The sequence below is a fragment of the Streptomyces sp. NPDC058335 genome (assembly GCF_042723915.1).
In the GTDB taxonomy this organism is placed as follows: Bacteria; Actinomycetota; Actinomycetes; order Streptomycetales; family Streptomycetaceae; genus Streptomyces.
In genome coordinates, this window is sequence record NZ_JBHXHX010000026.1 from 1 (window position 1) to 111,561 (window position 111,561).

At 72.3% G+C, this 111,561-nt stretch carries 107 protein-coding genes, 2 pseudogenes and 1 riboswitch (1 of these 110 only partly in view); of the genes and pseudogenes, 49 read left to right on the forward strand and 60 right to left on the reverse strand.

The annotated features are described in order from the left end of the window. Positions 1-90: 90 nt before the first annotated feature. Both ACFWJX_RS35525 and ACFWJX_RS35530 read right to left on the reverse strand, forming a co-directional pair. Positions 91-852: a GntR family transcriptional regulator gene (locus tag ACFWJX_RS35525; RefSeq protein WP_383250450.1), complete on the reverse strand. Its 762-nt coding sequence runs from the start codon at positions 850-852 to the stop codon at positions 91-93. Between the two features lie 245 nt (positions 853-1,097). Continuing rightward, on the reverse strand, positions 1,098-1,979 hold the full coding sequence (locus ACFWJX_RS35530) for an RNA polymerase sigma-70 factor (RefSeq protein ID WP_383250451.1): 882 nt from the start codon (positions 1,977-1,979) through the stop codon (positions 1,098-1,100). A 165-nt stretch (positions 1,980-2,144) separates the two neighbouring features. Between ACFWJX_RS35530 and ACFWJX_RS35535 the strand changes: the two genes are divergently transcribed. Further along, complete coding sequence (locus tag ACFWJX_RS35535) at positions 2,145-2,975, forward strand: alpha/beta fold hydrolase (protein WP_383250452.1); 831 nt, start codon at positions 2,145-2,147, stop codon at positions 2,973-2,975. A 93-nt stretch (positions 2,976-3,068) separates the two neighbouring features. Here ACFWJX_RS35535 and ACFWJX_RS35540 read toward each other — a convergent pair. Continuing rightward, a pseudogene (locus ACFWJX_RS35540) lies at positions 3,069-3,914 on the reverse strand (DMT family transporter); the annotation flags it as partial. Here ACFWJX_RS35540 and ACFWJX_RS35545 point away from each other — a divergent pair. The 3 genes from ACFWJX_RS35545 (at position 3,905) to ACFWJX_RS35555 (ending at position 8,902) form a co-directional block, all read left to right on the forward strand. Further along, complete coding sequence (locus tag ACFWJX_RS35545) at positions 3,905-5,341, forward strand: PLP-dependent aminotransferase family protein (protein ID WP_383250453.1); 1,437 nt, start codon at positions 3,905-3,907, stop codon at positions 5,339-5,341. The pseudogene ACFWJX_RS35540 and the gene ACFWJX_RS35545 overlap by 10 nt on opposite strands. Positions 5,342-5,711: 370 nt before the next feature. Then, entirely contained in the window at positions 5,712-7,286 is a 1,575-nt protein-coding gene (locus tag ACFWJX_RS35550; protein ID WP_383250454.1) for an alkaline phosphatase D family protein, read from the forward strand. Positions 7,287-7,525: 239 nt separating this feature from the next. After that, entirely contained in the window at positions 7,526-8,902 is a 1,377-nt protein-coding gene (locus ACFWJX_RS35555) for a GNAT family N-acetyltransferase (RefSeq protein WP_383250610.1), read from the forward strand. Between the two features lie 91 nt (positions 8,903-8,993). Here ACFWJX_RS35555 and ACFWJX_RS35560 read toward each other — a convergent pair whose 3' ends face one another. Continuing rightward, complete coding sequence (locus tag ACFWJX_RS35560; RefSeq protein WP_383250455.1) at positions 8,994-10,211, reverse strand: trans-sulfuration enzyme family protein; 1,218 nt, start codon at positions 10,209-10,211, stop codon at positions 8,994-8,996. Between the two features lie 60 nt (positions 10,212-10,271). Here ACFWJX_RS35560 and ACFWJX_RS35565 point away from each other — a divergent pair, with 60 nt between their 5' ends. Both ACFWJX_RS35565 and ACFWJX_RS35570 read left to right on the forward strand, forming a co-directional pair. Next, complete coding sequence (locus tag ACFWJX_RS35565) at positions 10,272-10,763, forward strand: Lrp/AsnC family transcriptional regulator (RefSeq protein ID WP_073494813.1); 492 nt, start codon at positions 10,272-10,274, stop codon at positions 10,761-10,763. Positions 10,764-10,796: 33 nt separating this feature from the next. Continuing rightward, positions 10,797-12,488, forward strand: coding sequence for a DUF885 domain-containing protein (locus ACFWJX_RS35570; protein ID WP_383250456.1), 1,692 nt, complete (start codon positions 10,797-10,799; stop codon positions 12,486-12,488). A gap of 303 nt (positions 12,489-12,791) precedes the next feature. Here the strand turns inward: ACFWJX_RS35570 and ACFWJX_RS35575 are convergent, their stop codons facing one another. Then, positions 12,792-13,298, reverse strand: a complete 507-nt coding sequence (locus tag ACFWJX_RS35575; RefSeq protein ID WP_383250457.1) for a rhodanese-like domain-containing protein — start codon at positions 13,296-13,298, stop codon at positions 12,792-12,794. A 121-nt stretch (positions 13,299-13,419) separates the two neighbouring features. On the opposite strand from ACFWJX_RS35575, the gene ACFWJX_RS35580 reads away from it, so the two are divergent. Continuing rightward, positions 13,420-13,866: an Lrp/AsnC family transcriptional regulator gene (locus ACFWJX_RS35580; RefSeq protein WP_383250458.1), complete on the forward strand. Its 447-nt coding sequence runs from the start codon at positions 13,420-13,422 to the stop codon at positions 13,864-13,866. Here ACFWJX_RS35580 and ACFWJX_RS35585 read toward each other — a convergent pair. Together ACFWJX_RS35585 and ACFWJX_RS35590 are read right to left on the reverse strand one after the other, a co-directional pair. Beyond that, the gene (locus ACFWJX_RS35585; protein WP_383250459.1) at positions 13,860-16,853 is read right to left on the reverse strand and encodes an AAA family ATPase; all 2,994 of its coding nucleotides are present in this window, start codon (positions 16,851-16,853) and stop codon (positions 13,860-13,862) included. The genes ACFWJX_RS35580 and ACFWJX_RS35585 overlap by 7 nt on opposite strands. A gap of 217 nt (positions 16,854-17,070) precedes the next feature. After that, positions 17,071-18,234 carry an exonuclease SbcCD subunit D gene (locus ACFWJX_RS35590; RefSeq protein ID WP_383250460.1) on the reverse strand — a complete coding sequence of 388 codons (1,164 nt, stop codon included), beginning with the start codon at positions 18,232-18,234 and terminating at the stop codon, positions 17,071-17,073. A 224-nt stretch (positions 18,235-18,458) separates the two neighbouring features. Between ACFWJX_RS35590 and ACFWJX_RS35595 the strand changes: the two genes are divergently transcribed. The 8 genes from ACFWJX_RS35595 (at position 18,459) to ACFWJX_RS35630 (ending at position 27,981) form a co-directional block, all read left to right on the forward strand. Further along, positions 18,459-18,857: a hypothetical protein gene (locus tag ACFWJX_RS35595; protein WP_383250461.1), complete on the forward strand. Its 399-nt coding sequence runs from the start codon at positions 18,459-18,461 to the stop codon at positions 18,855-18,857. A gap of 162 nt (positions 18,858-19,019) precedes the next feature. Continuing rightward, positions 19,020-21,401 carry a hypothetical protein gene (locus ACFWJX_RS35600; protein ID WP_383250462.1) on the forward strand — a complete coding sequence of 794 codons (2,382 nt, stop codon included), beginning with the start codon at positions 19,020-19,022 and terminating at the stop codon, positions 21,399-21,401. Positions 21,402-21,515: 114 nt separating this feature from the next. Continuing rightward, entirely contained in the window at positions 21,516-22,892 is a 1,377-nt protein-coding gene (locus ACFWJX_RS35605) for a hypothetical protein (protein WP_383250463.1), read from the forward strand. A 233-nt stretch (positions 22,893-23,125) separates the two neighbouring features. Continuing rightward, positions 23,126-24,196, forward strand: coding sequence for a serine/threonine protein phosphatase (locus tag ACFWJX_RS35610; protein ID WP_383250464.1), 1,071 nt, complete (start codon positions 23,126-23,128; stop codon positions 24,194-24,196). After that, complete coding sequence (locus ACFWJX_RS35615; RefSeq protein WP_383250465.1) at positions 24,193-25,545, forward strand: lipopolysaccharide kinase InaA family protein; 1,353 nt, start codon at positions 24,193-24,195, stop codon at positions 25,543-25,545. Before ACFWJX_RS35610 ends, ACFWJX_RS35615 begins: the two co-directional genes overlap by 4 nt. A gap of 40 nt (positions 25,546-25,585) precedes the next feature. Continuing rightward, the gene (locus ACFWJX_RS35620) at positions 25,586-26,293 is read left to right on the forward strand and encodes a vWA domain-containing protein (RefSeq protein WP_383250466.1); all 708 of its coding nucleotides are present in this window, start codon (positions 25,586-25,588) and stop codon (positions 26,291-26,293) included. Further along, positions 26,290-26,757: a hypothetical protein gene (locus tag ACFWJX_RS35625; RefSeq protein WP_383250468.1), complete on the forward strand. Its 468-nt coding sequence runs from the start codon at positions 26,290-26,292 to the stop codon at positions 26,755-26,757. Before ACFWJX_RS35620 ends, ACFWJX_RS35625 begins: the two co-directional genes overlap by 4 nt. A gap of 33 nt (positions 26,758-26,790) precedes the next feature. Then, the gene (locus tag ACFWJX_RS35630; RefSeq protein ID WP_383250470.1) at positions 26,791-27,981 is read left to right on the forward strand and encodes a hypothetical protein; all 1,191 of its coding nucleotides are present in this window, start codon (positions 26,791-26,793) and stop codon (positions 27,979-27,981) included. Between the two features lie 28 nt (positions 27,982-28,009). Here the strand turns inward: ACFWJX_RS35630 and ACFWJX_RS35635 are convergent, their stop codons facing one another. The 3 genes from ACFWJX_RS35635 to ACFWJX_RS35645 are packed head-to-tail and all read right to left on the reverse strand — an operon-like array spanning position 28,010 to position 29,944. Continuing rightward, positions 28,010-28,636 carry a YigZ family protein gene (locus tag ACFWJX_RS35635; RefSeq protein WP_383250472.1) on the reverse strand — a complete coding sequence of 209 codons (627 nt, stop codon included), beginning with the start codon at positions 28,634-28,636 and terminating at the stop codon, positions 28,010-28,012. Positions 28,637-28,667: 31 nt separating this feature from the next. Continuing rightward, a complete protein-coding gene (locus ACFWJX_RS35640) occupies positions 28,668-29,216 on the reverse strand; it encodes a SixA phosphatase family protein (protein ID WP_383250474.1) in 549 nt (182 codons plus the stop codon). Further along, positions 29,213-29,944: a hypothetical protein gene (locus ACFWJX_RS35645; RefSeq protein ID WP_383250476.1), complete on the reverse strand. Its 732-nt coding sequence runs from the start codon at positions 29,942-29,944 to the stop codon at positions 29,213-29,215. Before ACFWJX_RS35645 ends, ACFWJX_RS35640 begins: the two co-directional genes overlap by 4 nt. Before the next feature lie 128 nt (positions 29,945-30,072). On the opposite strand from ACFWJX_RS35645, the gene ACFWJX_RS35650 reads away from it, so the two are divergent. Both ACFWJX_RS35650 and ACFWJX_RS35655 read left to right on the forward strand, forming a co-directional pair. Beyond that, a complete protein-coding gene (locus ACFWJX_RS35650; protein ID WP_383250478.1) occupies positions 30,073-30,480 on the forward strand; it encodes a CoA-binding protein in 408 nt (135 codons plus the stop codon). A gap of 56 nt (positions 30,481-30,536) precedes the next feature. Next, positions 30,537-31,760, forward strand: coding sequence for a 4-hydroxybenzoate 3-monooxygenase (locus tag ACFWJX_RS35655; protein WP_383250480.1), 1,224 nt, complete (start codon positions 30,537-30,539; stop codon positions 31,758-31,760). 82 nt (positions 31,761-31,842) lie between these two features. Here the strand turns inward: ACFWJX_RS35655 and ACFWJX_RS35660 are convergent, their stop codons facing one another. Together ACFWJX_RS35660 and ACFWJX_RS35665 are read right to left on the reverse strand one after the other, a co-directional pair. Next, positions 31,843-32,403 carry a YbaK/EbsC family protein gene (locus ACFWJX_RS35660; RefSeq protein ID WP_383250482.1) on the reverse strand — a complete coding sequence of 187 codons (561 nt, stop codon included), beginning with the start codon at positions 32,401-32,403 and terminating at the stop codon, positions 31,843-31,845. A gap of 43 nt (positions 32,404-32,446) precedes the next feature. Continuing rightward, positions 32,447-33,019: a helix-turn-helix domain-containing protein gene (locus ACFWJX_RS35665; RefSeq protein WP_383250483.1), complete on the reverse strand. Its 573-nt coding sequence runs from the start codon at positions 33,017-33,019 to the stop codon at positions 32,447-32,449. A 125-nt stretch (positions 33,020-33,144) separates the two neighbouring features. Between ACFWJX_RS35665 and ACFWJX_RS35670 the strand changes: the two genes are divergently transcribed. Next, positions 33,145-34,002 carry an EamA family transporter gene (locus ACFWJX_RS35670; RefSeq protein WP_383250484.1) on the forward strand — a complete coding sequence of 286 codons (858 nt, stop codon included), beginning with the start codon at positions 33,145-33,147 and terminating at the stop codon, positions 34,000-34,002. 25 nt (positions 34,003-34,027) lie between these two features. On the opposite strand, the gene ACFWJX_RS35675 is transcribed toward ACFWJX_RS35670, so the two are convergent. Beyond that, positions 34,028-34,792, reverse strand: a complete 765-nt coding sequence (locus ACFWJX_RS35675; RefSeq protein ID WP_383250486.1) for an acyltransferase — start codon at positions 34,790-34,792, stop codon at positions 34,028-34,030. A gap of 109 nt (positions 34,793-34,901) precedes the next feature. Here ACFWJX_RS35675 and ACFWJX_RS35680 point away from each other — a divergent pair, with 109 nt between their 5' ends. Next, positions 34,902-35,429 carry a gamma carbonic anhydrase family protein gene (locus ACFWJX_RS35680; protein ID WP_383250488.1) on the forward strand — a complete coding sequence of 176 codons (528 nt, stop codon included), beginning with the start codon at positions 34,902-34,904 and terminating at the stop codon, positions 35,427-35,429. A 33-nt stretch (positions 35,430-35,462) separates the two neighbouring features. On the opposite strand, the gene ACFWJX_RS35685 is transcribed toward ACFWJX_RS35680, so the two are convergent. After that, a complete protein-coding gene (locus ACFWJX_RS35685; protein WP_383250490.1) occupies positions 35,463-36,122 on the reverse strand; it encodes a DedA family protein in 660 nt (219 codons plus the stop codon). Positions 36,123-36,354: 232 nt separating this feature from the next. Here ACFWJX_RS35685 and ACFWJX_RS35690 point away from each other — a divergent pair, with 232 nt between their 5' ends. Then, positions 36,355-36,753 carry a hypothetical protein gene (locus ACFWJX_RS35690; protein ID WP_383250492.1) on the forward strand — a complete coding sequence of 133 codons (399 nt, stop codon included), beginning with the start codon at positions 36,355-36,357 and terminating at the stop codon, positions 36,751-36,753. Between the two features lie 137 nt (positions 36,754-36,890). Here the strand turns inward: ACFWJX_RS35690 and ACFWJX_RS35695 are convergent, their stop codons facing one another. Beyond that, positions 36,891-38,768: a ricin-type beta-trefoil lectin domain protein gene (locus ACFWJX_RS35695; protein ID WP_383250494.1), complete on the reverse strand. Its 1,878-nt coding sequence runs from the start codon at positions 38,766-38,768 to the stop codon at positions 36,891-36,893. Between the two features lie 405 nt (positions 38,769-39,173). Between ACFWJX_RS35695 and galU the strand changes: the two genes are divergently transcribed. After that, positions 39,174-40,124 (forward strand): UTP--glucose-1-phosphate uridylyltransferase GalU, encoded by a 951-nt coding sequence (gene galU, locus ACFWJX_RS35700; RefSeq protein WP_383250496.1) that lies wholly within the window; start codon positions 39,174-39,176, stop codon positions 40,122-40,124. 323 nt (positions 40,125-40,447) lie between these two features. On the opposite strand, the gene ACFWJX_RS35705 is transcribed toward galU, so the two are convergent. Continuing rightward, complete coding sequence (locus ACFWJX_RS35705; protein WP_383250612.1) at positions 40,448-40,885, reverse strand: DUF4442 domain-containing protein; 438 nt, start codon at positions 40,883-40,885, stop codon at positions 40,448-40,450. A gap of 165 nt (positions 40,886-41,050) precedes the next feature. Here ACFWJX_RS35705 and ACFWJX_RS35710 point away from each other — a divergent pair, with 165 nt between their 5' ends. After that, complete coding sequence (locus ACFWJX_RS35710; protein ID WP_383250498.1) at positions 41,051-42,070, forward strand: hypothetical protein; 1,020 nt, start codon at positions 41,051-41,053, stop codon at positions 42,068-42,070. Positions 42,071-42,154: 84 nt separating this feature from the next. Then, the gene (locus ACFWJX_RS35715; protein WP_383250500.1) at positions 42,155-43,498 is read left to right on the forward strand and encodes an MFS transporter; all 1,344 of its coding nucleotides are present in this window, start codon (positions 42,155-42,157) and stop codon (positions 43,496-43,498) included. A gap of 8 nt (positions 43,499-43,506) precedes the next feature. Here ACFWJX_RS35715 and ACFWJX_RS35720 read toward each other — a convergent pair whose 3' ends face one another. The 3 genes from ACFWJX_RS35720 to ACFWJX_RS35730 form a co-directional block, all read right to left on the reverse strand. Beyond that, on the reverse strand, positions 43,507-44,352 hold the full coding sequence (locus tag ACFWJX_RS35720; protein ID WP_383250501.1) for a spermidine synthase: 846 nt from the start codon (positions 44,350-44,352) through the stop codon (positions 43,507-43,509). Positions 44,353-44,760: 408 nt separating this feature from the next. Continuing rightward, positions 44,761-45,930 carry an elongation factor Tu gene (tuf, locus tag ACFWJX_RS35725; RefSeq protein WP_383250503.1) on the reverse strand — a complete coding sequence of 390 codons (1,170 nt, stop codon included), beginning with the start codon at positions 45,928-45,930 and terminating at the stop codon, positions 44,761-44,763. Positions 45,931-46,227: 297 nt separating this feature from the next. Next, the gene (locus ACFWJX_RS35730) at positions 46,228-46,950 is read right to left on the reverse strand and encodes a DNA alkylation repair protein (protein ID WP_383250505.1); all 723 of its coding nucleotides are present in this window, start codon (positions 46,948-46,950) and stop codon (positions 46,228-46,230) included. A gap of 49 nt (positions 46,951-46,999) precedes the next feature. Between ACFWJX_RS35730 and ACFWJX_RS35735 the strand changes: the two genes are divergently transcribed. After that, positions 47,000-47,815, forward strand: coding sequence for a TVP38/TMEM64 family protein (locus ACFWJX_RS35735; RefSeq protein WP_383250507.1), 816 nt, complete (start codon positions 47,000-47,002; stop codon positions 47,813-47,815). A 145-nt stretch (positions 47,816-47,960) separates the two neighbouring features. Here the strand turns inward: ACFWJX_RS35735 and ACFWJX_RS35740 are convergent, their stop codons facing one another. Next, positions 47,961-49,130 carry a thiolase family protein gene (locus ACFWJX_RS35740; protein ID WP_383250509.1) on the reverse strand — a complete coding sequence of 390 codons (1,170 nt, stop codon included), beginning with the start codon at positions 49,128-49,130 and terminating at the stop codon, positions 47,961-47,963. 127 nt (positions 49,131-49,257) lie between these two features. On the opposite strand from ACFWJX_RS35740, the gene ACFWJX_RS35745 reads away from it, so the two are divergent. Then, the gene (locus ACFWJX_RS35745) at positions 49,258-49,731 is read left to right on the forward strand and encodes a winged helix-turn-helix transcriptional regulator (RefSeq protein WP_383250510.1); all 474 of its coding nucleotides are present in this window, start codon (positions 49,258-49,260) and stop codon (positions 49,729-49,731) included. Positions 49,732-49,916: 185 nt separating this feature from the next. On the opposite strand, the gene ACFWJX_RS35750 is transcribed toward ACFWJX_RS35745, so the two are convergent. Both ACFWJX_RS35750 and ACFWJX_RS35755 read right to left on the reverse strand, forming a co-directional pair. Next, on the reverse strand, positions 49,917-50,843 hold the full coding sequence (locus tag ACFWJX_RS35750; protein WP_383250512.1) for a PmoA family protein: 927 nt from the start codon (positions 50,841-50,843) through the stop codon (positions 49,917-49,919). Continuing rightward, positions 50,840-52,045, reverse strand: a complete 1,206-nt coding sequence (locus ACFWJX_RS35755; protein ID WP_383250514.1) for a Gfo/Idh/MocA family protein — start codon at positions 52,043-52,045, stop codon at positions 50,840-50,842. The genes ACFWJX_RS35750 and ACFWJX_RS35755 overlap by 4 nt, the downstream gene beginning before the upstream one ends. A gap of 308 nt (positions 52,046-52,353) precedes the next feature. Between ACFWJX_RS35755 and ACFWJX_RS35760 the strand changes: the two genes are divergently transcribed. Beyond that, entirely contained in the window at positions 52,354-53,229 is an 876-nt protein-coding gene (locus ACFWJX_RS35760) for an undecaprenyl-diphosphate phosphatase (protein WP_383250516.1), read from the forward strand. An 82-nt stretch (positions 53,230-53,311) separates the two neighbouring features. On the opposite strand, the gene ACFWJX_RS35765 is transcribed toward ACFWJX_RS35760, so the two are convergent. Next, a complete protein-coding gene (locus ACFWJX_RS35765) occupies positions 53,312-53,890 on the reverse strand; it encodes a TetR/AcrR family transcriptional regulator (RefSeq protein WP_383250518.1) in 579 nt (192 codons plus the stop codon). Between the two features lie 139 nt (positions 53,891-54,029). Between ACFWJX_RS35765 and ACFWJX_RS35770 the strand changes: the two are divergent. After that, positions 54,030-54,329, forward strand: a pseudogene (locus tag ACFWJX_RS35770) (dihydrofolate reductase); the annotation flags it as partial. A 104-nt stretch (positions 54,330-54,433) separates the two neighbouring features. After that, on the forward strand, positions 54,434-54,613 hold the full coding sequence (locus ACFWJX_RS35775) for a hypothetical protein (protein WP_383250520.1): 180 nt from the start codon (positions 54,434-54,436) through the stop codon (positions 54,611-54,613). Between the two features lie 127 nt (positions 54,614-54,740). On the opposite strand, the gene ACFWJX_RS35780 is transcribed toward ACFWJX_RS35775, so the two are convergent. Beyond that, a complete protein-coding gene (locus ACFWJX_RS35780; RefSeq protein WP_383250522.1) occupies positions 54,741-55,847 on the reverse strand; it encodes an AI-2E family transporter in 1,107 nt (368 codons plus the stop codon). 145 nt (positions 55,848-55,992) lie between these two features. Here ACFWJX_RS35780 and ACFWJX_RS35785 point away from each other — a divergent pair, with 145 nt between their 5' ends. Beyond that, entirely contained in the window at positions 55,993-56,469 is a 477-nt protein-coding gene (locus tag ACFWJX_RS35785) for a nuclear transport factor 2 family protein (protein WP_383250524.1), read from the forward strand. Between the two features lie 90 nt (positions 56,470-56,559). After that, positions 56,560-58,125, forward strand: a complete 1,566-nt coding sequence (lnt, locus tag ACFWJX_RS35790; RefSeq protein ID WP_383250526.1) for an apolipoprotein N-acyltransferase — start codon at positions 56,560-56,562, stop codon at positions 58,123-58,125. Here the strand turns inward: lnt and ACFWJX_RS35795 are convergent. Next, entirely contained in the window at positions 58,043-58,954 is a 912-nt protein-coding gene (locus ACFWJX_RS35795) for a Gfo/Idh/MocA family protein (protein ID WP_383250614.1), read from the reverse strand. The genes lnt and ACFWJX_RS35795 overlap by 83 nt on opposite strands. Positions 58,955-59,433: 479 nt before the next feature. Between ACFWJX_RS35795 and ACFWJX_RS35800 the strand changes: the two genes are divergently transcribed. Then, the gene (locus tag ACFWJX_RS35800; protein ID WP_383250527.1) at positions 59,434-59,946 is read left to right on the forward strand and encodes a DinB family protein; all 513 of its coding nucleotides are present in this window, start codon (positions 59,434-59,436) and stop codon (positions 59,944-59,946) included. A 108-nt stretch (positions 59,947-60,054) separates the two neighbouring features. After that, entirely contained in the window at positions 60,055-60,546 is a 492-nt protein-coding gene (locus ACFWJX_RS35805) for a hypothetical protein (RefSeq protein ID WP_383250529.1), read from the forward strand. A gap of 26 nt (positions 60,547-60,572) precedes the next feature. Here ACFWJX_RS35805 and ACFWJX_RS35810 read toward each other — a convergent pair whose 3' ends face one another. From ACFWJX_RS35810 to ACFWJX_RS35840, 7 genes are all read right to left on the reverse strand, one after another. Beyond that, positions 60,573-61,052 (reverse strand): hypothetical protein, encoded by a 480-nt coding sequence (locus ACFWJX_RS35810; RefSeq protein WP_383250530.1) that lies wholly within the window; start codon positions 61,050-61,052, stop codon positions 60,573-60,575. A 116-nt stretch (positions 61,053-61,168) separates the two neighbouring features. Then, complete coding sequence (gene ung / locus ACFWJX_RS35815) at positions 61,169-61,852, reverse strand: uracil-DNA glycosylase (protein WP_383250532.1); 684 nt, start codon at positions 61,850-61,852, stop codon at positions 61,169-61,171. A 77-nt stretch (positions 61,853-61,929) separates the two neighbouring features. Beyond that, positions 61,930-63,513, reverse strand: a complete 1,584-nt coding sequence (locus tag ACFWJX_RS35820; RefSeq protein ID WP_383250533.1) for an ABC transporter substrate-binding protein — start codon at positions 63,511-63,513, stop codon at positions 61,930-61,932. A gap of 205 nt (positions 63,514-63,718) precedes the next feature. Continuing rightward, positions 63,719-64,480: an SDR family oxidoreductase gene (locus ACFWJX_RS35825; protein ID WP_383250535.1), complete on the reverse strand. Its 762-nt coding sequence runs from the start codon at positions 64,478-64,480 to the stop codon at positions 63,719-63,721. A 19-nt stretch (positions 64,481-64,499) separates the two neighbouring features. After that, positions 64,500-65,261: a 3-oxoacyl-ACP reductase FabG gene (fabG, locus tag ACFWJX_RS35830; RefSeq protein WP_383250537.1), complete on the reverse strand. Its 762-nt coding sequence runs from the start codon at positions 65,259-65,261 to the stop codon at positions 64,500-64,502. A 169-nt stretch (positions 65,262-65,430) separates the two neighbouring features. Beyond that, positions 65,431-65,847, reverse strand: coding sequence for a DUF3037 domain-containing protein (locus ACFWJX_RS35835; protein ID WP_383250539.1), 417 nt, complete (start codon positions 65,845-65,847; stop codon positions 65,431-65,433). Beyond that, positions 65,844-66,599: a HipA family kinase gene (locus ACFWJX_RS35840; RefSeq protein ID WP_383250540.1), complete on the reverse strand. Its 756-nt coding sequence runs from the start codon at positions 66,597-66,599 to the stop codon at positions 65,844-65,846. The genes ACFWJX_RS35835 and ACFWJX_RS35840 overlap by 4 nt, the downstream gene beginning before the upstream one ends. Before the next feature lie 198 nt (positions 66,600-66,797). Between ACFWJX_RS35840 and ACFWJX_RS35845 the strand changes: the two genes are divergently transcribed. Then, complete coding sequence (locus ACFWJX_RS35845) at positions 66,798-67,268, forward strand: Rieske (2Fe-2S) protein (RefSeq protein WP_383250542.1); 471 nt, start codon at positions 66,798-66,800, stop codon at positions 67,266-67,268. On the opposite strand, the gene ACFWJX_RS35850 is transcribed toward ACFWJX_RS35845, so the two are convergent. Continuing rightward, positions 67,255-67,908, reverse strand: a complete 654-nt coding sequence (locus ACFWJX_RS35850) for a cysteine hydrolase (protein WP_383250544.1) — start codon at positions 67,906-67,908, stop codon at positions 67,255-67,257. The two genes, ACFWJX_RS35845 and ACFWJX_RS35850, sit on opposite strands and share 14 nt — an antisense overlap. Positions 67,909-68,058: 150 nt before the next feature. Here ACFWJX_RS35850 and ACFWJX_RS35855 point away from each other — a divergent pair, with 150 nt between their 5' ends. Beyond that, positions 68,059-68,526: a pyridoxamine 5'-phosphate oxidase family protein gene (locus ACFWJX_RS35855; RefSeq protein ID WP_383250546.1), complete on the forward strand. Its 468-nt coding sequence runs from the start codon at positions 68,059-68,061 to the stop codon at positions 68,524-68,526. A gap of 27 nt (positions 68,527-68,553) precedes the next feature. On the opposite strand, the gene ACFWJX_RS35860 is transcribed toward ACFWJX_RS35855, so the two are convergent. Continuing rightward, positions 68,554-69,456, reverse strand: a complete 903-nt coding sequence (locus tag ACFWJX_RS35860) for a LysR family transcriptional regulator (RefSeq protein WP_383250547.1) — start codon at positions 69,454-69,456, stop codon at positions 68,554-68,556. A 75-nt stretch (positions 69,457-69,531) separates the two neighbouring features. Here ACFWJX_RS35860 and ACFWJX_RS35865 point away from each other — a divergent pair, with 75 nt between their 5' ends. Further along, positions 69,532-70,527 (forward strand): DMT family transporter, encoded by a 996-nt coding sequence (locus ACFWJX_RS35865; protein WP_383250549.1) that lies wholly within the window; start codon positions 69,532-69,534, stop codon positions 70,525-70,527. Positions 70,528-70,835: 308 nt separating this feature from the next. Here ACFWJX_RS35865 and ACFWJX_RS35870 read toward each other — a convergent pair whose 3' ends face one another. Continuing rightward, positions 70,836-72,167, reverse strand: a complete 1,332-nt coding sequence (locus tag ACFWJX_RS35870) for an aminotransferase class I/II-fold pyridoxal phosphate-dependent enzyme (protein WP_383250550.1) — start codon at positions 72,165-72,167, stop codon at positions 70,836-70,838. Positions 72,168-72,202: 35 nt separating this feature from the next. Here ACFWJX_RS35870 and ACFWJX_RS35875 point away from each other — a divergent pair, with 35 nt between their 5' ends. Both ACFWJX_RS35875 and ACFWJX_RS35880 read left to right on the forward strand, forming a co-directional pair. Beyond that, positions 72,203-72,904 carry a pyridoxamine 5'-phosphate oxidase family protein gene (locus ACFWJX_RS35875; protein WP_383250551.1) on the forward strand — a complete coding sequence of 234 codons (702 nt, stop codon included), beginning with the start codon at positions 72,203-72,205 and terminating at the stop codon, positions 72,902-72,904. Next, the gene (locus ACFWJX_RS35880; protein ID WP_383250553.1) at positions 72,904-73,539 is read left to right on the forward strand and encodes an FMN-binding negative transcriptional regulator; all 636 of its coding nucleotides are present in this window, start codon (positions 72,904-72,906) and stop codon (positions 73,537-73,539) included. The genes ACFWJX_RS35875 and ACFWJX_RS35880 overlap by 1 nt, the downstream gene beginning before the upstream one ends. A gap of 56 nt (positions 73,540-73,595) precedes the next feature. Here the strand turns inward: ACFWJX_RS35880 and ACFWJX_RS35885 are convergent, their stop codons facing one another. Both ACFWJX_RS35885 and ACFWJX_RS35890 read right to left on the reverse strand, forming a co-directional pair. Next, on the reverse strand, positions 73,596-74,600 hold the full coding sequence (locus tag ACFWJX_RS35885) for a DMT family transporter (RefSeq protein ID WP_383250555.1): 1,005 nt from the start codon (positions 74,598-74,600) through the stop codon (positions 73,596-73,598). A 78-nt stretch (positions 74,601-74,678) separates the two neighbouring features. Beyond that, positions 74,679-75,272 (reverse strand): Clp protease N-terminal domain-containing protein, encoded by a 594-nt coding sequence (locus ACFWJX_RS35890; protein WP_383250557.1) that lies wholly within the window; start codon positions 75,270-75,272, stop codon positions 74,679-74,681. Between the two features lie 197 nt (positions 75,273-75,469). Here ACFWJX_RS35890 and ACFWJX_RS35895 point away from each other — a divergent pair, with 197 nt between their 5' ends. Both ACFWJX_RS35895 and ACFWJX_RS35900 read left to right on the forward strand, forming a co-directional pair. Continuing rightward, the gene (locus ACFWJX_RS35895) at positions 75,470-75,682 is read left to right on the forward strand and encodes a hypothetical protein (RefSeq protein WP_383250559.1); all 213 of its coding nucleotides are present in this window, start codon (positions 75,470-75,472) and stop codon (positions 75,680-75,682) included. 87 nt (positions 75,683-75,769) lie between these two features. Beyond that, a complete protein-coding gene (locus ACFWJX_RS35900; protein ID WP_383250561.1) occupies positions 75,770-76,207 on the forward strand; it encodes an SRPBCC family protein in 438 nt (145 codons plus the stop codon). Between the two features lie 88 nt (positions 76,208-76,295). On the opposite strand, the gene ACFWJX_RS35905 is transcribed toward ACFWJX_RS35900, so the two are convergent. From ACFWJX_RS35905 to ACFWJX_RS35925, 5 genes are all read right to left on the reverse strand, one after another. Continuing rightward, entirely contained in the window at positions 76,296-76,937 is a 642-nt protein-coding gene (locus tag ACFWJX_RS35905) for a PadR family transcriptional regulator (RefSeq protein WP_383250563.1), read from the reverse strand. A gap of 99 nt (positions 76,938-77,036) precedes the next feature. Then, positions 77,037-77,879 carry a class II glutamine amidotransferase gene (locus tag ACFWJX_RS35910; protein WP_383250564.1) on the reverse strand — a complete coding sequence of 281 codons (843 nt, stop codon included), beginning with the start codon at positions 77,877-77,879 and terminating at the stop codon, positions 77,037-77,039. A 69-nt stretch (positions 77,880-77,948) separates the two neighbouring features. After that, complete coding sequence (locus ACFWJX_RS35915; RefSeq protein WP_383250566.1) at positions 77,949-78,371, reverse strand: hypothetical protein; 423 nt, start codon at positions 78,369-78,371, stop codon at positions 77,949-77,951. A gap of 300 nt (positions 78,372-78,671) precedes the next feature. Next, positions 78,672-79,220, reverse strand: a complete 549-nt coding sequence (locus ACFWJX_RS35920; RefSeq protein WP_383250568.1) for a DUF2269 domain-containing protein — start codon at positions 79,218-79,220, stop codon at positions 78,672-78,674. A 143-nt stretch (positions 79,221-79,363) separates the two neighbouring features. Continuing rightward, the gene (locus ACFWJX_RS35925) at positions 79,364-80,368 is read right to left on the reverse strand and encodes an NAD-dependent epimerase/dehydratase family protein (RefSeq protein ID WP_383250616.1); all 1,005 of its coding nucleotides are present in this window, start codon (positions 80,366-80,368) and stop codon (positions 79,364-79,366) included. A gap of 142 nt (positions 80,369-80,510) precedes the next feature. Between ACFWJX_RS35925 and ACFWJX_RS35930 the strand changes: the two genes are divergently transcribed. After that, the gene (locus ACFWJX_RS35930; RefSeq protein WP_383250570.1) at positions 80,511-81,320 is read left to right on the forward strand and encodes a PhzF family phenazine biosynthesis protein; all 810 of its coding nucleotides are present in this window, start codon (positions 80,511-80,513) and stop codon (positions 81,318-81,320) included. Between the two features lie 32 nt (positions 81,321-81,352). On the opposite strand, the gene ACFWJX_RS35935 is transcribed toward ACFWJX_RS35930, so the two are convergent. Both ACFWJX_RS35935 and ACFWJX_RS35940 read right to left on the reverse strand, forming a co-directional pair. After that, a complete protein-coding gene (locus ACFWJX_RS35935) occupies positions 81,353-82,132 on the reverse strand; it encodes a CPBP family intramembrane glutamic endopeptidase (protein WP_383250571.1) in 780 nt (259 codons plus the stop codon). Between the two features lie 131 nt (positions 82,133-82,263). Further along, a complete protein-coding gene (locus tag ACFWJX_RS35940; RefSeq protein WP_383250573.1) occupies positions 82,264-83,781 on the reverse strand; it encodes a glutamate-cysteine ligase family protein in 1,518 nt (505 codons plus the stop codon). A gap of 580 nt (positions 83,782-84,361) precedes the next feature. Here ACFWJX_RS35940 and ACFWJX_RS35945 point away from each other — a divergent pair. From ACFWJX_RS35945 to ACFWJX_RS35955, 3 genes are all read left to right on the forward strand, one after another. Then, positions 84,362-84,946 carry a hypothetical protein gene (locus ACFWJX_RS35945; protein WP_383250575.1) on the forward strand — a complete coding sequence of 195 codons (585 nt, stop codon included), beginning with the start codon at positions 84,362-84,364 and terminating at the stop codon, positions 84,944-84,946. 329 nt (positions 84,947-85,275) lie between these two features. Then, positions 85,276-85,482 carry a DUF5999 family protein gene (locus tag ACFWJX_RS35950; protein WP_383250577.1) on the forward strand — a complete coding sequence of 69 codons (207 nt, stop codon included), beginning with the start codon at positions 85,276-85,278 and terminating at the stop codon, positions 85,480-85,482. Positions 85,483-85,766: 284 nt separating this feature from the next. Continuing rightward, positions 85,767-86,807 carry a LacI family DNA-binding transcriptional regulator gene (locus ACFWJX_RS35955; RefSeq protein WP_383250579.1) on the forward strand — a complete coding sequence of 347 codons (1,041 nt, stop codon included), beginning with the start codon at positions 85,767-85,769 and terminating at the stop codon, positions 86,805-86,807. Positions 86,808-86,895: 88 nt separating this feature from the next. Here ACFWJX_RS35955 and ACFWJX_RS35960 read toward each other — a convergent pair whose 3' ends face one another. The 4 genes from ACFWJX_RS35960 to ACFWJX_RS35975 all read right to left on the reverse strand — a co-directional run bounded on the left by ACFWJX_RS35960 (position 86,896) and on the right by ACFWJX_RS35975 (position 91,129). Beyond that, positions 86,896-87,948 (reverse strand): endo-1,4-beta-xylanase, encoded by a 1,053-nt coding sequence (locus ACFWJX_RS35960; RefSeq protein WP_383250580.1) that lies wholly within the window; start codon positions 87,946-87,948, stop codon positions 86,896-86,898. A 56-nt stretch (positions 87,949-88,004) separates the two neighbouring features. After that, a complete protein-coding gene (locus ACFWJX_RS35965; RefSeq protein ID WP_383250617.1) occupies positions 88,005-88,769 on the reverse strand; it encodes a carbohydrate ABC transporter permease in 765 nt (254 codons plus the stop codon). 62 nt (positions 88,770-88,831) lie between these two features. Next, positions 88,832-89,830 (reverse strand): carbohydrate ABC transporter permease, encoded by a 999-nt coding sequence (locus ACFWJX_RS35970; protein WP_383250582.1) that lies wholly within the window; start codon positions 89,828-89,830, stop codon positions 88,832-88,834. 6 nt (positions 89,831-89,836) lie between these two features. Continuing rightward, complete coding sequence (locus ACFWJX_RS35975) at positions 89,837-91,129, reverse strand: extracellular solute-binding protein (protein ID WP_383250618.1); 1,293 nt, start codon at positions 91,127-91,129, stop codon at positions 89,837-89,839. 606 nt (positions 91,130-91,735) lie between these two features. Here ACFWJX_RS35975 and ACFWJX_RS35980 point away from each other — a divergent pair. From ACFWJX_RS35980 to ACFWJX_RS36000, 5 genes are all read left to right on the forward strand, one after another. Beyond that, a complete protein-coding gene (locus tag ACFWJX_RS35980) occupies positions 91,736-93,691 on the forward strand; it encodes an amino acid transporter (RefSeq protein ID WP_383250583.1) in 1,956 nt (651 codons plus the stop codon). A gap of 444 nt (positions 93,692-94,135) precedes the next feature. After that, a complete protein-coding gene (locus tag ACFWJX_RS35985; RefSeq protein WP_383250585.1) occupies positions 94,136-94,534 on the forward strand; it encodes a molybdopterin-binding protein in 399 nt (132 codons plus the stop codon). Positions 94,535-94,793: 259 nt separating this feature from the next. Beyond that, the gene (gene modA, locus ACFWJX_RS35990) at positions 94,794-95,591 is read left to right on the forward strand and encodes a molybdate ABC transporter substrate-binding protein (RefSeq protein WP_383250587.1); all 798 of its coding nucleotides are present in this window, start codon (positions 94,794-94,796) and stop codon (positions 95,589-95,591) included. Further along, on the forward strand, positions 95,588-96,421 hold the full coding sequence (gene modB / locus ACFWJX_RS35995; RefSeq protein WP_383250589.1) for a molybdate ABC transporter permease subunit: 834 nt from the start codon (positions 95,588-95,590) through the stop codon (positions 96,419-96,421). Before modA ends, modB begins: the two co-directional genes overlap by 4 nt. Continuing rightward, positions 96,418-97,491 carry an ABC transporter ATP-binding protein gene (locus ACFWJX_RS36000; RefSeq protein ID WP_383250591.1) on the forward strand — a complete coding sequence of 358 codons (1,074 nt, stop codon included), beginning with the start codon at positions 96,418-96,420 and terminating at the stop codon, positions 97,489-97,491. Before modB ends, ACFWJX_RS36000 begins: the two co-directional genes overlap by 4 nt. A 71-nt stretch (positions 97,492-97,562) precedes the next feature. On the opposite strand, the gene gcvP is transcribed toward ACFWJX_RS36000, so the two are convergent. Then, a complete protein-coding gene (gcvP, locus tag ACFWJX_RS36005) occupies positions 97,563-100,448 on the reverse strand; it encodes an aminomethyl-transferring glycine dehydrogenase (protein WP_383250593.1) in 2,886 nt (961 codons plus the stop codon). Positions 100,449-100,631: 183 nt separating this feature from the next. Beyond that, a riboswitch (glycine riboswitch) is annotated at positions 100,632-100,727 on the reverse strand. 117 nt (positions 100,728-100,844) lie between these two features. Between gcvP and ACFWJX_RS36010 the strand changes: the two genes are divergently transcribed. Then, complete coding sequence (locus ACFWJX_RS36010; RefSeq protein ID WP_383250594.1) at positions 100,845-101,216, forward strand: PRC-barrel domain-containing protein; 372 nt, start codon at positions 100,845-100,847, stop codon at positions 101,214-101,216. On the opposite strand, the gene ACFWJX_RS36015 is transcribed toward ACFWJX_RS36010, so the two are convergent. The 11 genes from ACFWJX_RS36015 to ACFWJX_RS36065 all read right to left on the reverse strand — a co-directional run. Further along, positions 101,138-101,680 carry a nucleotidyltransferase domain-containing protein gene (locus ACFWJX_RS36015; RefSeq protein ID WP_383250596.1) on the reverse strand — a complete coding sequence of 181 codons (543 nt, stop codon included), beginning with the start codon at positions 101,678-101,680 and terminating at the stop codon, positions 101,138-101,140. The genes ACFWJX_RS36010 and ACFWJX_RS36015 overlap by 79 nt on opposite strands. Positions 101,681-101,704: 24 nt before the next feature. Beyond that, complete coding sequence (locus ACFWJX_RS36020) at positions 101,705-103,105, reverse strand: DNA polymerase IV (protein ID WP_383250598.1); 1,401 nt, start codon at positions 103,103-103,105, stop codon at positions 101,705-101,707. A 71-nt stretch (positions 103,106-103,176) separates the two neighbouring features. Then, complete coding sequence (locus ACFWJX_RS36025) at positions 103,177-103,860, reverse strand: MerR family transcriptional regulator (protein WP_383250599.1); 684 nt, start codon at positions 103,858-103,860, stop codon at positions 103,177-103,179. A gap of 238 nt (positions 103,861-104,098) precedes the next feature. Beyond that, positions 104,099-104,572 (reverse strand): bifunctional nuclease family protein, encoded by a 474-nt coding sequence (locus tag ACFWJX_RS36030; RefSeq protein ID WP_073494403.1) that lies wholly within the window; start codon positions 104,570-104,572, stop codon positions 104,099-104,101. 84 nt (positions 104,573-104,656) lie between these two features. Further along, positions 104,657-105,394, reverse strand: coding sequence for a MerR family transcriptional regulator (locus ACFWJX_RS36035; protein WP_383250602.1), 738 nt, complete (start codon positions 105,392-105,394; stop codon positions 104,657-104,659). A gap of 43 nt (positions 105,395-105,437) precedes the next feature. Continuing rightward, positions 105,438-106,325 (reverse strand): FHA domain-containing protein, encoded by an 888-nt coding sequence (locus ACFWJX_RS36040; protein ID WP_383250620.1) that lies wholly within the window; start codon positions 106,323-106,325, stop codon positions 105,438-105,440. A gap of 82 nt (positions 106,326-106,407) precedes the next feature. Next, positions 106,408-107,271: a DUF881 domain-containing protein gene (locus ACFWJX_RS36045; RefSeq protein WP_383250604.1), complete on the reverse strand. Its 864-nt coding sequence runs from the start codon at positions 107,269-107,271 to the stop codon at positions 106,408-106,410. A gap of 4 nt (positions 107,272-107,275) precedes the next feature. Continuing rightward, positions 107,276-107,608 (reverse strand): small basic family protein, encoded by a 333-nt coding sequence (locus ACFWJX_RS36050; protein ID WP_003988855.1) that lies wholly within the window; start codon positions 107,606-107,608, stop codon positions 107,276-107,278. Continuing rightward, a complete protein-coding gene (locus ACFWJX_RS36055) occupies positions 107,605-108,510 on the reverse strand; it encodes a DUF881 domain-containing protein (protein WP_383250606.1) in 906 nt (301 codons plus the stop codon). The genes ACFWJX_RS36050 and ACFWJX_RS36055 overlap by 4 nt, the downstream gene beginning before the upstream one ends. Before the next feature lie 98 nt (positions 108,511-108,608). Beyond that, complete coding sequence (locus tag ACFWJX_RS36060; protein ID WP_383250608.1) at positions 108,609-111,104, reverse strand: sugar phosphate nucleotidyltransferase; 2,496 nt, start codon at positions 111,102-111,104, stop codon at positions 108,609-108,611. Positions 111,105-111,222: 118 nt separating this feature from the next. After that, positions 111,223-111,561: the 3' portion of a CDP-alcohol phosphatidyltransferase family protein gene (locus ACFWJX_RS36065; RefSeq protein ID WP_086773052.1), read on the reverse strand. 270 nt of this gene lie beyond the right edge of the window; the window shows 339 of its 609 coding nt (coding positions 271-609); the start codon falls outside the window, past its right edge — the gene reads right to left on this strand; the stop codon is at positions 111,223-111,225.

The window sequence follows — 111,561 nt, forward strand, 5'->3', positions numbered from 1 at the left end:
GCCCCGGAATGCTTCCGGGGCCCACTCGCCCGTGCGGCCGGTGACCGGGTGCAGGCCGTTCAGGGAGCCTGCCGTGCGGTCGGCGGGCGGTCAGGACGCCTGGCGTTCCGGACCGTGGTGGATCTCCACGTTGCCCGAGGCACCGAAGGTCAGGCGGCAGGTGTCCGCCCGGTAGGTGGCCTGGGAGAGGGCCGCGGTGCGGCCCTGCGTGAAGAAGCGGGTGGTCACGACGAGGACGGGCGCGCCGGGCAGCCGGTCGAGTTCCCTCGCGTCGTCGGCGCGGGCCGAGCCCAGCTCCACCGCGCGGTCCTGGCCCTCCAGCTCCGGGCGCTGGAGTTCGCGCAGTACCGCACGCGCGCGTGCCGCACCGGACGGGGCGTCGATCGCGGTCAGGTCGGGCACCGACGACCGCGGGACGTAGAGCAGTTCCGCGGCGACGGGCTGACCGTGGGAGACCCGCGAGCGGCGCACGATGTGCACGGCCTCGTCGCGGTCGGTGCCCAGCGCGTCGGCGACGGCCGGCGGCGGGGCCGCGACCGTGCAGTCGACGGGCTGCCAGGCGTCCTCGGACGCGCCGGGCCAGGCCTGCTGCTCGGCGCCGACGTCGACGCCCACCCGGGGCGGCGCCACGGTCGTGCCGACGCCGCGCCGGCGCTGGAGCCGCCCCTCCAGTTCGAGCTGCTCCAGGGCCTGCCGGAGCGTGGCGCGGGCGACGCCGAAGCGCGCGGCCAGGTCCCGCTCGTTGGGCAGGATCTCGCCCACGGTGAACTCCGAGTCCAGTGCCTCGCTGAGCACGGTCCTCAGATGCCAGTACTTCGGTTCCGGTACCGATTCCAGTTGCGTGGTCCCCACCCTGTCCTCCGCAATCGCCGTGGTACGGCGGCTTTTTCGCGCCCTTGTTTATTAAAGGTTGTTGCACTTCTCTGCGACCATAGGACGGCCCCCACCCTTGGTCAAGACCAATCCTCGAACCCCGTCGGAGCAGACAGGTGTCCGATGGCGAAGGGTTCACGGGGCGTTCGTAGCTCGCCCGTTCCGGTGACATCACGGCAAAGCCCCCGTCGTGTTGCCGACGGGGGCCGTGGTGCCGTAGAGGCCTACCGCGTCAGCGCGCGCAGCTTGTCGGGGTTGCGGACGACGTAGACGGTCCGGATGCGGCCGTCGGCCACGTCGAGCTGGAGGACGCTGTCCGGTCTGCCCCCGGACAGGACGAGGACGGCGGGGCCGCCGTTGAGTTCGAGCACGCGGACGGACAGGTCGGGAACGCTCTTGCGGGTCACGCCGACGAGGAAGCGGCCCACGTGGTCGGCGCTCTCCAGCACCCGCAGCGGCGCCTTCGACCTGCCGCCGCTGTCGCCGACGAGACGCACGTCCGGTGCGAGCAGTTCCAGGAGCCCTTCCAGGTCGCCCTCCGCCGCGGCGGCGAGGAACCGTTCGGTCAGTTCGCGGCGCTGGACGGGGTCGACGTCGTAGCGGGGCCGGCGTTCGTCGACGTGCCGGCGGGCGCGGCCGGCGAGCTGGCGGACCGCGGACTCGGACCGGTCGAGGACGGCCGCGATGTCGGCGTGCGGATAGCCGAAGGCCTCGCGCAGCACGAACACCGCGCGTTCCAGCGGGGACAGCGACTCCAGCACGACGAGTACGGCGAGGGAGACGGAGTCGGCGAGTACGGCGCGTTCGGCGGTGTCCTGGACGGTGTCGCCGAAGTCGGTGACGTACGGCTCGGGCAGCCAGGGGCCGACGTAGGCCTCGTTGCGGGCCTTGATGCGGGCCAGCCGGTCCAGGGCGAGGCGGGTGACGACGCGGACCAGGTAGGCGCGGGGTTCGCGGACGTCGCCGCGGTCGGCGGCGGCCCAGCGCAGCCAGGCGTCCTGGACCACGTCCTCCGCGTCGGCGACCCGTCCGAGCATGCGGTAGGCGACGCCCAGCAGGAGCGAGCGGTGCTCTTCGAAGACGTCGGTGATGGTGTCTGCGGTCACCCCGCCATCCCATCCTCTGGCCCGGGGCCGTGTCCAGACGGCGGGCCCACCGGGGGCTACCCGTCGGTAGTAATTGCTGACAAGCTGTCCGCGCGACCGGCCGCCGGCCCGCCCCACCGCCGTCGGCCCGTACCGCGTCCGCCTGTTCAGACGAGGAGCATCCCCATGTCCGCCACCGTCTCGTTCCCGGTCCCCACCCCCGACGGACCGCGGCCCGTCACCGTCTCCTACGCGCGCGTGGGACGCGGTGAACCGTTGCTCCTGCTGCACGGCATCGGGCATCACCGGCAGGCCTGGGACCCCGTGGTGGACATCCTGGCCACCGAGCGCGACGTGATCACGGTCGACCTGCCCGGCTTCGGCGCGTCCCCGTCCCTGCCCGACGGACTGGCCTACGACCTGGCCACGACGACCGCGGTGTTCTCCGCCTTCTGCGAGGCCCTGGAGCTGGACCGCCCCCACGTCGGGGGCAACTCGCTGGGCGGTCTGCTGGCCCTGGAACTGGGCCGGGAGAAACGCGTACGGTCCGTCACCGCCCTGTCCCCGGCCGGGTTCTGGTCGGAGGCCGAGCGGCGCTATGCCTTCGGGGTGCTGCTCACGATGCGGCAGATCTCCCGGCGGATGCCGCTGCCGCTGGTCGAGCGGCTGTCCCGGTCGGCGGCCGGCCGGACCGCCCTCACCAGCACCATCTACGCCCGTCCGGCGCGCCGTTCACCCGAGGCCGTGGTCGCCGAGACGCTGGCGCTGGCCGGGGCCACCGGGTTCGACCAGACCCTGCGGTCCGGTGCGACCGTCCGGTTCACCGACGACCTCCCCGGCATGCCGGTCACGGTCGCCTGGGGCAGCCGCGACCTGTTGCTGGTACGCCGCCAGGGCGTCCGCGCCAAGCGGATCATCCCCCGCGCCCGACTGGTGCGGCTGCCCGGCTGCGGGCACTGCCCGATGAACGACGACCCCGCGCTCGTCGCCCGCGTGCTGCTCGACGGCAGCCGCTGAGACACGCCGGGGACGGCTCAACACCCCGGCGCCCAGGGCGACTCCGGCTCCGACGAGGGCGCTGCCGACGGCCTGTGCGGGACCGTAGGAGCCCGTTCCGACGAGCGGGGCCGTGCAGGCGGCGGCGACCGGGATGAGGCCGGAGAACAGCGTGGCGCGCTCCGCGCCGATCCGCTGCATGCCCATGTACCAGCACACGAAGCCGATGACGGTGACGACGACCGCCTGCCACAGCAGCGCGGCCGTCTCACCGGCGTCCGGCCGCCGCAGCCACCCGCCGCCGTCCAGGATCAGTCCCACCGCCGTGGACTCGACGGCGGCCAGCCCGCACACGGTGGCCGACAGCAGCCGCGGGCCCAGGGGCCGCAGCACGGGCACGGCCAGCACCGCGAATCCGACCTCGCCGCCCAGCGCGCACACCGAGTAGGCGAGGCCCGCGCCGTCCGTCCGGCCCCAGCCCTGCACGGTGAGCGCGCCGACGGCGACCAGCGACGCGCCGTGGAGGACCGTCCGGCGGGGGCGGCGTCCCTCCAGGAGCGGGACGAGGACCGCGACGACGACGGGCGCGCAGCCCACCAGGACGCCGGGGACGGCCGGTTCGGCGGAGCGTTCGGCGGCCAGGACGGCCAGGTTGAAGCCGACCATGCCGACGGCGGCGAGCAGGGCGAGGCGGGCCCACTGGCGCGAGGTGAGCGCGCGCAGGCGGGCCAGGGCGCCCGCGCCGGCCAGGGGCACGAGCAGCAGGCACGCGAGGCCGTAACGCAGGGCCTGCCCACCGGCGTACGGGTAGGCGCCGAGGACGCTGTTGGCGGTGAAGGACGCTCCGACGAGGACGCAGGCCAGGGCGGCGAGGAGGGAGCCGCGCGTGGTGGTGACGTTCATGACCGTGACGCTAGGAAGTGCGGCGGCCCGGTTTAAGGTCCACTTCCATGACGTCATCGGGGACCAATCCGGGCGGGGACGCCGTTTCCGCCGCGTGGGAGGTACTGCTGCCCGCCGCCTCCGCCCCGCCCCGCGCGCGTGGCCGCACCCTCCAGGCGGCCCTGCGCGAGGCGGTCCGCTCGGGGCGGCTCGCACAGGGCACCCGGCTGCCGTCGAGCCGGGACCTCGCGGCCGACCTCGGGGTGTCGCGCGGGCTGATCACCGAGGCGTACGAGCAGCTGACGGCCGAGGGCTACCTGCGCAGCGGGCGCGGCGCCGGGACCTGGGTGGGCGGGGCCGTGCGCGCCGCGCCGCCCCGCGCGCGTGACCTCGCGCCGCGCTCCCCCGGCACGCGCGCCGACTTCGTGGCGGGCACGCCGGACCTGTCACTGTTCCCGCGGGCCGCGTGGGCCGCCGCGCAGCGCGGGGTGCTGGCCGAGCTGCCCCACCACGAGCTGGGCTATCCCGACCCGCGCGGGCTGCCCCGGCTGCGCACCGCGCTGGCCGCACTGCTCGCCCGGCGGCGGGGCGTGGTCGCCGACCCGGAACGGCTCGTGGTCGTCTCCGGCGTGGCGCAGGCGACGGCCCTGCTCGGGCTCGTGCTCCACGCGCGCGGGATCGACGCCGTCGGCGTGGAGGACCCCGGCAGCCCGCAGCACAGCGCGCTGTACGCGGCGTCGGGCGTCACCGCCGTACCTCTCCCCCTCGACGAGGAAGGGCTCGCCCTCGGGCCGCTACAGGCCTCGGGCGTACGGTCCGTGGTGACGACGCCGGCGCATCAGTTCCCCACGGGCATCGCCTACTCGGCGCGGCGGCGCACCCGGCTGCTCGACTGGGCACGGTCCGTGGACGGTTTCGTGCTCGAGGACGACTACGACGGCGACTTCCGCTACGACCGTGCTCCCGTGGGCGCGTTGCAGGGCCTGGACCCGCAACGGGTGGCGTACACCGGGTCGGTCAGCAAGTCCCTCGCACCGGGGCTGCGGCTCGGCTGGCTGCTGGTGCCCGAGGCGCTGGCCGACGAGGTCGTCGAGCGCAAGCGGACCCTGGACCTGGGTCATCCGGCCCTGGACCAGGCGCTGTTCGCCCGTTTCGTGGAGCGCGGCGACTACGACCGTCAGCTGCGCCGCTGCCAGCGCGCGTACCGCGACCGGCGCGACGCCCTCGTGGCGGCGCTCGGGGAGCACTTCCCCGGCACCCGCGTGACCGGGATCGCCGCCGGACTCCACGTCATCGCGGCGCTCCCGGGCCGTTACGGCCCCGAGGCCGGGTTCGTCGAGCGGGCCTCGGCGGCGGGCGTGGCCGTCCGCACCCTGCCGGAGTACAGCCACGCGGGCAGCACTGCCGTACCCGAGGTGCGGCTGGTCCTCGGGTACGCGCATCTGTCACCGGCGCGGATCCGGGAGGGTGTGCGTCTGCTGGCGGGGGCCGAGCGGGCGGGGTGAGGGGGTGGGGGCCGCGAGGTGGCGCGTCCGGTGTTCACCCATGGCACGGCAGGATCGCAGGGCGCCGCATCCAATTGCCCACCCATGACACGGCCAGTTGTCCATCGGCGGCACGGCAGGGACGCGCAAGGCGCCGCATCCAGTTGTCCATCGGCGGCACGGCAGGGACCCGCAAGGCGCCGCATCCAATCGTTCATCCGGGGCACGGCAGGGACCCACAAGGCGCCGCATCCAATCGTTCATCCGGGGCACGGCAGGGACCCGCGAGGTGCCGTGTCCAGTTGTTCATCCGTGGTTTGCGTGTGCGCTGTGGGGTGCCAGTAGTTGTGACGGTGCACACCGGCAGGTTCCCGTTCCAGGAGGCCCACCCATGTCACCTCGTCCACTCCCCGGGCGCCGCAGCGTCCTGCGCGGCTCCCTCGCCGCGTCCGCCGCTCTGACCCTGCCCGTCGGCCTCGGCGCGGCGCCCGCGCTCGCCCTGTCGGGGCGGCCCGGCGCGGGGTGGGGCGTGCAGACCGGGGACGTGACCGCCGACTCCGGGCTGGTGTGGGTCCGCTCCGACCGGCCGGCGCGGATGATCGTCGAGACCTCGGCGACGGAGTCGTTCCGCAACCCGCGCCGCTGGCGCGGTCCGCTGCTCGGCGCCGGTACGGACTTCACCGGCACCACCCGGCTGCACGGGCTGCCGTCCGGTCAGGAGATCCACTACCGCGTGCTGCTGGCCGACCCGGAGGACCCGCGCCGTACCGGCGAGCCGGTGACCGGCACCTTCCGGACCGTGTCCCAGCGGCGGCGTGACGGCGTCCGGTTCGTCTGGTCGGGCGACCTGGCCGGGCAGGGCTGGGGCATCAACCCGGAGCTGGGCGGTTACCGGATCTACGACGCGATGGCCGCGCTGGACCCGGACTTCTTCCTGTGCAGCGGGGACAACATCTACGCCGACGGCCCGATCGGCGAGACCGTCGCGCTGCCCGACGGGCGGACCTGGCGGAACATCACCACCGAGGAGAAGGCGAAGGTCGCCGAGACGCTGGCGGAGTTCCGCGGCAACTTCCGCTACAACCTGCTGGACGAGAACCTGCGGGCCTTCAACGCCCGCGTCCCCTCCATCATCCAGTGGGACGACCACGAGGTCACCAACAACTGGTACCCCGGCGAGATCCTCACCGACGCGCGGTACACCGAGAAGAGCGTCGACGTGCTGGCCGCCCGTGCCCGGCAGGCGTTCTCGGAGTACTTCCCGATCTCGACGCTGCGCCGCCCCGACGGCCGCGTCCACCGGGTGCAGCACCACGGCCCGCTGCTCGACGTGTTCGTCCTGGACATGCGCACCTACCGGAACGCCAACTCCCCCGACGACCAGAGCGCGGACGCCCAGGGCATTCTCGGCGAGGAGCAGTTGGAGTGGCTCAAGCGCGAGCTGTCCCGCTCCCGGGCGGTGTGGAAGGTGATCGCCTCCGACATGCCGCTCGGTCTGGTCGTCCCGGACACCGGTGACGGCAAGCCGAACATCGAGGCGGTCGCCCAGGGCGACCCGGGCGCGCCGCTCGGCCGTGAACTCCAGATCGCCGAACTGCTGCGGTTCGTCAAGCACCGCCGGATCACCGGCACGGTGTGGCTGACGGCCGACGTGCACTACACCTCGGCCCAGCACTACGACCCGTCGCGGGCCGCCTTCAAGGACTTCGCCCCGTTCTGGGAGTTCGTCTCCGGGCCGCTCAACGCGGGCGCCTTCCCGGCGAACACGCTGGACGGCACCTTCGGCCCGGACCGGGTCTTCGTCAAGGCCCCCACGACGGCCAACGTCTCCCCGGCGGACGGCTACCAGTTCTTCGGCGAGGTCGACATCGACGGCGACAGCGGGGAGCTGACCGTGCGGCTGCGCGAGCAGGACGGCACCGTGCTGTTCACCAAGGCGCTCCAGCCGGGTCGGGTCGGTCAGTGATCCTCCAGGCCTGAACTCCCTTATCCTGGACGGGGCTCCGCGCACCGGCGTCATCTCCCGGTGCGCGGCGCTTTCGGCCGGGCCGGTGCCCGAGGAACGTAGAAGAATCAACAAAAAGGACATATGCATCCTTTACCCATCAGTCACAAGCCGTTCGTGATCGCGCAACACCGTTCCACCACAGTGGCGGCATGACTCGAGACATGTCTGATGTGACGCGGGCGAAGCACGGCCGCCCGGTGCACCACTGGCGGCGGGACGTCGTGGAGCTCGCCGCCCTGTTCACGGCGGTCGCGGTGGCCGACATGGTCGCCAACCTCGTCGTGCACGGCCCGGACGGCCCACGACTGCTGGCGATCTCCGCGGCCGCCCTGGTCGCCACGGCCGGATTCCACGTCTGGTGGTCACGACGCCACGGCCACGCACCGCCCACCGGTGATACCGATGCCCGGCCGCCCTCCACCGAGGCGCAGGCCGGGCCGTCCGAACTCCCCGACGACGTCGCGGAGGGGAGCACCCTGTGGCGGATGCGGACGACGGTGAAGGACGCGCCGGGATCACTGGCCGCGCTGTGCACGGCGCTGGCGGAGCACCGCGTCGACATCCTGAGCCTCCAGACGCACCCGCTGGGCGAGGAGACCGTGGACGAGTTCCTGCTGCGGGCGCCCGGTTCGCTCGCGGCGGCCGGGATCAGCCGCGCCGTGGCGCTGGCGGGCGGCTCCCGCACCTGGATCGAGCGGGCCGACGCCCACGACCTGGTCGACGCCCCGACCCGGGTCCTGGGCCTGGCCACCCGGACCGCGCTGGACGCGGCCGAACTACCGTTGGCACTGCGCCAGTTGCTGGGCCGCTGCACGATCCGCTCGCTGCCCGCCGCGGTGCGCGGCGGGGGACGCGGGCCGGACGGCGTGCCGGTCGAAGGGGTCCTGGAGGACACCGTGATGCGCCTGCGGGCGCCAGAGGGCGGAGTGATCACCGTGGAGCGGCCGTACCTGCCGTTCACCCCGACCGAGTTCGCGCGGGCGCGGGCCCTGGTGGAGCTGGACGCCCGGCTGGGCCCGCGCGTCCCGCCGGGCCAGGACGTGCTGACGCTGCCGGAGGGCAACGCCATCACCGTGCGCCGGGCCGACCCCGGTGACCTGGAGGCGGCGAAGGCCATGCACGAGCGCTGCTCGTCGCGCACCCTGGGCATGCGCTACCACGGGCCGGTCGGTGACGCCGACCGCTATCTCAACCACCTGCTGAGCCCGCGCTTCGGCCGCACCCTCGCCGTGCAGACGCCGTCGGGGCGCATCGTCGGCCTCGGCCATCTGCTGTGGGACGGCGACGAGACGGAGGTCGCGCTGCTCGTCGAGGACCAGTGGCAGCGGCGCGGCATCGGCGCCGAACTGCTCGGCAGGCTGGTCGCGATGGCCGTCGAGGCGGGCTGCGAGAGCGTGTACGCGGTGACCCAGGCCTCCAACACCGGCATGGTCGCGGCCATGCGCGGCCTGGACCTCCCCCTCGACTACCAGATCGAGGAGGGCACCCTCGTCATCACGGCCCGCCTGGACACGGCCGCGGCCGTCACCCGGCAGGCGTACGGGCGGCACGGGGAGCGGACCGTCCGCGACTGAGCGGACACCGCCTTCCGGAGGCCATCGGCCACGAAGGGCCCGGCGACGCGCATGTCGCCGGGCCCTTCCGTCCTTCACGGGCAGCCGAACGTCACCTCACGGCGACCGGAGCCCTGTTCAGCGCCCCCTCCAGATCCGCCCACAGGTCGTCGACGTCCTCCAGGCCCACCGACATCCGCAGCAGCCGGTCGCTCACCCCGGCGCCCCTGCGCTCCTCCGCGTCCACGATGCGGTGACTGATGGACGCCGGGTGCTGGATGAGGGTGTCGACGCTGCCCAGGCTCACGGCCGGGGTGATCAGGCGTACCCCGGCGATCACCTCGTGCGGGTCGCCGTGCACCTCGAAGGCGACCATCGCGCCGCCGATCCGCGGATAGTGCACGCGGGCCACGCGCGGGTCGGCGGCCAGGCGGCGGGCCAGTTCGGCGGCGGTCGCGGAGGCCGCGCGCACCCGGACCGGAAGCGTCGCCAGGCCCCTCAGCAGCAGGTAGCCGGCCAGCGGGTGCAGCACCCCACCGGTGGCGAACCGTATCTGCCGCAGCCGTCCGGCGAACTCCTCGTCGCAGGCCACCACGCCCCCCAGGACGTCACCGTGGCCGCCGAGGTACTTCGTGGCGCTGTGCAGCACCAGCCGCGCGCCCTGCTCGGCGGGGCGTTGCAGCACCGGCGTGGCGAAGGTGTTGTCGGCGAGCAGCGGCACCGAGCCGCAGGAGTGCGCGACGGCCCGCAGGTCCACCTCGGCGAGGGTCGGATTGGCGGGCGACTCGACCATCACCAGGCCCGTGTCGGGTCGCAGCGCGTCCGCGATGCCGGCCGGGTCGGTCCAGGTGACCTCCGAGCCGAGCAGCCCGGCGGTGAGCAGGTGGTCGCTGCACCCGTACAGCGGGCGGACCGCGACCACGTGCCGCAGCCCCAGGGAGGCGCGGGCCAGCAGCACCGCGCTCAGCGCGGCCATGCCGCTGGCGAACGCGACCGCGCCCCCGGTGCCCTCCAGCCGGGCCAGCGCGGTCTCGAAGCGGGCGACGGTCGGATTGCCGAGCCGGCCGTAGACCGGCGGGCCCTCCGGTTCGGCGCCGGTCGCCGCGAACGCGTCGATGCGGGCGGCCTCCGCGCGGCTGTCGTAGGACGGGTAGGTGGTGGACAGGTCGATCGGCGGGGCGTGCAGGCCCTGCCGGGCCAGGTCGTCCCGCCCGGCGTGCACGGCCTCGGTGGCCAGTGCGCGGGGCGCTCCGGACGTGCGTACGCCGTCGTACGCGTGCGTGCCCGCGGGGTCCGGGAACGCCTGTGTGCTCGCTGAGGCTGAGTCCATGGACGGCAGGGTGAACAACGGGCGGGCTCAGCGGGGCGGAGGCCGTGCTACGTTCGGCCGATGGCCGAATCCGTCGTACTCGACCCGGTGGACCTCCAACTGCTGCGGCTGCTCCAGAACGACGCCCGGACGACGTACCGGGACCTCGCCGCGCAGGTCGGGCTCGCGCCGTCGACCTGCCTGGACCGGGTGACGCGGCTGCGCCGCTCCGGCGTGATCCTCGGCAACCGGCTGCGGCTCGATCCGGCCAAGCTGGGGCGTGGGCTGCAGGCGTTGCTGTCCGTGCAGGTGAGACCGCACCGGCGGGAACTGGTGGGACCGTTCGTGGAGCGCATCCGGGGACTGCCGGAGGCACTGACGGTCTTCCACCTCACCGGGCCCGACGACTACCTCGTCCACGTCGCCGTCGCCGACATGACCGACCTCCAGCGGCTGGTCCTCGACGAGTTCACGGCGCACCGGGAGGTGGCCCGGGTGGAGACGCGGCTCATCTTCCAGCAGTGGGACTGCGGCCCGCTGCTGCCGCCGACGGCTTCGGGCCAAACGCCGTGACGTGCGGCACCGCCTCGTACGAGGATGGTGCCCATGTCACAGACCAAGAACCCGCTGCCCCGTGCGGTCGCCGACGCCTACGTCGACGACCTCATCGCCCTCGACCCGGTGACCGGTACCTTCCTCGGTGTGCGGGAGAGTTCGAGCCGTCTGCCCGACTTCTCGCCGGCGGGCCAGGAGGCGCGCGCACAGCTCGCACGCGACACCCTCGCCAAGCTCGACGAGGCGGAACGCGCGCCCGGCGCGGACAGTGACATCGAACGCCGGTGCGCGCGCCTGCTGCGCGAGCGCCTCACCGCCCAACTCGCCGTCCACGACGCCGACGAGGGCCTGCGCGAGATCAGCAACCTGTCCTCGCCGGCCCATCATGTGCGCGAGGTGTTCACCGTGACGCCGACGGAGACCGAAGCGGACTGGGCGGCGGTCGCCGAGCGGCTGCGCGCGGTGCCGGCGGCGCTGGCGGGCTACCGGGAGTCCCTGGCGCTCGGTCTGGAACGCAAGCTGTACGGGCCTCCCCGCCCGGCCGTCACCTTCGTCGGCCAGCTCGCCGAGTGGACGGACACCGACGGCTCGGGCCGCGGCTGGTTCGAGGACTTCGTCTCCGCCGGCCCCGAGTCGCTGCGCGCCGAACTGGACGCGGCGGCCCGGACCGCGAACGCCGCCCTCGCCGAGCTGCGGGACTGGATGCGGGACGTCTACGTGCCGGCCGTGGACGGAGCCCCGGACACCGTCGGACGGGAGCGCTACGCCCGCTGGTCGCGCTACTACAACGGCACCGACCTCGACCTCGACGAGGCGTACGCCTACGGCTGGGCCGAGTACCACCGGATCCTCGCCGAGATGCGGCAGGAGGCGGAGAAGGTCCTGCCGGGCGCCGCGACGCCGTGGGTGGCGCTCGCGCATCTCGACGAGCACGGCAAGCACATCGAGGGCGTCGACGCGGTCCGCGACTGGCTCCAGGGGCTGATGGACCAGGCGATCGACGCGCTGGACGGCACCCACTTCGAACTCGCCGGACCGGTACGCGAGGTCGAGTCGTGCGTCGCGCCGCCCGGCGGCGCGGCGGCCCCCTACTACACGCCCCCGTCGGAGGACTTCTCCCGCCCCGGCCGCACCTGGCTGCCGACGATGGGCCTGACCCGCTTCCCGGTCTACGACCTCGTCTCCACCTGGTACCACGAGGGCGTGCCCGGCCACCACCTCCAGCTCGCCCAGTGGACCTATGTGGCCAAGGACCTCTCCCGCTACCAGGCCACCCTGGGCGGGGTCAGTGCCAACGTCGAGGGCTGGGCGCTGTACGCGGAACGCCTGATGGACGAGCTGGGCTTCCTCACGGACGCCGAGCAGCGGCTCGGCTATCTGGACGCGCAGATGCTGCGTGCCGTGCGCGTCATCATCGACATCGGCATGCACGCGGAGCTGGCGATCCCGGCCGACTCCCCGTACCGTCCGGGCGAGCGCTGGACGCCGGAGCTGGCCGAGGAATTCTTCAACGCGCACAGCAGCCGCCCCGGGGACTACGTGGCGAGCGAGCTGACCCGCTATCTGAGCATCCCCGGCCAGGCGATCGGCTACAAGCTCGGCGAACGCGCCTGGCTGCTCGGCCGGGAGCGGGCCCGCGAGCGCCACGGCGACGCCTTCGACCTCAAGGCGTGGCACATGGCGGCCCTTTCCCAGGGGTCACTGGGCCTGGACGACCTGGTGGACGAACTGGCACAGCTCTGACGCGCGGGCCGCGGAGTGCCGTTGCGCTCCCGGCGGCGCGCTGGTGGCCCGGGGGCGCGGTCGGGCCTGGTAGGGCTGGGCGGCTGGGTCCCGTGCGGCTCCCCGGCTGGGTCCCGTGCGGCTCCGCGGTTGACCCTCGTGCGGCTCCGCGGTTTGGCCTACGCGGCAGGTGCTGGACATGGTGGCCTCGATCGCGGGGTATCGGGGGCCGGACTGGTGGCTCGGCGGGGATCGGCGTAGGCCTTGCTCGCCCCGCCACTCCTTCCCGTCCCGAACCTGGGGCCGAGACACCGCGCTGGCTGTTCAGCAACCGCATTCCGCTGTTTCCGCCGGTGAGGTGAGCGGGTCGGCGTCGCGCCGCTCGGGGCCCTGCCAGGTGTCGAACGCGAAGCCCTCGCGCGCCCAGTACTCGAACCCGCCGAGCATCTCCTTGACCTGGTAGCCGAGTTCGGCGAGCGCGAGGGCGGCACGGGTGGCGCCGTTGCAGCCGGGGCCCCAGCAGTACGTCACCACCGGCACGTCCTTGTCGAGGAGCTGGCCGGCCTGCTCGGCGATGAGCGCGGTGGGCAGGTGGACGGCGCCGGGGATGTGGCCCTGGTCCCAGGACTCGGTGGAGCGGGAGTCCAGCACGACGAAGCCCGGGTCGCCGCCGGCCTCCAGCGCGGCGGCCACGTCGGAGACGTCGGCGTGGAAGACGAGCGAGGCCCGGAAGTAGGCGGCGGCGTCGGCCGGGGCGGCGGGGGCGACCCGCAGGACACGGTCGGCGGCGGGCGTGGTGCCGGTCGGGGCGGCGGAGCTGGCGGCGGTCATCCGAGGGCCTCTCTGTGCGGTGGCGATCACCAGAAATCTACGGCCGCGGAGGATCGCGCTGAAGGGACGTTCCCCGGCATGGATCTTGCCGGGCCGGGGATTCCCCTGGTATTCCTCGGGGATGACCGTGTATTCCCCGGACGCCACCGACTGGCGCATTCTCGAGGTTCTCCAGCGTGAGGGCCGGGCCAGTTTCGCCGACCTGGCGCGGGCCGTGTCGATGTCCGCGAGCGCGGTCACCGAGCGGGTGCGGCGGCTGGAGGAGGCGGGCGTCATCCAGGGGTACTCGGCGGTCGTGGACCCGGAGCGGCTGGGCCTGTCGATCCTGGCGTTCGTGCGACTGCGCTACCCCAACGGCAACTACAAGCCCTTCCACGACCTGGTGGCCGTCACGCCCGAGATCCTGGAGGCGCACCACGTCACGGGCGACGACTGCTTCGTCATCAAGGTCGCCGCCCGCTCCATGCGTCATCTGGAGGAGCTGACGGGCAGGATCGGCGCCCTGGGGTCGGTGACGACCAGCGTCGTCTACTCCTCCCCCCTGACCCGGCGCCCGCTGGGTCACTGACCGCGCTGCCGCACCACCGACCCGGACCGTCCCTTCACGATCTCCAGCTGGGCATGGATGCGCCGCCGCAGATCGGCGACATGGCTGACGATGCCCACGCTGCGGTCGCGTTCGCGCAGGGAGTCGAGGACGTCGAGGACCTCGTCCAGCGTCTGGTCGTCGAGGCTGCCGAACCCCTCGTCGATGAAGAGGGTGTCCAGCCGGACCCCGCCGGCCTCGTCGGTGACGACGTCCGCGAGGCCGAGCGCGAGGGCGAGGGAGGCGAAGAAGGTCTCGCCGCCGGACAGCGTGGCCGTGTCCCGTTCGCGTCCGGTCCAGGCGTCGACCACGTGCAGCCCGAGCCCGCTGCGGCCGCGGCCGGCCCGGTCGTCGGAGTGCACGAGGGTGTACCGCCCGGACGACATGGCCTGCAGGCGGACGGTCGCGGCGGCGGCCACCTGTTCCAGGCGGGCGGCCAGTACGTACGCCTCCAGACGCATCTTGCGCTCGTTGTCCGCCGAGGTGCCCGCGGTGAGGCCGGCCATGCGGGCCACTCGGTCGTACTCCTCACGCAACGGCGCGAGCCGCCGTACGGCGTCTGCCGCGCGCGCGGAGAGACGGTCCAGTTCGGCGCAGCGGCGGGCGGCCTCGTCCTGGGCGGAGGCGGCCCGGCGCAGCCGTTCGGCGGCCCGGTCGGCCTCCTGTTCGGCCGCGGCGAGGTCGACGGCGGGCCGCTGGGCGGCGGCCACGGTGTCGGGCTCGGCGAGGACGGCCCGTACGGCGGCCTCCTCGGACTGCCAGGCGTCCAGGCGGCGTTGCAGCTCGCGGTGGGCGGCCCCGTCGAGGAGGGCGTCGGCGGCGGCCTGTGGGGTCTCGAAGCCGGCCCGGAAGGCGGCCTCGTCGAGGCGTCCGTCGGCGGCCTTGAGGCGGCCTGCGCTCTCTTCGGCGGCGCGGGCGGCGTCGGCCGCGTCGGTGAGCCGGGCGGCCTGCCGCTCCAGCTGCTCGGCGCGCGCGGACACGCTCCGGGCGCTGCCCCGGGCCTCGGCCAACTCCTCCTCGAGGGCGGCTCGTTCGCGCTCCAGCCGCTCGCGGTGGCCCACCCGGGAGGCGGCTCTGACGGCGGCCTCCCGCTGGGCGGTGGTGCGGCGCTCGTGCTCCTGCTCGGCGCGGCGAAGCTCCTCGCGCGCGGGGTGCAGCGCGGAAGCATCCCGGCGGGCCAGGCCGTAGGTGCTCTCCAACTCCTCGGTCTCGGCGGCGAGTCGGTCGGTGGGGATGTCGCCGGCCTCGGCACGGGCGGCGGCTAGGTCCTCCCGGACACGTCCGAGGTCGCGCTCGGCGTCGGCGCGGTCCTGCTCCGCGCGATGTGACGCGGCGAGTGCCTGTTCCTCTGCCTCGCGGTCGACGTGGCCGGCGACCTTGCGGGCGGGGGCGGGGTGGTCGGTGCCGCCGCAGACCGCGCAGGGCTCGCCGTCGCGCAGGGTGGCGGCCAGCTCGGCGGCGATGCCGTTGAGCCGCTGCTCCTTGAGGTCGAGCCAGTGGGTGCGCGCCGCCAGTGCCCGCTCACCGGCGGCGAGGGCCCGCCGCTGGGCGTCCTCGGCGTCGTGGACGAGCTGGTCGCGCAGCCGGGCCGCGGTCAGCCGGCGCCGGGCGGGCTCGCGTTGCACGGCGAGCTGTTCGGCGCGGGTCGCGGCCTCCTGCGCGGACTCGACCCGCTCCTGGAGCGCGGCACGGGTCGCGTCCCAGTCGGCGAGCCAGCCCTCGGTCTCCGCGAGTACGTCCTCGTCGGCGCGCTCCTGCCGGTCCAGGTCCGTGCGCTCGGCGAGCAGTCCGGCCAGCCGTCGCTCACCTCGGCGGGCCGACTCCAGCCCGCCCAGCTCCTCCGCGGCCCGTCGGGCGGCGGTGGCGAGCCCGCCCGCGCCTGCGTCGGCGAACCCCTCCGGCAGCAGCGCACGCGCGCGTGCCTCGGCGGCGGCCGCGCTGCGGTGCTCGGCGTCGGCGGCCTCCCGCAGCTCCAGGGCCGGCGCCACCGCCTCCGCCTTGCGCGCCCGCTCCATCCGCGCCTGCGCCTCCCGGTGCGCCCCGGCCCGCTCCTCCAGCAGCCGGGCCCGCTCCCGCGCCTCGGCGAACCGCCCCTGCAACCGGTCGAGTTCGCGTACGTCGGCCAGCGCGCGGTCGGCGGCGGCCTGGGCGGACTCGGCGGCCAGGCGGCCGCACTCGGCGATCGTGAGCTGCTCACGGGCGGTGCCGCGGGCCACGGCGGCGGCGGCCAGCACGGCCTCGGCCAGGCCCGGTTCGCCCGGTGCCAGCTCGGGGAGTTCCATGGCGTCACCGGCGGCCTGCTGCATGCGGTGCGCGTCGGCCAGGAGTGCCGTGTCGCCCTCACGCACGCGCGCCTCGGCCGTACGCCGGCGCTCGGCGAGCCGCTTCTCGACCTCGGCGAAGCGCTGGGTGTCGAAGAGGCGGCCGAGCAGCCGGCCGCGTGCCTCGGCGTCGGCGCGCAGGAACCGCGCGAAGTCGCCCTGGGGCAGCAGCACCACCTGGCAGAACTGCTCACGGCTCATGCCGAGCAGCTGGGTGATCTCCTCGCCGATCTCCTGGTGGGAGCGGCTGAGGTCCTTCCAGGCCCCGGCGACGGTGTCGTACTCGCGCAGCCAGCTCTGGGCCTTCTCGACGGTGGTTCCGGGACGGCCGCGCTTCTTGGGGCGCTCCCAGGGAGGCTGCCGGGTGACCTCCAACCGCCTTCCCGCGACGGTGAGTTCGAGAGTGACCTCGGTACGGGCGCCGGGTGGGGCGTGGTCGCTGCGCAGGGTCAGACCCTGCGCGCTCTGCCGGGCGCCCGGGACGGAGCCGTACAGCGCGTAGCACACGGCGTCCAGGATGGAGGTCTTGCCCGCGCCCGTCGGCCCGTGCAGCAGGAAGAGCCCGGCGGCGGACAGCTCGTCGAAGTCGACGCTCTGGCTGCCGCCGAAGGGCCCGAAGGCGGTGAGATCGAGCCGGTGCAGCCTCATCGAGCGTCCCCCCGGTGGTCGTCGGTGCGAGGTCCCGGAGCCGGGAGCGGGTCGTGGGCAGGCTCCCCCGAGACGGGGAGCGGGTCGTGGGCGGACGCCCCCGCGGCCGGGAGCGCGTCGGGAGCAGACGCCCCCGGGACCGGGAGCACGTCGAGGGCGCGCGAACCCGCGGCCGGAAGGCCCGCATCCGGCACCACCCCGACGGCCGCCCCTCGCCTCACCGCGACACCTCCCGCACACCGCCATCCGCGCGCACCGCCTCGAACGCAGCCCGCAGCACACCCTGCTCGCGCGCGTCGGGGCCCGCGCCGCGCACGTGGGCCACGAAGTCCTCGGCGATCTCCTGGTCGCTGCGGCCCGCGAGGCGGCGGGCGTAGGACACGTCCGGGTCGTCCGGGGTGCGCTCGGGGGCGAAGACGAGGCTGAGGGTGTGCGGGAAGCGTTCGGTGAGCCGGGCCATCGGGTCGGCCGGGCGCACGGCGTCGGTGAGGGTCGCCTCCACCCACGCCTCCTCGTACCGGTCGAGCCCCGGCTCGGCGAGCAGGTCCTCCAGGGTGCCGCGCAGCCGGGCCAGCTCGCGGGGGACGGGGCAGTCGATCCGCTCGGCGGTGATGCCTCCGTCGGTGTCGAGGTCGACGAGCCACATGGTCTTGCGGTGGTCGGCCTCGGAGAAGGAGTACGGCAGCGGCGAGCCGGAGTAGCGCACGCGCTCGGTGAGGGTCTGGCAGCCGTGCAGGTGCCCGAGCGCCACGTAGTCGACGCCGTCGAAGACGCCGGCGGGTACCGAGGCGACCCCGCCGACGGTGATGTCCCGCTCGCTCTCGCTGGGCCGGCCGCCGGTCACGAAGGCGTGCGCGAGGACGACCGAGCGGGTTCCCCGCGGGCGCTCCGCGAGGTCGGCGCGGACCCTGTCCATGGCGGCGGCGAGCACGGCCTCGTGCCCGGCCTTCTCCACGCCGAACTCGTCCTTCACCAGGGCGGGTTCGAGATAGGGCAGCCCGTAGAAGGCGACGTCGCCGAAGTCGTCTGGCAGGATCACCGGGGTGCCGGCCGCGGTCGGGTCGGTCCGCAGATGGACGCCCGCGCGGCCGATCAGTCCGGCACCCACGCCGAGCCGCCGCGCGGAGTCGTGGTTCCCGGAGATCATCACCGTGGGCACGCCCAGGTCGGCCAGGCGGTGCAGGGCGTCGTCGAACAGCTCGACGGCGGCGAGCGGCGGCACCGCCCGGTCGTACACGTCCCCCGACACGACCACCGCGTCGACCTCGCGCTCGCGCACGGTGGTGACGAGGTGGCCGATGAATCCGGCCTGGGCACCGAGCATGTTCACGCGGTGGAACGCCCGGCCGAGATGCCAGTCGGAAGTGTGCAGGAGCCTCATGATCCCCGAGGGTAACGGGAGGGTCCGACAGCACGAGCGGTTACTCCCGTAAGTCCGGTTCCAGCCACCCTTTTTGTCCGATAAAGCGCTCTTTCTTTCATCATTTCAGGCCAGTCGAGCGAGCGGTTCGGCGACTTTCGGTCAATGTGAGAGGAACCACTCCGCACTGCGCGCCCGCCCCCTAAATTTGCTCACCGGCTTTGGTGGGAACACGGGGGAACGGCATGGATCCGGTGACGGCCGTCGCGGCGGCAGGGGTGGCGCTCGTGGTGAAAGGCGCGCTCGAGACGGCGGGGCAGGAGGCCGGCCGGTCCGGCTGGAACGGCGGAGCGCGTCTCGTGGAGCGGATCCGCGCGCGCTTCCGTGGCAACGCCGAGGCGGAGGGCGCCCTGGACCGGGTGACCACCGCCCCCGACGACGAGAGCGCACAGCAGGACCTGGAGCGGCAGCTCGCCGCCCAGATGCTGCTCGACGCGGGCTTCGAGACCGAGATCCGGCGCATGGTCGACGAGGCCGTCGCGGCACAGGGCCGGTCCGGCGCGCAGATCAGCGCCGCGCTCATCAAGAACGCCCAGGTGTTCAACGGCAAGGTCGAGGTCCAAGGGGACTGGACGACGTCGTAACGCCCCACCCGTCGAAGGGCGCGAGAGCCGCGCCGCGCGGGCCGGATCGTGGCCCGCCGGTGCTGCCGGGTGTCGCGCGCGGACCGTGCGCGACGGGAACAGCGCGCGTGGACGAGCGGCGCACGGATCCACCCCGCAGCACCGAGGACCTGAGAGCAGATCATGAGTGAGGACACCTCCACCGAGGGCCCCCGCGCCGGGGGCCGGACCGCGGAGCGCTCCGACGGACCGCCGCGGGACGCTGCGGGGCCCGGTCGGGACTCCGCCAAGGACGCCAGGGACGCCAAAGACACAGTGCCGTCCGGCGCGAAGGACACGACGGGCGAGGACAAGGACGGCAGGGCGGCCGTCGACGAGCCACGCACCCCCGTCGACGAACGGGACGGCCCGGTCAGCGAGAAGGACGCCCTGCGCTCCCTCATCGAGGGCGGCGGTCACGAGGACCCCGAGCGGTCCGAGGCGCTGCGGGCGGGTGCGATCGCCGACGAGATCGCCCGCCGGCTCAACGCCGACGCCTCCGGCACCCGGATCGGCACCCTGGCCCTGTTCAACGAGACGGTCAGCTTCGGCGGCGGCTTCCACACGGGCGGCACGCGGCGCGCCGAGCCGGGGCCGGGCGGGGCGTCCGTGGTCGCCCTGGACCCGACCGAACTCGCCGACCACACCGAGCTGTTCGTGCAACCCGACGGGTACGAGGAGGCCGTGGACGCCCTGCGCGAGCGACGGCTTCTGGTCCTGACCGGCCCGCCCGGCAGCGGGCGGGAGGCCACCGCCGTGAACCTGCTCGGCGAGGCACTGGCCATCGACGGGAGCGGTGCCGGCGGCTGCCACCGGCTGCTGATGCCGTCGGCGGTGCTGGAGCCCGGCTGGGCGCCGCCCGTGAAGCATTCCGGCTATCTCGCGGTGCTCGACGACGGCCCGGCCGCCGTGGAGAGGCTCACCTCCGCGTTCGGCGGCGGGGGTGCCCGGAGCATCGCCCAGTGGACCGCCGTCGTCGCCGCCCTGCGCGACTCCGACAGCCTGCTGGTGCTCACCGGCGGGCACGACCTTGAGGTGCTCGCCGCCGGGCCGGGCGGCGAGCACCTCGCCCACCATCCGCTCACCCCCGTCGATCCGGTGGCCGTCGTCGAGCGGCGCGTCCTCGGCCACGGCGGCAGCCCGGACGCCCACGCCGACCTGCACGCGCTCCTGGAACGTACCGGCGCCGCCGTGGCCCTGCGCGAACAGCCCGCGGTCCGCAACGCCGCCCGCCTCGCCTCCGTCATCGGCGCGGACGGCGACATGGCGGCCGAGGTGGCCCGGCTGCGCGATCCCAGCGAGCAGGTACGCGCGTGGTTCAACCGGTTCCGCGAACCCGAGGCGGTCGCGTTCGCCCTCGCCGCTGCCGTCCTGGAGGACAGCGGTTACCTCACCGTCGCGGACGCCGCCGTGAAGCTGCGCGCCGCACTGGCGCAGCCCGAACTCGCCCCGCCGGACCTCCGGTTCGGTGACCGGCTCGGCCACGAACAGCAGTGGATCGAGCTGTACCTGCCCGACGGCGCGGGCCTCGCCGCCGGTCCGCCCCGGGTGCGCTTCCGCAACGGGTTACTGGGTCAGACCATCCTCGGCTACGCGTGGAACGCCCTCGACGGACGCCGCGAGGCCGTACTGGACTGGCTGCGCCGCCTGCTGAGCCACCCCGACCTGGAGGTGCGCGCCCGCGCCGCGGTCGCCGCGGGTGTCCTGGCCCTCGCCGACCCCCAGTACGCCGTGCACCGCTTCCTCACGGGCTGGGCGGGCAGCACCTCCTGGCCCCTGCGGCAGGCCGCCGCCACCGCGCTGGGCGTCGCGGGCAGCCGCCCGGAGACGGCCGACGCCGTGTGGGGCCTGCTGCACGACTGGGCGCGTGGCGGATCCTCCGCCCAGCAGCGGCGGCTCGCGGGTACCGCGGCCAACACCGTGGGCGGCCTGCTCGGCCGGACCGCACCCTTGCGGGCCGTGGCCGTGCTGCACGACGCACTGGACCGCGGCGACGACTGGGGCACCCTGCCCGCGGTGGCCTGGGGCGGCGTCCACCTCGTCGAACAGGGACAGGCAGCGCCCCTGCTCGACGCCTACCTGGCGTGGTCCGAGCCGCAGGACCTGTCCCCGCTGGTCGTCAAGACGCTGTCCGCCTTCGTGTTCGCGGTGTCGCGCCCCTACGAACCGCCGGTCACCGGCCCCACGGCGCCCGCGTCCGGCGGCGCGCGCGTCCCGGACGTACCCGTGCTGCTGAGCGAACTGCCGCGGCACCACGAACGGCTCGCGGAGCTGTGGGCGCGGGCCTTCGCGCGCCGGCCCGTGCAGGACACCGCCCTCGAAGCCCTCCACGAGTGGATCGACGAGTACGCCGACCGCTGCCCCGGCGCGCTCGACGCCATCGCCCACCTGCTGGCCTCCGTCGCCCGTCGGCCCGGACGCCACCGCGAGCGGCTGGAGTGGTGGCTGGACAAGTGGGCCCGCGACCGGGACCACCCCTCGAAGAACGCCGCCCGCCTGCTGCGCGCCCTCGACCACGGCCGGTGAGCGCCCGGCCGGCGGCGACCCGCCGACGCCCTCCACGAACAGCGCGACGAACAGCGACAGAGAAACAAAGAAACAAAGAAATACAGAAACAGAGAAACAGAGAAAGGGGGAGACGTGGAGGAACAGACCTACGATCCGGTGCTCGGCAGCGAGGACCTGCCCAAGTGGCGCCTGACGAACCCGCTGCGGCCGCCGGCTCCCGGCCGGGCCCTGGTCCTCGTCCGGGACAGCGGACCCTCGCTGACGATCCGCAGCGGCGAGGAGATCCCGTCGTCCCGCTTCGGGACGTACCGCAGCGTCTTCACGGTCGACATGACCGAGCACCGCCTGATCCTCGACATCCCCCTGCTCAGCCGCGATCCCACCTTCTCCTTCCGCAGCCGGGTCGACCTGGTGTGCAAGGTCGCCGACCCCGCCGAGGTGGTCGGCCGCGGCATCCGCGACATGAGCGGTGCGCTGTACGGCCATCTGCGCAGGACGCTGCGTTCGGTCGCCCGCGACTACGACATCGCCGAGTTCCACGAGGCGGAGCGGGCGCTCAACACGGCGCTGGCCGGGTTCGGCGGGGACGACGCCGTCCGGCTGCGCAACGTACAGATAGAGCTGCTCGTCGACGAGGACGAGATCGTCGCGAGCGGGCGCGAGTTCCGGGACGTCGTACGGGAGACCCGGCTGGACGGCATGCGGCGCCGACGCCACCTGGACATGATCCGGGAGGAGGGCGTCGACGGCCTGATCGCCGACATCATGGAGAAGGAGGGCCCGCGCGCCGCCCTCGCCTGGATCGAGAAGGGCGAGGCGGAGAAGCGGGAGGTCCGGCGCGAGGTCATGCGCATGGTCCTGGAACGCGGCGACGCCGACCGGGAGCCCTTCGAGCAGGCGGAGCTGGAACGCGCCGTGCTGGAGGAGGTACTGCGCGACGGCGACGGGCTGTTCGAGACCGCCACCCGGCGCGGCCGGCTCCGCGGCAGCCTGGCCCGCGCCCTGGAGCCGGGCACCACCGAGGACGACGAACGCGAGCCGCTCGCGGGCGAGGTGGTGAAGGAGCGGCGGTACGACGCCGACCCCGGGCGGCCGCCCGAGCCGACGCCCCGGGAGGAGCGGCCGGCCAGGCCCCGGCCGCGGATCACCGGCGGCGCCCCGACCCGGCCGCGGTTCAGCGGGCCGCCCGATGACGAACCGCTGCCGGACACGGGAGTCTCCGGCGGCACGCGGGATCGCCACGACGACCGACGGCGCACCGGCGACGGTGGAGCGGGCGCCCGTCCCGAGGACCGGCCCGGCACCGGCCGCGCCCCTGCCGCCCACCACTCCGACGACGGGCCGACCACGGGCAGCCCCGCGCCGCACAGTGGCCGGGCCCCGGAGGGTGGCCGGGCCACCGAAGGTGGCCGGGGCGAGGACACCGGGTCCCGGGTCAGCCGGGTCCGCGGCACCGCCAAGCGGCCCCGTGGGGGCGGCAGCGGTACGCACGACGGGGAGCGACGATGACCGACCATGACCCCGCGGCACGGTACCCGGCCCCGGCCGGACCGCCTGTCGGCCCGCCCGGCAGTCCGGCGCGCCCGGCCGGACCGGCCGGTGGCCCGCCGCCGTCCCCCTGGCCACCGCCACCCCCACCGCCGCCACCAGCTCCGCTGCCCCCGGCCGGACCGGCCGCCGCCCCCGCGGACGGATCGCGCTCGCGGCCCCCGGGGGAACCCCGCGAGCCCGCGCAACGCCCCGTGCCGCAGCGGATCTGGTGCGAGAACCGGGAGGGGCTTCAGGCGCTCTCGGTGTGGACCGAGCAGGTGCCGGGCCGCGGCGAGGACGCCGAACCCTTCGTCGCACACCACCTGGCCGGCACCCGCGGACTGCTCGCGGTCTTCGACGGGTCCGGCGGCGCAGGGGCCGCGCCCGTGTGGCAGGCGCCCGACGGGACCCAGCGCACCAGCGCCTGGGTCGGCGCCCGGGTGGCCCGGCTGGCCACCGACTGCTGGTTCCGCGACGTGGCGACCCGTGACGCGGAGGTCACGCCGGAAACCCTGCGCGAGTACCTGGAGTACTTCCTGGCCGCGGCACCACAGCGCCGCAGCAAGATCGGCGGGACCATGCGCCGCCAACTGCCCACCACCCTGGCCGCCGTGCACTACTCCGTGCTGTCCACGGGCGACGAACAGCGGCTGGAACTGCACTCGTTGTGGGCCGGTGACTCCCGCGCGTACGTCCTGCGCCCCGACACCGGGCTGCACGTGCTGACCCGCGACCACACCAGGGAGAGCGACGCCCTCGAACTCCTGCGCTCCGACCCGCCGATGACCAACCTGGTCTGCGCCGACCGGGAGTTCGTGGTCGACAGCCACCGGCTGGAGTACCCGCTGCCCTGCGTCGTACTGGCCGCCTCCGACGGGTTCTTCGGCTACGTGCACACGCCGGCCGACTTCGAGTTGCTGCTGCTGCGCACCCTGCTCGAGGCGCGGTCCGTCGACGAGTGGGCCGACCGGATCCGCCGCGAGGTCCTGGGCTACACGGCGGACGACGCGTCCCTGGCCCTCGTCGCCTTCGGCTACCGCGACTTCGCGAGCCTGCGTGCCCGGTTCGCCGACCGGCTCGCGTACCTGCACGACCGCTACGTCCGCACCCGGCCCCACGGCCTGGACCGGTTCTCCCCCGCACCCGAGGCGGGCACGGCGTCCACGGCGCAGGACGGCGCCGGCCTCCCGGCCCGCGTCCGCGAGTGGCAGGACACCACCTGGCACGCCTACCGCGCCGGATACGAGACCCACCTGCCCCCCGCACCCGAGGAGCGCGCATGAAGAAGGGCGATGTCATCGGGGGCTACCGCGTCACCAGCGAGCCCACGAACGCCAACGGCGGCAAATGCGTCTGGGCGTTCGCCGAGAAGGACGGCGGCCAGTACTTCGTCAAGCGGTTCCTGGAACCCAAGCGGCCCCGCGACGACGACACGAGGGACACTCCGAGTCTGCGCATCCGCCGCCAGCTCGCCCGTGAGTTCGAGGAGCGGCACCGCACCATCATGAAACGGCTGCGCCCGGACGCGCGCGGCGGCGGCAACCTCGTGCTCGCGACCGACTTCTTCCACGAGGGCAGCACGTACTACAAGGTCACCGAGCGGATCGACACCTCCAGCCTGGAGAAGCCCCAGAGCCTGGAACCCCGGCAGAAGATGGTGCTGCTCAAGACGCTCGGCATGAGTCTCAAGCAGCTGCACGACATCGGCATCGTGCACGGCGACCTCAAACCCCTGAACGTGCTGGTGCAGAAGCGGGACGGTGCCGCCTTCCACACCGCGAAACTGATCGACTTCGACGATTCCTACGTCGCCGGGGAACCGCCGGGGCCCGAGGAGATCGCGGGCGACTCGCTGTACGGGGCTCCCGAGTGGCGCCGTTATCTACAGGGCGACGGGTCCGTCGGCGGGGAGCAACTCACCTGCGCGGTGGACGTCTTCGCGCTGGGCCTGATGACCCACCTGTACCTGACGGGCGAACTCCCCCACCACGACAGGCGGTACGGCTCCCCGGCCGACGCGGTCAACGCGGGCGAGCGACTCGAGCTGGACACCCGGCTTTCGGACACCATGCTGGCGCTGGTCCGCTCGATGACCGGGCGGGCTCCGGGGGGCCGGCCGGGCATGGCGACGTTCCTCAAGACGCTGTCCGACCCGAGCGTGTGCGCCCTGCAGCACCGGCGACCGGGCAGCACCCGGCCCTCGACGGCCACCCGGCCGAAGTCGGGCGACGCACCGGGCGGCCGGACACCGTCCTCGGACAGCACCGGGTCCTCCGACGCTCCCAGCTCCTCCGGCACCACGACGTCGTCCGACGCCCCCACGACGTCCGGCACCACGACGTCTTCGGGCACCGGGCCGCGGGCCAGCCGGATCAAGTCCACGATGAGGTCGGCGGGACGTCCCGGGGGGAGCGGCGGGGCACCCCGTGTCCCCCGGCCCGCGACGGAACCCGCCCGGCCGCCGGCGGCCGCGGACGACAGCCCCGCTCCACCGCCCACCGCACCGGACTCCCCGCTCCCCGCCGGCCCCGCGACTCCGCCACCGTCCGGCGATGCCCCCGGGCCACGCGCCTCCCGCGTCCGGATCAACCTCGGCGACCGGAAGCGCGACCGCGACCGCGGCTCGTCGTGACTCCCTCTCCCACCCGCCCGCACCACCCAGGAGACTCCGCATGAGCAACATCGAGCAGTACCAGGGCAACCTCCAGTACGCCGTGGACATCGTGCTGTGCATCGACGCGACCGGCAGCATGTTCCCCGTCCTCGACACCGTCAAGAACAGCGCCCTGCAGTTCCACGACCGGCTCAACGACGTGATGGCCAAGAAGGGCAAGGCGATCAGCCAGCTCCGCCTCAAGGTCATCGCCTTCCGGGACTTCGGCGACAACGCCTCCGACGCCATCGAGCAGACCGACTTCCTCCACCTCCCCGGTCAGGCACGGGACTTCGAAGGCTTCGTGCGTGGCATCGACGCGGGCGGCGGCGGTGACATCCCCGAGTCGGGTCTGGAGGCGCTGGCCCTGGCGATCAACTCCCCCTGGGAGACGGGTCTGGACCGCAGGCGCCATGTCATCGTGATGTTCACGGACGCCCCGGCCCACCCCCTGGGCACGGTGGGCGTCTCCGCCCCGTCCTACCCGGCGGAGATCCCGCGCAGCCTCGACGACCTGTTCGAGCAGTGGGGGTACGCGCGCAGTCAGACGGCCGTGATGGAGCAGTCGGCGAAGCGGCTGGTGCTGTTCGCGCCGGACCTCGCCCCCTGGTCCGACCCGATCGCCGAGGAGTGGGACCTCACTCTGCACTTCGCGTCCAAGGCGGGCGAAGGTCTGGAGGAGTTCGAGATGGACGAGATCATCGAGACGATCGCGAACAGCCTGTGAAGCTCGACTGGCCCGAGTTCCAGCTGCACTGCCACGACGACGGCCATCTCGTCTTCCTGTGGCGCCAGTACAGCATCGTCGAGTCCAACGTGAAGCACTGCACCCGCATCCAGCTGGTCCCACAGGGCGCGGACGGGCTGTCCCAGTGGCTGTTCCATCTGCGGTTCCCCGCAGGGCCGACGCCCGGCCTCCTCGTGATCCGGGTGGACGTCCCGGCGGACCGGTTGCAGGAGGCAAAGGAGTACACCGACCTGCTGCGACGGCGCTACGCCGTACCGGAGCAGCCGGAGCAGCCGGAGAAGGCGGAGAGCGGCACGGAGGAGATCGAGGACGCGGAGGACGCGGCCGAGGAGACCGGATTCCAGCGGGTTCCCCCGGACGCCCGGGAGTGGCTCGTCGCGCCCGCGGGAGCCGCGTCGGAGGAACTGTTCGGGGCCGTCCTGGCCCACGTGAACAGCGACTGACCGCACAGAGACGACAGGGAGAGGGCACGGGAGGTGGCGGCATCGGCCAACTGGCAATGCGCGGACTGCGACACGTTCAACGATCCGGGGGACGCGTCCTGCGACGGCTGCGGCGGGACCCGGCGCAGTACCCGGAGGAGCCCGCGGACGAGCACACCGTCCAGCACGCCGTCGACCACCCGGACGTCCGCCCCGAAGCCCCCCTCCGCGGCCCGCCCCGGGCCGGCAGCCGCGGCAGGGCCGAAGTCCGGTGCGAAGCCGCCCGCGAAACCGGCCGCCGGATCCACCGGGAAGCCCGCCGCGAAACGGCCGGGCACCTCCGGCCCGCCCGCCTCCTGGCAGTGCTCGCTGTGCGACACGAACAACGCGCGTACGGACCCGTCCTGCATCGCGTGCGGCACCGCCTGGAAGGCCGCGGCGAAGAAGCCCCCGCCGAAGCCGCCGTCCACCGCGAAGCCCCCGAAACCCTCGGCCTCCTCCCCTTCCTCCTCAGCCGGCGGCACCGGCGCGAAGAAGACCACCGCACCCCGCCGTACCCCGCCCCGCAAGCCCGCCCCGAAGCCGGCGTCGGCCGCCTCCTCGACGCCCCGGACGACTCCGAGGGCGGCTGGCACCTCCGGCACGAGCCGCCCCCGCCGCGAGGAGGCGGTCTTCTTCCCGTCGGCCCCCACCACGGGATACCGGCCCACGGCGACACCCGCCTCGCCGACGCCCGCCCCGCCCGTCGCGCCACGGCCGGCGTACGTGCCGCGCCCCGTCCCGCCGCGCCGGGCGCCCGCCAAGAAGAAGTCCGGCTGCTTCAGCGGCTGCTTCGGGCTCGTCGTCGTCCTCGGTCTGCTCTCGCTGGCGGGCAGGGCATGCGACAGCTTCGACAGCGGCGACTCCTCCAACGACGACGGGCGGACCGTCCAGTCCACGCCCTGCCCCGAACGCATCGCCGCGCAACTGCCCGGCGGAACGGACGCCGAGCTGGTGGAGGCCTTCCGCACGAAGAACAAGCAGATCACCCTGTGCCGTACGGCGTCGGGCTCGCTCTACTACTTCGGCGAGTTCAGCGACCGGCGCGAGAAGGGCATCGCCATGAAGGCGGAGGAGACCGGCGACGGTTACACGGCGCGCAACGACCCGTACCGCTACGAGGTCCACGACGGGGTCGTCACCATCTACCAGTCCGGCAGGCAGATCGGCGAGGAGAGCCTCACCCCGGAACCGTCGCCGTCCTGAGTGAGCCGGGGCACCCCGGCCGCCGCGCTCACGCGTCCCCGTACGCCTCCCCGCCCACCTCGAACCCCGCCGTCCCCGCCGTCGCGTCCGCGAGCCAGGCGCGGAAGGCCTCCACGTCGGCGTCCGGGAGGCCGATCTCGATCGTGACCGCCTCGCCGTAGCGGACGTCGCGGACGTCGCGGCCGGTGGAGTGCAGGTCGTTCTGGACCTTGCCGGCCCGCTGGTGGTCGACCGTCACCGTGGCCAGCCGGAAGCGGCGGCGGGTGATCGTGCCGAGGGTGTCGAGGGCCTCGCCGACGGCGCCCCCGTAGGCGCGGATGAGGCCGCCGGCGCCGAGCTTGACCCCGCCGTAGTAGCGGGTGACGACGGCGACGACGTACCGCATGTCGCGGCGCAGCAGCATCTGGAGCATCGGGACGCCGGCGGTGCCGCCGGGTTCGCCGTCGTCACCGGCCTTCTGGACGGAGGCGTCGGCGCCGATGACGTAGGCCCAGCAGTTGTGGGTGGCGTCGGCGTGCTCCTTGCGGACGGCCGCGAGGAACGCCTGCGCCTCCTGTTCGGTGGCCGCCGGGGCGAGTGCGCACAGGAAGCGGGAGCGGTTGACCTCGGTCTCGTGGACGCCCCGGTGGGCGACGGTGCGGTACTCGTCCTGCATCGGCCCAGCCTATGCCGTCGTGGGTGCGGCCTCAGCCGCCGTCCTTCCGCCCCCGCGGCACGGCCGTCCAGGTCAGCAGGGCCGCGCCCGGGGCCAGGTCGGCCCAGGTGGGGGCGTGCCAGGCCAGGACCGCGACGGCGGAGGTCGGGAACTTGACCCGGACCGGCTCCAGGGCGTCGTCGAGCGCGTCCCCGGCCAGGTCGAGGACGAGGTCCTGGAGGCCGGGGTTGTGTCCGACCAGCAGCAGGGTGCGGACCTCGGCGGGCGTCTCGCGGGCCACGGCCAGCAGCTCCGGTACGTCGGCGGCGTACACGCGCGGGTCGTACCGGACCGGCGGCGGGGTTCCCCACTGGGCCGAGGCCAGCTCCCAGGTCCGGCGGGCGCGTACGGCGGTGGAGCACAGGGCGAGGTCCGGGAGGCAGTCGGCATCGGCCAGCGCGCGGCCGGCGGCCGGGGCGTCGCGCAGGCCGCGCGGGGCGAGGGGCCGCTCGTGGTCGGGCACGCTCTGCGGCCAGGCCGACTTGGCGTGCCGCAGGACGACGAGCCGGCGCGGCGGCCCGGCCGCGGCGTCGGCGCTCACGCGGGGGCTCCCACATCGCGGGTGAGTTCGAGGCCGAGGAGGCGGTCGGCGTAGGCGTACGTCTCGAAGCGGGCGCCGTCCGGGAGCCGGGGCCCGGCTTCCTCCACCGAGCGCAGCACGTGCAGCACCCCGGGGAGGTCCAGGTCGTCCTCCCAGGCGGTCCGCAGTCGCCCGCGGAGGTCTTCGGGGACGGGGCGGGACGGGCTCCGTGCCCAGTCGGCGACGGCACGGCGCCAGCGGACGAGGGTGGTGGCGGCCTCGTGCAGCGCGGCGGTGTCCAGCGGGGCGGGTGCGCGGTGGTGGTGGGAGAGCAGAGCGAGGCGGAGGGCGGCGGGATCGGGGTCCGCGCCGACGAGGGCGTCCGGCCGTACGGCCGCGACCGGGACCCACACGTCCTCCCCCGCCGTCGCGGCGCCGTCCTCCGCCGCCACGTGCACGGCCTGGGCCTCGCCGAATCCGCCGGAGAGGTCCCGGGCGTCCTCGAAGGGGCGTACGCCGAGCGTCGTGGCGGCCGCCCGCAGCTCCGCCTGCTCGCGTTCGCCGGTCAGCACGGGCAGGACGGACGTACCGCCGAGTTCCAGAACCCGGGCGACGAGGTCGGCGACGAGGAGGATTCGGAGCGTTCCGGTGCCGTACCCCGAGGCATGGGCCTCGACGCGGGTCAGGCCACGGCGGACGGGGGCGGCGACGACGGGCTCGCCGGTTCGGGCGTCGATGATGCGCAGCACGCGCCCGAGCGTAGGCGGACCGAGCCCTTCGCGCAGTCCCGGGTGCGGAATCGGTGCGCGCCGTCCGATGTTGTGCGGATGGGCGCCGTTCGGCGTCGTCCGATGTCCGTCCGTCAGAGGAGGCCGCCGTGTACGGCGACGAGGCAACGATCCGCAGGGTCCTCACCGAGCTGGGTGACACCTGGGCGGTGGTGGGGCTGTCCACGAACCCGCGGCGGGCGGCGTACGGCGTCGCGGAGGTGCTCCAGCGCTTCGGCAAGCGGGTGGTGCCCGTCCATCCGAAGGCGGAGACGGTGCACGGGGAGCGGGGGTACGCCTCCCTCGCGGACATCCCCTTCGACGTGGACGTGGTGGACGTCTTCGTCAACAGCGACCTGGCGGGAGCCGTCGCGGACGAGGCGGTCGCCAAGGGCGCGAAGGCGGTGTGGTTCCAGCTGGGCGTCGTCGACGAGGCGGCCTACGACCGCACGCGGGACGCCGGCCTGGACATGGTGATGAACCACTGCCCGGCGATCGAGATCCCCCGGTTGGGCTGATCGGGTGGCCGCTCCGGGCCCCTGACACCTCCGGAGGGGGGCTCCATAATGAGCGGGTGACCACCACCTCCCCCCGCCCCAACTCCCCTTCCCCTCCTCACGTTCCGGTCGTCGTCGTGGGCGCCGGCCCGGCCGGGCTGACCGTCGGCAACATCCTGCGGGCCGCCCACCTCGACTGCGTGGTGCTGGAGGCGGAGAGCCGCGAGTTCATCGAGGGCAACCCGCGCGCGGGCGTCCTGGAGGAGTGGGCCGTACGCGGCCTCCGGCAACGCGGCCTGGCCGACGACCTGTGGGAGCGGGCCCAGCTGCACACCGCGTGCGAGTTCCGCTTCGGCGGCGAGGGCTACCGCTTTCCCTACGGCGATCTGACCGGCCGTCACCACTTCGTGTATCCGCAGCCGTTGCTGGTGACGGACCTCGTGCGGGAGTACGTCGACGTGCGCGACGGCGACGCCCGCTTCTCGGTGCGCGACGTCGAGCTGCACGATCTCGAGACGGACCGCCCCTCGGTGTCGTACACCTGCTCACGGACGGGTCAACGGCGGCTGTTGCTCTGCGACTTCGTCGTCGGGGCGGACGGGGCGCGCGGGGTGAGCCGGGCCGCGGTGCCGCCGGACAAGGCACGGATCGCCCGGCACGACTACGGCATCGGCTGGCTGGCGCTGCTCGCGGAGGCGCCCCCGTCCGCCGACTGCGTGCTGTTCGGCATCCATCCCGACGGGTTCGCCGGGCACATGCCCCGCAGCCCCGAGGTGACGCGGTACTACCTCCAGTGTCCGCCCGGCGACGACCCGCAGAACTGGTCGCACGACCGCGTCTGGACGGAGTTGCGCGAGCGTCTCGGGGCCGCGGGTGCCCCGCCGCTCGCGGAGGGACCGCTGATCGAGAGACGCGTGCTCGACATGCACGACTACGTGGTCGAGCCGATGACGTACGGGCGGCTGTTCCTGGCCGGGGACGCGGCGCACCTGGTCGCGCCGATCGCCGCGAAGGGCATGAACCTCGCGCTGCACGACGCGTTCCTGCTCGGCGACGCGCTGGTCGGCTATCTGACCGGGGGCGACGGCGACGGCCTGGACGGCTACTCCGAGGCATGCCTGCGGCGGGTGTGGGACTACCAGGAGTTCTCGCACTGGTTGTCCGAGGTCTACCACGGCACCTCGACGGGCGACCCGTTCCGGGCGGGCACCGTCCTCGCCCGGCTGCGCCGCCTGTTCACCTCACCGGCCGCCGCGGGCGCCTTCGCGGAGCAGTATCTGGGAGCGGCGGAGCACTACTGACGGGCGGGGCACTACTGACGGGCGGGGCACTGCCGACGGGCGGGGCACTGCCGACGGGCGGGGCGGGCGGAGTCGGCGCGGCTCAGACGGCGACGCCCAGCCCGTCCAGCACGACCGCGCCGGGCAGTTCGGCGAAGGCCTTGCCGGGCACCAGCAGTTTGCCGCGCCGGCGCCCGCTGCCGACCAGGACGTACGGCAGGTCGACGACGGCCGAGTCCACCAACACCGGCCAGGCGGCGGGAAGTCCGACGGGGGTGATGCCGCCGTACTCCATGCCGGTCTCCCCCACCGCCGTGTCCATCGCGGCGAACGAGGCCTTGCGGGCGCCGAGTTGGCGGCGCACCACGCCGTTGACGTCGACGCGGGTGGTGGAGAGCACGACACACGCGGCGAGGGTGGTCTCGCCGCCGCGCTTGCCCGCGACGACCACGCAGTTCGCCGACTGCTCCAGCAGCTCCCGCCCGTAGTGCTCGACGAAGACCGACGTGTCGGCCCACCGGGGGTCGGTGTCGACGTAGACGATCTGGTCGGCGGGGACGCTGCCGCTCCAATGGCGTACGGCGTCGGCGACCGGGGCGGTCAGTTCGTCGAGGCAGTCAGGTGCGGGGCCGGCGGTGTCGAAGTGTCCGATGGGTGCGTCCATGGCCGCACGCTAACAGCCGCGCGGCGCCGGTCGGCGGGGTGTCTCAGTGCACGGGCGGCACCGACACGGTGAGCACCATCTCGGTCGGGATCGCGCCCTGGTTGCCGTAGGTGTGGGCCGCGTCGGCCTCGAAGGTGACGCTCGCGCCGGCCGGGACGCGGTACTCGGTGCCCTCGACGGTGAGGGTCAGTTCACCGGCGGTGACGTGGGCGATCTCGACCGTGCCGACCGGGTGCGGGTCGGAGCCGCTGCTCTCGCCGGGCATCAGTCGCCAGTCCCACATCTCCAGCGGGCCGGGCGCCTCCGCGCCGGCGAGAAGCCTGCTGTAGCTGCCGGCGTCGGTGTGCCACAGCCGGACCACCTGGTCGGCGGGGACGACGCGGACCTTGGGGCCCTGTTCGTAGTCGAGGAGGGTGGTGATGCTGATGCCGAGGGCGTCGCCGATCTTGACGACGGTGCCGATGCTGGGATTGGTGCGGGCCTGTTCGATCTGGATCAGCATGCCGCGGCTGACTCCGGCGCGGGCCGCCAGGGTGTCGAGGGTGAAGCCGCGCTCGGTGCGCCAGCGCTTGACGTTGCGCGCCAGGGACTGGGTCAGCAGGTCGAGGTCCGACACGTTCCGTCCAATTCCGCCTGCTCCGGACGACGCCCGGAGTCCAATATCTTGGATGACAGGGTCCATTTCCATGCACTACCGTTTAGTGCACCCGATCGTGCACCGAACTGTACTGCGAGGACCCGGTGACAGCACTCTTCGCCCTGGCCACGAGCCTCCTGTGGGGCCTGGCCGACTTCGGCGGCGGGCTGCTCACGCGCCGCGCCCCCGCGCTCACCGTGGTCGTGGTCTCCCAGTCCATCGCGGCCGTGGTGCTGGGCGCCGTCGTCGTGGCCACCGGCGGCTGGAGCGAGGCCGGGCCACGGCTGTGGTTCGCGGTCGCGGCCGGACTGGTGGGCCCGGTCGCCCTGCTGTCCTTCTACAAGGCGCTGGCGCTCGGCCCGATGGGCGTCGTCTCCCCGCTCGCCACGCTCAGCGTGGCCGTCCCGGTCTCCGTGGGACTCTTCCTCGGCGAACGCCCGGGGTGGACACAGGCCGCGGGCATCGCGGTCGCGGTCGTCGGGGTCGTCCTCGCGGGCGGCCCACAGCTGCGGGGCGCGGCCGTACAGCGCCGGGCCGTCCTCCTCACCCTGGTCGCGGCCCTCGGCTTCGGCACGGTGTTCGTCCTGATCACGGAGGCGTCGACCACGGTCACCGGTCTCTTCCTGGCCCTGTTCGTGCAGCGCGTCACCAATGTGCTCACGGGCGGCGCCGCCCTGTACGCCACCGTGCGCCGGGGCGCCCCCGCACTCCCCGAAGGCGGACTGCCGTGGAACGCGCTCCCCGCGTACGCCTTCGTCGGCCTCGCCGATGTCGCCGCGAACGGCACCTACGCGATCGCCGCCCAGCACGGCCCGGTCACCGTGGCCGCCGTACTGGCCTCGCTCTACCCGGTGGTGACCTCCCTGGCCGCCCGCGGCTTCCTGCGGGAACGCCTGCGCGCGATCCAGGCGGCGGGGGCGGGGCTGGCGCTGGTGGGGACCTTGCTGCTGGCGACGGGATAGGGCGGGTCAGGTCACGCCGCTCAGGTCACCGCTCAGGTTCCAGTTCCGCCAGCCTCGCCGCCGACTCCTCGTCCAGGCCCGACAGGGCGACCAGTTGGTCGGAGGTGACCCCGTCGGGGATCGGTACCGGGGCCGGGGTCCGCAGCGGCGGCTGCCAGCCGTCCCCGGGAGTCCACCGCCGTACGACCCGGGCGGGCGCCCCCGCCACCACGGCGTGGTCGGGCACCGTGCCGCGCACCACCGCGCCGGCCGCGACGACGACGTTCCGCCCGACCCGCGCCCCCGGCAGGATCACCGCACCGGTGCCGATCCAGCAGCCGGAGCCGATCTCCACCGGCTCCATCCGCGGCCACTGCCTGCCGATGGGCTGGTGCGGATCGTCGTAGGAATGGTTGGTGGAGGTGACGTAGACGTACGGCCCGAAGTAGCAGTCGCTGCCGATGGTGACCGTCGTGTCGGCGATGACATGGCTGCCGCGGCCCAGGACGACGCCGTCCCCCATCCGCAGGATCGGGTCCGGGCCGAGGTCGAGGTCCGGCATCAGACCGGCCGTCAGCGTGACCTGCTCGCCCACGATGCAGTGCGAGCCGAGGTGGATCCAGGGCTCGCCGAACACCGTGCCGAGCGGGAACGCGAGCCGGGTGCCGGAGCCGATCGAGCCGAAGCTGAGGCCGCCGGGGTGCTCGGCGGTGACGGAACCGGTGCGCTGCACCCAGGCCCAGCCCGCGTGGACGGCCCGCTGGGCGAGGCGGCGCCGCCAGGATGAGAACGTGTTCTTGCGCTTCGGCACCCGCTCACCGTACTCAGCGCGCGCTGACGCCAGGACGCCACGGGCCTGTGATCTTCACCCCACCGGGTGGCGTACGGTGCGGGGGAACGACGGACGCGAGGAGACGGTGATGACGCACAAGGCGCTGATCGTGGGCATCGGCGGCAGGGAACCGAAGGTCGACGAGGAGGCGTTCGTGGCGCCGACGTCCTCCGTCATCGGTGACGTGACGCTGGCCGCGGGCGCGAGCGTCTGGTACGGCGCCGTGCTGCGCGGTGACGTCGAGCGGATCTCCGTCGGGGCGCAGAGCAACATCCAGGACAACTGCACGCTGCACGCCGACCCCGGCTTCCCCGTGACCATCGGCGAGCGGGTCTCCGTCGGGCACAACGCGGTCGTCCACGGGGCGAGCGTCGGCGACGACTGTCTGATCGGGATGGGGGCGACCGTGCTCAACGGCGCGGTGATCGGGGCCGGTTCGCTGGTCGCCGCCCAGGCACTGGTGCCGCAGGGGATGGAGGTGCCGCCGGGTTCTCTCGTCGCCGGGGTGCCGGCGAAGATCAGGCGGGAGCTGACGGAGGAGGAGCGTCAGGGCGTCACGCTGAACGGCACGCTGTACGCCGACCTGGCCAAGGCCCACGGTGAGATCCACGAGTAGGGCGGTACCGCGAGGGTGGCGTGCGGCTGTGACCTACTCGGCAGCCGCCACTGCCACCGGCTCGGCCCCGGGCTCGGCCTCCGTCTTCTGTGCGGCACTCTTCGCCTTGCGCTTCAGCACGATCATCGAGGTGAGGCCGATGAGTACGGCCACCACCAGGCCCAGCCAGGAGAACCTCTTCAGCCAGGACTCCGCGACGACGCCCACGTAGTAGATGACGGCCGTCGTCCCGCCCGCCCAGACGATGCCGCCGAACAGGTTCGCGATGAAGAACTTCCAGTACGGCATGTGCAGGACGCCCGCGAGCGGCCCGGCGAAGATCCGCAGCAAGGCGATGAAACGGCCGAAGAAAACGGCCCACACGCCCCACTTCTCGAAGGACCGCTCCGCCGTGGCGATGTGCCCCTCGCTGAAATGCCGGGGGAACTTCTTGCCCAGCCAGGCCAGCATCGGACGGCCGCCCTTGCGGCCGATGGCATAGCCGATGGAGTCGCCGATCACCGCGCCCGCGACGGCGCAGGTGCCCAGGATGATGGGGTTGATGTCACCGTGCTGCGAGGCGAGCAGCGCCGAGGAGACGAGGATGATCTCGCCCGGCAGCGGGATGCCCAGGCTCTCCAGTACGATGACCAGGCCCACCAGCGCGTAGATGGCGACTGGGGGTACGGCCTCGAGCCATTCCTGGACGTGCACCGCCGGTTCCTCCCGGTCGAGTCCTGCTTCCCGGCGCGCGCCGGGAACGGGCGCACGCCGGGAAGCCTACCGGGTCGGCCGAGGCGCCCGATCCGCGCTCTGCGGCGCCCTGCGGTGTAGCTCGCTCCACCCTGGACCCGGGGGTGTGGTCCCTCGTTCCGGCGGGCCGGTGAGCGGATCGTGGTGGGTGAAGAAACCACTTGTTGCTCACTGTTCCCGAAGGGACACCTCCATGGCCGTCAACCGCCGGCGCGGACGCCGTACCGCCTCCATCGCCGCCGCAGCGGCAGCCGTCGCGCTGTCCGCCGGCCTCCTCACCGGCTGCGAGTTCGACGACTCCTGGAACTGCTTGTCGAACGCGGACACCATCAGCGACAGCATCGCGGCCATCCACCGGGCCGGCATCGACGCGATCGAGGACCCCACGAAGACCGACGAGTCCATCGACACCATCGAGAAGAACCTCGACAAGATCGACGACAAGTCGGACGACGGCAAGGTCGACCAGGCGGTCAGGGACCTCAACGAGGCGATCGAGGAGTACGACAAGGACATCCTCGACGGCCACAGCCCCGACTCCAGCAAGATCGACCGGGCCTCCGACGAACTGCGGAACGTCTGCACGTCCTAGTCGTCAGCGGTTGCGCGTCGTTGCCGTCAGCGGTTGCGCGTCGTTGCCGTAAACGGTTGCGCGTCGTTGCCGTAAACGGTTGCGCGTCGGTGTCGTAAACGGTTGCGCGTCGTTGTCGCAGGGGACGCGCGGCCCGTTCAGCCGCCGAGCGCCGCGGTCACACCCGTGACGACGGCGTCCGCGCCCTGGTCGACGCCGCCGAGCGCCTCGGCCACCACCTCCACCGGGCCGGGGAGAGAGGGGACGACCGGGACCACGGGCTCGGGCTCCTCCTCGCAGCAGTCGACCTCAACGAACCGTTTCTCGTACTCGGGGCCGGGCGCGGGTTCCGCGGGAGGCGCGGACTCCTCGGGGGCGGGAGCGGTGGCGCTGCCGTTCGACCGCGGAGGCTGCGACAGCCGCTCCTCGTCCGGGGGCCCGGGCGGTCCCCCCGTACCCCGCTCGGCAGCCGGCGTCATGTCGAACGCCCACCGCTGGACCGCCGTCCCGTCCCGCTCCGTGACGGTGACGTCGGTCCGCGACCGGCCGGCGCCGGGCGCGACCACGAGGCCCTCGCCGCCGCCGCGCAGCAGCAGCTCCCCGCGGACGGTCAGGTCGAAGAAGACGTTTCCGGAATGCACCAGGCACCCGGCCAGGGCCACCGTCCCCCGTCCGGGGTCGGCGGCCAGGCAGAGGGCCGGGGCGGCGGCGCTGCGCAGCAGTCCGTCGTCCTGGTACGACCACTGCTGGGAGGCCGCCGAGGAGCAGGCCGCGAGGACGGCGGCCGCCCCGGCCTCGGCCCGGCCGCCGTCGGTGTCGAGGCAGAGCCCGCCGGCCGTGGCGCGCAGCCGGCCGTGGGCGACCTCGGCGGGGTTCACGGCGGTGGCGGCGGCCGAGGAGGGACGGGGGGACGCGGGGTCGTCCTGGGCGCCCGGACCCGTGCGGGTGTCCGTGGCGCCGGTGCCGCCGACGGGCGCGCCCCAGGTGGTGCCGGAACCGGGGACAGCGTTGTCATCGGACCAGCCGCGGGTCACCAGGACGGTCGCGAGCAGGGCGAGGGAGGTCAGGCCGACGCCCAGCAGAACGGTCCGGGAGCGGTGGCCCGGCAGGGCGAGCAGGCCTGCCGAGTTCGTGCGGTGCCGGCCGCTGCCGCCGGGCGGGCGGGCCGCGGTCGGCCGGACGGCCGCCGTCGCCTGTGCGGAAGTGGCGCGTCCGGGGCGGGAGTCGAGATAGCGGCGGGCGCCCCAGCCGAGGACGGTCTCGGTGAGCAGTACGTCCAGTCCGCCGTCGAAATGACTGAGCTGTTCGGCGGCGTGCCGGCAGTGACGGCACTGCGCGAGATGGTCACGGACATCGGGCAGCAGGGTTCCGCCGCGGCGCAGGGGAACATCGAGAAGGCGGCTGTAGAAACGGCATTCGCTCGACGGGGCGAGTTCCCGGTGGGCGCTTACACAACCGGCCCGGAATTGTTCCCGCGCCTGTTCCAGACCGGCTGTGGCGGTGATGGTGTCCACGCCCAGCAGAAGGGCGGGTATGGAGAGGGGTTCGGCTTCCACCTCCGTATGCCACAGAAGGCATTGGGAAGCGGCGGGCAAGTTCTGGAAAGCGCGTTCGGCGAGTCGCCGCCTTTCGGCGGTGACGGGCCGGGCGGCGCGCAGTCCGCGGCCTCCGACGGTTTTGCGCAACTCCGGCAGGACGGCGACGACTCCGTCCGCGCCGGCCCATGCGCGGACCATGTCGCGTACGGCGACGAGGAGTTGGGGCCTCAGCGCGCCGCCGGGGTGTCCCCCGGCCAGGCGTCCGAACACCTCGTGGAAGGCGGCGGCGGTGACCAGCGGCGCAGCCTCTCCTGTGTCGGCCAGGCAGACGGTGGCGTAGTCGTGGGCCGCGCGCCAGTGCCGGGCGAGGAGCAGGGCGACGGCGCGGCGGTGACCGCTCGTCGTGCCCAGCCGGGCGGCGAGGTCGCGGTCGGAATTGCCGGGGGTCCATCCGGGACGGGGCGGGTAGGGCGGGCGTGGGGGGTTCGGGGACTGCACGGAACCGGTTCCTTCCGATTCGGCGAACGGCACACGAATACGCGTCCGTCGGAAAGCAGGTGCCTGATTGGTGCGTACTTTTGGTCTGACCAGGTGCGTTGTCCTGATCGACCGGCCCGGGGGAGGCTCACCTTCGCACACGCGCCTCACAGGAAACAAGGAGTTCGAGTGACCGATGTTCAAAGTGCGCGCGCTCCAGATTAGTTACCGCCGGTATCCGTACCTCCATTCGAAATTCTCCGCGGTGGCTGCGCCAACTTGTGTGCGGGGAAAGCCGGATGCCACACGGAATCTCCAAGTTCCGCCCGGACCTTCCCGCCGGACCTTCCCGCCCGGCCCCCGCCCACAGGCGTCTCAGATGTGCCTCTCGGGAAACTCCCAACCCCGTGGTCCAGCATGATCGCCATGAACGCCCCCCACCCTTCCTCCCCTCCCTCGTCCGCCCCCGCCGTCCGCAAGGCGGTGGTCCCGGCGGCCGGGCTCGGCACCCGCTTCCTGCCCGCGACGAAGGCGACGCCGAAGGAGATGCTCCCGGTCGTCGACAAGCCGGCCATCCAGTACGTCGTCGAGGAGGCCGCCGCGGCCGGTCTGGACGACGTGCTGATGGTCACCGGCCGGCACAAGCGGGCCATCGAGGACCACTTCGACCACGCCTTCGAACTGGAACAGGCCCTCGCGGCCAAGGGCGACACCGTGCGGCTGGACGCGGTGCGCGACCCGGCCCGGCTCGCGGACATCCACCACATCCGCCAGGGCGACCCGCTCGGCCTCGGTCACGCGGTGCTGTGCGCCCGCAACCACGTGGGCGACCAGCCCTTCGCCGTTCTCCTCGGCGACGACCTCATCGACCCGCGCGACGCCCTGCTCAGCCGCATGCTGGAGGTCCGCGACCGGTACGCCGGCAGCGTGGTCGCCCTGATGGAGGTCCCGCCGGCGCAGGTACACCTCTATGGTTGTGCGGCCGTCGAGCCGACCGGGGAGGACGGCGTCGTACGGGTCACGGGACTGGTCGAGAAGCCCGCGCCCGAGGACGCGCCGAGCCGGTACGCGGTCATCGGGCGGTACGTCCTCGACCCCGCCGTCTTCGACGTCCTGGAGCGCACGGCGCCGGGCCGCGGCGGCGAGATCCAGCTCACGGACGCCCTCCAGGAACTGGCCGCGGTCGGCACGGTGCACGGCGTCGTCTTCTCCGGCCGCCGCTACGACACCGGCGACAAGGCCGACTACCTGCGCACGGTGGTCCGACTGGCCTGCGACCGGGCCGACCTGGGCCCCGAGTTCGTGACCTGGCTCAAGGAGTTCGTGGCAGGGCTGGAGCAGACCGGGGCGACAGGACGCGAGCGGTCGGCGGCCTGAGGGCGGGGGGCCACCGGCGCCGGGCAAGGCGAGCGCGGGGCGGGCCGAGGACACGGCGTCAGCGGCACCGCGGTACGCGAGCACCGGGCGGCAGGCGGAGCGGTACGCGGGCGTGCCGTTGACGCGGCGGGGTGTCGGTAGCAGTTGCCGTTGCGGTTGCCGTTGCGGTTGCGGTTGCGGTTGCGGTTGCGGTTGCGGTTGCGGCCACCGTCCATCGCCGCCGGTCAACGCCCGTCCGCGCCCGTCGGCGCCCGTCGGCCTCGAAGCGAGGGGCCCGGAGCGGCCGTAACCGCGCCGAGGGCCCTCCCCCGAGACCCGTCCGCTCAGCCGTTGGGCCGCAGGGTCCACACGACCGTCATCTCGCCCGTCACGGCCCCGTCCGCGCGGCGGATCTCGATCGCGACCGGGAACTCGGGCCGCTCCCCCGCGTCGAGTTCGGCGACGACCTCGGCGGCCGGGCGCCCCAGGGTCGCCGTCGCGGTGACGGCTCCCATCGCGAGCTTGCGGTAACCGATTTCGGCACGGACGGCGAGCGGCACGGCCCTCGACAGTTGGTCTCCGAACGCGGCGAGCACGATCGCCCCGCTCGCGGACTCGCCGAGCGTGAACATCGCCCCGGCGTGCGGCCCGCCCACGTGGTTGTGGAACGCCCCCTGATCCGGCAGAGCCACCACGGCCTTCTCCGGCCCGGTCTCGAGAAACTCGAGGTTCAGGGTCCGGGCCATGGGCACGGTGGCGGCGAGCATCTCGCCGATGGACATCTGGTCTGCGCTCATGCCGGGATGTTACCCATGAGTAGTGTCCGCTGGCCAGGGGGCCGGACAGGCCGGTCTTCGTCGGACAGGGAGCGCGGCGGCCGATTCGGTACGGCACTGACGAGGGGCGGTGACCTGTTCGTGTCATGGACGGCACTAGGGTTTCTGGCCATGTGGCCAGGACAGCAGCCGCCCGGGGGAGAGCAGAACCCGCAGGCGCAGAACAATCCGTACCAGCAGCCGGGATACCAGCAGCCGAATCCGTATCAGCAACCCGGTTTCCAGCAGCAGCCCAACCCCTACCCGCAGACGCCCCAGTGGGGCACGCCGGGGGTCCCGGGGACCCCGCAGCCCGGCGGTGGCGGCGGCAACCGGACGAAGGTGATCGCCATCGTGGCGGCCGCGGCCGTCGTCGTGGCCGCCGGGGTCACCGGATTCCTGGTGCTGGGCGGCGACGACGACGAGAAGACGGAGGCCAAGGGCAAGGCCAGTGCGAGCCCGTCGGTGTCCGCCGAGCCGAGCGACTCGGCCTCCGCGTCGTCGGGCAGCGGCGACAATCCGCGCGGCACCGAGACCGAGAAGCCGACCGTCGCGGGCTGGAAGGTCGTCGTGAACCCCAAGTGGGGCATCGCCTTCGACGTGCCCGCGGACTGGGAGGTCCAGTCGCCGGGCCTGAGCCAGGGCTTCGAGTGGGAGGACAAGGAGCAGCCCGACGGCTACGACTCGATCATTCAGTCGGGTACGGCCGAGTACAAGTCGAAGTGGTGCACGTCCGACGACGACAAGGACGGCAAGACCGACGACACCGCGCTGGCCATGGTCGGCAGCAAGGGTGCCGAAGGGGCCAAGAGCACCGACGAGATCGCCCTCAACACGCCCGCCTGGTGGGTGTTCGGCGGCTACACCGAGCCGGACCGCAAGAGCGTCGCCACCGACAAGAAGGCCACCCCCTTCACCACGGCCTCGGGGATCACGGGCAGCTACGCGTGGGCGCAGTCCACGAACACGCCCCAGAAGGGCAAGTGCGACAGCGACGGCAAGGCGATCACCTTCGGGTTCAAGAACTCCAACAACGACTATGTGTCGTGGAACCTGTACGGCGCCAAGGGCGTTCAGGACGAACTGCCCAAGGCGACCATCATGCAGATCCTCGCAACCGTGCGGCTGCACGGGGAGCCGACCGGGGGCTGAGACCCCGCCTCCCGCACGCCCGGCGCACCGACAAGCCCGACAATCGGTTTGGCAGATCGGTGGCCGGGCGGGGATAGTCGGCCGGTGACCTCAGCCGCCGACCCCCGCCCCCGCCTGCGCAGACCCTCCTGGGCCGGCCGCAACTACAGCCTGCTGACGGCTGCCGCGTTCGTCACGAGCCTCGGCAGCCACGGGGCCCTCATCGCCGCCGCGTTCGCCGTCCTCGAAGCCGGCGGCGACGGCGGCGACGTCGGTCTGGTGGCGGCGGCCCGCACGCTGCCGCTGGTGCTGTTCCTGCTGATCGGCGGCGCGATCGCCGACCGGCTGCCGCGGCACCGGGTGATGGTCGCGGCCAACGCCCTCAACTGCCTGTCGCAGGCCGCGTTCGCCGCGCTCGTCCTGACCGGCGAGCCGCGGCTGTGGCAGATGATGCTGCTGACCGCGCTCGGCGGCACCGGCCAGGCGTTCTTCAGTCCCGCCGCCGAGGGCATGCTGATGTCCTCGGTGCAGGGCGAGCAGGTCGGCCGGGCGTTCGCGGTGTTCCGGATGGCGATGCAGGGAGCGGGCGTCGGTGGCGCGGCCCTCGGCGGCGCCATGGTCGCGGTGATCGGGCCGGGCTGGGTCCTCGCGGCGGACGCCGCCGCCTTCGCCGTCGCCGGGTCGCTGCGGGCGTTCCTCGACGTGGGGCACATCCCGCCACGCGAGCAGGGCGGCGGCCTGCTCGCCGATCTGCGCGAGGGGTGGCGGGAGTTCAGCGGCCGCCCGTGGCTGTGGGGCATCGTGCTCCAGTTCTCGATCGCGAACGCCGTCGTCGGAGCCGCCGACGCGGTCTACGGCCCTCTCGTCGCCCGGGACCACCTGGGCGGGGCGGGCCCCTGGGGCCTCGCCCTCGGCTTCTTCGGCGCGGGCACGGTGGCCGGCGCGCTGCTGATGACCCGCTGGAAACCGCGCCGCCTGCTCTTCGTCGGCACCCTCTGCGTGTTCCCGCTGGCCCTGCCCTCGGCCGCCCTCGCCGTGCCGGTGCCGGTCGGCGTGCTGTGCACGGTGATGTTCCTGACCGGCGTCACCCTGGAGGTGTTCGGCGTGTCCTGGATGACCGCCCTCCACCAGGAGATCCCGGAGGACAAGCTCTCCCGCGTCTCGGCCTACGACTGGTTCGGCTCGGTCGCCCTGGTCCCTCTGGCCATGGCTCTCGCCGGTCCTTCCGAGTCCTTCTTCGGCCGCACGGCGTCCCTGTGGGGCTGTGCCGTCCTGGTCGTCGTGGTGACGGCGGCTGTCCTGTGCGTACCGGACGTACGCAACCTGACCCGCCGCACGAAGCCGGTGGCCGGACACCGGGCGATCACTGACCCCGCCGGAACCCCCACGAGGCTGTCCCCCACCCCAGCCGCGACGGAGCCGGACGGGGGCTGCGGCACCCCCGGGTGAGGGTCGACTCACCCGATCCCGAACGCCCCGGTCGGCGGCACGGGTGACGGAACCGCCTTCTCGTCGGTCACCGGGCGGGCGTCGCCGGTGAACTCGCGCAGGGGCGGGCCGTGTTCGACGCGGGCGGGGAAGGCGTCGGATGCTGTGCGGCGGGCCAGGGGCGCCACGTCGAGGGGGTGGTGGGCGGCGACGAGGACGGCGTTGCCGAAGCGGCGGCCGCGCAGGACCGCCGGTTCGGCGATGACCGCGAGATACGCGAACACCTCGGCGAAAGTGGCGAGTTGGGAGCGCAGGAAGGCGAACGGGGCGGCGTCCGCGAGGTTCGCGAGGTAGACGCCGTCCGCGCGCAGGACCCGTCCGGCCTCGCGGGCGTAGGACAGGGTCGTGAGGTGGGCGGGGACGCGGGAGCCGCCGAAGACGTCGGCCACGAGGACGTCGGCGGAGGCGGTCGGGGCCTTCTCCAGCCAGGCCCGCGCGTCGGCCGCGTGCAGGGTGATGCCGGTGCCGGCCGGAACCGGCAGGTGCTGCGCCACGAGCTCCAGCAGGCCCCGGTCGGCCTCCACGACGTCCTGCCGGGAGCCCGGCCGGGTCGCGGCCAGGTACCGGGGCAGGGTGAACGCCCCGCCGCCGAGGTGCAGCACGTCCAGCGGCCGGCCGTCCTCGGCCACGGTGTCCAGGACGTGCCCGAGCCGCCGGGCGTACTCGAACTCCAGGTGCGTGGGCTCGTCCAGGTCGACGTACGACTGCGGCGCCCCGTCGACCGTCAGCAGCCAGGCCCGCTCCCGGTCGACGTCGGGCATCAACTTGGCGGTGCCGTGGTCGACGGCTCGGGTGACGGGTATCGGGTCGTTCACCCTGACATTGTGCCTGCGGGCCCGGCGGGGCTCGGGCCCGCACGGGCTCCGGCCCGTATGCAGACAGGGGTGCTGCCGACGGGAGTGGAGGCACCGGGGGCGTCACCCGCTCCCGCCGCAGGGGGCTCGGCCCCGCAGCAATGCGATGCGCCGCTGGATCGCCCGGCTCGGAGGGGCGCCGGACCGGCACGGACACCGCACCCGCCAGAACCCGCGACACCACCCGGACGCGAGAGCCGCACGCACGCCGGACCCGCAGAGCGCGCGGCACCGCCCGCGCGCCAGGCACCGCGGGACCGGTCCCCCGCACCGGTCCCGCGGTCCCCCACGCGCGCGGCCGGTGGTGGTGGTCGTCGGCGAGCCGGTGCAGCTGCCCGCGGTCCCCCACGCGCGCGTGGCCGGTCGCTGTCACTCCACGGCGGTCACGGTTCCCGCCGCCACGGTGCGGCCGCCCTCGCGGACGGCGAAGCCGAGGCCGGGCTCCAGGGGCACCTCGCGTCCCAGCTCGACGGTCATGCTGACCGTGTCGCCGGGCCGCGCGACCGCGACCTCACCGAGGTCGACGTCCCCGACCACGTCCGCCGTACGGATGTAGAACTGCGGCCGGTACCCCGTGGAGACGGGCGTCGAGCGCCCGCCCTCCCGCGTCGACAGCACATACACCCGCGCCGTGAAGCGCCGGCTGGGCACCACGCTCTCCGGCGCGGCCACCACGTGCCCGCGCCGTACGGCGTCCCGCGGCACGCCCCGCAGGAGCAGCGCCACGTTGTCCCCGGCCTGTGCCTCCTCCATGGGCTTGCCGAAGGTCTCCAGGCCGGTCACCACCGACTCGACGCCCGCGCCGAGCACGTCGACGCGGTCGCCGACCCGCACCGTGCCGCGCTCCACGGCACCGGTGACGACCGTGCCGCGCCCGGTGATGGTGAGCACGTTCTCCACGGGCAGCAGGAACGGCGCGTCCACATACCGCTCGGGCATCGGCACGTAGGTGTCCACCGCGTCGAGCAACGCGTCGATCGACGCCGCCCAGCGCGGGTCGCCCTCCAGCGCCTTGAGCCCCGAGACCCGTACGACGGGCGCGGAGTCACCGCCGTAGCCGTGCGCGGTGAGCAGGTCGCGGACCTCCAGTTCGACGAGGTCGATCAGCTCCTCGTCGCCCGCGTCGGCCTTGTTGAGGGCGACGACGATGTGGTCGACGCCCACCTGACGGGCGAGGAGGACGTGTTCGGCGGTCTGCGGCATGATCCCGTCGAGCGCGGAGACGACGAGGATGGCACCGTCGAGCTGCGCGGCGCCGGTCACCATGTTCTTGATGTAGTCGGCGTGCCCCGGCATGTCGACGTGCGCGTAGTGCCGGGTGTCGGTCTCGTACTCGACGTGTGCGATGTTGATGGTGATGCCGCGCGCCGCCTCCTCGGGGGCGCGGTCGATGCGGTCGAACGGCACGAAGGTGCCGGCCCCGCGCTCGGCGAGGACCTTGGTGATGGCGGCGGTGAGTGTGGTCTTGCCGTGGTCGACGTGACCCATGGTGCCGATGTTCAGGTGCGGTTTCGTGCGCACGTAAGCCGTCTTGGGCATGGCGATACCTCGGAGCCTCTCGGAGGGTGCTGTGTGACGGCCCCGGCGGCGACGGACGCGCCGGCCGGGACGGGGACCCCGAGGAACTCGCCGACCCTCCCCCTGCGGGGTCCGCCGCTCGATCCGGAGAGGGTCAGCTTCGGGCGCCGTCGGCAGCGGCCACGAGAACGGGAACGGCAGCCTTCGGCGCATCCGCGACTGCGGACGCTGCGAGGAGGAAGGCGTACCGGAACATGGGTCGATACTCGCCGACGGTGGAACCGGTGTCGAACGGTTTTCCCAGGCGGGCGGGCCGGGCTACGCCCCGATGTTCTTCAGCGCCTCGCGCACGGTCAGCGGGGCGAAGCGTCCCCGTTCGCGGGCCAGGAAGGCGCGGACGGCGTCGGGGTCGGTCTTGGCGTACTCGCGCAGGGACCAGCCGATCGCCTTGCGGACGAAGAAGTCGGGGTGGCCGGACTGGCGCAGGCAGTAGCCGAAGAGACGGTCGGCGTCGGTGCGGTCCTTGTAACCGAGCTGGTGGAGCAGGGCGGTGCGGGCGACCCACAGGTCGTCGTCGGTGATCCAGGCGTCCATCTCCGCGGTGAGGCGCGGGTCGGCGGCGACGAGGGGGCCGACGACGTGGACGGCGAGCAGGTCGACGGTGTCCCACCAGGAGACCGTGGTGACGAGCCGGCGGGCGACGGGCAGGAACGCGGAGGAGCAGCGTCCGGCGTACCGGCGCAGGTGGTCCACGGCGAAGTAGTGGTACTCGCGCTCCGGCAGCGCCCAGCAGCGCAGGCCGATCGCCGTGCAGTCGCCCTCGTCGGGGCGGGGCAGACCGGCGAGAACGGAACGGGACAGGGCCCGCCGCTCGGGCGTGGGGATGCCCAGGAAGGGGGCCACGTCCTTCATGTACGCGCGCATGGTCGCCGCCCTGGCGGGATCGGCCGCGGCGGCGTACACGGCGGTCAGCCGCTCCAGGACGGTGTCGGCGAGAGCGCTCGGCGGTACCTCCGCCGTGTCCCCTCCGGTCACGGTCATGAGACGAACCATACGGCGATCACACATGTCCTTCGGTTAGTGTCGCCGGATGCTCGATGCCCACACCCGCTCTGGGGGCACCGCCACGGCCTCTCCCCGGGCCACCGCCACTGAGCTGGTCGTCCCCGTACCGCTCGCCCCCCTGTCACCGGCCCCTCTGCCCGTCGTCGCACCGGCGTCGGCGTCGACGGGGTTCGCCGCACGCTGCACGAGAGCGCTGCTCTCGCCGTGGGCGCGGTTCTCGCTGCTGGTCGCGCTGCTCGCGGCGGCCGCGTCGAGCGTGCTGGCCTTCGAACCGCAGCGGCTGCTCTCGGACGGCTGGCCACCCCACCTGGGCGGCGCGGCCGCGGCATCGGTGTTCGCGGTGGCGTACGGGTTGTGCACGGTGGCGTTCGTGCCGCGGCCGTTGCTGAACCTGGCCGCGGGAGCGCTGTTCGGCTCCCAGCTGGGCATCGGCGCGGCACTGGCCGGCACGGTGCTGGGTGCCGGGCTGGCCTTCGGGCTCGGCCGGATCCTGGGCCAGGACGCGCTGCGGCCCCTGCTGCGGGGGCGGCTTCTGCAGGCGGCGGACGGCCAGTTGAGCCGGCACGGGCTGCGGTCGATGCTGGCGGCCAGGCTGTTCCCGGGTGTGCCGTTCTGGGCGGCGAACTACTGTGCCGCCGTCTCGCGCATGGGCTGGCTGCCGTTCCTGGCCGCGACCGCGCTCGGTTCGATCCCGAACACGGCCGCGTACGTCGTCGCCGGGGCGTCCGCCTCGTCCCCGACCTCGCCGCTCTTCCTCGTGTCGATGGCGGCCATCGGCCTGCCCGCGGCGGTGGGCGCGGTGGTGGCCTGGCGCAAACGCCACCACCTGCGCCGCCGCTGACGCCTCCTGGGAGACGTGCCGGGGGTCGGACGCCTCCGCGGAGGCCTGCCGTGCGCCGGACGCCTTCGGAGAGGCCCGCCATGCGTCAGACGCCTCCGCGGAGGCCCGCCATGCGTCAGACGCCTCCGCGGAGGCCCGCCATGCGTCAGACGCCTTCCAGGATCATCGCGTTGGCGAGACCGCCCGCCTCACACATCGTCTGGAGGGCGTAGCGGGCGCCGCGTTCGCGCATGGCGTGGACCAGGGTCGTCGTCAGCCGTGTGCCGCTCGCGCCCAGTGGGTGGCCGAGCGCGATCGCCCCGCCGTGCACGTTGACCTTGCCGAGGTCGGCGCCGGTCTCCTGCGCCCAGGAGAGTACGACGCTGGAGAAGGCCTCGTTGACCTCGAACAGGTCGATGTCCGCCAGGCGCAGATCCGCTCGGCGCAGCACCTTCTCGGTGGCCGGGATGACGCCGGTGAGCATCAGCAGCGGGTCGGAGCCGGTGACGGCGAAGCTGTGCAGGCGGGCGAGCGGGCGCAGGCCGAGCCGGGCGGCGGTCTCGCCGGAGGTGATCAGCACGGCCGAGGCGCCGTCGTTGACCGGGCTGGCGTTGCCCGCGGTGACGTTCCACTCGATCTGCGGGAAGCGCTCCGCGAAGGCGGGGTCGTGGTAGGCGGGCCGGAGCCCTGCCAGCACGTCCAGGGTGCTGTCCGGGCGGACGCACTCGTCGCGCGAGACTCCGTCGAGGGGCGCGACCTCGGCGTCGAAGAGACCCTTCTGCCAGGCCTCGGCCGCCTTGCGGTGCGAGGAGACGGCGAAGGAGTCCATCTGCTCGCGCGTGATCGACCACTTCGCGGAGATCAGTTCGGCGCTGATGCCCTGCGGGACCAGGCCTTCGGGGTAGCGCTCGGCGACGCCGGGGCCGAAGGGGTCCTTGCCGGGCGGCACGTTGGACCACATCGGCACGCGGCTCATCGACTCCACGCCGCAGGCCACGACGAGGTCGTAGGCGCCGGACATGACGCCCTGCGCCGCGAAGTGCACCGCCTGCTGGGAGGAGCCGCACTGCCGGTCGACCGTGGTCGCGGGCACCGCCTCCGGGAAGCCCGCCGAGAGGGCGGCGTAGCGGGTGGTGTTCATGGCCTGCTCGCCGACCTGGTCGACGGTGCCGCCGATGACGTCGTCGATGAGCGCCGGGTCGACGCCGGAGCGCTCGACGAGGGTGCGCAGGGTGTGGGCGAGGAGTTCGACGGGGTGGATGTGCGCGAGGGAGCCGTTCGGCTTGCCCTTGCCGATCGGGGTGCGTACGGCTTCGACGATGACTGCGTCACGCATGTGCGGGCCTCCTTGGCCGCCGGGCGGTGACTGTCCGCCGGGCGCGGCGATTACCGGTGAGTAGGAAATCCGAACTCACCATAACCCCGCGAGTTGGAAATTCAAACCCTCCTCTAGACTGACCGTCATGGCCGCCTCCACCAAAGACCCGCGTCCCTGCTCCATCGCCGACTCCCTGGCTCTCGTCGGCGAGAAGTACTCCCTGCTCGTCCTGCGGGAGGTGTGCCTGGGCAACGGCCGTTTCGACCAGCTCGTGCGCAACATCGGCGCCCCGCGCGACATCCTGGCCACCCGCCTGCGGCGGCTCGTGGACGCGGGGATCCTCACCAAGCGCGTCTACAGCGAGCGCCCGCAGCGGTTCGAGTACCGGCCCACACAGGCGGGGCTCGAACTGGAGCCGGTTCTGCTGACCCTCATGGCGTGGGGCGACCGCCACCTCCGCCCGGACGACGACCGCCCCATGGTCGTCGAGCACATCTGCGGCAACGAGATGCTCCCCGTGGTCACCTGCGCGGCCTGCGGCGCCCCGGTGCACCACGAGGACCTCTCCGCCCACCCCCAGACCCCGGGCTGGACGGTGACGGGCCCCGCGGCCGCATAGGCATTCGGTCCGGATCGGCCCCTCCGCGAGCCAAGCCTGGTCCAGGTGCGCTGACCCGCCACGCGGTCCACATGGCCGACGGAGCCGAGCGCCGCGGCGCGGCAGCGCTGGGACCGCGGAGGAGCCGCTTCGGCCGCCGACGCCCTCGCAGCCCGCACCTCACCGCCGCACGCGCCCGCACCCACTCACCACGGATGCGCCGCCAGGTAGTCGCCGATCTCCTTCCGCTCCCAGGCACCGTCCGCGACGACCACCCGGTAGCGGCGGGTGAGGGTGTCGCCGGGGGCCAGCTCCAGTTCGTCGTGGAAGGCCCAGGACGGGGCGATGCCGGCGAAGGGCTCGTTGCGGACGAACCAGTGCGCGGGGTGGGCCCCCGCATCGCCGGAGTGATCGTTCTCGGGGGCGTGCGCGAAGACGACCGTGGCGTGACCGTCGGTGCCGTCGTGCTCGCCGGACAGCGCGAGCCAGGGGCCCTGCGTCCCCATCAGGCCGGGGCCCTCTCCCTCGGGGCCGATGATCAGGCCGTCGCGGAAGGCGCGCGGGCCGCGCCAGAACAGGCCCGTATAGCCGGCCATCTCGCGCCCGGCGGTGGTCGGACTGCCGAACCGCAGCGGCTCCTCCCGGCGGTTGGTGATCGCGCTGGACCAGGTCAGCGCCCAGGAACCGGCGGCCCGGTCCACGTCGTGCACCTCGATCCGGCGCCGCTCCTCGGCCCACAGCTCCCCGCCGTGCGGATGCCAGGTCAGCCGTTCGGCGACGACGACGCGGTCGCCGTCGGCCGTGACCTCGTCGAAGCCGACGTGCGCCATCGAGCCGACGCGCTCCGGGAGTTCGAGATATCCCTCGCCGTGGACATAGCTGTTGCCGCCCCACAGGTTCGCGCCCGAGAGGTGGGAGGCGGTCAGGGACAGCCCCTTGTGCCAGCGGTGGTCGTTGGGCCGGTAGTCGGTGACGACATCGCCCGCGAGGGTGCGCAGCGGGTGGATGTACGGCTTCGGCGCCTCCCAGGCGGCCTCGGGCCGGTAGACGTACGCGAGCAGTTCGACGCCGCTGTCCGGGTCGGTCACGGTGATGCGGTCGCCGTGGGCGTGGACAAGACGCAGCCCGGTCATGCCGACACCTCCCGGCTGCCGACGGACACGCCAGTGGACTCGACGGCGGACTCGGCGGAGGGCGCGGCGGCGGGCGCGGCGGAGGGCGCCCAGCCCGGAGCGCCTCCGTGCAGGGCCGTGTAGAACGGGTCACCGGGCCCGATCTCGCCCCGCTTCACCGTCACGTCCGTGAACGCCGACTTGTACAGGGCGCTGATCAGTTCCAGGCTGGTCCGCCCGTCGGCGCCGCTGCTGCGCGGCCGCTCCCCCGCCCGCATGCCGGCGACGAGCCCCCGCAGCTGGGCCAGGTGCGAGCTGGGCACGTCAGCGCCGAAGTCCTGCCAGGCTGCGGCCCGTTCCGCGGGAACGTCCCGCGCCGGGGTGATCTGCCAGTTCGCGTTGCTGTGGCCGTAGAGGTGGGTCAGCTCGACCGTGGCCTGCTCGCAGTCGATGCGGATCCGGCTGACCTCGTCGGGGCTGAGGACGCTGTTCACGATGGTGGCCATGGCACCGTTCTCGAACCGGACCAGGGCGGTGGACACGTCCTCGGTCTCGACGTCGTGGACGAGCCGGCCGGCCATGGCCCGCACCTCGCTCCACGGTCCGAGCAGGTCGAGCAGGAGGTCCATCTGATGGATGCCGTGGCCCATCGCGGGACCGCCGCCCTCGGTCTGCCAGCGTCCGCGCCAGGGAACGGCGTAGTAAGCGGTGTCGCGGTACCAGGTCGTCTGGCAGTGCGCGACGAGCGGCCGCCCCATCGCCCGCTCGGCGAGCAGCCGCCGTACATGATCGGAACCGGACCCGAAGCGGTGCTGGAAGACGACCGAGGCGTACGGCCCGCTCTCGGTCCCCTCTTCGGCGGCCACGGCGTCGTAGTCGGCGAGGGTCGGCGCGGGCGGCTTCTCGCACCACACCCAGGCACCGGCACGCAGCGCGGCCACGCTCTGCTCGCGGTGCAGGGTCGGCGGGGTGCAGATCGTCACCAGGTCGGGGCGCTGCTCCGCGAGCATGCGCTCCAGGTCGGTGTAGGCGTGCGGAATCCCGCCCTCCGCGCAGAAGGCCTGGACCGCGCCGGCATCGATGTCGACGGCCGCGACGACCTCGGTCTCGCCCTCCGCCGCGAGCTGGGCGAGCGCGGGCAGGTGGGAGCCGCGGGCGATGGCACCGGTGCCGATGAGGGCGGCGCGAACCCGGCGCCCGGCGAGCGGAGGGGATGGGGACATGGGCGTGATCAGCACTCCTCCGACGAACGAGCCAAATGGCGGGAGAGACGGCGGCACACTCGGTAACCGAATAGCAAGCGCTTTCCCTCGGCAGCAACGTAAGCGGCGGCCCCATGGCCGGTCAACACATACCCCCTGTTCCACCGGCGTGCGCACCTCCCTGTGCCACCTCCCTTCGAAACCCCTGTGCCGGGGCTGTCCCCCGGGGGCGCTACGCTGCCTTCGAACACACCCACTTGATCACCGCGCGCGGCGGCCCGCCGTGTTCGCCTGCCCTCCCCCGATCGGCACTTGGACTCCGTAACCTCATGTCTTGGTTCGAATCACTCATCCTCGGACTCGTCCAGGGGCTGACCGAGTTCCTCCCCGTCTCCTCCAGCGCGCATCTGCGGCTGACCGCGGCCTTCTCGGGCTGGGAGGACCCCGGAGCCGCCTTCACGGCGATCACGCAGATCGGTACGGAAGCCGCGGTACTGATCTATTTCCGCAAGGACATCGGGCGGATCATCTCCGCCTGGTCCCGGTCGCTCTTCGACAAGACGATGCGCAAGGACCACGACGCCCAGATGGGCTGGCTGGTGATCGTCGGCTCGATCCCGATCGGTGTGCTCGGCGTCACACTCAAGGACCAGATCGAGGGCCCGTTCCGCGACCTGCGGATCACCGCGACGATGCTCGTGGTCATCGGCATCGTCATCGGCATCGCCGACCGGCTGGCCGCCCGCGACGAGAACGGCGGCCGGCACCGGGCGCCCAAGCAGCGCAAGAGTCTCGAGAACCTGAGCGTCAAGGACGGCCTGATCTTCGGTTTCTGCCAGGCCTGCGCCCTCGTCCCGGGCGTCTCCCGCTCCGGCGCCACGATCAGCGGCGGCCTGTTCATGGGCTACAAGCGCGAGTCGGCGGCCCGTTACTCCTTCCTGCTCGCCATCCCGGCGGTGCTGGCCTCCGGCGTCTTCGAGCTGAAGGACGCCATGGAGGGCGGCCATGTGGCCTGGGGGCCGACGGGGTTCGCGACGGTGATCGCGTTCGTGACCGGATATGCCGTGATCGCGTGGTTCATGAAATTCATCAGCACCAAGTCGTTCATGCCGTTCGTGTACTACCGCGTGATCCTCGGCATCGTGATCATCGCCCTCGTCGCGACGGGCGTCCTCAGCCCGCACGCGGCGGAGTCGGCGGGCTGATCCCGCCCCGGCGGCGGCAGCTCTCCTCCAGCCGGCACCCCGCGCCGACTCGGACCGAGCGGCGCGGGGCACACCGTGGCGACTACTCCGCCGCCACGATCCGGTCGACCGCCGCCGTCACCAGTTGCTCGCGCTCCGCCTCCGTGAAGACGTCCGGCAGGGTGAGCTGTTCGACGATCAGCCAGTTCAGGGTCAGGATGAGCAGCTTGACGGCCATCGCGTCCCCGGGCAGGCCCGAGGCCTCGTGGTACGCGACGTTGGCAGCGACGTCGGCCCGGACCCGCTCGGTGAGGACCTTGCGCAGTTCGGGGCGCCGGGTGGCCTCGAGGCGCAGTTCGAGCAGCGCGAGGTAGCCGGTACGGAACGAGGCGATACGGCCGACCAGTTCACGCATCAGCTCCGCGTAGGTCTCCCGGTCACGGCCGGCGGCCTGCTGGCGGGCGATCGTGGCCTCGTCGGGCTGGAGCCGCTCGTAGACCCGGGCGCCCGCCTGGGTGAGCAGGTCGTCGCGGTTGGCGAAGTAGTTGGACGCGGTGCCGGCGGGCACGGCAGCCTCGGCGTCCACCGCCCGGAACGTCAGACCTCGGGCACCTTCCCTGGCCAGCACCTCGATCGCGGCGTCGACGAGGGCGGCGCGCCGCTCGTCATTCCGTCTCACCATTGACACCACTCCAGTTGTAGTACTGCCTTTCAGACCACTGCGAGGAGAGTACTACGCATGGAGTTACCAGAGAGGCGAAAGCTCGTGTACCACGCCGCCGTCACGCTCGACGGCCGTATCGCCGGCCCGCATGGCGAATGATGCCGACCCGGCCGTCACCGTCGTCGACGATCCGCTCGCCCTCGTCCGGCAGCTCAAGCGGGAAGAGGGCACCGGCGCGGACATCTGGCTCTGCGGCGGCGGCAGGCTCGCCGGCGCCCTCCCGCCCGAGATCGACGAACTGGTGCTCAAGAGCTCCCCGGTGGTCGCCGGTGCGGGAATCCCGGTCATCGACTCCGCCTTCGACCCCACCGTCTTCGACGTCGCCGAACGCACCGCCTTCCCCAACGGCGTCACCGTCACCCGCCTCACCCGCGCCCGGAAGCAAGCGGCTCCCTGACCGGACCCCGGCCCGAGCGGTGAACGCCCGCCGTGACCAAGTCCCCGGGGTTTGCGTAGCCGTCCGGTAGCGCAGTGTCAGTGCTTGCCCCTAGGCTGTTGCGCATGTCCCCGAGTTCTTCAGCCTTTGGTTCCGTGCGGTCTGCTGCCGAGTTGAACGAGCAGATCCGGGCGCTGTGGCTGCGCGCCGGCGCCACACTGTCGGCCCAGGAGCGGGCGGAGTACGAGCTGTTGGTGGTGGAATGGGCCGCGGCGATCCGCGGTGAGGTGGTGAAGGCGGCCTGAGGCCCTCCCCCCGCTCACGGCGCCCCCGACCACCCGCCACCGACCGGCTCAACGTGTCTACCAGGTGGCCGACTTGGTGCGCGGGTCATACCCGCGCACCCATGCCCCTGCCCGCCGCGGCGAACCGCTACGACAGCACCGCGGCCCCGGCGTCCGCATCCGACTCCTCCCGGGGGTCGCTGAGTTGCTCCCGGACGTAGTTCCAGATCACCGCGAGTACCGCCGCGACCGGTACGGCGAGCAGGCTGCCGACGATCCCGGCGAGGTTGCCGCCGAGGGTGACCGCCAGCAGGACGACCGCCGCGTGCAGTCCGAGCCCCCGGCTCTGGATCATCGGCTGGAAGACGTTCCCCTCGAGCTGCTGCACCACGATGATGATGGCCAGCACGATCAGCGCGTCCGTCGGGCCGTTGGAGACCAGCGCGATGAGGACGGCGACGAACCCGGCGAACAGCGCGCCGATGATCGGCACGAACGCGGAGACGAAGGTCAGCACGGCCAGCGGAAGCACCAGCGGCACGTCCAGGATCCACAGGCCGAGGCCGATCAGCACCGCGTCGAGCAGACCGACGAGCGCCTGCGACCGGACGAACGCGCCCAGCGTGTCCCAGCTGCGCGCGGCCACCGTCGGGACGTCCGCGGCGAACCGGCCGGGCAGCTGACGGGCGAGCCACGGCAGGAACCGCGGGCCGTCCTTGAGGAAGAAGAACATCAGGAACAGGGCCAGGACGGCGGTGACCAGGCCGTTGACCACCGTGCTCACTCCCGACACGACGGCGGTGACCATGCTCCCGAGGCCGTCCTGGGCGCGGGCGACCGCGCTGTCGAGGGCCTTCGTGATCTCGTCGTCGCCGATGTTCAACGGCGGCCCGGAGGCCCATTCGCGCACTCTCTGGAGACCTTCGACCACGCCGTCGGTCAACTCCCCCGACTGGGAGGCCACCGGCACCGCGATCAGCGCCACGATGCCCGCGGCGACCAGGAGGAACAGCACGGTCACCAACGCCGCGGCGAGCGCCGGCGGCCAGCCGTGCCGGCGCAGGAAGCGCGTCGGGGGCCAGGTCAGGGTGGTGATGAACAGGCCGACGACGAGCGGCCAGACGACCGACCACATCTGCCCCAACAGCCATAGCGCGACCGCCAGCCCCACGAGGAGCAGCAACAACTCGACTGATATACGCGCCGATGCGCGGAGCGCGGCGCGGGTCCTCGTGGAACTCAACGTGGCAGACATGAGGATCACCCTATGGGTACGCCGGTCATGGACACGCACGGCCCGGTTCCTGTTCAGAGGGTCTTTCGACGGTTTGCCGCACTGATCGGCCGGACATACCCGCACGGCCCTTGGCGGCACGCCCGCGATGCCCAACACTCGGGCCATGACGCAGCGTGTGGAGCTCGCCGCCGTGATGGACCGTCTGGCCGTCGACGGTCTGATCACCGACTACGCAGTCGCCGTCGACGACGGCGACTGGGCGGCCTACCGGGAGTTGTTCACTCCGGACGGACGGGCGGACTACCGCTCGGCCGGCGGGATCGAGGGAGAGGTGGGAAAGGTCGCCGCATGGCTCGAGGAGAGCATGCGGCTGTTCTCGATGCGTCAGCATCTGATCGTCAACCGCAGACTGCGCTTCGGGGTGCTGGAGCAGGACCGGGGCGACACCGCTTGGGTCCAGGCCGACTATGTGAACCCGATGCGGCTGGCCGGCGACGAGAGGCCCGCCACGGCCCCTGACTTCGTGTGCGGCGGCCGGTACGCCTTCGAGCTGCTGCGGACGGAGGACGGCTGGCGGGTGCGCGAGGTGGTGGTGCAGGAGAAGTGGCGCCGGCAGCCCGGCCAGGACACCACCGGCTGACCGGATCGCGCCCCGTCCGCCGGAGGCCATCTGGTCGGAGATCGCCCCGGGAGCGCACACTTGAGTGACCACGGGGTAGGGAGGTGCCGTATGAAGACCTTCGGTCACTGGCTCTCCTCCCCGTGGCGGCGCTCTGTCCTCGTGGCCCTGGCGGGCGCGCTGCCCGTACCGGCCTACCCGGCCCCCGGCCTGTGGTGGTGGGCGTACGCCGCGCTGATCCCCTGGCTCCTGCTGGTGCGTTCGGCTCCGACGGGGAGGCGGGCCCTGTACGACGGATGGGCCGGCGGGTTCGGGTTCATGCTGTCGATGCATGTGTGGCTGCTGCCGAGCCTGCATGTGTTCACGCTGGTCCTCGCCGCCCTGCTGGGGGCGTTGTGGGCGCCGTGGGGCTGGCTGGTGCGTCGCTTCCTCGGCGGGGCGCCCTCGCGGGGGCGGGCCGCGGCCGCGCTGCTGGTGGTGCCCTCGGGCTGGCTGACCGTGGAACTGGTCCGTTCCTGGCAGGGGCTGGGCGGGCCGTGGGGCGTGCTCGGGGCCAGTCAGTGGCAGGTGGAGCCGGCGCTGCGGCTGGCGTCGGTCGGCGGCGTGTGGCTGCTGAGCTTCCTGGTGGTGGCCGTCAATGTCGCCGTCGCCCTGCTCGTCGCCGTTCCGGCGCACCGGGTGCCGGCCGTCGCCGGGCTCGTGGCGACGGCCGCCGCGGCCTCGGCCGCGTGGGTGTGGTCGCCGCGGCCGGACGCCGACGGGCAGGCGCGGATAGCCGTCGTGCAGGCCGGTGTCGTCGACGGGCCCGACCGCCGCTTCGACCGCGAGGAGCAGCTGACCCGCCGGCTCGTCGGGCAGGACGTCGATCTGATCGTCTGGGGCGAGAGCAGTGTCGGCCACGACCTGGACGACCGGCCCGACCTGGCCCGCCGCCTGGCGGAGCTGTCGCGCGCGACCGGCGCGGGCATCCTGGTCAACGTGGACGCCCGCCGCTCCGACCGGCCCGGCATCTACAAGAGTTCGGTCCTGGTCGGACCGGACGGACCGACCGGCGACCGGTACGACAAGATGCGGTTGGTGCCCTTCGGCGAGTACGTCCCCGCCCGTTCGCTGCTGGGCTGGGCCACGTCCGTGGGCAAGGCGGCCGGCGAGGACCGGCGGCGCGGCACGGAGCAGGTCGTGATGAACGCCGGGCCCGGCCTGCGCATCGGGCCGATGGTGTGTTTCGAGACGGCGTTCCCCGACATGAGCCGCCATCTCGTCGAGGCCGGCACCGACGTCCTGGTCGCCGAGTCGTCGACGTCGACGTTCCAGAACAGCTGGGCCCCCGCCCAGCACGCCTCGCTGGGCGCCCTGCGGGCCGCGGAGACCGGCCGCCCCTTCGTGCACGCGACGCTGACGGGTGTCTCCGCGGTGTACGACGCGAGCGGCGGGCGGATCGGTCCGTGGCTGGGTACGGACGCGAGCACCACGGCCGTCTACGAGGTGCCGCTCACCGGTGGTGTCACCCCGTACGTCCGCTTCGGCGACTGGCCGGTCCACGCGGCCCTGCTGGTCCTCGCGGGACTCGGCCTGGTGGAGGGGGTCCGGGCGGTCAGGCCGCGCCGGAACGCTCCCGTACCGCTCGGACCACCCGCTCGCACAGTTCGTGAGTCGCCAGCGCGTCGCGGGCACTGAGCGTCTTTCCGGCGCGGACGGCGTCGAGGAAGGCCAGCACGGCCTGCTCGATGCCACGCTGGCGGGCCACCGGCACCCAGTCGCCGCGCCGCCGCACGGTCGGCTGCCCCTTGTGGTCGATCACCTCGGCGAGATTGACGACCTGGCGCTTGGTGTCCTGGCCGGACACCTCCAGGATCTCCTCGTTGGACCCGCTGAGCCGGTTCATCACGCCGAGCGCGGTGAAGCCGTCCCCGGCGAGCTGGAGGACGACGTGGTGCAGCAGCCCGCCCTCGACGCGGGCCCGCACGGTCACGTCGTCGACCGGTCCCGGTGCGAGGAAGCGCAGGGTGTCGACGACGTGGATGAAGTCGTCGAGGATCATCGAACGGGGTTCCTCGGGCAGCCCGACGCGGTTCTTCTGCATCAGGATCAGCTCGCGCGGGTGGTCGGCGCACTGCGCGTATCCGGGGGCGTAACGGCGGTTGAAGCCGACGGCCAGGCTCGTCCCGCGTTCCTCCGCGAGCGCCACGAGCCGTTCGGAGTCGGCGAGTTCGTACGCCAGCGGCTTGTCGACGTAGGTCGGGACGCCCGCCTCCAGGAGCCGGGTGACGATCTCCGGGTGGACGGCGGTGGGGGCGTGCACGAAGGCCGCGTCCAGGCCCTCGGCGAGGAGCGCGTCGAGGTCGCGGTGGCGCTGCCCGGCCGGCAGGCGCAGGGTGCCGGCGACCCGGTCGAGGGTGGCCGGGGTGCGCGTCTGGAGATGCAGTTCGATCCCGGGCAACGCGCCGAGCACCGGCAGATACGCCTTCTGCGCGATGTCACCGAGTCCGATGCAGCCGACCTTCACGGGGGCTCCTTCACTGCTGGTCCGCGCCTGCCTGTTCGGCAGCATACGGGGCCTGCGGGGGCCGCCGGCCGGCGATCCCGTCGAACCCCCGCAGCAGAAGCCCCGGCCCGCCGCCGACAGCACCGCGTTCCGTACGGCGACGGCGACCGGATCGGCCGCCAGGCTGAGGCGGGACGCCCTGAGGACCTGCCGGGTGACGGACGTCGTACGGCGCAGGCGGGCGGCCGTGCAGGCGGGGAGGTCGGTGTGGTGGTGGGCGAGGACGACGGCTTCCTCGATGGCCTGGTTGCCGCCCTGGGCGAGCCTCGGCGAGGGATCCGGCTCCCATGGAGGTGCCGGACGACGGGCCGCTCCCCCCGGCACGCCGGCCGACTGCCTCGCCGAGGCCGTTTCCCCCTGACCCGGTCCCTCGGCCTGGCGGAGGCCTCCCCTGCCGAAAACACGTGGTGGCGGCGGGCCGGGTCGGCGACCATGCGGGGATGACGACGCAGCGCACCGAACCCGCCCAGAACGCCGACGAACGCACCATGCTGGAGGGCTGGCTGGACTACCACCGGGAGACCCTCGCGTGGAAGTGCGAGGGCCTCACCGACGCGCAGCTCCGCACCGCCTCCGTGCCACCGTCCGAGCTGTCGCTGATGGGCCTGGTCCGGCACATGGCGGACGTGGAGCGCGGCTGGTTCCGCAGGGTCCTCGTGGGCGACGAGACCGGACCGATCTACTACAGCGAGGAGGACCGCGACGGCGAGTTCCACCTCACCGAGAAGGACACCTGGCAGGAGGCCCACGCCACCTGGCAGGCCGAGATCGAGACCGCCCGGCGCAACGCGGCCGGCTTCGGGCTGGACGAACTCTCCCGCGGCACGAGCCGGCACACCGCGGAGCCGTTCAGCCTGCGCTGGATCTACACGCACATGATCGAGGAGTACGCGCGGCACAACGGCCACGCCGACCTGCTGCGCGAGCGCCTCGACGGCGTCACCGGAGACTGACGCCACGTCACCCCTGGCCACCGCGCGCCCTCCCCAGGGGGCACGAGATCACCCGTGCGGGGCATCCTCCGCTTGTCCGTCGTGCCTCGGGGGGCGGGAGCCAGCAGAGTGGCGCGGGTGCAGCGAACGACGACTACCGCAACGCTTCTGGTGACCGTGGCCGTCTCGGCCCTCGCCGGATGCGTGACCGTCCAGCACCCGCCGGTGCCCGGTCCGCCCGCGGCCCCGGCCCAGCCCTCGGTGCCCCGGCCCGACGGGCGGGCCGAGACACAGGTGGTGCAGGCACCGGCCCAGGAGGCGCTGGAGATGGTCGGGCCGGAGCGCGGGCGGAAGTCGACGGCATCGGCACCGCCACGGCGGACCGCCTCCCCGGCACCCGCCGAGCAGCCCCCGGCCGCCCACTCGCGCCCGCGGGCCCCGGCGCACCCCGGACCCGCCCGGCCGGACCGCCATCACCCCGCGCAGCCCCGCGTCGAGATCCCCGACGTGAAGGAGGAGGTGCGCGGCCACACCGATGTGTGCGCCCTCGGCAAGAAGTACGGGGGCTGGCGGGCGGGCAGCCCGGAGGCCGTGATCTGCGAGGGCACGTACGGACGTTGAGGCGCCTCGACGTCTCGGCTACGCGGCTACTCGGAGCGGAGGTTGTCCAGCCCGCCCTCCCCCAGCCGCAGCTCCATCCGGCTGATGGCCGCCCGCACGCCGTCGCCGTAGGTGTCGTCGCCCAGCCCCCGGGCCGCTCTGCGCGCCTTGCGCACATGGGTGCGGGCGGCTTCCGTGCGGCCGAGTTTGACGTAGTCCGCCGCGAGGTTGAGGTGGAGCGAGGGGTACAGCGCCCGCACCGCGGGCGCCCGCTCGTGCTCCTCCGCCGCGGTCAGCGCCCGCAGGTCCCAGGCCAGCTCGTCGAACGGGTCGTCCTGGGTGTCGGCGAGGTAGTGGGCGACGGTGCAGCGGTGCAGCGGGTCGCCCTCCTCGCCCAACTCCGTCCACAGTTCCAGCAGGCGGCGCCGGGCCTCCTCCCGGTCTCCCCCGTGGTGCAGCATCACGAGCTGCCCGATCCGGGTCAGCACGGCGTCCGGCGCCGCCTGTTCCTGCCGATGCTCCGCCACGAGCCCTCCTTGCGTTGTTGCGACGACGCTAACCGCAGGCACCGGAGATCCCGGTCAGGCGGCACCGGGCCGGTCCGGCGAGGGAGCGGCCCGGTGAGAGTCGGGTCGGGTGAGCGTCAGGCCAGGTTCGGGACCGTCCAGTCGATCGGCTCGTGGCCCTGCCGGGCGACCGCCTCGTTGATCTGCGTGAACGGGCGGGAGCCGAAGAACTTCTTCGCCGACAGCGGGGAGGGGTGCGCGCCCTTCACCACCACGTGCCGGGTCTCGTCGATCAGGGGCAGCTTCTTCTGCGCGTAGTTACCCCACAGGACGAAGACCGCCGGGTCGGGCCGCTCGGCCACCGCGCGGATCACCGCGTCGGTGAACCTCTCCCAGCCCTTGCCCTTGTGCGAGTTGGCCTCGCCGGCGCGGACCGTCAGGACCGCGTTGAGCAGCAGCACACCCTGCTGGGCCCACGGCATCAGATAGCCGTTGTCCGGGACGGGGGTGTCCAGTTCGGCGTGCATCTCCTTGTAGATGTTGCGCAGCGACGGCGGGATCTTCACCCCGGGCCGCACCGAGAAGCACAGGCCGTGCCCCTGGCCCTCGCCGTGGTACGGGTCCTGGCCGAGGATCAGGACCTTCACCCGCTCGTACGGCGTCGCGTCGAGCGCGGCGAAGACCTCCTCACGCGGAGGGTAGACGGGGCCCTTCGCTCGCTCCTCCTCGACGAACTCCGTCAGCTCCTTGAAGTACGGCTGCTGCAGCTCGTCGCCCAGGACCCCGCGCCAGGTCGCGGGCAGCATGGCGATGTCGGTCACGTCAACGTCCTCCGTCGTGCGGTCACTTCCAGGCCAGAACCTACAGGTGACCACTGACAACGAGGGCCGCGGTGTGCCTACCAGCTGGTCTTGCGGGACAGCTCCCACACCATCATGATCGTCGACGGGTCCAGCGCCCGCTCCGCGCCGGAGACGTCCTCGTTGGCGGCGATGTACTGCTTGCCCTGCCACAGCGGCAGCAGCCGGGCGTCGTCGACGAGGATCTGCTGGGCCTCCTGGAAGTCCTTCACCACGTTGGCGCGGTCGCTCTTCTCGCGGGAGCGGGGCAGCAGCACCTGGGTGATCTGCTTCGCCGGGTAGGGCGTGCCGAGCGCGTTCTGCTCGCCGACGAAGGGGGCGATGAAGTTGTCGGCGTCCGGGAAGTCGGGGGCCCAGCCGCGTCCGAAGACCGGGAACTCGCCCTTCTGGTAGCCCACCACGTAGGTCTTCCAGGGGCGGCTCTTGAGGGTGATCTCGAACAGGCCCGAAGCCTCCAGCTGGGCCTTGATCTCCTTGAACTCCAGGGCGGTGTCGGAGCCGTAGCGGTCGGTGGTGTACCAGAGGGTGAGCGGCACCGGATCGGTGATGCCGTCGTCAGCGAGGATCGCGCGGGCCTTGTCCGGGTCGGGGTCGCCGAAGTCGTCGAAGAAGCCGGTGGTGTGGCCGGTCAGCCCCTTGGGGACCATGGAGTACAGCGGGTCGACGGTGTCCTTGTACACCTTGTGGGCGATCGCGGCCCGGTCGATGACCTGGGCGACGGCCCGGCGTACGGCCAGCTTCTCGGACCACGGGTCCTTGGGGTTGAACACCAGGTAGTTGATGTTGCTGGCGGCGCCCTCGACGAGCTGGAGTCCCTCGTTCTCGTCGCCCTTGTTCTCCAGGGTGACGATGTCGTCGGCGGCGAGCCCCTGGTAGGTGATGTCGATCTGCTTGCCCCGCAGGGCCTTGACCATCTCGCCGGAGTCCTGGAAGTAGCGGATGGTCACCGCGTCGTTCTTGCGGTCGGCGGAGCCCTCGTAACGGCCGTTGCGGACGAGTTCCGCCCGGTCGTTCTCCTTGAAGTCCTTCAGCTCGTACGGTCCGGAGCCCACGATGCCGTCGGCGTCGTCGCGGAGCGCCTTGGCCGGGTAGTCGTCGGGGGAGACCAGGGACATGCCCGGGGTGGCGAGCACGAACGGGAAGGTGGCGTCGGCCTTGTTGAGCCGGAAGACGACCTCGCGGTCGCCGACGGCCTCGACCCGGTCGAGGCTGCCGAGCAGTCCCGCGGGGCCGGTGGGCGCGTTGATCGCCAGGATCCGGTCGAAGGTGTGCTTCACGGCCTGCGCGTCGAGCTTGCCCCCGTCGGAGAAGGCGAGGCCCTCGCGCAGCTTGCAGCGGTACGTCCGGCTGGTGCTGTCGCTGAACTCGCAGCTGGCGGCGTCGGGCTGCGGCTCCGTCGCGCCGTTCGGGTAGGACAGCAGCGTCTGGTAGACGTTGCGGAACAGCTCCCAGGAGCCGTCCCAGGCGGCGGCCGGGTCCAGCGTGCTGGGGGCGCTGGTGGTGCCCACGACGATCGGCCCGGCATCGTCGGAGCCTTCCTCTCCCAGGAGGCTGCATCCGGCCACCAGGGATATGGACACGATCGCCGCGACCTGCTGCAAGGATCGGTTCCGGTTGAACACGCGCACGCTCCTCGATCTGCCATGCCAAGGGTTGGCAGACCATACCGCAGCGACACGCCGACTGAACCCGCCCCCTGCGTCACGTTCTTGATCACTCGGGCGATGACGACGTTGTCATGACCCTGTGCGACGGCTGTACGACGAGACGGGCGCCGCCTCCGGTTCCGGAAGCGGCGCCCGTGTCCCGTGCGAGGCGGGGGTGTTGTCAGGCCACGCCCGCGTTGAGGAACATGCCGCCGTCGACGACGAGCGTCTGACCGGTGACCCAGTCCGACTGCTCCGAGGTGAGGAACGCGGCGGCGCCCCCGATGTCGGAGGGCACGCCGAGCCGGGCCAGCGGGTAGGCGGCGGCCGCCTCGGCCTCCCGGCCCTCGTAGAGGGCCTGCGCGAACTTGGTCTTCACCACGGCCGGGGCGATGGCGTTGACCCGTACCCGCGGCGCGAACTCGTGCGCCAGCTGCTGGGTCAGGTTGATCATCGCGGCCTTGCTGACGCCGTACGCGCCGATGAACGGCGAGGGCGCGAGGCCCGCCACGGAGGCGATGTTGACGATCGCGCCGCCGTTGTCCTTCTGCCAGGCGTGCCAGGTGCGCTGGGCGAAGCCGAGCGCCGAGATCACGTTGGTCTCGAACACCTTGCGCGCCACGTTCAGGTCGAGGTCGGCGATCGGCCCGAACACCGGGTTCGTACCGGCGTTGTTGACCAGGTGGTCGACGCGGCCGAAGGCCTCCATCGTGCGCTCGACTGCGATCGCCTGGTGCGCCTCGTCGTGGGCCTTGCCGGCGACGCCGATGACGCGGTCGGCGCCGAGCTTCTCGACGGCCTCCTTGAGGGCGTCCTCGTTGCGTCCGGTGATGCAGACCCGGTCGCCACGGGCGACGAGCGCCTCGGCGACGCCGTAGCCGATGCCGCGGCTGGCGCCCGTGACGAGGGCGACCTTGCCGGAGAGTGCGGGCAGTTCAGTCATGTCCGTGATCCCTGGTGGTCTAGTTGAGCGGTCCGCCGGCGACGTACAGCACCTGGCCGGAGACGAAGCCGGCGGCCTCGCCCGTGAAGAACGCGATCGCGTTGGCGATGTCCTCGGGCTCACCGACGCGCGCCACCGGGATCTGGGTGGCGGCGGCGGCCTTGAACTCCTCGAAGCCCATGCCGATGCGGGCGGCCGTCGCGGCCGTCATGTCGGTGGCGATGAAGCCGGGGGCGACGGCGTTGGCGGTGATGCCGAACTTGCCCAGCTCGAAGGCGAGGGTCTTGGTGAACCCCTGCAGACCGGCCTTGGCGGCGGAGTAGTTGGCCTGGCCCCGGTTGCCGAGCGCGGAGGACGAGGAGAGGTTGACGATCCGGCCGAAGCCGGCGTCGACCATGTGCTTCTGGACCGCCTTGGTCACCAGGAACGAACCGCGCAGGTGCACGTTGAGCACCGTGTCCCAGTCGGAGGCGCTCATCTTGAACAGCAGGTTGTCGCGGAGCACTCCCGCGTTGTTGACGAGGATCGTCGGGGCGCCCAGCTCCGCGACGACGCGCGCGACGGCCGCCTCGACCTGGGCCTCGTCGGAGACGTCGGCGCCGACCCCGATCGCCCGTCCGCCCGCCGCGGTGATCTTCTCGACGGTGTCCTTGCAGGCGGCCTCGTCGAGGTCGATCACCGCGACCGCGCGGCCCTCTGCGGCCAGCCGTACGGCGGTGGCGGCACCGATGCCGCGCGCCGCGCCCGTGACTACTGCGACCCGCTGCTCTGTGGTGGACATTGCTGCTTCTCCTCGCCCTCGAGAATGTACGTCCGTGTGGTGAGCGACCGTCCTGATCACCGTCGACTCGGTGAGCGACCGCTTAGTACCTTCGGCAGACGTGACGCTAGAAGCCTTGGCACCCGGTGTCAACGCCCCACGAGGGCGGTGTGATTCATCACCCGGCCCGTCACCTCACCAGGAGGTCCAGCAGACGGCCGGTCTCGGCCGCCGGATCGGTGGTGAGGCCGGTGTGCACGGGCCCCGGCTGGACGACCGTCGAGCGGGGTGCGATCAGCCAGCGGAAGCGCCGCCCTGCGTCGTCGTGGGCCGCCTGCCCGGCCGCCTCGCCGCCGCCGCACACGTCCTCCACGGCGCGCAGCGCGGCGCGCACCCCGGCCACGTCCGCCGCCGGGTCCAGCGCCAGCAGCCGGGCCTCGTCGAGGTGGGTGCGGGCGCCGACGTAGCCCTGGGCGCGGCAGTAGACGAGCACGCCGGCGTTGATGCACTCGCCGCGTTCGACGCGGGGCACGATCCGCAGCAGGGCGTACTCGTAGACGTCCCGCTCGTTGGCCTCGCTGGCCCTGATGATGTGGCGCTCGTTCACTCGGCCCCCTTGATGCGTTCGTGGATGACGGCGGCGCGCGCGAGGAGGGGTGCCGCGTAGGCACGCCGGAGCGCGTCCGGGGTGTCGAAGCCGGGCTCGTCGGTCAGCCAGGCGTCGGGGATCTCGGCGGTGACCTCGTCGAGGAGGCCGGCGGTGATCAGGGGGGCCAGTTCGGCCGCGGCGGCCGCGATGTCCGGGCGGAAGCGGGCGAGGGCGTGGTCCGAGGCGTCGTAGGGGCGGGCCGCGGAGGTCTCGGCGGAGGGCCAGTTGTGGTGCCAGATCATGGTGGCGCCGTGGTCGATGAGCCACAGGTCGCCGCGGTGCATCAGCAGGTTGGGGTTGCGCCAGGAGCGGTCGACGTTGTTGATCAGCGCGTCGAACCAGACGATCCGCCCGGCCTCCGCGCGGTCGACCGGGAAGGCGAGCGGGTCGAAGCCGAGGGCTCCGGACAGGAAGTCCATGCCGAGGTTGGTGCCGCCGCTGGACCTGAGCAGGTCCTGCACCTCCTGGTCGGGTTCGCCGAGACCCAGCACGGAGTCCAGCTCCACGGTGACCAGGCGCGGGACCCTCAGGCCCAGGCGGCGGGCGAGTTCGCCGCAGACGACCTCCGCGACGAGCGTCTTGCGGCCCTGCCCGGCGCCGGTGAACTTCAGGACGTAGGCGGCGAGGTCGTCGGCCTCGACGAGGCCCGGCAGCGAGCCGCCCTCACGCAGGGGCGTGATGAAACGGGTCGCGATGACTTCCTTGAGCATCGTCCCAGGCTACTGGGGTCGCGGGGGCCCGCGGCGGTGGACCGACAGCTCCGCGACAGCCGTGGCTTACGCCCCGCTCATCTCGAACGGGTCAGGATCTCGACACTGTCCGAACGGGCTCGACGACCGCTGAACAGGCGGCTCCCGGGACCCGTACCTCTCGGCAGATCATCCGACCTCCCTCGAAGGGAACCCAGCATGACCAGCGCATCGTTCCAGTCCACCTCGGGACCCGCCCGCCGCACGGTCGTGGCGGCCGCTGGAGTCGCGGGGCTCGCCGTCGCGCTGACCGCGTGCGGAGGATCCGACGACGACTCGTCCGGCTCCGCGGGCTCGACCGGCGGTTCCGAGTCCGCGAGCACCGGCGGCGGGGCCGCGGCGGGTGCGGCCCTGACGACGACCGCGGACATCCCCGAGGGGGGCGGGAAGGTCTTCGACGACCAGAAGGTGGTCGTGGTGCAGCCGACGGCGGGTGAGTTCAAGGCGTACTCGGCGGTGTGCACCCACTCGGGCTGCGCGGTCAAGAGCATCGCCGACGGGGTCATCAACTGTCCCTGCCACAACAGCAACTTCTCCGTCACCGACGGCAGCGTGAAGAGCGGCCCGGCGACGAAACCGCTGCCCGAGGTGCAGATCACCGTGAGCGGTGACTCGATCACTCTGGCCTGAGACGCCCGACCCGCCGTGCGAAGCACGCCAGGACCTCGTCCGTGGTCGCGACCGTGGCGACCAACGCGAGGGTGTGGCGGATCATCGCGGGGGTGTAGTCCGACGGCACCCCCGCGACGGCGTCGGCCGGGACGACGGCTGTGTAACCGCGGTTGACCGCGTCGAAGACGGCGTTGGGGACCGCCACGTTGGCGGAGACACCGGCGACGACCAGCGTGCGGCAGCCGAGGTTGCGCAGCAGGGCGTCGACGTCGGTGCCCTGGATCGGCGACAGACCGTGCAGCCGTCGTACGACGAAGTCCTCGTCCGTGACCTCGATCGGGGGCGCGACCTGGACGGCGGCGGTGCCGGTCAGCTGCCGGACCGGGAGACGATCGGCGGCGCGGAAGAGGCGGGCGTTGCGGTTCGCTCCCCGGCCGTCGGGGCGGCGTTCGGCGACGGCGTGGATCACCTGGACACCGCTCTCGTGGGCGCCGGCCACCAGCCGGGCGACATTGGCGAGGGCGCCCGACGAGCGTGCCGCGCGGGCGAGTTCGGGCAGGGCGGCGTCCGGGCCCACGACACCCCGCTGGCACTCCACGGTGAGCAGGACGGTGTGACGGGCGTCGAGCAGATCACCGAGTTGCACGGACGACGGCATGGCTCCCCCTGGGGGCCGGTGCGGGTCAAGTCGGCCGAGGATAGCCACCGTTGCGCGAGCAGGGAAGAAGACTCATCCTGTGCGGGCCGTCCTTTTTTGACGTGAGATCTCTGGCACCACGCGAGAGAAGCAGAGAGAGAAGAGGGCCGGATGACCGTCACGCAGCGCAGGGGCCGGAAGATCATGATGTCGCCGGGCGAGGTGAGCGCGTTCCTCACCACCGAGCGCACCTGCCGGGTGGCCACGGTCTCCGCCGACGGCGCCCCGCACGTGAGCGCCCTGTGGTTCCTGTGGGACGGCTCAGCACTGTGGCTGTACTCCGTGGTGCGCAGCAGACGCTGGGCCGACCTGCGCCGGGACCCACGGGTCGCGATCGTGATCGACACGGGCGAGGAGTACGACTCGCTGCGCGGCGTGGAGCTGTCCGGCACCGTGGAGTTCGTGGGCGAGATCCCGCGTACCGGGGAGCTGTGCGCCGAACTCGACTCCGTGGAGACGCTGTTCGCTCGCAAGAACTTCGGTCTGGACGCCATGCCGCACGACGGACGGCACGCGTGGGCGCGGCTGCGCCCGGAGAAGATCGTGTCGTGGGACTTCCGCAAGCTGGGCGAGCCGTAGGCACTCGGCCGGCGTCGGCAGCCGGCCTCAACCGACGTCGTCCGCCGCCGACTTCAGCGCCCTGACCGCCGCCCTGATCGACGGGCGACGGTCGGCGTCCGCCCGCCACACGGCGTAGACGTGCCGCCTCAGCCGCTGCCGGAGCGGGACGATGACAATCCCCTCCGGCACCGGATGCCGTCCGAGCAGCGGGGCGATGCACACGCCCAATCCGGCCGCCACCAGCCCGAGTTGGGTGTGTGTCTCGGCCGCGCGGTGGCCGACGATCGGCTCGACCCCCCGCGAGCGGAGCGTGAACATCAGCCACTCGTGACAGAACTCGCCGTCGCCCCAGGTGATCCACTCGTCGCCGGCGAACTCCCCGAGGTCCACCTCGTCCCGCCATGCGAGCGGATGCCCGGCCGGCATCGCCACATCGGCGGGGTCGTCCAGGATCGGCGCCTTGACCAGCCCGTCCGGCACCGGCATCGGCTTGTTGTACCAGTCCAGGACGACGGCGAGGTCGAGGTCGCCGCGGACCACCCCGGAGATGCCGTGCTCCGGCTCCAGCTCGCAGGAGCGCACGCGCAGCCCGGGGTGCTCCTCGCGCAGACCGGCGAGCGCGGTGGGGAACAGCCCGCGCGCGGCGGTCGGGAACGCCGACAGCCTCAACTCCCCCACCACCTGCCCTCGCTGGGCCTCCAGGTCGGACTGGGCCAGCTCGACGTGCGACAGGATGCGGGCCGCGTGGTCGGCGAGCAGCCGGCCCGCGTCCGTGAGCCGGACGCCCCGCCCGTTCTTGGCGAGGAGTTGCTGGCCGACCTCCCGCTCCAGCTTGGCCATCTGCTGCGAGACGGCCGAGGTGGTGATGTGCAGCCCCACGGCGGCACCGCTGACCGAGCCGTGCCGGGCGAGGGCGTCGAGGGTGCGCAGGCGCTCCAGGTTCAACATGTAAGCGATGCTACGAGATACCGCTCGCACATTCTCGCTTGTGCTACGAGGTGATTCTCAGGGACGGTAATGACCATGACCACCGCCGCCTCCACCGCCTCTGTCACCACCGGTTCCACCGTCACCACGGGTTCCACCGTCACCACCGGTTCCCCGCCCGCGTCCGCGGCCACCGGCCCGTCCGCCGCCCCCCGTCGCGCTCTCGACTGGCGCCTGCGATTCGCGTTCCTCTCGCTGATCTGGGGATTCAGCTTCCTGCTCATCAAGGTGGGTACGGAGAGCTACGCGCCGTTCCAGGTCACGCTCGGCCGGCTGGCGTTCGGGACGGCGGTACTGGCGGTCGCCATGGCGGTCAGGCGGGAGCGGCTGCCGCGCGGGGCACGCACCTGGGCACACCTGACCGTCGCCGCCCTCTTGCTGAACGCCCTGCCGTTCTCCCTGTTCGCCTACGCGGAACTGACGATCCCGTCCACCCTGGCGGGCATCTGCAACGCGACCTCACCGCTGTGGGGCATGGCACTCTCCCTGGTGGCCCTCTCCGAGGACCGGCCCACCCGGGTCAGGGTCGCGGGCCTGGGCCTCGGCTTCCTCGGCGTGCTGACGGTCCTCGGCGCCTGGCAGGGCTTCAGCGGACTGGACGCCCGCGGCACGACCCTGGCACTGCTGGCCTCCCTGAGCTACCCGATCGGCTGGATCTACCTGCGCCGCACGCTCGGCGGCAGCGGCGGCTCGCCGCTGTCGATGACCGGTGCGCAACTGTTCCTCGCCACACTCCAACTCGCCGTGGTCACCCCGCTGTTCACCACGTTCCCGACCCGCTTCCCGCTGCTGCCGCTGCTGGCGATCGCCGCCCTGGGCGCCCTCGGCACCGGCCTCGCCCTGCTCATCCAGTACGGCCTGGTCGCCGAGGTCGGCCCGACGACGGCCCAGATGGTCACGTACTTCATCCCGGTCATCGCGACGGCCGCGGGCGTGGCCCTGCTCGGCGAGTCACTGACCTGGTCCACACCCGTGGGAGCGGTGATCGTCCTGGCGGGAGCGGCACTGACCCAGGCCCGGCGCAAGAGGTAGCCACGGGAGGGCGGCACGCCGAGTCGGGGCGCACGGGCAGGGGCCCGAGGAACGGCGTGAACCAGCCACGACGGCCTCGCGCCCGCGCCGACCGGCGCAGGTGGGTGGACCTCCCGTCACCGGCCGCATCGCCTCCAGGCGGGGGACGGCCCCCGTGAGGGCGACACGCACGCGGCACCCGACGGACGGGGTGAGCCGCATCGTCACCCGACGGCCGGCCCTTACGACGACGGCACCGTCCCACCACCACGGTCACGGCATCCCAGCAGTACGGGCCGTCACCGAGGCCGCCCCGCCCCGGCGCCCGCCTACACGAACCCCCTCCCACCCCCCACCCGCACCGCGGAGGCCACCGCGTCCGCCAGCGCGCCCACCTCGCCCTCCGCCAGCGTCGAGACGGTGATCCGGATGCCGGGCGGAGCCCCGATCCGGAATCGGGCACCGGGGGCGACCGCCCACCCCGCGTGCAGCAGCCGGGCCACCGCCCCCGTCTCGTCGGGGACGGGAATCCACACGTTCATCCCGCTGCGGCCGCGCGCCTCGACCCCCCGCTCGGCCAGCGCGGCGATCAGCGCGTCCCGGCGCGTCCGGTACGCCCGTGCGACCGCCGCGCTGTCCACCGCGCCGTCGGCCCACAGCCGCACCACGGCCCGCTGGGTGATCCGGCTGACCCAGCCGGGTCCGAGGCGCTGCCGTCCGTGGACCCGGTCGAGGGTGACCTCGTCGCCGGTGAGGACGGCGAGCCGCAGGTCGGGGCCGTAGGCCTTGGCGACCGAGCGGACGAAGGCCCAGTGCCGGGTGACTCCCGCGAGGGGGTGCAGGGGCAGGTCGACGATCCGGTGACCGTGGTCGTCCTCGATGAGCAGGGTGCCCGGATGCCGGCGCAGCACGGCCCGCAGGGCACGCGCGCGTGCGGCGCCCACCGCCGCGCCGGTCGGGTTCTGCGCGCGGTCGGTCACGATCAGGGCGCGAGCACCGTCCTCCAGGGCACGGTCCACGTCCTCCGGGAGCGGCCCGTCGTCGTCGACGCCGACCGGCACCGTACGCAGTCCGAGCGCCGGGACGAGGTCGAGGAGCGAGCCCCAGCCGGGGTCCTCGAGGGCCACGGTGTCGCCGGGCTTGAGGTGGGCGGCGAGCACCCGCTCGATGGCGTCCAGCGCGCCGGTGGTGACGGCCACCGGCCCGGCCGGAACCCCGTCGGCGTCCAGATCGGCGCGGGCTGTCCGCGCAAGTTCGGGCTCGACCGGCTCGTGTCCGTACAGGACCGGTTCCCGGTCGCCCTGCGCGGCGGCCCAGGCGAAGGCCGGGCCGAGCGGCGGCAGCAGCGCGGTGTCCGGGTTGCCCGCCGAGGCGTCCCGCACTCCCTCCGGGACCTCCACCCGGATGAACTCGCGTCCGGTCGTGGCCGGCCTGGACCGCACCCTGCTGCCCCGTCGGCCGTCGGTCTCGATCACCCCGCGCTCGCGCAGGGTGCGATAGGCGGCCGCGACGGTGTTCGGGTTCACCCCCAGCCGCTCGGCCAACTCCCGCATCGGGGGCAGCGGTTGGCCGGGCGCCAGCTCACCGGCGCCCACCGCCTGCTCGACGCTCGCGGAAATGTCGGCTGCACGCCGACCCGTGATCCGATACTCTCCTAGCACAAAGTCGATTATGCACTAGTGCAATGGAGAGCGCCATGCAGGGGACCACGCAGCCGCAGGGGAACACACAGCCGGTGACGTCACCCACCGCCTACACCCCGACCGACCGCACGGTCCCCACCCGGTCCGCGCACAAGGCCTCCTACGACAGGGACCTGGTGCACGCGATACTCGACGAGGGTTACGTCTGCCACCTGGGCTTCGTCCGCGACGGCGCGCCGGTCGTGCTGCCGACGCTCTACGGCCGGGTCGGCGAGACCCTCTATGCGCACGGTTCGACCGGCTCGCGCCCGCTGCGGATGACCGGGCAGGCCGACCCGGGGCTGCCGGTGTGTCTGACGGTGACGCATGTCGACGGACTGGTCCTGGCCCGCTCGGCCTTCCACCACTCGATCAACTACCGCTCGGTCGTGGTCCACGGTCTCGCCCACGACGTCACCGACCACCAGGAGAAGCTCGCGGCGTTGGACGCCCTGGTCGACCACGTCGTCCCCGGCCGTGCCGCCGACTCCCGGCCCGCCAACAAGAAGGAACTGGCCGCCACCGCGGTCATCCGCATCGATCTGAACGAGGTCTCGGCCAAGACCCGCACCGGCGGGGTGAACGAGGAGCCCGAGGACCTCGCCCTCCCCCACTGGGCCGGCGTCGTCCCCCTCCGCAAGGGTTACGGCACCCCGGTCCCCGAGGCCGACCTGCTCCCCGGCACCGGACTCCCCGCCTATCTCGGGACGCTGTGATGCTGATCCAGCCCTGGGACGCGCCCCGCGACGACGCCGAGTGGCAGCACTGGCTGGCCCGGCGCGACTTCGGCCAGCTCGCCGTCAACGGCCTGCCCGGCGACCCTCCGTGGGTGCAGCCCCTGCACTTCGCCTACGACGCCGAGCGCGGCGAGGCCGTCACCCACCTCGCCCGGCCGAACCCCCTGTGGGCGGCGCTGGAGGCCGACCCGGAGGTCGTGCTGAGCGTGGTCGACGACCACGTGTACATACCCGGCCCCTGGCAGGCGCCTTTGGAGGCTCCGCCCGAGCACGGCACCCCGACGAGCTTCTACGCTGCCGTCCAACTGCGCTGCACGGCCCACCCGGTCGACGACCCGGACGCCAAGGCCGGTCTGCTGAACCGGCAGATGGGCCACTTCCAGCCGGAGGGCGGCTCCGCCCGAGTCGCGGCGGGCGAGATGCCGTACGGCCGACTGCTCTCCGGTATCCGGGGGATCCGGCTCGAAGTGACGGGCGTACGGGCCAAGTTCAAGTACGCGAACCACCGGCCCGCCGAGACCCGGGAGCGCATCGCGGCGGGCCTCGCGGCACGCGGCGGTCCGGGGGACGCGGCAGCCCGCGAGCACCTGCTGCGACGTGGGCCCGAGGTCTGACCGTACGACGGCGGCGCCCGGCGCAGTCGCCGGGCGCGGCCCAGTCGGGGGCCCTCTCAGGTCGCCGTCCCGCGGGCGGACAGCTCCCGCTCGGGGCTGCCGGCGGCCACCGGGTCCGCGGAGCCCTTGGCGGGGGTGGACGACTGGGCGATGAACGCGCCCAGCAGGACGATCGCACCCCCGACGATCTGCGGCGCCGAGAGGTGCTCGCCGAGCAGGACCCAGGCCAGGACGGTCGCGATGACCGCCTCCAGACAGGCCACGACACCCGCCACCTGCGGGGAAAGCCGGCGCACCGAGACCACGCCGGTCACATACGCGACGACCGTGGCGATCAGCACGATCCAGCCGAGCAGCAGCCAGGCCGGGACGCCGGTGCCGTCCATGGCGGCGGAGTGCGCGAGCACCGACCAGTCCATGCCCCAGGGGCGGGCGACGGCCGTGAGGACGACCGCGCCGACGAGGAGGCCGTAGGCGATCACGCCGAGCGGGTCCGGGGCGTCCTCGCCCGAGTCGCTGCCCTGGTCGGAGAGGACGAAGTAGCCGACCTGGCAGCAGGCGGCGGCCAGCGCGAGGGCCAGGCCGAGGGCGTCGAAGCCGAGCCCCGACCACACCTCGACGACACAGGCGAGCCCGCCCACCGCGAGGACCACACCGAGCGCGGCGGCTCGGGTCACCGGCCGCCGCTGCACGAACCGCACCCAGCCGAGCACGAGCGCGGGCGCCAGGTACTCGACGAGCAGGGCGACGCCGACGGGGATGCGGGAGATCGAGGCGAAGTAGAACGCCTGGACGCCGGCCACACCGAGCAGTCCGAACCCGGCGAGCAGCGCGGGGCGGCGGCGCACCAGCGCGCGGTGGCGCACCGCGAGGGGCAGCATCACCAGGGCCGCGCCCGTCACCCGCAGCCACACCACGTGCAGCGGGTCGAGTCCCGCCTCGATCAGCGGCTTCGCCGCCACTCCCGACCCACCGAAGGCGATGGCCGATCCGATCGCCAGAGAGAGCCCGATGCCCTTTCCGCGACTGACCTGACTGCTCACAGACGTATGCACCGGCACATGATGACAGGCGACGACATGAGCGTCACCCCTGTTGACACCTGTCTCATCGACTGGACGGGAGGAGGGCCGGCCCCGTCAGGGCGCGTCACCCTCCTCGGCGTACCCGGCGTACTCGTCGAGGCCGGCCTCGACCCGGGCGCACACCTCCAGGGGGTCGACGCCGGCCCGGCCCAGCACCTCCACGGCACGGGCCTGAGGGTCGGCGAGGATCGCGGCGAGCAGATCGACACCGCGGGCGATGTCGCCGTAGGAGGGCGGGCCGGCGTCCGGGGCGTGCGGTCCGGGGCGCCCGGCGGCCCGTACGCGCGCGTGCCGCAGTGCGGTGGAGGCGAGGGGCGAGAAGCCCTCGACGGTCGTGACGACGGGCAGGGCGCCGGAGTCCTCCACGCCGCCCTGCCAGCGCAGGCCGTAGCCGATGCTGCGCTGGACGAGATAGCCGAAGAGGCGGGCGAGCTGCGGACCGCTGTCGAAGGCGGCGCGCACCTCGGAGTCGTGCTCCAGGAGGGAGTGCAGCAGGTGCGCGGTGTCGATCTGCCGGTCCCCGTCGCGCACGGCCCGCCGACGCGCGCCCTCGACCGCCGCCGCCAGCTCGGCACTGAGCCCGGCGTCGTCTTCCATGGCGCGGAACGCGTGGTCGCGGACCGGCTGCCGGGGGATACGCGGTTGCACATCTTCCACCCCATCAGTCCCGGCCGGTGGGGTCATCCCCGGAGGGAACCATCTTCGCGTCCCACAGAGAGCGGACGACGAGGGCCGGAATCTCCTCCTTACGGATGAGATCAGGCCGTTCTCACCTCAGGGGCGCGCGCCGCCTTGCCTCGCGCCCCTGGGGCAACCGCGGGCGCCGTCCGTCACGTCTCACGGGCATGGAGAGCGGGTGCTGGCTGGTGGCTCTGGCCGCGGTCGACGGCAGGCAGTACGTGTACCGGGTGTACGCCCCGGAGGACGCGCTGCCCGCCGATCTGTTCTGGGAGGCGTGGCACTGTCACGACGAGGGGCCGTTCCCGCGCGCGTGGGACCTGTTCGACGCGGCGGAGATACGACGGGTGAGCCGGTCCGGCAGCCGGCAGAGTTTCTGACGTTCCGTCAGTCTTGAATGTTCGCGCCGCTACGGCTACGTTCCGCGGCACCGCAGCCCGAGTCGCCGGACACGAAGAGGTGGTCGCATGGCCGAAGTCAGCGCGGAGGCACGCATCCAGGCGCCGGCCGAGAAGGTCTGGGCTCAGCTCACGGACTGGTCCGCGTACGGGGAGTGGAACGCGACCCACACCAACTTCCCCCAGGGTGGCCCGAAGACGCTGGAGGTGGGCGCGACCTTCCAGGAGAACATGAAGCTGATGGGCTTCCCGGCCGAGGTCGAGTGGACCGTGGAGGAACTGGCACCGGCCCGGGTGCTGGCAATCCGGGGCAAGGGCCCGATGGCGGTGACCGTCGTGACCCGCTACACGCTGACGCCCGACGGCGACGCCACGGGCGTACGGATCGACGGCGAGTTCACGGGCGCGGCCGTGTCGCTCATGGCGGGCAAGCTCAAGGACTCGGCGACGGCCGCGCTCGACGAGTCACTGCGCAAGCTGGACGGGCTGACCTCGACAACGGCCTGACCGGGGGCGCCCGGTCCGTGTGCGGCAGCGGAAGGGCGCCCCACCGAATCATCGGCGGGGCGCCCTCACCCGTCGTACGGTACGGCCGTCAGTCCTCGTCGGCGAGGATCAGGTACAGCTTCTTGCGGGCGTCGTTGATGACGGTGAGCGCCTTCTCGCGCTGTTCCTTGCTGCCGGTCTTCCAGACCTGCCCGAAGGCCTCCATCAGACCGAAGCCGGCCTGCCGGATCTCACCGAGGGCCTCCCAGTCGACTCCGCGAGAGGCTTCCTCCCACGGCGCCTCGGGACCCTCCTCGGCCGCCGTACGGCCCTCGTCGGTGAGCGAGAACAGCTTCTTGCCGCCCTCCGACGCACTGGTGATCAGGCCCTCGTCCTCCAGCAGCTGGAGGGTGGGGTACACCGAGCCGGGGCTCGGCTTCCACGCGCCGCCACTGCGTTCGGCGATCTCCTGGATCATCTCGTAGCCGTGCATCGGCCGGTCCTTGAGCAGGGCCAGGATCGAGGCCCGCACGTCACCGCGCCGCGCCCTCCCCCTGGGCCCGCCCCGCCCTCGACCGCCCCAGGGCCCCGGTCCGAAGCCGGGCCCGAAGCCGCCACCGGGACCCCCGGGGCCACCCGGCCCACCCGGTCCGAAGGGCCCGAAAGCAGCCCTCATCCCGTCGAAGCCACCCCGGCCGCGCCGGGAGAAGCCGTCCTGTCCATGTCCACGCTCGTATCCGTGGGTACGCATCGCCATCACTCCATTCATTCGGTCGTTGATCGATCGCGATGCGTCAACGATATATCGGTACCGTTCGGATGGCAAGGCCCTTGTCTGTCCGCCGGCGGATCACACCAGGGCCGGCTCCCGTGGGGCGAAGGGGAACATCTCGTCGCCCTCGGGCTGGACCACACCGCACGTGCCCTCCGGGACGGCGTTCCAGGCACCGGGGAGGTCGCCGAGGGGCTCCGAGACGATGAGCCGGGTCCCGGCGGAGACCTCCTGCAGGAACGCCACGTCCGGGTGAAGGGCCCGCAGTGTGTCCACCCGGGTGCTGTAGAACAGCGAGCGCGAGGACTTCTGGCTGGAGTAGCGGAAACCCCAGAGCCGCTCTCCGTCGGTCACGGCGAGCGTCATCTGGAGCGGGAACTCCACCCCGTGCTCATGGCCGGTCCGCTCCACCAGGCCCGCCATGCGGGCGACGGCGCCGGGCGGGTCCTGCTCCAGGCCGAAGGTGAGGGCCAGGTAGAACATCATCTCCGAGTCCGTCGAGCCCTCCATGTCGAGGAACAGCTCCGGGTCGACGGCCAGCGCGAGGTCCCGCCGTATGCGGTGGAATTCGGCGATCGCGCCGTTGTGCATCCACATCCAGCGGCCGTGCCGGAACGGATGGCAGTTCGTCTGCTGCACCGCGGACCCCGTCGAGGCGCGGATGTGGGCGAAGAAGAGAGGGGAACGGACATGGCCGGCGATCTCCCGCAGATTGCGGTTGCTCCACGCCGGGCCGATGTCACGGACGATCGCCGGGGTCCGCAGGTCCGGCCCGTACCAGCCGACCCCGAAGCCGTCGCCGTTGGTCGTCTCGACGCCCATCCGGGAGTGCAGGCTCTGGTCGATCAGTGAATGCGTCGGCTTGTAGAGGATCGTCTCGAGCAGGACGGGCGTACCCGAGTAGGCGAGCCATCGGCACATCGTGCGCCACCTTCCTGACCGTTCGGACGCGCGCGGGCGGCGGACGCCCACCCGCGCGCGGAAGGATCGCTAGCGCAGCGAGGCGGTGTCCGACCGCGACACGCACAGGCCCCAGATGACGAACCCGGCGAAGGCGATCGTCACGACGGACCAGACCGGGTAGTACGGCAGGGAAAGGAAGTTGGCGATGACGATGAGTGCCGCGATGGCCACCCCGGCGACGCGGGCCCACATCGCTCCCCGGAAGAGTCCCAGGCTGACGAGCACGGCGACCACGCCGAGTGCCAGATGGATCCAGCCCCAGCCGGTGAGGTCGAACTCGAAGACATAGCTGCGGGTCGTGACGAAGACGTCGTCCTCGGCGATGCCCATGATGCCGCGGAAGATGTCCAGGATCCCGGAGAGCATGAGGATCACTGCGGCGAAGACCGTGAGCCCCTCTGCCCAGTGCTGCTTGGCGGTCCCGGTGTGCGAAGTGTGAGTCGCGCTCATACCGTCGCCTCGATTCGGTGTCGTGGGTGGTCAGCGGCCGAAGGCGGACGCGGAGGCCACGGGCCGGGGCCGGGCCGGTCGGGATCGGTCGCTTCACGCGCTGCGCGCTCTGCGCCACGCGATGATCCGGATCGCCCGCCCTCCGCAAGCCCGGTCATGGCGCTCACCGGCACTTCTCGTCAGGCCTTGGGCAACGCTCCCTCCAGCATCCCAGCGTCCCGGCGTCTGCGCGCGGCAGAGGGCCGGGGCCCCGGCGGACGGCGGCCGTCGGGCGGACGGCGCGCGAGAGACCGCCGCGGTTCAGGCCGTCTCACGGACACGCCCGGCCCTCGCCGCCGTGCCCGCCGGCCGGCCGGCCGCCTCGCGGAGCCGACGGCCGCGCCGGGTGAGTCCCCAGGGCTTGAGGATCGACACGACGGTCATGAAGAGGTAGGCGGACAGGGACACGACCGGCCCGAACAGGACATCACCGGCGTCGGGGAGCGCCCCGCCCGCGGCCACGGCGGTGACCGCCGCGTTCACGCCGGGGCGCAGGGCGAAGACGGTGGCGGTGGTCGTGGCCAGGGTCAGCCAGAACTTGGTGTACACCCAGCGGTGCCGCGCCAGTCCCCACGAAGTGCCCAGCGACAGCATCAGACCGCTGAGGAGCGTGAGGCCGGCGACGGGCAGCAGCAGCCAGTCCGCGAACAGCTTCATGGCCCGGACGGACGCCTCGACGGTCGCCGCGGACCCGGTGGTGGTCGCGACGATCCCCAGCGCGAGCAGCCCGAGCGTGAGCCCGAGCCAGCTCGCGGAGGCGGCGACATGGACGACGAGGGAGGCCCGGCGCACCGGGCGGGTCAGCTTCACGCCCACCACGCTGCCGGTCGGCGCCGCCCGGGGCGTCCCACGGCGGGAGTAACCCGGCGTACTGGCGCGGGCGTACGGCGGCAGCGGCCCGGTCACCTGACACCCGGGCGGAGCTGAGCCCGCGGCTCGCGCCCCGCAGGGCCTCACGCGCCGCGCCCCACCCGCTCCCGGTACCACTCCGCCGCGTCCGCGAGGCGGCTCAGTGGGCCGGGGCCCGGTGGCTCGGCCGTCCGTTTCCAGATCTCGTCGGCGCGGTACCAGTGGTCGCGGCCGACCAGGGCGAACTGGCGTTCCGACACCCGGCCGGGGGTGGACCGCAGGTGCTCCAGGCAGGTGGGCCACGGCCAGTCGGCGTCCGGGCGCGGCGGCAGCACGCCGTGCTGCGCCAGCACCGCCAGCAGGTCGCCGACGCGCACGGGCTCGGGATGGCCCACGTGATACACGCCGGACGGCACCCGCTGGGGGCCGGTGGCGACGGCGGCGATCAGGCGGGCGAGGTCCCCGACGTCGACCACCGACAGCAGGGCACGCCCGCCGTCCCACTCGGCCGGCACCCGCTCGACCAGTTCCCGCAGGGCGGGCACGGTCCAGCGGTCCCCGGCACCGAGCACGAGCCCCGCCCGCAGGACGACAGCGCCGGCCTCCCTGGCGTAGGCCTCCCCGGCCAGCCGGGTCCGGCTCACGGCGGAGACCGGCTCGGCGGGTGTCCCGTCCACGGTGATGCCCCGGTGCGGGCCCGCGCCGTACACCGCGGCCGTCGACAGGTGCACCACGCGGCGGACACCGGCCCGCCGGGCCTCGGCCATGAGCGCACGGGTGGCGTCGATGTTGACCGCCTCGCACAGCCGCTCGTCCCCGCCGATGTACGAGGCGAGGTGGACGACCGCCCGCGCACCCTCGCACAGACCGCGTACCGCGTCCGGGTCGGTCAGATCGCCGCGCACCCACTCGACGGACCCGGCATTCACCACGTCGCCGGACCCGGCCCTCCCCTCGGCGCCGGGGACCGTGCGGACCAGCGCGCGCACGTGTCCTCCCCTCCCGCCGGCCGTCAGCGCGCCGAGCGCGCGGGAGCCGATGAAGCCGGTCGCGCCCGTCAGTACGAGCGGGCCCTCGTCGCTCCTTGCCGCGCTGCCGTTCAGGGAGATGCCTTCCGCTCCTCGCGGCGCCCGCCGGACCGGCCGCCGTCACCGCGATCAACGTCCGGGCGGGCGCGGCCGGTTCCCGACCGGTCCACGACTCGCCGATTGGCCTTGGCCCGCCGCCTCTCCCAGCACCTACCGTCGCCGCATGCGGATTCGAATCGTCGATGCCTTCACCGACCGTCCCTTCGCCGGGAACCCGGCCGGGGTCCTGCTGCTCGACGCCTTCCCGGGCGACGGCCGGCTCCAGGACGTGGCCCTGGAGGTCAACCACGCCGAGACGGCGTTCGCGCACCCGCTGCCGGCGGGCGGCGAGGCCGACTGGGCGCTGCGCTGGTTCACTCCCGTCGCCGAGGTGGCGATGTGCGGTCACGCCACGCTCGCCACCGCGCACGTCCTGCACAGCACGGGCGCCCACGCGGGCCCCGTACGGTTCGCGACCCGCAGCGGGGTGCTGGTCGCGACGCCCGCCGAGGACGGCTCGATCACCCTGGACTTCCCGACCGCCCCGCTCACCCGCGTGGAGGTCCCGGAGGGGGTCGCCGAGGCCCTGGGCACCGAACCGCTGACGGCCTTCGACACCGGCCCGAACATCGGCGACCTGCTGCTCGAACTCGCCGACGAGCAGACCGTGCGTGCCCTGCGCCCCGACCACAAGGCCCTGTGCGCCCATTCCGCGCGCGGCATCATCGCCACCGCCCGCGCCGAGCATCCCGGCCTCGGCCACGACTTCGTCTCCCGCTGCTTCTTCCCGAACGTCGGCATCGACGAGGACCCGGTCACCGGCAGCGCCCACACGGCGCTGGCCCCCTTCTGGTCCGAGCGCCTCGGCCGCGCCGAGCTGACCGGTCTCCAGGCCTCGCCCCGCTCCGGTCACGTGCGGACCGAACTGCGCGGCGAACGCACCCTGCTGAACGGCCGCGCGATCACCGTCATCGAGGGCGACCTGCTCGCTTAGCCGGCCCCGGGCAAGGGGACGTACGGCTTCGCTCAGGCGGTGGGCAGCCAGTCCACCTTGCCCGCCAGCAGCGCGTAGCCGACGAAGGCCCCGATGTCGAGCAGCGAGTGCGCGACGACCAGCGGCCCCACCCGGCCCCAGCGCCGGTACAGGTGGACGAACACCAGGCCCATCACCATGTTGCCGATGAACCCGCCGATGCCCTGGTAGAGGTGGTACGAGCCGCGCAGTACGGAACTGGCCATCAGCGCGCCGACCGGTGTCCAGCCCAGCTGGCCGAGGCGGCGCAGCAGATAGCCGACGACGATGACCTCTTCGAGGATCGCGTTCTGGAGCGCGGACAGGACCAGCACCGGGTACTTCCACCACACGTCGGGCAGCGCCTCGGGGACCACCGTGAGGTTGAAGCCGAGGCCGCGGGCGGCGAGGTAGAAGGCGATGCCGGAGCTGCCGATGACTGCGGCGATCGCGGCGCCGCGACCGAGGTCGGGCCAAGGGCGGGTGCGGTCGAAGCCGAGGACGCGCAGGCCCTGTCCCTCGCGCAGCAGGAGGTGCGCGACGAGCGCGACCGGCACGAGCGAGCTGGTGATCCCGAAAAGCTGCCAGGCCAGATCGAGCCACGGGCGGCCCGGCGCGGCCGAGGCGTTGAGGGTCGCCGCCTGGTCCTTGAGGCCGCCCGGCTTCGTGACCGATCCGACAAAACTGATCAGGGCGGACACCCCGCTCGCACCGAGCGAGACGCCCAGGACCAGCAGCGTCTCGTCCCGGAAGATCCGTCGGGAGAACTTCTCCTGCGGAAAAGAATCAGCCACCTACCGGGCCTCCACCTTCGCACCTGCCGCACCACCGTCGGACGTCACAGCTTGCCCGATCCGTGCGATGCGACCGGCGGCGACCCCCTCTCCGCCCGGAGAACCTCGGACGCGGGGAACCGCGGCGGCTCTCACCCCGTGGGGACAGGCTCCGGCAGCCCCACCGGCCAGGTGTGCGCCGGCTCCCCCCGATGACTCAGCTCCGCGTACCGCCGGGTCGTCGCCGCCAGCGCCGCGTCCCGCGACAGTCCGGCCTCCAGCGCGCGGTGGAAGGTCGCCACCTGCCAGCTCGCCCCGTTGGTCCGGCGCCGGCACCGCTCCTCGATGACGCCCAGATACAGATCGCGGTCGGCCGGCTCCACCCCCCACGCGTCCAGCCCGGCCTCCGCCAGCGGCAGCAACTCGTCGCGTACGAGGCTCACCGCGTCGACCTCCGCGACGCCCCCCAGCCGGCCGCGCCGGGGCCAGCGCAGGCGGGCGTCGATGCCGTGACGGCAGGCGGCGTCGAAGTTGGCGGCGGCGGTCTCGAAGGGCATCCGGGTCCACACGGGCCGTGACTCCTCGGCCAGGGCACGGACCACGCCGTAGTAGAAGGCCGCGTTGGCGACGACGTCGGTGACGGTGGGGCCGGCGGGCAGGACGCGGTTCTCGACACGCAGGTGCGGGACGCCGTCGGCGATGCCGTAGACGGGACGGTTCCAGCGGTAGACGGTCCCGTTGTGCAGGACCAGCTCGGCGAGCTTGGGGGTGCCGCCCGCGGCGAGGACCTCCTGCGGGTCCTCGTCGTCGCAGATGGGCAGCAGTGCGGGGAAGTACCGCAGGTTCTCCTCGAACAGCTCGTAGGCGGAGCTGATCCACCGCTCGCCGAACCAGGTCCGCGGGCGCACGCCCTGCGCCTGGAGTTCCGGTGGCCGGGTGTCGGTGGCCTGCTGGAACAGCGGGGGCCGGGACTCGCGCCACAGTTCGCGGCCGAAGAGGAACGGCGAGTTGGCGCCGATGGCGATCTGGGCGGCGGCGACGGCCTGCGCGGCGTTCCACACGTCGGCGAAGCGGCCCGGCGTGACCTGGAGATGCAGTTGCACGGAGGTGCAGGCGGCCTCGGGGACGATCGACTTCGAGGTGCAGGAAAGATGCTCGACGCCGTCGATGTCGAGGGTGAACTCCTCGCCGCGGGCGGCCACGATCTGATCGTTGAGGAGGGTGTAGCGGTCGACGTCGGAAAGATTGGAGGAGACCAGGTCGTCACGGTCCAGAGTCGGCAGAATACCGATCATCACGATTCCCGCGTCGACCTCTCCCGCCTTTCGGTGGGCATATGCCAGTGAGGTGCGGAGTTCCTCCGCGAGTCGGTCGAATACCCGCCCGCCCAACCGGTGTGGAGCTATGTTCACTTCCAGGTTGAACATGGCCAGTTCTGTTTGGAAATCTCGGCTGGCGATCCGCTCGAGCACTTCCCCGTTCAGCATTTTCGGCAGACCGTCGGCGCCCGCGAGATTCAGCTCGAGCTCCAGCCCCATGAGGTTCTTGGGGCGGTCGAAGCTCTGCTGGGCCAGGAGCCGCTCCAGCACCGTCAGGCACTGCCGCAGCTTGTCCCGGTAGCGCTGACGATCGGACAGGTCGAACGCGCCTGCCACGACCTTCTCCCCCATCGGGCGTCCCTCCTCGCATGGGCGGTCCGAGGATCCGGCCGCCGGTGTCCCGGGGTCAGGGAGGATGATGCCCAGCCCCGTCGATCGATAACGTCACCTACCCGGCAGGGCACCCGCTACTCTGACCGAAGCGGCGGAAGATGACCGGAGGCACATTCACCGGGCATGAAGCAAAGGGCAGATTCACGAACTCGGAACCTCGTGAAAAACGCCGACGAGAATAAGCCGACCGCTGTATCCGCATATCCTGAGGTCATCGAGCTGCCCACCGCTCTGAATCGGGATGATGCACACGTATCGCCGTCCGAATGGAACCTTGCCGAGTGTCCAGGGAGCGGCTAGACGAAACACAGTCTGAACACGTGTCGTATAAACTCCGCGACAAGGCAGAGAAGGTGGGCCCCACCGCGGTCGAAGGAGCCTGTCGTCGTCTACGAGACGGACGGCAGGCCGCAGGCGCACCCCCTGTTCCCAGACCCCGGCTCCCCGCCTCTCCGACCTCACCCTGAGAGCTGACAGCGCCGTCCGCCCGACCCACGCCCTCGTGCCACCGTGCCTGTCGAATGAGAGGCGACCCACCATGCCGCTGCATGTCCCCCCGGCTCCCGCGCCCGCCCTGCGCTCCGTCCTCACGGCACTCGGTTCCCCCACAGCGGTCCGCGAGGCGAGGACTTCCTCCCTGCGCACCGCCCAGGGGCCCGTCACCCCCGAACTCCCGCTGCCCGTGCACGTCCTGGACCGGATCACCCCCGAGGGGATGTCCGCGACCAGGCTGGCCGGCTGGCGCTTCCTGATCCGCTGCGGCGACCGGGCGCTGGCCGCGGCCGAGACCCGGCTGACCCCGGACGGCTGGGCCTTCTCGCACTTCTTCGAGGGCCCGTACCTCGCCTCCACCGAGCTGGCACTGCACCAGGCCGAGTCGACGACACAGCCGTACCAGGCGCGTCTGCTGTCCCTTCCGAGCCTGTACATGCTCACCCTGTGGCTGCACGGCGACTACGCCTCGGACGGCACCACCGGCCATCCGGCGGCGACCGACCTGCTGGTGCCGCTGGCCCCGGCACCGCCCGGCATCGCCGCGCACCGCCCGCACCGGGTCGCCGAACTGCTCCCGGTCCTCACCCTCCGGGTGACCCGGCCGCCACTCCTCGGCTCGCCCGCCTGACACGTACGCCCGTACCCCGCTCCCGCGGCCCCGGCGGCGGGGTACGGTGCCATGCGGTCCAGTCGCACCGGCCCATGCGGACTAGCCCCTTTCGGCCAGCCGAAACCACCCGAAGAGACCGTGCAGTTGGAATGAACCGCCCGCGCGGGTGATGCGTCATGAACCTGTGAGGAGCGGTGCCGCGAAATCCCTGCGGATCGACGTCCGTGGGGCAACACTGGGTTCCGACCGACTTATCACAACGGGGGGCGGCCATGAACGACGTTTCACGCCGCGGAACAGACACGACACATCTTCCACACACCACGTCAGAGCGAGAGATCCCCTCCATGTGCCAGCACCAGCCACCGTGCCCGACAGCCGACTCCGCCGACCGGGAATCCGCCCGCCTCGTGGCGCACCACCCGGAACAGGGCTGGAGCCTGCTGTGCAACGGCGTCCTGCTCTTCGAGGACACCGGCGAGATCCTGCCCGACGGCCGGATCATCGCACCGCACCGCCCGCTGGCCGGCAGCCGGGTCGTCACGGCTGCCTGAGCACCACGCACCGTCTGATCAGAGCACCTTGTGAGACCACCTGATCAGCACGCCTGAGCAGCACCGCCTCGGCACCAACCGGACGGCACCGACGAACGCCGTCCACCGAACCGAGGGGCCGGACCGCAGCCGCCGCTGCGCGCCGGCCCCGACGCGCGTCCGGGGGTGTTCACTCCCCGTAACCTCGCGGTTTCCCTCCTGCTTCTCTTCCCACAGGCACTCGATTTCCGGAAGACTCCTGGAAGTTCCGGAGCACGGAGTCGGGCGAGCAGGAGGTGGGCACAGTGGCGGCGGACGAGACGGCACCCGCGCCCCGGGGCAAGGTCACCATCACCGAGATAGCCCGCCGGGCCGGGGTGTCCGTGCCGACCGTGTCACGGGTGGTGAACGGCCGCTCCGACGTCTCCCCCGCCACCCGCGCCCGCGTGGAGGACCTGCTGCGTCTACACGGTTACCGCAAGCGCCCCGCCGCCCTCCCGTCCCGTGCCGCCCTGCTCGACCTGGTCTTCAACGACCTGGACTCGCCCTGGGCGGTGGAGATCATCCGCGGGGTCGAGGAGGCCGCGCACGCCGCCGGGGCCGGCACGGTGGTGTCCGCGATCCACGGCCGCTCGGGCGACGCGCGGGAGTGGATGCGCAATCTACGGGCCCGCGCCTCCGACGGGGTCATCCTCGTCACCTCGGCCCTGGAACCGCCGTTGCACGAGCAGTTGCGCATCCTGGGCGTCCCCCTGGTGGTCGTCGACCCGATGGGCTCCCCCGCCTTCGACACCCCGACGATCGGCGCCGCCAACTGGTCGGGGGGCCTGGCCGCCACCGAGCACCTGCTCTCCCTCGGCCACCGCAGGATCGGCCTGATCGCCGGACCGCCGCGGCTGCTGTGCTCGCGGGCCCGCTTCGACGGCTACCGGGCGGCTCTGGAGGCGGCCGGCGTCGCCACGGACGAATCCCTGGTCGTGCCCGGCGACTTCCACCCGGAGTCCGGTTTCACCGGCTGCAACACCCTGCTCGATCTGCCCGAACCGCCGACCGCGCTGTTCGCGGCCAGCGACCAGATGGCGCTCGGCGCGATCGAGGCACTGCGCCGACGCGGCCTGCGCGTCCCGGAGGACATGAGTGTGGTCGGCTTCGACGACCTGTCCGAAGTCCGCTGGTCGTCCCCGCCGTTGACGACGATCCGGCAGCCCCTCGCCGACATGGGCCAACTCGCCGTCCGTACCGTCCTGCGCCTGGCCCGCGGCGAACGGCCGGACTCACCACGGGTGGAACTGGGCACGGAACTGGTGGTGCGCGCGAGCACCGCACCACCAGCTCCCGCCCTCTGACGCCGCCCCGCCGGGCAGCTCTCGCGTCGACGCCCTGCTTCGAGCGCCCCTGCCGCAGTCCCGCTCCGGCGCCGCTACTTCAGCGCCGCTACTTCAGCGCCTCACGGATCGCGTAGTACGCCGGCTTCGGCGCGAGCTGCTCGTCCCACGGCAGGGCCGCCCCCTCACCCGGGAAGAACGCGGGAATCCACGAGTACTTGTCCGTGTAGTCCCAGATGGTTATTCCCGCACACCGCCGCACCGCGAGGCACGCCTCGGTCATGTCCCGGTACCAGTCGGCCTGTTGGGCCAGCTTCTCCTCGGTGGCGGGCAGCTCCATCCGTACGTCGACCTCGGTGAGCGCGGTGTCCAGGCCGAGGCGGGAGAAGCGACGGAGGTTGTCCTCCAGGCTCGTCGGATAGCCGTACTGGAGGGCGAGGTGGGCCTGGAGGCCGAAGCCGTGCAGCGGGACCCCCTGCGCCTTCAGTTCCTTGGCGAGGGCGTAGTAGGCGTCGCTCTTGGGGCCGACGGCCTCGACGTTGTAGTCGTTGAGGTAGAGCTTGGCCCTGGGGTCGGCCTGGTGGGCCCAGCGCAGGGCGTCGGCGATGTAGCCGGGGCCGAGCGTCTTGTAGAAGATCGTCTCCCGGTAGGTGCCGTCCTCGTTGAACGCCTCGTTGACGACGTCCCAGGCGTAGACCTTGCCGCGGTAGTGGCGCACCTCGGTCTGGATGTGCTTCTTCAGGACGGCCCGCAGCTCGGGGGCCGTCCACTCCCGCTCGGTGAGCCAGCCGGGCAGCTGGCTGTGCCAGACGAGGGTGTGGGCGCGGACCTTCTGGTGGTTGGCGCGGGCGAGGTTCACGATCTCGTCGCCGGCGGAGAAGTCGAAGACGCCCTGCTGGGGCTCGGTGGCGTACCACTTCATGCCGTTGCCGGGGGTGATCATGTCGAACTCGTCGCCGAGGATCTTCGTGTAGGCGGCGTCGGTGAGTTCGGGGTTGTCGGTGGCGCTGCCGAAGTAGCGGCCGTGGCGCTCGGCGAGGTCGGCGAGCGTCAGGGGCTTCTCGTGCGCCTGTGCGGCCGGGCCGGTGGCGACACCGGCGCTGACCAGGAAGGCGGCGAGGACTCCGGCGAGTCTCAGCCGGGTACGGGAGGTGCGGGGCATGGTGCGACTCCTCACGATGGGTGGTGTCGTAGGGCCGTACGCCGCGGGCGCGCGCGTCATCCCTTCGTGGCGCCGGCGGTGAGGCCGCCGACGAGCTGACGCTCGGCGACGGAGTAGAAGGCCAGGGCGGGGACCATGGCGAGGACGAGATACGCGAAGACGCGGGCGTACTCGGCCGAGTACTGGCCCTGGAACTGCTGCACGCCGATGGGGATCGTCCACCAGGTCGAGTCGGTGAACACCAGCAGGGGCAGGAAGAAGTTGTTCCAGCTGCCCACCACCGCCAGCACGGAGACCGTCCCGAGGGCGGGGCGGGCCATGGGCAGCAGGATCCGCCAGAAGAAGCCGAGGGGGCCGCAGCCGTCGAGGGTGGCCGCCTCCTCCAGCTCGGGCGGGATCTCCCGGAAGAAGCCGCGCAGGATGACGATGGTCATCGGCAGCCCGAAGGCGGCCTGCGGCAGGATCACCCCGAGCGGGTTGTCCAGCAGACCGAGCTGGCGCAGCAGCAGGAACAGCGGCAGGGCCGCCACCGCGAAGGGGAACATCAGCCCCAGAGTGAACAGGGTGAACAGCGCCTCCCGGCCGCGGAAGGCGAACCGGGCGAAGGAGAACGCGGCGAGCGCGGACACCGCGACCACCACCACCGTCGTACCGATCGCGATGAGGGTGCTGCTGCCGACGAGTTGCCAGAAGGCGGCGGTGCCGAGGATGTCGGTGTAGTTGGAGGTCAGCCACGAGTCGGGCAGGCCGATGGGGTTGCGGGACAGTTCGTCGGTCGACTTGAAGCCGGACAGGACGGCGTAGACGAGGGGGACGGCCATCGCCGCGCCGACGGCGACGAGGGCGAGGTGCAGCGGAAGGGTACGGCCGGTCTTGCGGTCGCTCACGAGCCGCCTCCTCTCAGGGTCGTGGTGGCCCCCTCCAGATCGCGGCGGAGGACGAACCTCTGGTAGGCGAGGGCGAAGACGAGGCTGATGGCGAACATGGCGACACTGATCGCGCTGGCATAGCCGACCTGGTAGCGCTTGAAGCCGTACTGGAACATGCTCACGGCCATCGTCTCGGAGTGGTGGTCGGGGCCGCCCGCGGTGGTGACCCAGACCAGGTCGAACAGCTGGACCGAGCCGATGACGGACAGGAACACGCTGATCCGCAGGGTCGGCGCGAGCAGCGGCAGGGTGACGTGGCGGAAGCGCTGCCAGGGCCCGGCTCCGTCGATGAGCGCGGCCTCGGTCAACTCGGCCGGGATGGACTGGAGTCCGGCCAGGTAGAGCATCATGTGAAAACCGAAGTACTTCCACGTCATGACGAGGAAGAGGGTGGCCATGACGGTGGACGGGTCGGCGAACCACTCCCCGCCCAGGCCGTCCAGGCCGACCGCGCCGAGCACATGGTCGGCGAGGCCCTGGTCGGGCGCGAAGATCATGGCGAACAGCACGCCGGTGATCGCCTCGGAGAGGATGTACGGCGCGAAGAACAGCATCCGGTAGACCGCCCGGCCGCGGATGCGCTGGTTGAGCGCGACCGCCAGGGCGAGCGCGAACGGCAGCTGGACCACGAGCGAGAAGACGACCAGGACCAGGCAGCGCCAGAGGTCACCGAGGAAGACGGGGTCGTCGAGGAGACGGGTGAAGTTGTCGACGCCGATGTAGTCCTCGGGCATGCCGAAGCCGCCCCAGCGGAAGAACGAGGCGTACAGCGCGAACAGCATCGGCAGCAGCACCAGCACGCCGAACAGCACCAGGGCGGGCACCTGGAAGGCGACGGCGGTGAGCCAGTGGCGTGCGCGCCGCCGGGCCCGTCCCCGGGCCGCTTCGGCGGCCGGGGGCGGGGGACCGGCGTCCGGGCCGCTGCGCTTGTCCGGAAGGTAGGTCGAGGTCATTGCGGGCTACTGCTCTTCCTTCGCGACCTTGGTGATCGACTGGGCGACCTGTGCGGGTGACTTGGAGCCGGCGATGAGGCCGGCGACGCTGTCGTTGATCTCCTGGCCGACGGCCGGCGCGTATGCCTGGTCGAGGTAGAGCTGGAAGCCGGTGGCCGCCTTCAACTGGGTCTGTACGGCCTTGAGGTTGGGGTCGGTCAGCGCGCTCTCGGCGGCGGGCACCACCGGCAGCACACCGGTCTTCTTGACCAGTTCGCGGTCGGTGGTGGCGGAGGCGAAGAACTTCAGGAAGTCGACGGCGGCCTGCGGGGCATCGGCACGCAGGGCGTGCCCGCCGCCTCCGCCGAACACCTCGGTGAGCTTGCCCTGCCCGCCCTCGACCTCCGGGAACGGAAAGAATCCCAGGTCGGTGCCGAGTCCCTTGCCGGCGTCAGCCTCCACCACCGGGGCCCACTGGCCCATGAGTTCCATCGCGGCCTTGCCGTTGCCCACGGTGGCGGCCTGGCCGGTGGGGCTGGAGTAGGCGGCGCCGAGGAAGCCCTTCTGGAACGGCTGGAGGTCCACCAGGTCCTGGAGGTGCTGCCCCGCCTGGACGAAGCCGTCCCCGGTGAAGTCCTTGTCCTCGTCGGCCTTCTGGAGGGCGTCGACCCCCGCGGTGCGCATCGCGAGGTAGGCCCAGTAGTACATGCCGGGCCACTTCTCCTTGCCGGCCAGGGCGAGCGGGGTGATGCCGGCGGACTTCAACTTCTTCACGGCGTCGAGGAACCCGCTCCAGGTGGTGGGCGGCGCGCTGACGCCGGCCTGCTTGAAGAGGGCCTTGTTGTACCAGAAACCGATCATCCCGATGTCGAACGGGATGCCGTACACCTTGTCGCCCAGCAGGTACGGCTCCTTGGCGACCGGCAGCAGGCCGTCCGACCAGTCCTTGGTGCGGTCGGTGAGGTCCTCGACGAGTCCGGCGTCGACCTGCTGCTTCAGAACGCCCCCGCCCCAGGTGTGGAAGATGTCGGGCAGCTTCCCGGAGGCGGTCAGCGCGGTCATCTTCGACTTGTAGGCGTCGTTCTCGAGTTGGACGATCTTGACCTTCACCTTGGGGTTCTGGGCCTCGAACTGCTTGGCGAGGCCGGCCCAGACGTCCTTGGTCGGCTGGGTGGTGGAGATGTTCCACCACTCGATGGTGGTCGTCCCCGACGATCCTCCGTCCGAGTCGCCGCCGCAGGCGCTCAGTGCCGTCATGCCAAGACCGGCCGCGGCGGAGGCCGCCAGGAAGCCTCGTCGGGAGAGTCCCGGGTCGCCCATCATGCGCTCCTTGGAGTACGGAACAGCCCCCACGGCCGCCCCTGAGATCGAAAGTTTCGGTATGAATCCAGAAAGCTTCGCTGCTGCCGCACCCTAGAGACAGCGTCGGACGGGTGGCAACCCCTTGAACACAGAGAAATTTCCGCACTTCCGTCAGACGGGCGACAGATCGAACCGACCGAAACATTCGGCCTGTCTGACGAACATTACGGAGCGGACTGTAGAGGTCCGTCCGGGGACGGACAAGACCGCGCGTCGCCTCTCCGGAGAGGGAGGGGAATGCCCGCTCCACCGCCGCCGGGAGGAGCGGAACCGCCCACCGTCACGACACCGGGCAGCCGCCCGAGGGAGGCCATTGATAACAGCGGGTAGCCACCGGCACCGCACCCTCCTCCAGCCCGGCACCCTCCGCAAACCCTCGCAAACCACCCTTTTCCCGCCCACCAGCACCCACCGCGTCAGTCTTAACGGAAGCTTGACGCCGCCGGCCCCAGGAACCGTGGGCCCATGCGTCACTCTCCGCTTACGCTGATGCCGCCGTCCGCGTGATGGCCGGAAACCGCAGGTCGATCCACCACACGCCGAGCGCACATCAGGAGCCCGCCGATGGCCACCACCGAGCACCCGCCGCCCAGTCGCCTGCGCGCCTGGATGCTGGAGGGCCTGTCCGACATGGCCAGGGACGGCGGCCACCAGGGTCCGCACGCCGTACCGGAACCGGCCCACAAGGGGCGGCCCTGGTACCGGGTGATGTGCCTGACCGGCGTCGACTACTTCTCGACCCTCGGCTATCAGCCGGGCATCGCGGCCCTCGCGGCCGGTCTGCTCTCACCGGTCGCGACCATCGTGCTGGTGGTCGTCACCCTGGCGTGCGCCCTGCCGGTCTACCGCCGGGTCGCCGAGGAGAGCCCGCACGGCGAAGGATCGATCTCCATGCTGGAGCGGCTGCTGTCCTTCTGGAAGGGCAAGCTGTTCGTCCTCACCCTGCTCGGCTTCGCCGCCACCGACTTCCTGATCACCATCACCCTGTCCGCGGCGGACGCCTCGACCCACCTCGTCGAGAACCCGCACCTGACGGACGCGCTGCACGACAAGCAGGTGCTGATCACTCTCATCCTCGTGGCACTGCTCGGCGCGGTCTTCCTCAAGGGCTTCCTGGAGGCGATCGGTGTCGCCGTCGCCCTGGTCGGCGTCTACCTCGCGCTGAACGCGGTCGTCGTGGCGGTCGGCCTGTGGCACGTCGCCACCGAGGCCCATGTCGTCACCGACTGGTCGAACGCCCTGACGACCGAGCACGGCAACGTCTTCGTGATGATCGGCGTCGCCCTGATCGTCTTCCCGAAGCTCGCGCTCGGCCTCTCCGGCTTCGAGACCGGCGTCGCCGTCATGCCGCACGTCAAGGGCGACCCCGGCGACACCGAGGAGCGGCCGACCGGCCGCATCCGCGACACGAAGAAGCTGCTCACGGTCGCCGCCCTCATCATGAGCTGCTTCCTGATCGCCACCAGCTTCATCACCACCCTGCTCATCCCGGAGAAGGAGTTCGAGCCCGGCGGCGCCGCCAACGGCCGCGCGCTCGCCTTCCTCGCGCACGACTATCTGGGCAACGTCTTCGGCACCGTCTACGACGTCTCCACGATCGCCATCCTGTGGTTCGCCGGTGCCTCCGCGATGGCCGGCCTGCTCAACCTGATGCCCCGCTACCTGCCCCGGTACGGCATGGCACCGCACTGGGCCCGCGCCGTGCGGCCCATGGTCATCGTCTTCACCCTGATCGCCTTCCTGGTCACCTGGATCTTCGACGCCGACGTCGACGCCCAGGGCGGTGCCTACGCCACCGGTGTCCTGGTGCTGATCAGCTCCGCCGCGATCGCCGTGACCATAGCCGCCCACAAGGCCGGACAGCGCAAGGGGACGATCGGCTTCGCGGTCATCTCGGCGGTGTTCCTCTACACGACGGTCGTCAACGTCATCGAGCGCCCCGACGGCGTCAAGATCGGCGCCTGCTTCATCGCCGGCATCATCCTCGTCTCCCTCCTGTCCCGCCTGGCCCGCGCCTTCGAGCTGCGCGTGACGAGCGTGGCCCTCGATCCCATGGCGGAACGCTTCATCCGGGACATGGCCAGCCGGAAGATCCGGTTCATCGCCAACGAGCCCGACCAGCGCGACAAGGCCGAGTACCGCGAAAAGATCGAACAGATCCGGCAGGACAACGACGTCCCCGAGCAGGAGGACTTCGTCTTCGTCGAGGTGACGGTCCTGGACCCCTCCGAGTTCGAGGCCGGTCTGACCGTGCGCGGCGAGGTCCTGCACAGCCGCTACCGCGTCCTGACGCTGGAGTCCTCCTCCATCCCGAACGCCCTGGCCGCGCTGCTGCTGCACGTCCGTGACACCACCGGCCGCACCCCGCACATCTACTTCGAGTGGACCGAGGGCAACCCCTTCGCCAACTTCCTGCGCTTCTTCCTCTTCGGCCAGGGCGAGGTCGCCCCGGTCACCCGTGAGGTCCTGCGCGAAGCCGAACAGGACCGCACCCGCCGCCCCCGCGTCCACGCGGGCTGACGCTCCCGGCCGACGACCTCCACAGGGCGACAGGACCCGTGACAGGCCGTACTGCGGGACTCACCGCGAAGACCGGCATCACCGATGCCGACCTCGGCCCGCCACAGGCCGCACAACTCCCGTCCCGGCACCTCACTGCCGGTCCGCCCGACAGCGCCCCCGGTCCGGCCCAGCACCCACCTGTGCGGCATGGACCCGCTCGCCGACAGCGGCCCTGGATTCACCACCGGAACCACAGTGAGCCGATCCAACCGGTCCGCCCGCAGTCCCCCCGATCAAACCCCCACACCCTCCCGCCACGGCACAAACCCAGGCCGCAACAACGGCCGTGAAGCCGCCAGCGGAACCACGGTGGCGGCTTCACGGCCGGTTCAGCCTGGCTGACCGGGCCCGCCCGACACCCGGACCCGCCCCCTTCCCCCGCCTGCCCCTATCGTGACCGGCATGCAGTCCTACACCATCGGCCAGGCCGCGCGCCTGCTCGGCGTGAGCCCCGACACCGCACGTCGCTGGGCGGACGCGGGCCGCGTGCCGACGCACCGCGACGACACCGGACGACGCCTCATCGACGGCAAGGACCTCGCCGCCTTCTCCGTCGAACTCGCCGGGTCGGGCGGCGGCGAGGAGGGGGGCGCCTCCTACACCTCGGCCCGCAACGCGTTCCCCGGCATCGTCACCGCGATCAAGTTGGGCGATGTCGCCGCCCAGGTCGACATCCAGGCGGGCCCGCACCGCCTCGTCTCCCTCCTGACGCGCGAGGCCGTCGAGGAACTCGGCTTGGAGGTCGGCATGGAGGCCACGGCCCGCGTGAAGTCGACCAGCGTCCACATCGACCGCGTCTGAGGCGCGCCGCGGCCAAGCGCACCGCGGCCAAGCGCACCGCGGCCACGAGCACCGCAGCCACGAGCACCGCAGCCAAGGACACCGCGGCCACTTGCACCGCGGCCAAGCGCACCACAGCCAAGGGCACCGCACATGCACACCTCCAGTAGCCATGCCAGCCGCTCATGCGAAGCGACAGGCGACTTACGCCTCGCACATGCGGCAGTATCATCGCGGCAGGGCCCGTCCGAGGGACCGCGACGACACCGAGGAGCGCACCGTGACGACCCGAACCGCCCGCCGGACCCTTCACGTGACGGGCGCGGCAGTCGCGGCGCTGCTGGTGCTGAGCGCCTGCTCCTCGTCCGGGTCGGGCTCGTCCGCGTCGGGCCCGGCGAAGGTGTCCGGCACGGTGACCGTCTTCGCGGCGGCCTCCCTCCAGGAGAGCTTCACGGCCCTGGGCAAGGAGTTCGAGAAGGCGCACCCCGGCACGGAGGTCGACTTCAGCTTCGGCGGCAGCGACACCCTCGCCGCGAGCATCACCAGCGGCGCCCCGGCCGACGTGTTCGCCGCCGCCAGCACCAGGACCATGACGATCGTGACGGACGCGAAGGACAATGCCTCCGCCCCCGTCACCTTCGCCCGCAACCAGCTGGAGATCGCCACCCTGCCGGGCAACCCCGACAAGGTCGCCTCCCTCGAGGACCTCACGAAGTCAGGCCTCAAGGTCGTCCTGTGCGACAAGACCGTCCCGTGCGGCGCCGCCGCCCAGAAGGCCCTCGACGCGAGCGGCCTGAAGCTCACCCCGGTCTCCTACGAGCAGGACGTCAAGAGCGCACTGACCAAGGTGGAGCTGAAGGAGGCCGATGCCGCGGTGGTGTACAAGACCGATGTGCGCGCGGCGGGTGACAAGGTGGAGGGCGTGGACTTCCCCGAGTCGGCCGACGCCGTCAACGACTACCCCATCACCCTCCTCAAGGACTCCCGGAACGCCGAGGCGGCCAAGGCCTTCGTCGCCCTCGTGCGCTCCGCCGAGGGTCGGAGGACGCTGACCGAGGCCGGGTTCCTGAAGCCGTGACGCCCGCCGCCCCCGACACCCGCAAGGGCGGCCGGCGGCCGGGCCGGATCCGCACCGGCGTCCCCCTCGCCCTCCTGCTGCCCGCCCTCCTGGGCCTGGCCTTTCTGCTGCTGCCCCTGGTCGCCCTGCTGATCCGGGCGCCGTGGCACAGCCTGCCCGGGCAACTGACCAGCCCCGAGGTGTGGCAGGCCCTGCGGCTGTCCCTGATCTGCGCCACGTCGGCGACCGCGTTGAGTCTGGTCATCGGCGTGCCGCTGGCATGGCTGCTGGCCCGCACCGACTTCCCCGGCCGCGGTCTCGTCCGCGCCCTCGTGACGCTCCCGCTGGTTCTGCCGCCGGTGGTGGGCGGTGTGGCCCTGCTGCTCGCCCTCGGCCGCAACGGCGTGGTCGGGCAGTGGCTGGACGCCTGGTTCGGCATCACCCTGCCGTTCACCACGACCGGCGTCGTGCTCGCGGAGACGTTCGTGGCGATGCCCTTCCTCGTCATCAGCGTCGAGGGCACGCTGCGCGCCACCGACCCGCGCTACGAAGAGGCGGCCACCACCCTGGGCGCCTCCCGCTTCACCGCGTTCCGCCGGGTCACGCTGCCCCTGATCGCGCCGGGCATCGCGGCGGGCGCCGTACTGGCCTGGGCGCGCGCCCTGGGCGAGTTCGGCGCGACGATCACCTTCGCGGGCAACTTCCCGGGCCGCACGCAGACGATGCCGCTCGCCGTCTACCTCGCCCTCCAGAGCGACCCGGAGGCCGCCATCGCCCTCAGCCTGGTGCTGCTGGCCGTCTCCATCGCCGTACTGGCGGGCCTGCGCGACCGCTGGATGACCACGTCATGAGCACCCCCGACCCCACCCCGCCGGACACCGCCGAGGGCCTCGACGCCCACCTCGTCGTCGACCGGGACGCCTTCCGCCTCGACATCACACTGAGCGCCGCCCCCGGCGACGTCGTCGCCCTGCTCGGCCCGAACGGGGCCGGCAAGACGACGGCCCTGCGCGCCCTGGCCGGCCTCGCCCCGCTCACCGGTGGCCATCTGCGCCTGGACGGCGCCGCGTTGGAGCGTACGCCGCCGGAGTCCCGCCCGGTCGGCGTGGTCTTCCAGGACTACCTGCTGTTCCCGCATCTCAGCGCCCTCGACAATGTGGCGTTCGGCCCGCGCTGCCAAGGCGCGAGCAAGGCCGAGGCACGGTCCCGGGCCGCCGGATGGCTGGAGCGGATGGGCCTCGCCGAGCACGCCGCCGCCAAGCCCCGCCGGCTCTCCGGCGGCCAGGCCCAGCGGGTCGCCCTGGCCCGCGCCCTCGCCACCCATCCCCGGCTGCTCCTGCTCGACGAACCCCTCGCCGCCCTTGACGCCCGCACCCGCCTGGAGGTACGCGCCCAACTCCGCCGCCACCTGGCCGAGTTCGAGGCGGTCGCCGTCCTGGTCACGCACGACCCGCTCGACGCCATGGTCCTCGCGGACCGCCTGGTCGTCGTCGAGCACGGCACGGTCGTGCAGGAGGGCGCCCCGTCCGACATCGCCCGGCACCCGCGCACGGACTACATCGCCCAGCTCGTCGGCCTCAACCTCTACCGCGGCCGGGCCGACGGCCACACCGTCCACCTCGACACGGGCCCCTCGCTCACCACCACGGAACTCCTCTCCGGGCCGGCCTTCGTCGCCTTCCCGCCGAGCGCGGTCACCCTCCACCGCGACCGCCCCACCGGCTCCAGCGCCCGCAACCTCTGGCGCTGCGAGGTCGCGGGCCTGGAGACCCACGGCGACCAGATCCGTGCCGACCTCACCGGCGAACTCCCCCTGGCCGCCGACCTCACCACGGTCGCCGCCGCCGAACTCGACCTGCATCCCGGCGCCCCGGTGTGGGCGACGGTCAAGGCGGCCCAGACACACGCCTACCCGGCCTGAACCGCCCCCGGCACGCCGGAGGGCCCCCGCCCTGACCGGACGGGGACCCTCGATGACGTACGGCGGTCGGCTCAGTCCTCGTACGCGTCCAGCGGCGGGCAGGAGCAGACCAGGTTCCGGTCGCCGTAGGCCTGGTCGATCCGGCGCACCGGCGGCCAGTACTTGTCGGCGGCGGACACCCCGGCCGGGAAGACGGCCTCCTCGCGCGTGTACGCGTGGTCCCACTCCCCGCCCAGCGCGGCCGCGGTGTGCGGAGCGCCCCGCAACGGGTTGTCCTCGGCGGGCCACTCACCGGCCCCGACCTTCTCGATCTCCCCACGGATCGCGATCATCGCCTCGCAGAACCGGTCCAGCTCGGCCAGGTCCTCCGACTCGGTCGGCTCGATCATCAGCGTCCCGGCCACCGGGAACGACATCGTCGGCGCGTGGAAGCCGTAGTCGATGAGCCGCTTGGCCACGTCGTCCACGCTGACACCGGTCGTCTTCGTCAGCGGACGCAGGTCGATGATGCACTCGTGCGCGACCAGCCCGCCGGGGCCGGTGTAGAGCACCGGGTAGTGCGGTTCGAGCCGCTTGGCGACGTAGTTGGCGGACAGCACGGCCACCTGCGTGGCCCGCTTCAGCCCCTCCCCGCCCATGAGCCGCACGTAGGCCCACGAGATCGGCAGGATCCCCGCGGAGCCCCACGGCGCGGCCGAGATCGGTCCCACGCCCGTCGCGGGCCCGGCCTCCGGCTGGAGCGGGTGGTTCGGCAGATACGGCGCCAGGTGCGACCGTACGGCCACCGGGCCGACGCCCGGACCGCCGCCGCCGTGCGGGATGCAGAACGTCTTGTGCAGGTTCAGGTGCGAGACGTCGCCGCCGAAGTGTCCGGGCTTGGCGAGCCCGACGAGTGCGTTGAGGTTGGCGCCGTCGACGTACACCTGACCGCCGGCCTCGTGCACCTGCGCGCAGATGTCGGCGACATGCTCCTCGAACACCCCGTGCGTCGACGGGTAGGTGATCATCAGCACCGCGAGCTCGTCCCGGTGCTTCTCGATCTTCGCCCGCAGGTCCTCGACGTCGATCTCGCCGTCGTCGGCGGTCTTCACGACGACGACCTTCATTCCGGCCATCACGGCGCTCGCGGCGTTGGTGCCGTGCGCGGACGACGGGATCAGACACACGGTCCGCTGCTCGTCCCCGTTGGCCCGGTGGTACCCGCGTACGGCGAGCAGCCCGGCGAACTCGCCCTGCGACCCGGCGTTCGGCTGGAGGGACACCTTGTCGTACCCGGTGACCTCGGCGAGCCGCTCCTCCAGCTCATGGATGAGCGTGAGATAACCCTGCGCCTGCCCGGCGGGCGCGAAGGGGTGCAGCTGCCCGAACTCGGGCCAGGTGACCGGCTCCATCTCGGTGGTCGCGTTGAGCTTCATCGTGCAGGAGCCCAGCGGGATCATGCCCCGGTCGAGCGCGTAGTCCCGGTCGGCCAGCCTGCGCAGGTAGCGCAGCATGGCGGTCTCGGAGCGGTGCTGGTGGAAGACGGGGTGGGTGAGGATCTCGTCGCCGCGGAGCAGCCCTGCGGGCAGGGTGTCCTCCGTGACCGCGTCGAGGGCCTCGATGTCGCCCTCCACGCCGAAGGCCTGCCAGACAGCGGTGATCTGGGCCCGCCCGGTGGTCTCGTCGCAGGCGATCGACACATGGTCGGCGTCGACGAGGTGCAGGTTGACGCCGTTGCCCCGGGCGGCGGCGACGACCTCGGAGGCCCTCGCCGGCACCCGCACGGTCAGCGTGTCGAAGTAGGAGCCGTGTACGACCTCGACACCACCGGCGGTGAGCCCGGCGGCCAGGACCGAGGCGTAGCGGTGGGTGCGCCGCGCGATCGCCCGAAGCCCCTCGGGCCCGTGGTAGACGGCGTACATGCCGGCCATGACGGCGAGCAGCACCTGCGCCGTACAAATGTTGCTGGTCGCCTTCTCCCGGCGGATGTGCTGCTCACGCGTCTGCAACGCCAGCCGGTAGGCCCTGTTGCCGTCCACGTCGACGGACACGCCGACGAGCCGTCCGGGCAGGCTGCGCGCGAACTTCTCGTGGACGGCCATGTAACCGGCGTGCGGCCCACCGAAGCCCATGGGCACCCCGAACCGCTGCGTCGTCCCGACCGCGATGTCCGCGCCCAGCTCACCGGGCGAGGTCAGCAGCGTCAGCGCCAGCAGATCGGCGGCGACGGTGACGAGCGCCCCCAGCTCGTGCGCCTGCTCGATGACCGGCTTGAGATCGCGTACGGCCCCGGAGGCGCCCGGGTACTGGATCAGCACGCCGTTGATCTCCCGCGCGGCGATGTCGGCCGGGATGCCGTCGCTGAGGTCGGCGACGACGACCTCGACTCCGGTCGGCTCGGCACGGGTCTCGATCACGGCGATGGTCTGCGGCAGCGCGTCCGCGTCGATCAGGAAGAGGCCCTTCTTGTTCTTCCCCATGCGTCGGGACAGGGCCATCGCCTCGGCCGCCGCCGTGCCCTCGTCGAGCAGCGAGGCACCGGAGGTCGGCAGCCCGGTCAGGTCGGCGACCATGGTCTGGAAGTTCAGCAGCGCCTCGAGCCGGCCCTGCGAGATCTCCGGCTGGTACGGCGTGTAGGCCGTGTACCAGGCGGGGTTCTCCATGACGTTGCGCAGGATGACGGGCGGGGTGAAGGTGCCGTAGTAGCCGAGCCCGATCATCGGGTCCAGGACCTGGTTGCGGTCGGCCAGCGACCGCAGTTCGGCGAGCACCTCGGCCTCGGTCCGCGCACCCGGCAGGTCCAGCGTGTCGGCGTTCTTGATCACATCGGGGACCGCGGCCGCGGTCAGCTCGTCCAGGGAGCCGTAGCCGACCTGTGCGAGCATCTTGGCCCGCGCCTCCTGGTCGGGCCCGATGTGGCGCTGCTCGAAGGGGATTCCCTGTTCGAGGTCGGAGAGCGGAATGCGATGGGCGGTCATTGCGGAGGCCTCCTGGTCAGACACGACCTTCGAGGGGCACCACTGGCGGGTACCCGGACGGCCTCCCCCTCTGTCATCTCAACCTGAGAGCTTCACCGGCCGCCCGAGGGCAACCGGCTTTCACCGTCGGTGAGAGCGGAAGCCGTCGACGCCGTCGGCACCCGCCCTGCTTTCCAGAGTGACCTCGTCCGTGCGGTACGTGAGCCTGAGAGATTCCGGGGAGGATTTGCTCCTTCGGCGCCTCCGGGGATCTCCGGAGGACTCTCCCGCACGGGGTCAGCAGCCGTTGCCAGACTACCAGCGAGGTCAACGAGGCCTCCTTTCGAGTGGCCGCCGCCCCCGTTGTGCTCTTTTGTAGTGCTTACGGATGAGTTTGCGACCAAGTGGAGGGGTCCCGTGCAGACCGACATCGATCCGCGCAACCTGATCGGCCGCAAGGCGTTCGACCGCAACGGCACCAAGATCGGCACCATCGACGAGGTCTACCTCGACGACGCGACCGGCGTGCCCGAGTGGGCGGCCATACGCACCGGCCTCTTCAGCAGGGACGCCTTCGTCCCCCTGGAGCCCAGCGAACTGGTCGAGGGCACCCTCCATGTCCCCTTCGACCGCGCTCTGATCAAGGACGCCCCCGACTTCGGCGTGGGCCGTCACCTCTCCCCCGATCAGGAACTCCAGCTCTACCACCACTACGGCCTCGATGTGGCCGCCCCTCCCCCGCTCCCGGACCGTGACTTCGGCAGGCTGGCGGGCACGGAGGAGACCTGAGCGGACCGGCCGCACGCCGCTGTCAGCGCCCCGAGGAGTCCCCGGGGGTCGTGGAGGGACAGGGCCCCGTCGGTGACGACGCGTCGGGTGCCGCCGTCGACGGGATCGGTGCGCGCCCAGTCGAGGGGGCCGATGCCGACCTCGACCTCCAGACCGGAGGCGGTGATGTGCCGCCACTCGGTGACGGGCCCCCAGACCCGGTTGCGGATCACCTCACCCAGGGCGAGTTCGCGCACCCAGGCCTCGTCGTCGGCGTACCGGCCCGGCTCGGTCGTCAGCACGATGAGGTCGACATCCGAGTCCGCCCGCGCGGCACCCCGCGCCCAGGACCCGACGAGCAGCACCCCGCCGACGTCCGCGCGCCCGGCGGCCCATCCGGTGACCCGCTCGATCACCGCCCGCACCTCGTCACGCCGCTCCACCGAGAGCCCGGCCGGGCCCACCCGAGCCTCCTCCTCAGCCACCGCACACCACCTCGCCCGATCCCGTCACCGGCTGTTCCCCGGCCGCGCCACGGGCACGTCGCCGGCCCCGTCCTCGGCCGAGGGCTCGTCCGGTCTTCGCCGGACCAGCGGCAGCGGATCCGCCGGCTCCAGAGCGGGGTCGTCGATCCGGAACGTCCGCACCCGGCCCACCTCCGACTCGGGTGTCTCGAACCGCACGGTGACCCGCCCCAGCCCGCTGCCCTGCACCCACCCGTGTCCCAGCTCGGCGTGCCGGACGTCGAGCCCCGGCCGCCACCGGTGCTCCGCGGGCGCCACCTCCGCCACGACGGGCTCCTCCGCCACCTCGTCCTCGGGCCCGTCCGCCCGCTCCTCCGCCGCCTGCGCGAACAGGTCCTCCTGCGTGAAGTCGGCCAGCCCGCTGACCCCGACCCCCAGCAGCCGCACCCCGCCCGTCGTGTCCACGGAGTCCAGCAGCCGGGCCGCCGCCTCCCGCACCACCCCCGGATCGTCCGTCGGCCCCCGCAGGGTCTCGGACCGGGTGAGCGTGGAGAAGTCGTACCGCCGCACCTTCAGCACGATGGTCCGGCCCGACAGACCCGCCCCCCGCAGCCGCCGCACACACCGGTCGGCCAGCCGCTGCACCTCCAGCTCCACCCGCAGGCGGTCGTGGATGTCCACGTCGTAGGTGTCCTCCACCGACACGGACTTCGTCTCCCGCTCGGCCACCACGGGCCGGTCGTCACGGGCCAGCGCCATGGCGTACAGCGCGTGCCCGTGCGCCTTGCCCAGCAGCCGCACCAGCTCGTCCTCCCCGGCCTCGGCCATCTCCTCGACCGTGGTGATCCCGGCCCGCCGCAGATGGTCGCCGGTCGCCGGCCCGACCCCCGGCAGCGTCCGTACGGACATCGGCGCGAGCAGGGCCCGTTCGGTGCCCGGCTCGATCAGCACCAGGCCGTCCGGCTTGGCCTGCTCGGAAGCGATCTTGGCGAGCATCTTCGAGGCGGCCAGCCCGACCGACCCGGTGAGCCCGGTGACCGCCCGTATGTCCGCGCGCAGCCGCACCCCGGCCAGCCGCGCCGACTCGCTGTCCCAGGCCGCCTCCCCGGCCTCCAGGTCCACGAAGGCCTCGTCCAGGCTGAGCGGCTCCACCAGCGGCGACAGGGCCCGCAGGAGCGCCATGACCTGGTCGCTGATCTGGCGGTAGAACGCGCCCCGCGGGAACAGGTAGGCGGCGTTCGGAGCGAGCCGGCGCGCCTGGGCCATCGGCATCGCCGAGTGCACCCCGAAGACCCGTGCCTCGTACGAGGCGGTCGCCACCACCCCGCGCGGCCCGAGGCCACCCACGACCACCGCCTTCCCGCGCAGACTCGGCTTGGACGCCTGCTCCGCCTGGGCGAAGAAGGCATCCATGTCGAGATGCAGGATGGTGGGCGCGTTTCTCACATCTCCGATGCTGCACCACGCCACTGACAATGACGTCGTGCAGCCCGCCCGCGAGGCCCCCGGTGAGGGCGTCAGACCGCCCGGTTGCGCCTACGGGCCAGCTCGTCGGCCGGGTTCGGCCCGACGAGCGTCTCCCCGGTGTCGACGCGCTCCCCGTGCAGCTGCGACAGCGCGCTCTCGACATCCCGCCACACCACGCCGACGGCGATCCCGAAGACGCCCTGACCACCCTGGAGCAGCGCGTGGACCTCGTCCGGCGAGCTGCACTCGTAGACCGTGGCGCCGTCGCTCATCAGCGTCATCCGCTCGAGGTCGCTGAAGCCGCGCTCACGCAGGTGCTGGACCGCGGTGCGGATGTTCTGCAACGAGACCCCGGTGTCGAGGAACCGCTTGACGATCTTCAGGACCACCACGTCCCGGAAGCTGTACAGGCGCTGCGTCCCGGACCCGTGGGCGGGCCGCACACTCGGCTCGACCAGCCCCGTGCGCGCCCAGTAGTCCAGTTGCCGATAGGTGATGCCGGCGGCCGCACAGGCCGTCGGCCCCCGGTAGCCGATCTCCTCGGACGCCATGGACGTCGCCCCTCCGCTGCTCGGCACGGCCGCCGACCGCTGCGGAGCGTGATCGGCCGCGCCTCCGTGATGGGGGTACCCCCCGCTCGCGCGGAGCCGAGAGCTCGGGGGAGGGTACGGACCGCTCCCCCCGACACCGAGTCCGGGGGCACCCCCAACCGTACCGTCGCCGCTGCTTCTCACGCCGACCTCCGTCCTTGACCTGCCTTCTCGACGGTAGGCAGTCACCAGGGGTGCGTCAACGATCGCCACACTCGGCACGCCGAGTGATAATCACCCTAGGAGTGGTTTCCCGCGCTCCACCGCGGGGAAAGGCTAGCCGAATGCGCTGAGCGGAAGCCGCAGGACGCTCTCACGCGCCGCTGGCAATTGCCGCGACCGGAGCCGGTGAGCCCGCCGAACCGACCCCGCCTCCCGACGGCTACTGGTTGCTGCTGCCGAAGTCCTCGGGCGAGATCTGGTCGAGGAACTCGCGGAACTTCTCCACCTCGTCCTCCTGCTCGTCCGGGATCGCGATGCCCGCATCGTCGAGCACCGTGTCACTGCCGTAGATGGGCGTCCCCGTGCGCAGGGCCAGCGCTATGGCGTCGGACGGCCGCGCGCTCACCTCGACCCCGCTGGCGAAGACCAACTCGGCGTAGAAGACACCCTCACGCAGGTCGGTGATGCGCACTTCGCTGAGCTCCTGGCCGACGGCTTCCAGCACGTCCTTGAACAGGTCGTGGGTCAGCGGCCGCGCCGGAGCCATGCCCTGCTGGGCGAAGGCGATCGCCGTCGCCTCCCCCGGCCCGATCCAGATGGGGAGGTAACGGTCGCCTCCCACTTCACGCAGCAGCACGATCGGTTGGTTGGAGGGCATCTCGACCCGGACACCTACGACATCGAGCTCGTTCACACAGCAACCCTAGGCCGTGCTCGGGACGTTTGGGTAGTCGGGCCGGGAACGGGTGACCGATCCGGCCGACCGGAACCCCTCACCTCAGGGCAGGCGCACTCCGAGCGCGGTCTGCACCAGCGCCGCGTGCAACCTGACCGTGAGCCCCGCCAGCTCCTTCGTCCGGGCCTCCGCATGCGCCCTCGTCTGCGGATTGCGATGCCGCCTGAGCGGTGCGACCACCTGGTCCACGAGCCCCGCCTCACGGTCGGCCGCGGCCTTCATCAGCCGCAGATGCCGGGGCTCGATCCCGAACCGTCCCAGCTCGGAGACGAGCGCGGCCACCGTGACCACCTCGGCGTCATAGACCCCGTCCTCCAGCGGCACGACGAGTCCGTACGACTCCCACTCCTGGAGTTCCCGATCGTCGATCCCCGCGGCCGCCAGCAGCTCGGAACGCCCGATCCGGGCGGCGGTGGGCGCATCGGACGACTCCCGTACCGCCTGTCCGTCCCGCTGCCGGCCCACCGTCGGCAGCGCCGCCGCCTCACCGCGCTCCATGGCGTCCAGATGCTCCCGGATCACCTTGAGCGGCAGGTAGTGGTCCCGCTGCATCCTCAGCACATGACCGAGGCGCTCGACGTCCTCGATGGTGAACTTGCGATATCCCGAGGGGGTCCGCTGCGGCTCGACGAGCCCCTCCGACTCCAGGAAGCGGATCTTGGAGATGGTGACTTCGGGGAACTCGTCGCGCAGCACGTTCAGCACCGTACCGATGCTCATCGCACCACCGTCCACTGCGGCGGCGCCGGGTCCGGTACCGCCCCTCGGTGTTCGCAGCATGGGCCTTCCCTGGGGGTTCCCCCGGACGGGGTCCGGGGGCGGGTCAGTAGCCTCGCTGGCTCGCGTAGAAGACCAGCCGGTACTTGCCGATCTGCACCTCGTCGCCGTTCGACAGTGGAACCTCGTCGATCCGCTCACGGTTGACGTAGGTGCCGTTCAGGCTGCCGACGTCGGCCACCGTGAACGAACCGTCCTGGCGACGCCGGAACTCCACATGGCGGCGCGAGACCGTCACGTCGTCCAGGAAGATGTCGCTCTGCGGGTGCCGCCCGGCCGTCGTCAGGTCGCCGTCCAGCAGGAAGCGGCTGCCCGAGTTGGGGCCACGCCGCACGACCAGCAGGGCCGAGCCCAGCGGCAGCGCGTCGACCGCGGCCTGGGCCTCGGGCGAGAGCGCGGGCAACTGCGTCTGTCCGGTGGCCTCGGAGTCGTAGGCCTCGAGACCGGAGATGGAGATGGTGGAGGTCGTCTCCGACGCGCGCTCGGGCGTCAGACCCGGCCTCAGCGGCGCGCCGCAGTTGGAGCAGAAACGGCTGTTCTCCGCGTTGCGGTTACCGCACCTCGTACACACCAGGGCCGACATAGGGGAAAACCCTCCACCCGTACTTGAGGTTGACGGTTGTCCGAAACCTATGCCGCCGGACTGTGCAGGGTCAACCGACGCCCCGCCCTGGCCTCCGGAAATGTCACCGCCCGGACCAGCCACCTGGTCCCGGAACAGCGGCCGCTGGCCCTCCGCGTCGGGCTGTGCGCGGTGGCGGGCGGTCGCGTTGTCACCGCTGCCCTCTCGCGCGCTCTTGCCGAACAACTTCGCAAACAACTTCACGGGCGATTCCCCTTGACCGAAACAGACCCGCCCGTGGGGCAGGACGAACCCTGACTGATTAGACCGGCCGACCCGGACATCTTCACAACGTCCGTATCCACCAGACAGTTTCCACCACGCACCACCCGATCGGTGCGCCGACCCCCCGCAACCTCATGCCCCTGCCGGACGGCCCCCATGCACCCCCGGTTCACTGCGAGGACGACCGAGCGTAGTCAGGCTGCTCCGCTGCTCGCAAGGCGTCCACGACGATCTTGGTCGACCGCTCCACGGACACGGTGGCCTGCTCCTTCTCAAGAGTCTGCACCACGCCTCCAGGGATGTTGAGCGCCGGTTCGAGGTCCTGCGGCTTGCCGATGACCTTGAAACGATAGGGCGCGTTGATCTTGTTCCCGTCGACACTCACACTCTTGCCGGATTCCGTCAGATAGGTGCCGGCGACGACCCGGACGCCGTTCACCTGGATCGCCTCCGCACCCGCCGCGCGCAGCTCCTGGATCGCGTCGAGCAGCATGTCCGCCTCGACCGTCCCCTTCGTGTCCTCGATCGTCATGGTGATGCCGGGCCCCTGAGCGGCCACCGTGCCCGCCAGGATGCCGAGTTGCTTCTCCTTCTCGACCGTCTGCTTACGGGCCTCCTCGGCCTGGTCGGAACTGTTCTCCAGCTCCTGCCGCTGCTTCTCGAGACCCTGCTTCTCGTCCTCAAGACGCTGACTGCGGTCATCCAGTTCATCGAGGATGCGCACAAGATCCTCCTGGCGCGCTCCACGCAGGGCATTGCCGCTGTCGCTGTTGGACGCGACCTGCACCGCAAGGCCGAAGCCGAGGCCGAACAGCAGCAGGGCGACGATGAGTTGGGCCCGGCTCACCCGCGGCGGCCACAGCCCCTGCACCAGCCGCCGCCGGCCGGTCAGCGCGGGCTCGCCGCTCTCCTCACCCCGCTCCGCGCGCGAGGCGGCCGCGGGAACCTCCTGGGGCAGTTCCTTGCGCAGCCTGGTCGTGGGCGTCTCGTCCCGCGGAGTCTCGTCCGGGCGGGTCGCGTCCTGGTCGCTCATCGCCTCACGCCCGGAAGACGTGCCGGCGGATCGCCGCGGCATTGGAGAAGATCCGGATGCCGAGCACGACCACCACACCCGTGGACAGCTGGGCACCGACGCCCAACTTGTCGCCCAGGAACACGATCAGCGCGGCCACGACCACGTTGGACAGGAACGACACGACGAAGACCTTGTCGTCGAAAATGCCGTCGAGCATGGCCCGCAGCCCTCCGAACACGGCGTCCAGCGCCGCCACGACGGCGATCGGCAGATAAGGCTCGACGACGGCCGGAACCTCGGGCCGGACCAAGAGGCCGGCCACCACTCCCACGACGAGGCCCAGTACGGCGATCACGATGTGCCCTTCTCAGTTCTCGGCTGTGCTGTACGTACGATCACACTCGGTGCTGCGGGCAGCCGGACGTCCTTCTCCACCGAGATGGCGGTCCGGATGCCGAAGTTCTCCTGGAGAGCATGCAGGTACAGCCCGTCGGCGCTGTCCTGGAACCGGGTGCTCAGCTTCTTCCCGTCCCCCACCGCGAGCACCGTGTACGGCGGGACCAGCGGCTTGTTGTCGACCAGTATCGCGTCGCCCGCGGCCCTGATCGCCGACAGCGCCGTCAGCCGCTGCCCGTTGACGGAGACGGCCTCGGCACCCGATGCCCACAGCCCGTTGACCACGCGCTGCATGTCCCGGTCACGGACCCGTCCGGTGTCGGAGAAGCCGGACGTCTCGCGCGGATCACCGTCGCCGCCCGTGGAGGCCTCCTCGGCGTCGTCCACGACCAGCTTCACTCCGGGTCCGTGCACCTCGACGGCACCCGCGAGCATCCCCACCAGCTCTGCCTTGTCACCGCCGCCGCTCTCCCGGAGCGCCTCCCGCTGCCGCGCGCTCACATCGTCGCGCAGCTTGTCGACGGTGTCCTCGAGCTTGTCCGCCGCCTCGGTCTCGCTGTCGATGCGGTCGATCAGCTCCTCGCGCTCCTTGGCCACCACTGGCGCGGCGATCCGCGCCTCGGCCGCTCCCACGGTCACCACGAGCGCCGCGAGCACCAGGCCCGCGGCCAGCCCCAGCTTCGACCGGAGCGTCCTGGGCAGTCCGCCGACGCCCTCGGCCTGCTTCCGGGCGGCGGCCTCGGCGTAACCGTCGTCGAGGCTGTGGTCCATGACATTGGTGAGCAGCGACATGGACGCGTCCGGGCGCGACGCGCGCGCGGGTGTGCTCCGAACGGGGGGCTGCTGCGGCATGCCGCACATCGTCGCACGTCGCGCCCGCTACCTCCGAATGGCCCCACCGACGTGCCGGACAGGCCCCCTTGGGGACACTTGTCCGGCACGCGCGTGTGGTAGGTGTTTCAGCGCCCGGCGCTGTCCACGACCGCCGCCCACTCGTCCAGCAGGGCCTGCGCGGAGGCGTCGTCGGGGCCCTCCGCCCACAGGTGAGTGACCGCCTCGGCCGGGTCCGGCAGCACCATCACCCAGCGTCCGTCCGTCTCCACCACCCGGACGCCGTCCGTGGTGTCCACGAAGCGGTCGCCGGCCGCCTCGACGACCCGCCGCATCACCAGGCCCTTGACGGCCCACGGCGTGGCCAGATCCCGCTTCAGGACGTGCGCCCGAGGAATCCGGGCGTCGATCTGGCTCAGCGTGAGCTGCGTCCGGGCCACGAGCCCGATCAACCGCACGAAGGCCGCCGTACCGTCGAAGACACTGCTGAACTCGGGGACGATGAAGCCGCCCTTGCCGTCCCCGCCGAAGATGGTCGACTCGTCCCGACCGACCCGGGTCAGGTCGTCGGGAGAGGTCGTCGTCCACTCCACCTGCGTGCCGTGGTAGGCCGCCACCTGCTCGGCGATCCGCGTCGTCGTCACCGGCAGGGCCACCCGCCCGCTGCGCCGCTCGGCGGCCACCAGGTCGAGCAGCACCAGCAGCGCCCGGTCGTCCTCGATGATCCGGCCCTTCTCGTCGACGAGAGAGAGCCGTTCGCCCACCGGGTCGAACCGCACACCGAACGCCGCCCTCGACGAGGCCACGATCTCCCCGAGCCGCACGAGCCCGGAACGCCTCTGGTCACCGGTCTCGGTCGGCCGGGCCTCGTTCAGGCCGGGATTGACGGTCAGGGAGTCGACCCCGAGCTTCCCCAGCAGACTGGGCAGGACAAGACCAGCACTGCCGTTCGAGGCGTCGACCACGACCTTCAGCCCGGACTCGGCGATCCCGGTCGTGTCCACATTCCGCAGCAGCGACCCGGTGTACGAGTCGAAGACACTGGCCGGGAAATGCAGGTCCCCGATCTCTCCGGGGAACGCCCGCCGGTACTCCTGCCGTGCGAACACCCGGTCCAGCTTGCGCTGACTGCCCTGCGACAGGTCGGCACCCTGCCCGTCGAAGAACATGATGTCCACGGAGTCCGGCACCCCGGGCGAAGTCCGGATCATGATCCCGCCGGCACTCCCCCGCGCGGTCTGCTGCCGCGCCACCGGCAACGGCACATTCTCCAGATCCCGTACGTCGATGGCGCTGGCCTGGAGCGCGGAGATCACCGCCCGCTTCAGGGCACGGGCACCACGCGAGTGGTCGCGGGCCGTGGTGACGGTGGAGCCCTTCTTGAGCGTGGTCGCGTAGGCCCCGGCGAGGCGCACGGCCAGCTCCGGTGTGATCTCGACGTTCAGGATGCCCGAGACGCCTCGCGCGCCGAAGAGGTTCGCCTGGCCCCGCGACTCCCAGATCACCGAGGTGTTGACGAACGCACCGGCCTCGATGGTCTTGAACGGGTAGACCCGCACATTGCCCTGAACGATCGATTCTTCACCGATCAGGCATTCGTCACCGATGACGGCGCCGTCCTCGATCCGGGCGGCTCGCATGATGTCGGTGTTCTTTCCGACGACACAGCCGCGCAGATTGCTGTGCTGTCCGACGTACACGTTGTCGTGGACGACGGCCTTGTGCAGGAAGGCCCCGCTCTTGACGACGACGTTGGACCCGATGACGCTGTGCTCCCGGATTTCGGCGCCCGCCTCCACCTTGGCGTAGTCCCCGATGTAGAGGGGGCCGCGCAGTACGGCGTCCGGATGCACCTCGGCGCCTTCGGCCACCCACACGCCGGGCGAGATCTCGAAGCCGTCGAGTTCGACGTCGACCTTTCCTTCGAGCACGTCGGCCTGGGCCTTCACATAGCTCTCGTGAGTGCCGACGTCCTCCCAGTAGCCCTCGGCGATATAGCCGTAGATGGGCTTGCCTTCCTTCATCAGCTGTGGGAAGACGTCACCGGACCAGTCGACGGGCACGTCGGCCTCGACGTAGTCGAAGACCTCGGGCTCCATGACGTAGATACCGGTGTTCACGGTGTCCGAGAAGACCTGGCCCCAGGTCGGCTTCTCGAGGAAGCGCTCGACCTTGCCCTCCTCGTCGACGATCGTGATGCCGAATTCCAGAGGATTGGGCACCCGTGTCAGACAGACGGTGACCAGTGCACCCTTTTCCTTGTGGAAGCGGATCAGCTCGGTGAGGTCGAAGTCGGTGAGCGCGTCGCCGGAAATGACGAGGAAGGCGTCGTCCTTCAGCGCTTCCTCTGCGTTCTTGACGCTTCCCGCGGTACCGAGTGGCTTCTCCTCGTTGGCATAGCTGAGCTCCATACCGAGCTCCTCGCCGTCACCGAAGTAGTTCTTGACCAGCGAGGCCAGGAACTGGACGGTGACGACGGTCTCATTGAGCCCATGCCTTTTGAGCAGCCTCAGGACGTGCTCCATGATCGGTCGGTTGGCGACCGGCAGGAGCGGCTTGGGCATGCTTGAGGTCATGGGACGAAGGCGTGTGCCTTCGCCTCCGGCCATCACGACGGCCTTCATGTCGGAAGCGTCCTCCTTGAAGAGACGACGGTCTAGCCGACTTCACCCGTCAAGATTGTCCCGCACTTTTCCGTAGCGGGCCATCGAGCCACTGCTGACTGCCAATAGCTCGGCGAGATCAGTCGGCCATGGCGTCCGCACGGACAAGGCGGCGGACTTGGACCACGTAGAGGACTCCTGCCCACCAGTAGAGCGTTGTACCCCATCCTGCGAACGCCCATCCGAAAATAGCAGCGAGTGACGCGAGCCATCCACTTCCGTCACTGAGCAGCAGCAGCGGAAACGCGTACATCAGGTTGAAGGTGGCCGCCTTCCCGAGGAAGTTCACCTGGGGCGGCGGATAGCCGTGCCTCCTGAGGATGCCCACCATCACCAGCAGAACCAGTTCTCGTGCAAGCAGTAGACCGGTCAACCAGAGGGGGAGAATCTCCCGCCAGGTGAGGCCTACCAGAGTCGA

What these genes read in the sequence shown, in the direction of transcription:
- ACFWJX_RS35875 (WP_383250551.1), top strand. Translation starts at nt 72,203, where the DNA reads ATGCAGGGGACCACGCAGCCGCAGGGGAACACACAGCCGGTGACGTCA.
- ACFWJX_RS35585 (WP_383250459.1), bottom strand. Translation starts at nt 16,853, where the DNA reads ATGAGGCTGCACCGGCTCGATCTCACCGCCTTCGGGCCCTTCGGCGGC.
- ACFWJX_RS35840 (WP_383250540.1), bottom strand. Translation starts at nt 66,599, where the DNA reads ATGCTCAAGGAAGTCATCGCGACCCGTTTCATCACGCCCCTGCGTGAG.
- ACFWJX_RS35690 (WP_383250492.1), top strand. Translation starts at nt 36,355, where the DNA reads ATGGCCGTCAACCGCCGGCGCGGACGCCGTACCGCCTCCATCGCCGCC.
- ACFWJX_RS35800 (WP_383250527.1), top strand. Translation starts at nt 59,434, where the DNA reads ATGACGACGCAGCGCACCGAACCCGCCCAGAACGCCGACGAACGCACC.
- ACFWJX_RS35620 (WP_383250466.1), top strand. Translation starts at nt 25,586, where the DNA reads ATGAGCAACATCGAGCAGTACCAGGGCAACCTCCAGTACGCCGTGGAC.
- ACFWJX_RS35860 (WP_383250547.1), bottom strand. Translation starts at nt 69,456, where the DNA reads ATGTTGAACCTGGAGCGCCTGCGCACCCTCGACGCCCTCGCCCGGCAC.
- ACFWJX_RS35765 (WP_383250518.1), bottom strand. Translation starts at nt 53,890, where the DNA reads ATGGTGAGACGGAATGACGAGCGGCGCGCCGCCCTCGTCGACGCCGCG.
- ACFWJX_RS36060 (WP_383250608.1), bottom strand. Translation starts at nt 111,104, where the DNA reads ATGAAGGCCGTCGTGATGGCCGGAGGCGAAGGCACACGCCTTCGTCCC.
- ACFWJX_RS35745 (WP_383250510.1), top strand. Translation starts at nt 49,258, where the DNA reads ATGGCCGCCTCCACCAAAGACCCGCGTCCCTGCTCCATCGCCGACTCC.
- ACFWJX_RS35880 (WP_383250553.1), top strand. Translation starts at nt 72,904, where the DNA reads ATGCTGATCCAGCCCTGGGACGCGCCCCGCGACGACGCCGAGTGGCAG.
- ACFWJX_RS35565 (WP_073494813.1), top strand. Translation starts at nt 10,272, where the DNA reads ATGGCCGAATCCGTCGTACTCGACCCGGTGGACCTCCAACTGCTGCGG.
- ACFWJX_RS36055 (WP_383250606.1), bottom strand. Translation starts at nt 108,510, where the DNA reads ATGTGCGGCATGCCGCAGCAGCCCCCCGTTCGGAGCACACCCGCGCGC.
- ACFWJX_RS35750 (WP_383250512.1), bottom strand. Translation starts at nt 50,843, where the DNA reads ATGACCGGGCTGCGTCTTGTCCACGCCCACGGCGACCGCATCACCGTG.
- ACFWJX_RS35910 (WP_383250564.1), bottom strand. Translation starts at nt 77,879, where the DNA reads ATGTGCCGATGGCTCGCCTACTCGGGTACGCCCGTCCTGCTCGAGACG.
- ACFWJX_RS35560 (WP_383250455.1), bottom strand. Translation starts at nt 10,211, where the DNA reads ATGGACTCAGCCTCAGCGAGCACACAGGCGTTCCCGGACCCCGCGGGC.
- ACFWJX_RS35680 (WP_383250488.1), top strand. Translation starts at nt 34,902, where the DNA reads ATGACGCACAAGGCGCTGATCGTGGGCATCGGCGGCAGGGAACCGAAG.
- ACFWJX_RS35940 (WP_383250573.1), bottom strand. Translation starts at nt 83,781, where the DNA reads ATGGGGGAGAAGGTCGTGGCAGGCGCGTTCGACCTGTCCGATCGTCAG.
- ACFWJX_RS35960 (WP_383250580.1), bottom strand. Translation starts at nt 87,948, where the DNA reads ATGCCCCGCACCTCCCGTACCCGGCTGAGACTCGCCGGAGTCCTCGCC.
- ACFWJX_RS35535 (WP_383250452.1), top strand. Translation starts at nt 2,145, where the DNA reads ATGTCCGCCACCGTCTCGTTCCCGGTCCCCACCCCCGACGGACCGCGG.
- ACFWJX_RS36000 (WP_383250591.1), top strand. Translation starts at nt 96,418, where the DNA reads ATGAGCACCCCCGACCCCACCCCGCCGGACACCGCCGAGGGCCTCGAC.
- ACFWJX_RS35980 (WP_383250583.1), top strand. Translation starts at nt 91,736, where the DNA reads ATGGCCACCACCGAGCACCCGCCGCCCAGTCGCCTGCGCGCCTGGATG.
- ACFWJX_RS35635 (WP_383250472.1), bottom strand. Translation starts at nt 28,636, where the DNA reads ATGCAGGACGAGTACCGCACCGTCGCCCACCGGGGCGTCCACGAGACC.
- ACFWJX_RS35705 (WP_383250612.1), bottom strand. Translation starts at nt 40,885, where the DNA reads ATGTCCATCGGCGAGATGCTCGCCGCCACCGTGCCCATGGCCCGGACC.
- ACFWJX_RS35865 (WP_383250549.1), top strand. Translation starts at nt 69,532, where the DNA reads ATGACCACCGCCGCCTCCACCGCCTCTGTCACCACCGGTTCCACCGTC.
- ACFWJX_RS35545 (WP_383250453.1), top strand. Translation starts at nt 3,905, where the DNA reads ATGACGTCATCGGGGACCAATCCGGGCGGGGACGCCGTTTCCGCCGCG.
- ACFWJX_RS35965 (WP_383250617.1), bottom strand. Translation starts at nt 88,769, where the DNA reads ATGGCCGTCCCCCTCGTCTACGCCGTCCTGTCCGGCTTCAAGTCGACC.
- ACFWJX_RS35595 (WP_383250461.1), top strand. Translation starts at nt 18,459, where the DNA reads ATGGATCCGGTGACGGCCGTCGCGGCGGCAGGGGTGGCGCTCGTGGTG.
- ACFWJX_RS35900 (WP_383250561.1), top strand. Translation starts at nt 75,770, where the DNA reads ATGGCCGAAGTCAGCGCGGAGGCACGCATCCAGGCGCCGGCCGAGAAG.
- ACFWJX_RS35845 (WP_383250542.1), top strand. Translation starts at nt 66,798, where the DNA reads ATGACCAGCGCATCGTTCCAGTCCACCTCGGGACCCGCCCGCCGCACG.
- ACFWJX_RS35615 (WP_383250465.1), top strand. Translation starts at nt 24,193, where the DNA reads ATGAAGAAGGGCGATGTCATCGGGGGCTACCGCGTCACCAGCGAGCCC.
- galU (WP_383250496.1), top strand. Translation starts at nt 39,174, where the DNA reads ATGAACGCCCCCCACCCTTCCTCCCCTCCCTCGTCCGCCCCCGCCGTC.
- ACFWJX_RS36035 (WP_383250602.1), bottom strand. Translation starts at nt 105,394, where the DNA reads ATGCTGCGAACACCGAGGGGCGGTACCGGACCCGGCGCCGCCGCAGTG.
- ACFWJX_RS35850 (WP_383250544.1), bottom strand. Translation starts at nt 67,908, where the DNA reads ATGCCGTCGTCCGTGCAACTCGGTGATCTGCTCGACGCCCGTCACACC.
- ACFWJX_RS35950 (WP_383250577.1), top strand. Translation starts at nt 85,276, where the DNA reads ATGTGCCAGCACCAGCCACCGTGCCCGACAGCCGACTCCGCCGACCGG.
- ACFWJX_RS35590 (WP_383250460.1), bottom strand. Translation starts at nt 18,234, where the DNA reads ATGAGGCTCCTGCACACTTCCGACTGGCATCTCGGCCGGGCGTTCCAC.
- ACFWJX_RS35740 (WP_383250509.1), bottom strand. Translation starts at nt 49,130, where the DNA reads ATGCGTGACGCAGTCATCGTCGAAGCCGTACGCACCCCGATCGGCAAG.
- ACFWJX_RS35550 (WP_383250454.1), top strand. Translation starts at nt 5,712, where the DNA reads ATGTCACCTCGTCCACTCCCCGGGCGCCGCAGCGTCCTGCGCGGCTCC.
- ACFWJX_RS35580 (WP_383250458.1), top strand. Translation starts at nt 13,420, where the DNA reads ATGACCGTGTATTCCCCGGACGCCACCGACTGGCGCATTCTCGAGGTT.
- gcvP (WP_383250593.1), bottom strand. Translation starts at nt 100,448, where the DNA reads ATGACCGCCCATCGCATTCCGCTCTCCGACCTCGAACAGGGAATCCCC.
- ACFWJX_RS35915 (WP_383250566.1), bottom strand. Translation starts at nt 78,371, where the DNA reads ATGAGCGCGACTCACACTTCGCACACCGGGACCGCCAAGCAGCACTGG.
- ACFWJX_RS35785 (WP_383250524.1), top strand. Translation starts at nt 55,993, where the DNA reads ATGACGCAGCGTGTGGAGCTCGCCGCCGTGATGGACCGTCTGGCCGTC.
- ACFWJX_RS35600 (WP_383250462.1), top strand. Translation starts at nt 19,020, where the DNA reads ATGAGTGAGGACACCTCCACCGAGGGCCCCCGCGCCGGGGGCCGGACC.
- tuf (WP_383250503.1), bottom strand. Translation starts at nt 45,930, where the DNA reads ATGCCCAAGACGGCTTACGTGCGCACGAAACCGCACCTGAACATCGGC.
- ACFWJX_RS35730 (WP_383250505.1), bottom strand. Translation starts at nt 46,950, where the DNA reads ATGACCGTGACCGGAGGGGACACGGCGGAGGTACCGCCGAGCGCTCTC.
- lnt (WP_383250526.1), top strand. Translation starts at nt 56,560, where the DNA reads ATGAAGACCTTCGGTCACTGGCTCTCCTCCCCGTGGCGGCGCTCTGTC.
- ACFWJX_RS35710 (WP_383250498.1), top strand. Translation starts at nt 41,051, where the DNA reads ATGTGGCCAGGACAGCAGCCGCCCGGGGGAGAGCAGAACCCGCAGGCG.
- ACFWJX_RS35755 (WP_383250514.1), bottom strand. Translation starts at nt 52,045, where the DNA reads ATGTCCCCATCCCCTCCGCTCGCCGGGCGCCGGGTTCGCGCCGCCCTC.
- ACFWJX_RS36045 (WP_383250604.1), bottom strand. Translation starts at nt 107,271, where the DNA reads ATGAGCGACCAGGACGCGACCCGCCCGGACGAGACTCCGCGGGACGAG.
- ACFWJX_RS35780 (WP_383250522.1), bottom strand. Translation starts at nt 55,847, where the DNA reads ATGTCTGCCACGTTGAGTTCCACGAGGACCCGCGCCGCGCTCCGCGCA.
- ACFWJX_RS35970 (WP_383250582.1), bottom strand. Translation starts at nt 89,830, where the DNA reads ATGACCTCGACCTACCTTCCGGACAAGCGCAGCGGCCCGGACGCCGGT.
- ACFWJX_RS35575 (WP_383250457.1), bottom strand. Translation starts at nt 13,298, where the DNA reads ATGACCGCCGCCAGCTCCGCCGCCCCGACCGGCACCACGCCCGCCGCC.
- ACFWJX_RS35945 (WP_383250575.1), top strand. Translation starts at nt 84,362, where the DNA reads ATGCCGCTGCATGTCCCCCCGGCTCCCGCGCCCGCCCTGCGCTCCGTC.
- ACFWJX_RS35735 (WP_383250507.1), top strand. Translation starts at nt 47,000, where the DNA reads ATGCTCGATGCCCACACCCGCTCTGGGGGCACCGCCACGGCCTCTCCC.
- ACFWJX_RS35855 (WP_383250546.1), top strand. Translation starts at nt 68,059, where the DNA reads ATGACCGTCACGCAGCGCAGGGGCCGGAAGATCATGATGTCGCCGGGC.
- ACFWJX_RS35895 (WP_383250559.1), top strand. Translation starts at nt 75,470, where the DNA reads ATGGAGAGCGGGTGCTGGCTGGTGGCTCTGGCCGCGGTCGACGGCAGG.
- ACFWJX_RS35660 (WP_383250482.1), bottom strand. Translation starts at nt 32,403, where the DNA reads ATGGACGCACCCATCGGACACTTCGACACCGCCGGCCCCGCACCTGAC.
- ACFWJX_RS35760 (WP_383250516.1), top strand. Translation starts at nt 52,354, where the DNA reads ATGTCTTGGTTCGAATCACTCATCCTCGGACTCGTCCAGGGGCTGACC.
- ACFWJX_RS35905 (WP_383250563.1), bottom strand. Translation starts at nt 76,937, where the DNA reads ATGCGTACCCACGGATACGAGCGTGGACATGGACAGGACGGCTTCTCC.
- ACFWJX_RS35775 (WP_383250520.1), top strand. Translation starts at nt 54,434, where the DNA reads ATGTCCCCGAGTTCTTCAGCCTTTGGTTCCGTGCGGTCTGCTGCCGAG.
- ACFWJX_RS35570 (WP_383250456.1), top strand. Translation starts at nt 10,797, where the DNA reads ATGTCACAGACCAAGAACCCGCTGCCCCGTGCGGTCGCCGACGCCTAC.
- ACFWJX_RS35975 (WP_383250618.1), bottom strand. Translation starts at nt 91,129, where the DNA reads ATGGGCGACCCGGGACTCTCCCGACGAGGCTTCCTGGCGGCCTCCGCC.
- ACFWJX_RS35825 (WP_383250535.1), bottom strand. Translation starts at nt 64,480, where the DNA reads ATGACTGAACTGCCCGCACTCTCCGGCAAGGTCGCCCTCGTCACGGGC.
- fabG (WP_383250537.1), bottom strand. Translation starts at nt 65,261, where the DNA reads ATGTCCACCACAGAGCAGCGGGTCGCAGTAGTCACGGGCGCGGCGCGC.
- ACFWJX_RS35930 (WP_383250570.1), top strand. Translation starts at nt 80,511, where the DNA reads ATGCGGATTCGAATCGTCGATGCCTTCACCGACCGTCCCTTCGCCGGG.
- ACFWJX_RS35985 (WP_383250585.1), top strand. Translation starts at nt 94,136, where the DNA reads ATGCAGTCCTACACCATCGGCCAGGCCGCGCGCCTGCTCGGCGTGAGC.